Raw genomic sequence first — 112772 nt, forward strand, 5'->3', positions numbered from 1 at the left:
CTGGCCGGCGTGCGCGACTTCTTCGACAAGGTCCGCTACAAGGGCGTGATCGCCGGCGCCGCGGGCCTGAACCGCAGCTACTGGGGCATGCAGCTGGCGCACTTCGGCATTGCCATCTGCGCCATCGGCGTGGTCCTCACCAGCCAGTTCAGCGCCCAGCGCGACCTGCGCATGGCGCCGGGCGAGTCGGTGGAGCTGGCCGGCTATCAGTTCCGCTTCGAGGGCACCCATCACTTCGAAGGCCCGAACTTCACCTCCGACAAGGGCACCATCCGCGTGACCCGCAACGGTTCCGAAGTTGCCACGCTGCACCCGGAAAAGCGCCTGTACAGCGTACAGAACTCGATGATGACCGAGGCCGGCATCCACGGCAGCCTGACCCGCGACCTCTACGTCGCCCTGGGTGAGCCGCTGGACAACGGCGCGTGGGCGGTGCGCGTGCACATCAAGCCCTTCGTGCGCTTCATCTGGCTCGGCGGCCTGCTGATGGCGCTGGGTGGCGTGCTGGCGGCGCTGGATCGTCGCTACCGCCTGAAAGTGAAAACGCGCGTACGCGAGGCCCTGGGCCTCGCCGGACAGGGAGCCTGAGTGTGAAGCGTGCAATCCTGCTGTTGCCCCTGGCGATCTTCCTGGTCGTCGCGGTATTTCTCTTCCGTGGCCTGTGGCTGGACCCCAGCGAGCTGCCCTCGGCGCTGATCGGCAAGCCGTTCCCGGCGTTCTCCCTGCCCAGCGTCACCGAGCCGGGCAAGACCTACACCGAGGCCGACCTCAAGGGTAAGCCGGCGCTGGTCAACGTCTGGGGCACCTGGTGCCCGACCTGCCGTTTCGAACACCCGGTGCTCACCGATCTCGCCGCCAAAGGCGTGGTGATCTACGGCATCAACTACAAGGACGACGCGGCCGCCGCGCAGAAGTGGCTCAAGGAGCTGCACAACCCTTATCTGCTGAACATCGCCGATGCGCAGGGCACCCTGGGCCTGGACCTGGGCGTGTACGGCGCGCCGGAGACCTACATCATCGACAAGGACGGCATCATCCGCCACAAGCTGGTCGGCGCCGTGGACGAGAAGGTCTGGCGTGAGCAACTGGCGCCGATCTACCAGGGGCTGGTCGACGAAGCGGAGGGCAAATGAAGCGTCTTCTCGCCGCTGCCGCGCTCGGGCTTTGCCTCACCGGCATTGCCCACGCCGCCATCGACACCTACGAGTTCGCCAATGACACCGAGCGTGAGCGTTTCCGCGACCTGACCACCGAGCTGCGCTGCCCCAAGTGCCAGAACCAGGACATCGCCGACTCCAACGCACCGATCGCCGCCGACCTGCGCAAGCAGATCTACACCCAAATGGCCGCCGGCAAGAGCAACCAGCAGATCATCGACTACATGGTCGACCGCTACGGCGAGTTCGTGCGCTACAAGCCCGAAGTCAGCGAGCGCACCTGGCTGCTCTGGTTCGGCCCCGCCGCGCTGCTGGGCCTGGGCGTGATCGTCATCGGCGCCATCGTCGCGCGGCGCCGTCGCCCGGCGGCTGCCACTTCCACCACGCTGTCCGCCGAGGAGCAGGCGCGTCTCGACCAATTGCTGGATAACCAAGACAAATGATCGATTTCTGGCTCGCCGCCGGCCTGCTGTTGCTGGTGGCCCTGGCATTCCTCCTCGTCCCTCTGCTGCGCGGCCGCAAGGCCCAGGCCGAGGAAGACCGCACCGCCCTCAACGTCGCCCTGTACCAGGAACGCCTGGCCGAGCTGGGCAGCCAGCGTGACGCCGGCACCCTGGATGACGCGCAGTTCGAAGCCGGCCGCGCCGAAGCCGCGCGTGAGCTGCTCTCCGATACCGAAGGCGCCGGCGAGGACCGCCGTTCCCGCCTGGGGCGCGCCGCGCCGCTGGTGGCTGCGCTGGTGTTGCCGTTCCTCGCGCTGGGGCTCTACCTGCACTGGGGCGCCAGCGACAAGGTCGAGCTGGCCCGCGAATTCGCCACTGCGCCCAAGTCCATGGAAGAGGTGACCTCGCGCCTGGAGCGTTCCCTCAAGGCCCAGCCGGATTCCGCCGAAGGCTGGTACTTCCTCGGTCGCGCCTACATGACGCAGAACCGCGCCACCGACGCCGCCAAGGCCTTCGAACAGGCCGCGCGCCTGTCCGGCCGCCAGCCGGAAGTGCTCGGCCAGTGGGCCCAGGCGCTGTACTTTGCGGGTAACAAGGCGCTCAGCCAACAGGTCCGCGACCTGGCCGACGAAGCGCTGAAGAAGGACCCGCAGGAAGTCACCACCCTCGGCCTGCTGGGCATCGCTGCCTTCGAGGACGAAAAGTACGCCAACGCCATCGACTACTGGGGCCGCCTGGTCGCCGTGCTGCCGCAGGACGACCCGTCCCGCGAGGCCATCGCCGGCGGCATCGAGCGCGCCCGCCAACGCATGATCGAGCAGGGCCAGACGCCGCCCGAGGCGCCGGCGGCCGCCGCAACCGCTGGTGTGACCCTGAAGGTGAAGGTCGACCTCAGCGCCGCGGTGAAGGGCCAGGTCAAGCCGGACGACAGCGTGTTCGTCTTCGCCCGCGCCGTGAGCGGCCCGCCGATGCCGCTGGCGGTCAAGCGCCTGAAGGTGTCCGACCTGCCCAGCGAGGTGTCGCTCAGCGACGCCGACGCGATGATGCCGCAGCTCAAGCTCTCCCAGCACCCGCAGGTGCAACTGGTGGCGCGTATCTCCCGTGCCGGCAATGCCACCGCCGGGGAATGGATCGGACGAAGCGCTTCGTTGTCTACTTCCCAGGCGGGCGAGCAGAGCGTGACAATCGACAGCCCGGATCAGAAGTAATCACGACACGAGAGGGTTGAGCGATGAAGGGCAGAGTGCTGGCGCTGGGCGCCATGCTGGTATTGGGTGGTTGCGTGGTGCAACCGCAGCAGCCGGAGCAGCCGACGTCGCCCATACCGCCGCCCTCGCAGCCAAGCAAGCCGATCCCGCCGGCCAAGACCTCCAGCTCGCCCATCACTCCGCAGCCGTCCAAGCCGGCGGCGGCGTCCAAGCGTCCGACCCAGTTCGCCCCGCCGCCCGGCGGCAAGGGCCGCTGGGATGCGAGCCTGGGCGTGTATGTGATCCAGGGCCAGAAGGACCTCTACTACCGCCAGCGCACCTATTACTACTGGGACAACGGCTGGTACTGGGCCGTCGGCCCGCAAGGCCCCTGGACCGAGACCGACAGCAGCGGCGTGCCGCCGGGGCTGACGCGCAAGTACGCGCAGTAACGCACCGCGCGCTTTTCGCAGGAGCGTGCTGGCTCGTGAACGGGCCATTTCCCAGCGGCACTCACCACCCTCTCCCTAACCCTCTCCCTGAAGGGAGAGGGGACGGGTTTGGAGTATCCTGAAACGTCGATGTCCGCCGGTCACATCAGGGAAGCACGGACAGCTCCCTCTCCCTTCGGGGCGGGGCGCGCTGCCCAGCCAATCGCGGACGAAGTCCGCTCCTACGAATCCTGATAGCTTGGGTAGGCCGTAGGGCGAACAACCCGGAACGGGTCATGCGCCGATGGCCCCGCGGCGGATAACGCTGGCGCGTGATGCGCCCTACGCACGTTCGTAGGAGCGGATTTATCCGCGAGGTGCCGTAACCGCTCCGGTCGTCCAGGGTGCCGCCCAGCCGATCGCGGACGAAACCCGCCCCTACGCACCGGGATGGCAGCCCGCCAGGGCGCTCAGTCAAACGTCCCCATCTCCATTCCCAGTTCAATCACCTCCACGCGGTTGCGTCCGCTGGCCTTGGCCTTGTACAGCGCCTTGTCCGCTGCCGCGTACAGCCCTTCATAGGTCCCCGGCACGCCGGCCTCCAGGCAGGCGATGCCGAAGCTCGCGGTGAGGTAGAGCAGGCCGTCCTTCATGGGCAACGGGGTTTCCTCCAGCAGCCGCCGCACCTTCTCGGCAATGGCGCGGGCCTGGAACTGCGCCGTATCGGGCAGCAACAGGAGGAACTCCTCGCCGCCGAGGCGCGCCACGCTGTCGCCGGTGCGCGTGTAGTTGCGCAGCAGGCTGGCGGTGTGGCGGATGACTTCGTCGCCCAGCGGGTGGCCGTAGCGGTCGTTGATGAACTTGAAATGGTCCAGGTCCACCATCAGCAGGCTGATGGGCGCGGGCTGGCGGGCGACGCGGGACAGCTCCATGCCGACCAACTGGTCGAACTGGCGGCGGTTGAACAGCCCGGTGAGCGGGTCGTGGCCGGCGAGGTATTCCAGCTGGCGGTTCTTTTCCTCCAGCTCCAGCCGTTGCTGGCGGAGGAATTCGCGCTGGCGCAGGTTGCGCACATGGCCGTGCCAGAGGATGAACGACAGCACCAGGCCGATACCGCAGATGGTCAGCCCGCCCATCTGGTTCGACAGGCGCAACTGCGGGCTGGCCTGGGTGAGGACCATGGTCAGCTCGAATGCGGAGAGGGCGAGGATGTAGAGGATCACCGCCAGGCTCGGGCGCAACAGGATGAGCAGTGCGGTGGCCACCGAGGCCATGAGGAAGGGGGTGATGCTGCTCGTCACCTGCTGGTCGGCGCCGGTGATCGCCACGCCAAAGCCGAGCACCAGCAGGCTGCCCAGCACGGTCAGGGTCTGCATGTACCACAAGGGCGCACTGCGGCGCGGCGGCGAGGCCAGCCAGGTGAGCAGCCCGAGCAGGCTGAACAGTACCGCGACCACGGCATGCACACGGATGATATCCAGCCGCCAGCCGTCGTATTCGGGGCTGGAGCCCTGCAGGTTGAGGCGAAACACGACGATGTGGATCAGGTCGAAGGGCACCGCCAGCAGGGCGGCAAAATACAGGCGCCGCAGGTTCTCCCGGGCGATGGGCAGCGCCAGTGCGTCGTTGATGGCAATGGCGTGGTGAAGACGCTGCAGCAACGTCCTGGACACGGGCTCTGGCCTCCTGCGCAAAGTGCCGGCCAGTAGCAGGATAGACGCAGCTCCGCTTCGCTGCGGTGCGCAGATGCGCCCAGGGTGACCTGGGGCGACACAACGGTAGTCTCAGCCCGCTACGCTGAAATTTCCCAGCACGCAACAAATTGGCCTGAAACATTGTCGGATAAGCCCCTGGCGGGCATAGTCCGCAACCCGATCGATCCAAGGACGCTGTCATGAACAGAGTGAAAAGACTGTCGGCGCAGCACGGGCTGGACGCCGAACGTGCGCTGCTCGATGCCGCCTTCGCCGGTGAGCGCGACAGCGGCCTGCTGTTCTGGCGGCCACTGGAGCAGTCGCTGGTCATGCCGCGCCGGCTCAGCCGCCTGGAGGGTTTTGCCGACGCCGAATCTGCCTGCGCCGCGCTGGGCTGGCCGATCGCCTTGCGCGATACCGGCGGTGAGCCGGTGCCGCAGTCTGCCGGGGTACTGAATGTGGCGCTGGTCTATGCGATCCCGCCCAGCGACAACGAACAGACGCGCATCGAAACCGCCTACCTGCGCCTGTGCCAGCCCTTGTGCGACTGGCTGGCCGCCCTGGGCCTCGACCCGGGCCTGGGGGAAGTGGAGGGCGCCTTCTGCGATGGCCGCTACAACGTCAACCTGGTCGGCCGCAAGCTGGTGGGCACGGCCCAGCGCTGGCGCCGCCGGCCCAGCGACGGGCGCTACGTGGTGCTGGCCCACGGCGCCATCCTGATGGAAAACCAGCGCGAGCCGATGGTCGCGGCGGTGAATGCCTTCTACCAGCACTGCGCCCTCGACGCGCGCGTGCGCGCCGGCAGCCACGTGGCGCTGGAGGAGCGTTACGAGCAGCCATGGGACCAGGTGGACGCCCTGGCCGGGCAGTTCCAGCGACACCTGCTGGCCGAGGGCGTGGCGCTGGATGCATGAGATGAACGACGTGGGTGGATCTTCGCTTCGCCCCAACCCTTCCAAGGAGTCTTGATACATGGAACATGGGACGAATTACCTGCAGTCGGCGGTGGTCTTCCTGCTCGCGGCGGTGTTCATGGTGCCGCTGGCCAAGCGCCTGCAACTGGGAGCGGTGCTCGGCTACCTGCTGGCCGGCGTATTCATCGGCCCGTCGCTGCTGGGGCTGATCGACAACCCGGAAAGCGTTGCCAGCCTGTCCGAACTGGGCGTGGTGCTGCTGCTCTTCATCATTGGCCTGGAGCTTTCGCCCAAGCGCCTGTGGGTGATGCGCAAGCAGGTATTCGGCGTCGGCCTGGCGCAGGTCCTGCTCACGGGCCTGGCCATTGGCAGCGTCGCGGTGCTGGCCTTCGACATGCCGGTGAACACCTCCGTGGTGCTGGGCGGCGGCCTGGCGCTGTCCTCCACCGCCTTCGGCCTGCAGATCCTCGCCGAGCGCAAGGAGCTGAACAGCGCCTACGGCCGCCTCGGCTTCGCCATCCTGCTGTTCCAGGACATCGCCGCGATCCCGCTGATTGCCATGATCCCGCTGCTGGGCGCGCGCGCCGATTCGGCGGCGCCCGGCGGCGACCTGGCCCATGTCCTGGAGGTGGTCGGCAGCATCGCCGTGGTGGTGATCGGCGGGCGATTCCTGCTGCGCCCGGTGTTCCGCTCGGTGGCTCGCACCGGCCAGGCCGACCTGTCCACCGCCACCGCGCTGCTGGTGGTGGTCGGCACCGCCTGGCTGATGGAGTGGGCCGGCGTGTCCATGGGCCTGGGCGCCTTCCTCGCCGGCCTGCTGCTGGCGGACTCGGAATACCGCCATGAACTGGAGGCGCAGATCGAACCCTTCAAGGGCCTGCTGCTGGGGCTGTTCTTCATCAGCGTGGGCATGAGCGCCGACCTCGGCCTGCTCAAGAGCGAGCCGTTGGTGGTGCTTGGCCTGACCCTGCTGCTGGTGGGCATCAAGCTGCCGCTGCTGTTCCTCATCGGTCGCCTGGCCGGCGGGCTGGACAAGGTCTCGGCGATCCGCCTGGGCGTGCTGCTGGGCGCCGGCGGCGAGTTCGCCTTCGTGGTGTTCAAGCTGGCCCTGGCCCAGGGCCTGATGGACGGCAAGCTGCACTCGCTGCTGGTGCTGTGCATCACCCTGTCCATGGCCATGACCCCACTGCTGGTGCTGGCCCTGGCGCGCAGCATCAAGCCCAAGCCGGCCGTGCTGCGCGAGCCGCCGCCCGAATACCGCCAGCTGCCGGACGACGCGCCGCGCGTGGTGATCGCCGGCATGGGCCGGATGGGCCAGGTGGTCGCTCGTATCATGCGCGCCCAGGGCGTGCCCTTCGTCGCGCTGGATACCTCGGTGGATACCATCGAACTGACCCGCAGCTACGGCAATATCCCGATCTTCTATGGCGACCCGCTGCGCCCGGAAATCCTCCGCGCGGCCCAGGTCGAGAAAGCCGAGTTCTTCGTCGTCGCCACCGACGACCCGCAGACCAACATCGAGACCGCGCGGCTGGTGCGCAAGCTCTACCCGCACCTGAAGGTCATCGGCCGCGCGCGTAACCGCCAGCACGTCTACCACCTGCTGGACGCCGACGCGACGCCGGTGCGTGAGACCTTCCATTCGAGCCTGGAGATGAGCCGCCTGCTGCTGACCGGCCTGGGGCTGAACGAGGAGCAGGTCGCCGCACGCATTCGTCGCTTCAAGCGCCACGACGAAGCGGTGCTGATGGCCCAGTACCGCGTCTACGACGACGAGGCCGCGGTGATCCAGACCGCCCGCGAGGCGCGCAAGGAACTGGAAACCCTGTTCGAGGCGGACCACCTGGAAGACCAGGGCATCGGCCACCACTGACGGGGCATTGGGGCTTCAGAAGGGGAGAGGGCATTCGAGCGCGCCACGCGGGCGCGCTCGCGGGCAATGCCGCCGGATCGGAACGCAGGTGGGTGTCAGGCGGTTTTCGCCAGGATCGGCTCGTTCGCCACGGCGACCAGTACGGGCCGGGCCAGTTGATGCTTCACCGCCGGGCGCGGTTTGCGGCTCACCGAGGGGCGAGGGTCGGGGATGACCACCGCCGACCCCGGCGAGCGCAGGGTCAGCACGGCGATGACGCTGAGCAGCACCACGGTGGCGAGCACGACGCTGGCCAGCGCGACGTACAGCAGCAGCTCCACCAGGGAGCCCACGAGCAGCAGGAAATCGAGAATGACTTGCATGGTGGTGTCCTCTTGACGATCTGTTGGGGCGACTGTCGCGGCTAGCCCGTTCGCCCCTGCGGCCCGACTGCGGGGCCGGCGAATCTCCTGCCAGCGAGTTGATGGGGCCACGATGCCTGTCGCGGATCATCAAGAGAACTGAATGCGTCGACTGGTGACTATCGATGCTATCGATAGCGGCGCGAAGCCTTGCGGTTGAGCGGTTTGGCGCCTTCGTAGGAGCGAGCTTGCTCGCGAGCGGGCGTCGGAGCCGTGGGGCTGTTCGCGAGCAAGCTCGCTCCTACAGGGAGGGTAGGGAGCCGGTCGCGTAGGAGCGGACCTTGTCCGCGAAAATCCATCGCGGCGAAATCCGTACTCACCGGCGAGCAACCAGGCTGGGCGCCGCCTGTAGAAGCGGGCCAGGCCCGCGATCGCGCGCATGGCCCGCTTCTACAGGGAAACTCGGGGGACTCTCAGGGAGCGGCGGCCGTTGTTCCTGCGACAGAATCCCGTCAGAACTTCTCGCCCGGCTGCAGGAAGCGCCACTGGCCAACCGGCAGCTTGCCCATGGCCACGCCACCCAGGCGCAGGCGGCGGATCGACACGGCGTGCAGGCCGACCGCGCGGCACATGGCGGCGATCTGGCCGGGGCGGAACTGCTTGCCGGCGAAGCGCAGGCGTTTTTCGCTCTGCCAGCTGACCTTCAGCGGCGGCAGTTCGCGGCCGTCGATCACCAGGCCACGGCACAGTCGCTTCAGGCCGTTGTCGACGATCTGCCCGCTGACTTCGACCACATACTCGTGCTCGATGTTGTCCGCCTCGTCCACCAGCCGGCGCTGCACGCCGCGGCTCTGGGTATAGACCAGCAGGCCGCTGGCGTCGGTCTCCAGCGCGGTGGTGTTGAGCTGGTGGCCGAAGTGCTTGCGCAGCAGGCGCTGCTGCAGGTTGTCCTCGGCCCAGCGCTTGTCCGGGGTCAGCAGTTGCTGGGCGGAGTTGGCGCCGTTGCCGCTGCCCAGGCCCACCGGCTTGTGCACCAGGATGGTCACCGGCGGAATCGGGTCGGGGGAGGCGCCGGGCAGCAGGTCGATGCGCTGGCTGTCGACCTTGAATTGCGGTTCCTCCACGCGCTGGCCGTCCACCGTGACCCAGCCGCCCTCGATGTACAGCTCGGCTTCGCGGCGCGAACAGGGCAGCAGCTCGGCGAGGCGCTTGGACAGGCGGATGGCTTCGGACATTTCAGGCAACCAGACAGGGGAAAACGCCCATTGTAACCGCAACCCGGCGGAATGATCCGCGCCGGGGCCGGTCACAACCTCAGACGAAGCGGCGAGGGATCACGATGCGGATCACCCTGATCGACGGCCTGGGCTGGGACCTGGACGAACACGGCACGGGCGGGCTGATCAACCGGCGTGGCGAGAAGGTGCACCTGCGCCAGGGCGACATGGACGGCGCCTGCGGGCCGTACTGCCTGGTGATGGCCATGCTCGCCCGCAACCAGCTGGGGCGGCGCCAGGCCAAGGGATTGGCGCCGGTGGACTCGCGAACCCGCTACGGGCGGCTGATGGAGGCCCTGAACCAGCACGAGACGCTGGTGCGCGTCGGCACCACCGGCGCCGACCTGCTGGAGCTGCTCAAGGTCATCAGCGACAAGGAATACCGTGTCGAACGCGGCAACGGTACGCGGATGGTCGAGCTGACCCGCCGGCACCTGGAGGAGAACATCCCCGTGGTGCTCGGCTTCCATGGCCGCAAGGACAGCGATATCCGCCACTGGTGCCTGGCGGTGGGGATGAGCGACGACGCCTTCTTCCTCCTCGACCCGGCCCATGACCTGCAGCGCGGGCTGGCCTGGAACGCGGTGCTCACCACCCAGGCCAATGGCTCGCGCTTCGGCTATCGCTACCTCAACGCGAAGGGCACCTGGGCGGTGACGCTCAAGGAAATGGTCGCGCTGTTCTAGCCGTCGCCGCGCCGCGGGGTTCAGCGGGTGAAGCGGAACAGGTTGTAGCCGCCCAGTTGTTCGGGCACCAGCAGCACGAAGCCGTCGTACGAATGGCGTACCACGCCGACCACATCGGATTCCCGCGCGGCGGCGTGTTCCAGGCCGCTGTAGCCGACCTGCGGTTCGTCATTGACCGAGGCGCCGCCGATGAACACCCACTGCTTGTCGTCCAGGCGTTGCAGGTAGCCGCTGATGCGCTGCGAGCCGCTGGTCTTCTCCAGGAACAGGCCTTGCGGTGTCTGCCGCACCGAGCACTTGAAGTTCGGGTAGCCATACAGCGCGTCGCCATCGAGCTGGACCGAGCGGCACTTCCAGTTGCCGGTCAGGGCCGCGTCGGCCAGCGGCTCCGGGTCCTCCAGCACGATGCGGTAGAGATTCAGCGCCTCGTTGCGGGTGGTTTCGTCCTCGCTCTGCTGGAGCTGGTCTAGCCGTTGCTTGACCTGTCCGTCGAGGCTGGTCAGGCGCTGCTGGTCGGCGGCATTGACCGCGGCCGGCCAGACAACGGCAGTCTCTTCGGCGAAGGCCAGCGGGGAGAGCAGCAGACCGGCGGCGAGCAGGGCGGCGGTGAGGGAGCAGCGTTTGGACATCGTGTGCATTCCATTGCGGGTGAGGCCCGCGGTAGCGCCGCGGGCGGGAGGTCAGGGAGTGGTTTGTTCGGGCGTCTCGACGGGCGGCGCGACCGGCGCCTCGCGCTCGTGCACCCAGGACATGAACAGCTCGTAGCCCAGGGCCAGCACCACCGGGCCGACGAACAGACCGATGATGCCGTTGCTGAGCATGCCGCCCAGGGCGCCGATCAGGATCACGGCCATCGGCACCTTGCTGCCGCGGCCGAACATCAGCGGCTTGAGCACGTTGTCCGACAGGCCGCCGGCGACCGTCCAGACGGTGAACAGGATGGACACCAGCAGCGAGTCGCTGGTCATGAACACGTAGGCCACCGCCGGCAGGGTGATCAGCACCACCGGCAACTGGGTGATGCCCAGCAGCAACACGCCCAGGGCCAGCAGGCCGGCGCCGGGAATGCCCATGACGATGAAGCCGAGGCCGAGGATCAGCGTCTGGATGAAGGCCACGCCGACCACGCCCTGGGCCACCGCGCGGATGGTGCCGGTGCACAGCTCGGCCAGGCCGGGGCCACGGTCCGGCCCGGAGATGCGGATGGCGATGTCGCAGGCGGTGCGGCTGCCGAGCTTGCCGTAGGCCATGATCACCCCGGCGATGACGAACGCGGCGAGGAACTGCATCAAGCCCATGCCGACACCGGCCGCCTGCCCGGCGACCTTCTTCGCCACGCCCTGCAGGTGCGGCGCCAGTTGATGTGCCACGCCCATGAAGTCGGTGGCCACGCGGTGCCAGAAGGGATAGACGTATTGCCCGATCACCGGCCAGTTCTGTACCGAGTCCGGCGGCAGCGGGATCTGCAGGGTGCGGTTCTGGATGGCGTGCACCAGGTCGCGCACCGAGTCGGCCATGGACAGCCCGATCACCACCACTGGCACCAGCAGGATCACCAGGCCGAGGATGACGATCAGGCTCGCCGCGCTGTTCGGCCGATCGCCCAGCCAGCCGCTGAGCAACTGGTGCATGGGGTAGAGGGTGATGGCGAGGATCACCGACCAGAGCATCAGGTCGAGGAAGGGGTGGAAGATGCGGAAGCAGAAGACGGCCAGCAACAGGATGAGGCCGGCGCGGATCAGCACATCGAGCAGGTTACGCGATAGCAGCTTTTCCGGAGAGGGCAGCATGGGGTGCTCCTTGCGAGTGGCCATGGGATGGCCAGGTCCTGACTATCGGCGGACTCTGCCCCAGTGCAAGGTGCGAGGCAATACGGGACGTGTGTAATTGCGGAGGCTTTGGTGTAACGCGAGGGGGAAAGGCGAGCGGTGCGGCGGGGCTGACGCGGGGGAGGCGGGCAGCCTGCCGGGAGCCGGCAGGCTTGCCTGCGCGATTACTTCTTGCCGAGGCTGATGTGGCGGCTCGGTGCGCCGTAGTTCTGACCGGTCACGCCCTTGGCGATCTGCTGGATCTCACCGCCGGATTTGAGGAAGGCGGCAACCTGGTCGGCCAGCGCTTCGCTGGTGGCGGTAGCGGCGGGGGCTTTGGGAGCGGCCTTTTGGCGGGTGGAGGGCTTGGTAGTCATGTCTGCCATACCTGTCTGCGCAAATTGGCCGCCCATTGTACATCAAACGAGCACCTTTCGGGGCGGAGATGGAACGAACGGTCCCACGCCCCGTCCGATGCGCCCTTCGCCGGCCTCGGCATGGCGGTGCTACCCTCTGCCCATTCCGGCCGTACAGAGCCCGCCATGTCCCTGTTGTCGTCCCGCCAGCGCAATGCCCTGCGCCTGGCTCGCTCGTTCCTCGCTCCCTACCGCTGGCGCGCCGTCGGCGCCCTGCTGGCGCTGCTGTTCACCGCCGCCATCACCCTGTCGCTGGGGCAGGGCATCCGCCTGCTGGTGGACCAGGGCTTCATCACCCAGTCCGAGCAACTGCTCACGCGCGCCATCGGCATCTTCTTCGCCCTGGTGCTGTGCCTGGCGGTCGGCACCTTCGTGCGTTTCTACCTGGTGTCGTGGATTGGCGAGCGTTTTGTCGCCGATATCCGCCAGCGGGTCTTCGACCACCTCATCGAACTGCACCCCGGCTTCTACGAGAACAACCGCGCCTCGGAAATCCAGTCGCGCCTGACGGCCGACACCACCTTGCTGCAATCGGTGATCGGTTCCTCGCTGTCCATGGCGCTGCGCAACGTACTGATGCTGCTGGGCGGGGTGATCCTGATGTTCTTCACCAACGCCAAGCTGACCAGCATTGTCGTCGCCTCGCTGCCGCTGGTGATCGCGCCGATCCTCCTGTTCGGCCGCCGCGTGCGCAGCCTCTCGCGGCTCAGCCAGGACCGCGTGGCGGACGTCGGCAGTTACGTCGGCGAATCCCTCGGCCAGATCAAGACGGTGCAGGCCTACAACCACCAGGCGCAGGACCGTGCGCGATTTGGTCGCACGGTGGAGGAGGCCTTCGATACCGCGCGCAAGCGCATCACCCAGCGTTCCTGGCTGGTGAGCGTGGTCATCCTGCTGGTGCTGGGCGCCGTCGGGGTGATGCTCTGGGTCGGCGGCATGGACGTGATCGCCGGGCGCATCAGCCCCGGCGACCTGGCGGCCTTCGTGTTCTACAGCCTTATCGTCGGCATGGCTTTCGGCACCCTCAGTGAAGTGATCGGCGAGCTGCAACGCGCCGCCGGCGCCGCCGAGCGCATCGCCGAGCTGCTGCGCGCGCGCAGTGAAATCGTCGCGCCGAGCAGCGACCTGCTGCGGCTGCCGGCCCGCATCGTCGGCAGCATCGAGCTGCAGGGCGTGCGCTTCGCCTATCCGTCGCGCCCGCAGCAGTGGGCCATCGACGGCATCGACCTGCGCGTCGAGCCGGGTGAAACCCTGGCGCTGGTCGGCCCCTCCGGTGCTGGCAAATCCACGCTGTTCGACCTGCTGCTGCGCTTCTACGACCCGCAGCAGGGGCGCATTCTCATCGACGGCCAGCCCATCGCCCGTCTCGATCCGGCGGACCTGCGCCGCAGCTTCGCGCTGGTGTCGCAGAACCCGGCGCTGTTCTTCGGCACGGTGGAGGAGAACATCCGCTACGGCCGGCCCGACGCCAGCGACGCGGAGGTCGAGGCCGCCGCCCGCGCCGCCCATGCCCATGAATTCATCCTGCGCCTGCCGCAGGGCTACCGCACGCACCTGGGCGAGAGTGGCCTGGGCCTGTCCGGCGGCCAGCGCCAGCGTCTGGCGATTGCCCGTGCGCTGCTGGTGGACGCGCCTATCCTGTTGCTCGACGAGGCCACCAGCGCACTGGATGCCGAGAGCGAACACCTGATTCAGCAGGCGTTGCCGGGGCTGATGCGCGACCGCACCACCCTGGTGATCGCCCACCGCCTGGCCACGGTGCTCAATGCCGACCGTATCGCGGTGATCGAGCATGGCCGGCTGGTGGCGTTGGGGCGGCATGCCGAGCTGGTGGCCAGCAGTCCGCTCTATGCACGCCTGGCGGAGCTGCAGTTCGGGCAGGCGGAGAATAATTAGGGCCGTGAGCCTCTGTTCCTTGCCCGCGGGCGATCCCTGCGCGGCTTGGGTTCGCGAGCAAGCTCGCTCCTACCCGAAGCTCGCCGGGCTCATACCTGTAGGAGCGAGCTTGCTCGCAAACCGCACGGCACCGAACCCTATCGCGGACGAAGTCCGCTCCTACAGGGCAGGTCCTGCGTCATCCGGCAACCGGCGGCAGCCATAACGCGCCAATGCGCGTAGAATGCCCGCCCCGTTCACGAGGTAAGCGTCATGGCAGTCATAGGTCGGTTCAATTCGTTGCAGGTGGTCAAGCACACCGATTTCGGTCTCTACCTGGATGGCGAGAGCCACGGCGAAATCCTGCTGCCCAAGCGCTACGTGCCCAAGAACGAAGACACCGAGGTGGGCGACTGGCTCAACGTGTTCATCTACCTGGACAGCGAAGACCGCCTGATCGCCACCACGCAGAAGCCCAAGGTGCAGGTGGGCGGCTTCGCCAGCCTGAAGGTGGTGGAGGTCAACCGCGTCGGCCTGTTCCTCGACTGGGGCCTGCCCAAGGACCTGCTCCTGCCGCACTCGGAAGAAAAGCGCCCGCTGCAGGTCGGCGATTACTGCGTGGTCTATGTCTACCTGGACGAACGCACCCGCCGCATCACCGCCACCGCGCGCCTGGACCGCTACCTGGACAACGTCCCGGCCAACTACAAGCCCGGCCAGCAGGTGGACCTGCTGGTCGTCGAGCGCACCGACCTGGGCTACAAGGCCATCATCGATGGCAAGCACTGGGGCCTGATCCACAAGAACGAAGTGTTCAAGTTCATGCGCAACGGTCTGCGCGAGACCGGCTACATCAAGGAAATCCGCGCCGACGGCAAGATCAGCCTGAGCCTGCAACCAGCAGGTGCCGGGCTGTCCGATGCGTTGAGCGAGCAGATCCTGCAGGCCGTGCGTGACGCCGGCGGCTCCCTGGCGCTCAGCGACAAGAGTCCGCCGGAGCTGATCGCTCAGCAGTTCGGTGTCAGCAAGGGCAACTTCAAGAAGGCCATCGGCGGGCTGTTCAAGCAGGGCCTGATCGTCATCCACGACGACCGCATCGAACTCGCCTGACGACTCAGCCGCGCCCGCGCACGATGGATTCGGCCACCGCGCAACGCGGCTCGGCCGGGGCCAGCGAGCCCATGCGCTGCAGGTCGACCGGCGTGCCCGGCTCAGCCCTGAGCTGGCGACGCAGGTCATCGAATACCCGGTCATGTTCCTTGCGAAAGCGCAGCACCGGCCCGCGGCAGACCCGCAGCCCGTGGCGGCGCAGAATGCGCGTGGCGCTGCCGGCGAAATTGAAGGCGAGGTCGCCGGGCAGGTCGAAGCCATCCTTGAACGGCTGGCCGTCGATCTCCCCGTCCAGTTCGAACCTCACCTGGGCGTCGCGGCTGGCGGGGTTCTCCACGGTGTAGCTGAGGCGAATGCGGTACTGCTGGCGGTCCAGGCCGGTGCTGGAGTGGATGGTGACCTCGGTGGGCGTGGTCATGCGGTCCTCCTGACGAATATCGCGGTGGCGGGCCGGCGAGCGGCAGGGACAGTCTCGAACCCGCCGATGCAGAGCCGCCTGACATGCGTCAAGAGTAGGACTTTTCCGAAGGAAGCAGGCGCAGCGTGACGCCTTCCGCGCCAACCACGATGGCGCGGAGCTGATCCTCAGGCCGCAACCGGTGCCGTTACATCATGTGCCGGAAGCGATTCCAGGCCTGCTCGACGGACAGCCACCAACTCGGCATGGCGTTGCCGAAGCCGGCGATTTCCAGGCGCGGGTGGTGGCGCACCACCATGTCCAGCACCGGTTCCTGCTCGGGCTTCACGTCCACGAAGAACACGTGGCGACCTTCCTGCAGGTTGTCCTGGAAGCGGCGCACGTCGCCACTGGGGCGCTGCAGGCCGAAGAAGCTGCTTTCCCACAGGCTGAAGCCCAGCAGCACCGCGGCGAGGAACAGCATCGGAATCCAGCCGGCGGCGGTCTGCGTCCAGCCGCTCAGGTAGCCGACCAGCAGCACCAGCGCGGCCAGCGCCGCGCCGATGACCAGGCCGACCTTGCCCCAGTGCACCACGTCCTTCTTCATCATCGAGGGCACTTCGTGCAGGCGGTGCTCCTGCACTTCCGCGTCGCTGTCGCTCAGCACGTGCATCTGCTCGATGCCGATACCGCTTTGGGAAAGCTCCTGCTCGACCTGTTCCAGGTCATCCAGGTTGTCGCTGATGTAGTAATGCCGGTTCATGACCCACCTCCCGCCCCCGGAATCAAAGCGTCCCCCAGGGTTCGAGCGCCATCTGCCGCGAATGTCGGCAAACGTCCGTCGTTCGATGGTCGTTCAGAGGTTCAGTCTACCACCCGCTCGGCGCCCCCTGCGGGGCGCTGCCGGGCGGTCGCGGGGTTGCCAGACGGTTCGCGGGGGCCGAGGATGCTGCTCGTACTGGAAGCATGCCGCTTTCACTCAACGGCGAACGAGGCCGAGATGATCCGCGAGATTCTCAAGATGGGCGACGAGCGCCTGCTGCGCATCGCCCCGCCGGTGCCCGAGTCGATGATCGGCAGCGCCGAGCTGGCGCAACTGATCGACGACATGTTCGAAACCATGCACCACGTCGGCGGCGTCGGCCTGGCGGCGCCGCAGATCGGCGTCGACCTGCAACTGGTGATCTTCGGGTTCGAGCGCAGCGAGCGCTACCCGGATGCGCCGGCGGTGCCGCCGACCATTCTGCTCAACCCGCTGATCACACCCATTGGCGACGAATTGGAAGAAGGCTGGGAGGGCTGCCTGTCGGTGCCGGGGTTGCGCGGCGCGGTGAATCGCTACCAGCGCATCCGCTACCAGGGCGTCGACCCGCAGGGGCTGCCCATCGACCGCACCGTGGAGGGCTTTCACGCCCGCGTGGTGCAGCACGAATGCGACCACCTGATCGGCCGCCTGTACCCGTCGCGGATTACCGATTTCAGCAAGTTCGGCTTTACCGAGGTGCTGTTCCCGGGACTGGATCCGGCGGCGGATGATTGATCGGGCGCGAATCGAGCCGGGGGCGCTGGCGCAGGATTTCCCCTGTAGGAGCACGCCGTCTTTCAGCGGTGCAGGGCGAGCGATCGCGGGCATGGCCCGCTCCTACAGGTTTGCCCCGCCGCTGGGGCGCTCGTAGGAGCAACTGCCTTTTTCTGAAAGTTTGTGCCTGGGTTTCTTCCCTCTCCCTAACCCTCTCCCTGAAGGGAGAGGGGACTGGATCAGTGCCGGCCGAAACTGCGGCTTCAGCCGGCTCGGAGGGATCCCTCTCTCTTCGGAGCGGGGCGCGTAGCCAGGGCGGGAGAGTGGGCGGCCCGGGCGCTACACTTCCTGTAGGAGCGGACCTTGTCCGCGAAGCCCCAGCCGTGCACGCGGGCATCCCGCAGAAGCGCCGCTCCTCCGAAACTGTATTTCCCTCAGTCTTCCTCATCGAGCTGGTAGCGCGTCGGCACAAGGCTCTCCTTGATCTTGCGCAGGTGCGGCTGGAAGTCCACGCCGCGGCGCAGGGTCACGCCCGTGGCCAGTACGTCGAGCACGGTGAGCTGGATGATCCGCGAGGTCATCGGCATATAGATGTCGGTGTCCTCGGGCAGCGGAATGTCCAGGCTCAGGGTGCTGGCGCGGGCCAGCGGTGAGTCGGCGGCGGTCAGGCCGAGCACCGAGGCGCCGTTCTGCCGCGCCAGGTGCGCCACGTCCACCAGCTCGCGGGTGCGCCCGGTATAGGAAATCACCACGAACAGGTCGCCGGTGTGGGCCACCGAGGCGATCATCCGCTGCATCAGCACGTCGCTGTGAGCCGACACCGCCAGGTTGAATCGGAAGAACTTGTGCTGCGCGTCGAGCGCCACCGAGCTGGACGCGCCGAGGCCGAAGAAGTGGATCTGCCGGGCCTGGATCAGCAGGTCCACGGCGCGGTCGATCGCTTTCGGGTCGAGCAGTCGGTGAGCGCTGTCCAGCGAAGCGATGGTGCTGCTGAAGATCTTCCGGGTGTAGGCCTCGGGGCCGTCGTCGGCGGCCACCGCCTGGGTGACGAAGGCGGCGCCGCTGGCCAGGCTCTGGGCCAGCTGGATCTTCAGCTCGGGGTAGCCGCTCATGTCGAAGGAGCGGCAGAAGCGGTTCACCGTCGGCTCGCTGACGCTGGACGCCTGGGCCAGCGCGGCGATGCTGAAGCGCGTGGCCTGCTGCGGATCGCGCAGGATCACCTCGGCGACCTTGCGCTCGGCCTTGTTCAGCTCTTCCAGACGGCTCTGGATCTGCTCCAGCAGGTTTTTCATCCGTGCTCCTTGGGCAATCGACGGTTGGCCGGGTAGGTGCGGCCAGCGGCGCTATCCTAACGTCAGGCCGGCAGAGGACCAACAACGGTGCGAAGCGGCAAAAATATGTTGTTTAATTACTACATATTTGCCTTAATGTCGGTGTGGAAGGCTAACTATCGTTCAAAGTTTGGTTGGAAACAACAAATGCCTGAAGTCCGCGTTCTGCCTTGTACCCTCGCGCTGTTCGGCGCCCTGGGTGATCTCGCCCTGCGCAAATTGCTGCCGGCGCTCTATCAGCTCGACCGTGAAGACCTGCTGCACCGCGATACCCGCATTCTCGCCCTGGCCCGCGACGACGGGGCCACGGAGGCGCCGCTGGCGACCATCGAGCAGCGTCTGCGCCAGTATGTGCCGCAGAAGGAGTGGGACGAGCAGGTCTGGGCCCGCTTCCAGGCGCGCCTGCATCACCTGAGCATGGACTTCCTCGATGCCAGCTCCTACCAGGCGCTGGCCGAGCTGGTGGGTGACGAGAAGACCCTGGTCGCCTACTTCGCTACCGCCGCCTCGGTGTTCGGCGGTATCTGCGAAAATCTCGCCGCCGTCGGCCTGGCCGAGCGCACCCGGGTGGTGCTGGAAAAGCCCATCGGCCATGACCTGGAATCCTCCCGCGCGGTCAACGACGCGGTGGCGCGCTTCTTCCCGGAAAACCGCATCTACCGGATCGACCACTACCTGGGCAAGGAGACGGTGCAGAACCTCATCGCGCTGCGCTTCGCCAACAGCCTGTTCGAGACCCAGTGGAATCAGAATCACATCTCCCACGTGGAGATCACCGTGGCCGAGAAGGTCGGCATCGAAGGCCGCTGGGGCTACTTTGACAAGGCCGGCCAACTGCGCGACATGGTGCAGAACCACCTGCTGCAACTGCTCTGCCTGATCGCCATGGACCCGCCGGCGAACCTCACCGCCGACAGCATCCGTGACGAGAAGGTGAAGGTGTTGCGGGCGCTCGAACCTATCGCCCCCGAGCAACTGGCGACCCGCGTGGTGCGCGGCCAATACACCGCCGGCTACATCGATGGCAAGGCGGTGCCTGGCTACCTCGCCGAGGAAAACGCCAACCCCAACAGCGATGCCGAGACCTTCGTCGCCCTGCGCGTAGACATCCGCAACTGGCGCTGGTCCGGCGTGCCGTTCTACCTGCGCACCGGAAAGCGCATGCCGCAGAAGCTGTCGCAGATCGTCATCCACTTCAAGGAACCGCCGCACTACATCTTCGCCCCCGAGCAGCGTTCGCTGATCAGCAACCGGCTGATCATCCGCCTGCAGCCGGACGAGGGTATTTCCCTGCAGGTGATGACCAAGGACCAGGGCCTGGGCAAGGGCATGCAGCTGCGCACCGGCCCGCTGCAACTGAATTTCTCCGAAACCTTCCAGACCGCCCGTACGCCGGATGCCTACGAGCGACTGCTGCTGGAAGTCACGCAAGGCAACCAGAACCTGTTCGTCCGCAAGGACGAGATCGAGGCCGCCTGGACATGGTGCGACGGCCTGATCGACGGCTGGGGGCGCCTGGGCGAGGAGCCCAAGCCATACCCCGCCGGAAGCTGGGGACCACAGGCCTCGGTTGCCCTGATCGCACGCGACGGGAGGGACTGGTATGGCGATCTTTGAACCCGAACTGGCCGAAGGCATGGCCTGGAAGTCCTGGAGCAGCGCTGCGGCGCAGGCCCGTGGACTGGCCGACGCCGTGGCGGACGCACTGCGCGACGCGCTGATCGAGCGTGGCCGCGCGCTGCTGGTGGTCTCTGGCGGGCGCAGCCCGGTGGCGTTCCTCGAAGCGCTGAGCAGCGCGGTGCTGGACTGGTCGAACGTGGCCGTCAGCCTCGCCGACGAGCGCTGGGTGCCCGAGTCGCATCCCGACAGCAACGCCGGCCTGCTGCGCCGTCACCTGTTCAAGGGCGCGGCGGCGAAGGCGCAGTTCATCGGCCTTTACCAACCGGCGGTGAGCCTGGAAGAGGCCGCCGACAAGGCCGACCGCTACCTGCATGAGCTGATGCTGCCCATCGACGTGCTGGTGCTGGGCATGGGCGACGACGGCCACACGGCATCGCTGTTCCCCGGCAGCGCCAACCTGGCGGAGGCCCTCGACCCGGCCGGTACGCGCCGTTGCCTGCCGATGTGGGCGCCGAGCGTGCCGCACCAGCGCCTGACCCTGACGCGCGCCGTGCTGCAGGGCGCGCGGGTGCAGATCCTGTCGATCCAGGGCGAGTCCAAGCTGGCCACCCTGAGCCAGGCGCTTGCCGACAACGACGACCAGCGCATGCCGGTCAATGCGTTCCTGCGTTCCCCTCTTTCGATCCACTGGTGCCCCTGAGGCACGGAGTTACCGCAATGTCTGAACAACACATCCAGCAGATCGACGCCCTGGCACAGCGCGCGCGCATCCTGCCGGTGATCACCATCGACCGCGAGGCGGACATCCTGCCCATGGCGGATGCCCTGGCGGCCGGCGGCATCACTGTTCTGGAAGTGACCTTGCGGACGTCCCTGGGGCTTACCGCGATCCGCCTGCTGAGCGAGCAGCGCCCGGAGCTGGTCGTCGGCGCCGGCACCGTGCTCGACGCGGAAACCTTTGCCCAGGCGGAAGCGGCAGGGGCGCAGTTCATCGTCACGCCGGGCTGCACCGAGGAGCTGCTGCAGTATGCGGTGACCCGTCCGGTGCCGTTGCTGCCGGGCGTGGCCACGGCGTCGGAAATCATGGCGGCCTACCGCCACGGCCTGCGCCGCTTCAAGCTCTTCCCGGCGAAGGTCTGCGGCGGCGTGGAGGCCCTCAAGGCGTTTGGCGGGCCGTTCCCCGAGGTGCGTTTCTGCCCCACCGGCGGCGTCGGCCCGGACAACCTCAACGACTATTACCGGCTGGCCAACGTGATGTGCGTGGGCGGCAGCTGGATGCTGCCCAAGGCCGCCATCGACAGCGGCGACTGGGCCACGGTCGAACGCCTGAGCCGCGAGGCGCTGGCGCTACTAGATACACACTGAGCTGTCCTGATCTGGACATGCCCGGCCTTGTGCCGGGCTTTTTTATGGGCACGTGAGCCCCGGCGTTCGCACTGTCCTGTAGGAGCGAGCTTGCTCGCGAACAGCCCCAGCATCCGAGCTGCCGGGAAATCGGTTCGCGAGCAAGCTCGCTCCTACGAAGGGCACCTCAATCCACCCCGACGAACCCACCGGTCTGGTGTCGCCACAGGCGCGCATACAACCCGCCGTGGGCCAGCAGTTCGGCATGGCTGCCGCTCTCGACCACGCGGCCGTGCTCCAGCACCACCAGGCGGTCCATGCGCGCGATGGTGGAGAGGCGGTGGGCGATGGCGATCACCGTCTTGCCCTGCATCAGGGTTTCCAGGCTTTCCTGGATCGCCGCTTCCACTTCCGAGTCCAGCGCCGAGGTGGCCTCGTCGAGGATCAGGATCGGCGCGTCCTTGAGCAGTACGCGGGTGATCGCGATGCGCTGGCGCTGCCCACCGGAGAGCTTCACCCCGCGTTCGCCGACGTGGGCATCGAGGCCGAAGCGGCCCTCGGCGTCGCTCAGCTGCGGGATGAACTCCGAGGCGCGGGCCTTCTGGATGGCGTCCTGCAGCTCCGCTTCGCCGGCATCCGGGCGGCCGTAGAGCAGGTTGGAACGGATCGAGCGGTGCAGCAGCGAGGTGTCCTGGGTGACCATGCCGATCTGCGCGCGCAGGCTTTCCTGGGTCACGTGGGCGATGTCCTGGCCGTCGATGAGGATGCGTCCGCCTTCCAGGTCGTACAGGCGCAGCAACAGGTTCACCAGGGTCGACTTGCCGGCGCCGGACGGGCCGACCAGGCCGATCTTCTCGCCGGGGCGCACCGTCAGGTCGAGGCCGCTGATCAGGCCGCCGCCCTTGCCGTAGCTGAAGCTCACCTGGTCGAAGCGCACTTCGCCGCGGTTCACCACCAGGGGCTTGGCGTCGGGCGCATCGACCACCTGGCGGGGCAGGGCGATGGTCTGCATGCCGTCCTGCACCTGGCCGACGTTCTCGAAGATGCCGCCGACCACCCACATGATCCAGCCGGACATGTTGTTGATGCGGATGACCAGGCCGGTGGCCAGGGCGATGGCGCCCACCGAGATCAGCGACTGGGTCCACAGCCACAGGGCCAGGCCCGTGGTGCCGGCGATCAGCAGGCCGTTGAACACGGTGATGGTGACGTCCATCGAGGTCACCACGCGCCCGGCGAGTTGCGTCTTGCGGGTCTGGTCGTCGATGGCTTCGCGGGCGTAGTCCTCTTCCTGGCGCGTGTGGGCGAACAGCTTGAGGGTGGTGATGTTGGTGTAGCCGTCGACGATCCGGCCCATGAGCTTGGAGCGCGAATCCGAGGCGGCCACCGAGCGGCGTTTGACCTGTGGAATGAAGTAGGCCAGGGCGCCGACGTAGCCGATCACCCAGAGCACCAGCGGGATCATCAGGCGCCAGTCGGCCTCGGCGAACAGCACCAGGGCGCTGATGGTGTAGATGAGCACGTGCCAGATCGCGTCGACCACCTGCACGGCGGAGTCGCGCAGGGAGTTGCCGGTCTGCATGATGCGCTGGGCGATGCGCCCGGCGAAATCGTTCTGGAAGAAGCCCAGGCTCTGCTTGAGCACGTAGCGGTGGTTCTGCCAGCGGATCAGGTTGGTCATGCTGGGGTTGATGCTCTGGTGCACCAGCATGTCGTGCAGGCCGTTGAACACCGGGCGCAGGATCAGCGCCACCACGGCCATCCAGATCAGTTCATGGCCGTGTACCGAGAAAAAGTCAGCGGGGGCGGTGCCCTGGGCAAGGTCGACGATGCGCCCCAGGTAGCTGAACAGCGCGACTTCGATCAGGGCGGCGATCAGGCCAACGAAGAGCAGGGCCAGGAACACCGGCCAGACCTGGCGCAGGTAGTAGACGTAGAAGCGGACGACATCGGTGGGCGGCATGCGCTCGGGGACGTCGCGGAAGGGATCGATCAGACGTTCGAAACGACGGTACAACATGATTCTTCTCGGGTTGTTGGCGGAGCCTCCCTGGCCCCGCCGTTAATGGCCTCCGTCAGCCGTCCGGGTGGAACTTACAGACGCTTGGCGGAGAGGATGACCACGGGGGTGGTCGGTACGTCCTGGAACATGCCGCGGTTGCCGGTCTTCACGCCGGCGATCTGGTCGACAACGCCCATGCCGCGCACGACCTTGCCGAACACCGCGTAGCCGAAGTCGCGGGCGCCGTGGTTGAGGAAGTCGTTTCCGGTCAGGTTGATGAAGAACTGGCTGGTGGCGGAGTTCACGTCGCTGGTGCGTGCCATGGCCAGGGTGCCGCGCTCGTTGAGCAGGCCGTTGTCGGCCTCGTTCTTGATCGGCGCCTGGGTGTCCTTTTCCTTCATGGCTTCGGTGAAACCGCCGCCCTGGATCATGAAGTTGGGAATCACGCGGTGGAAGATGGTTCCGTTGTAGAAGCCGCTGTCGACGTAGGACAGGTAGTTCTTCACAGAAGTCGGTGCCTTGTCGGCGTACAGCTCGATTTCGATTTCACCGGAGGTGGTGGACAGCAGTACGTGCGGCTTGTTGGCATCGGCGGCGAGCGCCGAACCGGCCAGGACCAGGGAGCAGGCGGCGAGCAGGAAGCGTTTGAACAGGGTCATTTGGTGGATGTTTCCTGAAGGTTCTAGGGATGGTCGACCTGCTCGAGGAAATCGAGCAGGGTGGTATTGAATCGTTCCGGCTGGTCCAGCGGCGTGGCATGGCGCGAGTCCTCGATCACCACCAGGCGTGCGTTGGGCATGCGTCCGACATACGCCTGCTTGAGCGAGACGGGGGTGTAGTCGCGGTCGGCGCTGATCACCAGGGTTGGACAGGTTATGCGCGCGAGGCGCTCCTGCACACCCCAGCCGATGATGGCGTGCAGGCTGGAGAGGTAGGCGCGCTTGTCATTCTGCGGCCAGCGCTGCTCGATCTTGCGCCGCAGGTCGCTCTGTTCCGGCTTGGGGAAGAGCATGCGGCCCAGCGCCTTGCCCACCGTATCCAGGCCCAGAACATGGGCGAGGAACAGCCGGCGCGCCACTTCCAGGTACTCGCGCAGGCTGCGCGGCTTCACTTCCGGGGCGCTGTTGACGATGGTCAGGCTGTTCAGCCGTTCCGGCCAGCGGGTAGCCAGTTCGAAACCGATCATCCCGCCCATGCTGATACCTACCAGGTGCACGCGGCCCAGGCGCAGGTGGTCGAGCAGGGCGACCACGTCGTCGGCGAAGGCGGCGATGCTGTAGCGCTGGCGCGGTTTGTCCGACTGGCCGTGGCCGCGCACATCCAGGGCAATCACCCGGTGGCGCTTTTCCAGTTCGGGCACCTGGAACTCCCAGTCGCGGGTGCTGGAGCCGAGCCCGTGCACGAGCAGCACCGGCGTGCCGAAGCCGCTCTCTTCATAGTGCAGGCGATGACCGGCGTGGTCGAAGAACGGCATGTCGGGCTCCTTGTGTGCGTGGTCCTGGGCGTCAGGCCGGGCTTTGCGGGGCGGCGAAATGGGCGTCGAGCGGCACGTTGGCGTAGGTGGTCAGCAGCTCCACGAGGATCTGCGTAGCCGGGCCCAGGGGCTTTTCCTTGTTCGGATAAAGATAGAAGCGGCTCTCGCGCACGCCGCCCTGTTTCATCGGCAGCGGCTTGAGCTGGCCGTCGCGCAGCTCGCGCTCGATCATGTGCCGCGGCAGCCAGGCAAAGCCCAGGCCGTTGCTGACGAAGGTGGCGGCGGTGGCCAGGCTGCCGACTGTCCAGCGCTGTTCGGCGCCGAGCCAGCCGACGTCGCGCGGCTGCAGGCGGCCGGAGTCGCGGATCACCACCTGCATCTGGGTTTCCAGGTCCTGATGGGTGACTTCGCGCTGCAGGCGGTGCAGGGCGTGGTCGGGATGGGCAACGGCGACGAAGTCGACGATGGACAGGTCGGCGCCCAGGTGGCCGGGGATATTCAGGCCGCTGATGGCGAGGTCCGCATGGCCCTGTACCAGCGCTTCCTCCACGCCCGACAGCACTTCCTCGCGCAGCAGCACTCGGCAGCCGCGGCTCTGCGGCATGAAGGCCGACAGCGAGCGCACCAGGCGCACGGTGGGGTAGGCGGCGTCCACGACCAGGCGCACCTCCGGCTCCCAGCCCTGCTCCATGTGATGGGCCAGCTCTTCGAGTTGTCCGGCGGATTTGACCAGTTGCCGCGAACGGCGCAGCAGCACTTCACCGGCTTCGGTGAGCACGGCCTTGCGCCCGTCGATGCGCAGCAGCGGAACGCCGAGTTGCTCCTGCATGCGCGCCACTGTGTAGCTGATCGACGACTGCGAACGGTGCAGGGCTTCCGCCGCCTGGGCGAAGCCGCCGTGATCGACCACGGCCTGCAGGGTTCTCCACTGATCCAGGGTAACGCGGGGCGCTTTCATCCTCGCTTCCTCTTGTCTAATCTGGCGGTCCGCAGAAGACCAACAAGAGACCGCCATGAAAAAATTCTGTTGTGCCGTTCTGGCACTGCTGCCGCTGACCGCCCTGGCTTACCCCATCGAGGTGCAGAAGAGCCTCAACGGCGCCGAGGTGGACATCGAGACCCAGGACATCGGTGACCAGATGGGGGCGATCCTCCTGCGCAATGGCGGCCAGCAGCCGGTGACCTGCACCGCGGTCTTCGTCAACGGCCCGGAAACGCCCCATGTGCGCAAGGCCACCATCGCGCCGGGCAAGGAGGCCAACCTGACCTCCAGCTTCAGCCGCGCGGTGATCAAGCTGCGCATCAAGCTGACCTGCAATCCTTCCTGAGTGTTCGTCCAGAGTAGAAGCAGGCGGGACAAGAATCAATTTATCCGATAATTAGGAGCGATTTTTTACGCTTTTTTATCGATTTGTTCATATTTAGGATGACCTCCATCGACACATTCAACGACCGATGGAGGTCCAGTCCATGTCCCGCGTTCTGGTTATCGAAAGCAGTGCCCGTCAGGAAGGTTCCGTTTCCCGCCAACTGACCCGCGATTTCATCGCCCAGTGGCAAGCGGCCCGCCCGGCCGACTCGATCCAGGTTCGCGACCTGGCCGTCGAGCAGGTGCCGCACCTGGACGCCCACCTGCTGGGCGGCTGGATGAAGCCGGCGCAGGAACACAGCGACATCGAGCGCGCCGCCCTGGAACGCTCCAACCTGCTGACCGCCGAACTGCAGGCCGCCGACGTCCTGGTCCTGGCTGCGCCGATGTACAACTTCGCCATCCCCAGCACCCTCAAGTCCTGGCTGGACCACGTGCTGCGCGCCGGCGTCACCTTCCAGTACACCGAGACCGGCCCGCAGGGCCTGCTCACCGGCAAGCGCGCCTTCGTACTCACCAGCCGCGGCGGCGTCTACGCCGGTGGCGCGCTGGATCACCAGGAACCCTACCTGCGCCAGGCGCTGGGGTTCGTCGGCATCCACGACGTGACCTTCATCCACGCCGAAGGCCTGAACATGGGCGGTGAATTCGCCGAGAAAGGCCTGGCCAAGGCCAAGGCGCAGCTCGCCGCCATCGCCTGATCCGTTTTTCCGCTTGCGCGTCCCCCCGCTCCTGGACGCGACCGTGGCCGATCTCCTCCCCAGGGATCGGCCATTTTTTATTGGGCAACCACTTGACCGGGTGAAAACACATCCTTCGGCTTCGGGCTGTTCAAAGCATGACCAGCATGCTAAAAGAACCTTGAGCTGATCTAGCCGCTTGAAAAAGAAGGGAAAACCATGACCAAGTCGGAGTTGATCGAGAGAATCGTCACCCATCAGGGGCAGCTTTCCGCAAAGGATGTGGAGCTGGCGATCAAGACCATGCTTGAGCAAATGTCCCAGGCTCTGGCGACGGGGGATCGCATCGAAATCCGGGGTTTCGGCAGCTTCTCTCTGCATTACCGCGCGCCTCGCGTGGGGCGTAATCCGAAAACCGGCGAGTCGGTGCGCCTGGACGGCAAGTTCGTCCCGCACTTCAAGCCCGGCAAGGAGTTGCGCGACCGCGTCAACGAACCCGAGTGACCCCGGGGTATCCGTCTTCAAGAAGGAGTGTCCATGCTTCGGGCAAAACGTTTCCTGCTGATTCTGGCGCTGGTCGTGCTGGCCGCCGTCGTCGTGGTTTTCGTCCTGGAAAACCTGCAATCGACCCAACTGACCTTCCTGGGCTGGCAGTCGCCGCAGTGGCCGCTGGTGGTCTTCATCTCCCTCGCCTTCATCCTGGGCGGCGTCATCGGCCTGCTGCTTAGCATCCCGTTCCGCGCCAGGGCGCACGCGCGCCTGTCCGGGCTGCGCTCGGAAGTCACCCGTTTCCGCAAGGAGAATGACGCGCTGCGTGAAAAGTCGCTGACGGACCATGCCTAGCGTCATCGCCACGCTGTTCTTCTTCTGCGCCCTGGCCATCGGCTGGTGGATGGGGCGTCGTTCGCTTTCCCGGGCCCCGGCTGTCTCCGAATCCAACCTGCGAGCGCGGGTCCACAGCATGCACAACCTGCTGGAGCGGCACTCCGACGATGCGCTGGAGAGCTTGTCCCAGGGGCTGGTGGTCAGCCCGGAGACGCTGGAAAGCCATCTCCACGTCGGCAACCTGTTTCGTCGCCGGGGCGATATCGAGAAAGCCATCCACATCCACCAGGACCTGCTGGGTCGTGCCGGCGAGGACGGTTCGCTGGTGGCCCAGGTGCGCCTGGAACTGGCCCGCGACTACATCGCCGGCGGCTTGCTGGGCAGCGCCGAGGAGTTGCTCGACGAGCTGACCCGGCAGCGCGACGAGCCGATCTCCCTCGAGGCGCTGGATGAACAGCGCCTGATCTGCGAACGCGAGAAGAACTGGTCGCGCGCCATCGAACTGGCTGCCCGATTGGTGCCGAGCCGTTCCGAACTCAGTGCCGCGCTGGCCAACTACTACTGCGAACTGGCCCAGGAGAAGGGCAGGGCAGGGGACCGCAGCGCCATGCAGGAATTGCTGCGCGAGGCGCGTCGGGTCGACAAGCGCTGTGTACGCGCGCTGCTGATGCGCCTGGACTGTGAGCTGTGGCGCAAGGACCAGGCCGCGGCGGTGGCCACCATCGGCGAGCTGGCCAGGGATGCCAAGGCCTTCCTCGGCGAGATCGTGCCGCTGTTGCGGCGTTACGACGGCCTGGCCCGCCCGGAACTGCTGGCATGCCTGCGCGAACTGGCCGCGGGTGAAGAGGTGCCTCCGGCCATCCTCGCGCTGCTGGCCGACAGCGAGCAGCCGGCGCGGGCAGCCACCTGGCGCGAGAGCCTGCTGGAGCGGGTGGAGCGCCATCCGTCCTGGCAGGGCGTCGGCGAATACCTTGAAGTGGTGGCAAGCGAGCCGGAAAAAGAGCCGGCGAGCGGAAAAATCGCTCCAATAATCATCGGTTTGTATAAGACAATGCCGCGCTATCGATGCGGCAAATGCGGCTTCGCCGGCCGCGAGCTGCATTGGCAATGCCCCAGCTGTCACGCTTGGAATGCGCTGCGACCGGTCATCTCGCCGCTCTGACGCGTTCGCTCAACATGGAAGACGCCGCTGGCGTCAGGTTCTGCAGGTACTGGCTTGAAGGTTCTACTCACGGGCGCGACCGGGTTTGTCGGCCGAGGCGTGCTGGCGCGCTTGCGTCAGGAAAACGATGTGCAGGTCCGCGTCGCCCAGCGCGGCCGTGCGGCGCCGTGGCCCGAGGGCGTCGAGGTGGCGCAGATCGACGGGCTGAGTGTCGCCCAATCCTGGGATGAGGCGCTGCAGGGCGTCGAGGTGGTGATCCACTGCGCCGCGCGCGTTCATGTGATGGACGAGCAGGCGGCCGACCCTCTGGCCGAGTTTCGCGCGGTCAACGTCGAGGCGACTCGCCATCTGGCGCAGCAGGCGGCAGCGGCCGGGGTGACGCGTTTCGTCTTCGTCAGTTCGATCAAGGTCAATGGCGAGGAAACCGCCGCGGGGCGGCCGTTCACCGCCGATGCGACGCCGCGCCCGCAGGACGCCTACGGGCAATCCAAGCTCGAAGCGGAGCAGGCCCTGTTCGCGATTGCCGCGCAGACCGGGCTGGAGGTCGTGGTGGTGCGCCCGCCGCTGGTCTACGGGCCCGGGGTGAAGGCCAACTTTGCCAGCCTGATGCGCGCCTTGCAGCGCCGGCTGCCGCTGCCCTTTGGCGCCATCGACAATCGCCGCAGCCTGGTGGCGCGGGACAACCTGGTGGACCTGCTGCTTTGCTGCGCCCGGCATCCGGCGGCGGCGGGCCAGGTATTCCTGGTCAGCGACGGCGAGGACCTGTCCACTGCGCAGCTGTGCCGCGGCCTGAGCCAGGCGCTGGGCGTGCGTCCGCGCCTGCTGCCGGTTCCGCCTGCCCTGCTGCGCCTGCTGGGGCGGCTGACGGGCCGCAGCCAGCAGGTCCAGCGTCTGCTGGGGTCGCTCCAGGTGGATATCTCCGCCACGTGCAGGCGGCTCGATTGGCGGCCGCCGGTACGCGTCGAACAGGCGTTGCGGGAAACGGCGCAAGCCAGCGGCAGGGAGCCAGGACGATGAGTATGGGATTACTGCTGGCGGGCGTCTTCATCGCCTCATGGGCAATGACGGCCGGCGTGCGGCGCTACGCGCTGGCGCGCAGCATCATGGACATTCCCAACGCGCGCAGTTCGCACCAGATTCCCACGCCGCGTGGCGGCGGTGTCGCCATCGTGCTGGGTTTCCTCGGCTGCCTGCCCTTGGCGGGGGGGCTGGGCGCGGTGGATGGCAGCAGCCTGCTGGCCCTGTTGCCGGCCGGCGCCCTGGTAGCGATCGTTGGGTTTATCGACGATCACCGGCACATTCCGGCGCGCTGGCGGCTGATCGGGCATTTTGCCGCGGCGCTCTGGCTTCTCGGCTGGCTGGGGGGCGTGCCTCCGTTGCCGATGCCCTGGGGGCCGCTAGACCTCGGCCTGGCGGGCGATCTGCTCGGATTGGTGTTCCTCGTCTGGTTGCTCAACCTGTACAACTTCATGGATGGCATCGACGGGATCGCCGGTCTCGAGGCCATCACCGTCTGCCTGGGCGGCGCCCTGTGCGGCTGGGCTGTGGGAGCGGCGCAACTGATCTGGCTGCCAGCGATCCTGGGGTTGGCGGCGGCGGGGTTCCTGGTCTGGAACTTCCCTCCGGCGCGCATTTTCATGGGCGACGCGGGCAGCGGCTTCCTCGGCTTGATCCTCGGCGGCCTGGCCTTGCAGGCGGCGTTGGTGGCACCGCCGTTGATCTGGAGCTGGTTGATCCTGCTGGGCGTGTTCGTCGTGGATGCCACCTTCACCCTGATCCACCGGCTGATGCGCGGCGAGCGCGTCTACGAAGCGCATCGCAGCCATGCCTACCAGCGCGCCTCGCGGCGCTACGGCAGCCATCTGCGGGTGTCGCTGGCGGTCACCGCGATCAACGTGCTGTGGCTCATGCCGCTGGCGTTGCTGGTCGCGCTGGGGCATGTTTCGGGTTTGCTGACGCTGATTGTGGCCTATGCTCCCTTGGTGCTTGTCGTAGCTCATCTGGGTGCAGGTCGTCCGGATGAACAGGAAGTGAGCTGAACTCCGCCGGATTTGGTGGTCAATGTAGCGGATGGACACTACCCTCCGTTCGGGATTTAAGGGACAAGCGCTGATGCTCCGAGAACGCCTGCTGAGGCTTCCGAGACGACATAAACGATTACTGCAGGTCGCCACCGATATCGTCCTGGTGTGGTTCGCGTTGTGGCTGGCGTTCATCGTGCGCCTGGGCGCCGACGACCTGGAGTATCCCTTCCGCGTCCACGGCTGGTTGTTCGTGGCGGCGCCGTTGGTGGCCATCCCGCTGTTCATCCGGTTCGGCATGTACCGGGCGGTCATGCGCTACCTGGGCAACGACGCGCTGGTCGCCATCTGGAAGGCCGTGACGATCTCGGCGTTGCTGCTGTCGCTGGTGGTCTACTGGAACCGCTCGGTGACCGAGATGGTTCCGCGCTCGCTGGTCCTCAACTACTGGTGGCTGAGCCTGCTGATGATCGGCGGCCTGCGCCTGGCGATGCGCCAGTACTTCATGGGCGACTGGTACAGCACGGTGCAGGCCGTTCCGTTCCTCAAGCAGCAGGATGGCCTGCCCAAGGTGGCCGTCTATGGCGCCGGTTCTGCGGGCAACCAGCTGGTGGCGGCGCTGCGCCTGGGGCGTGCGATGCGCCCGGTGGCGTTCATCGATGACGACGATGAGATCGCCAACCGCGTCATTGCCGGCCTGCGCGTCTACAAGCCCAAGCATATCCAGCAGATGATCGACGAAACCGGCGTGCAGGAAGTGCTGCTGGCGATTCCGTCGGCCACCCGCGCCCGTCGCCGCGAGATTCTCGGCTTGCTCGAACCCTACCCGGTCCACGTGCGCAGCGTGCCCGGCTTCATCGACTTGGCCAACGGCCGGGTGCGGGTGGACGACATCCAGGAAGTGGACATCGCCGACCTGCTCGGCCGCGACCCGGTGGAGCCGCGCAAGGAGCTGTTCGAGCATTGCATCCGCGGCGAAGTCGTCATGGTCACCGGTGCCGGTGGCTCCATCGGGTCGGAGCTGTGCCGGCAGATCCTCGGCTCCGGGCCCACTGTGCTGGTGCTGTTCGAGCACAGCGAATACAACCTCTATCGGATCCACCAGGAGCTGGAAAGCCGCGTCAAGCGCGAGTCGCTCGCGGTGCAGCTGGTGCCGATCCTGGGCTCCGTGCGCAGTGCCGAGCGCCTGCTGGACGTCATGCGCACCTGGAAAGTCGCCACCGTCTACCACGCGGCGGCGTACAAGCACGTGCCCATCGTCGAGCACAACATCTCCGAGGGCGTGCTCAACAACGTGATGGGCACGCTGCACACCGCGCAGGTGGCCGTGCAGGCCGGGGTCGCTCACTTCGTGCTGATTTCCACCGACAAGGCGGTGCGCCCGACCAACGTGATGGGCAGTACCAAGCGCCTCGCGGAGATGATCCTGCAGGCCCTGAGCCAGGAGTCGGCGCCGGTGCTGTTCGGCGATAAATCCGGTGTACACCAGGTCAACAAGACCCGGTTCACCATGGTGCGCTTCGGCAACGTGCTGGGCTCGTCCGGGTCGGTGATTCCGCTGTTCCGCGAGCAGATCAAGCGTGGCGGCCCGGTGACCGTCACCCATCCGGGAATCACCCGGTATTTCATGACCATCCCCGAAGCGGCCCAGCTGGTCATCCAGGCCGGCTCCATGGGCCGCGGCGGCGACGTCTTCGTGCTCGACATGGGGCAGCCGGTGAAGATTCTCGAGCTGGCCGAACGGATGATCCACCTCTCCGGCCTGAGCGTGCGCTCCGAGCACACGCCGCACGGCGACATCTCCATCGAGTTCAGCGGCCTGCGGCCCGGTGAAAAGCTCTACGAAGAGCTGCTGATCGGCGACAACGTCAGTGCCACCGAGCACCCGATGATCATGAAGGCCAACGAGGAGTTGATGCCGTGGGAGGGCTTCAAGCTCGTCCTGGCGGATCTGCTCAAGGCCGTGGACCAGGGCAACTACGCACGGGTGCGCCAACTGCTGCGGGAGACCGTCAGCGGTTATTGCCCGGAAGGCGAGATCGTCGACCTGATCCACCAGCAGCGGCGCATGGAGCCCTGATCCAGGGCCGTTAGCAGACGTGACGATCGCTGCGTCTGCGAGCTATGTCAGGCGTTTCTTCGCCCTCTGTGGGCGGCGCCGGAAACTGCAGCCGACTCGCTGCACCGGCGTTTCCCTCGGTATTTCTGGCGATATGTTTTCTTCGCGGCGCATCGGCGCTGCCTCGAAACCTGATATGGCTGGAAACGATTCATGAAGAGAAATCTGCTTTCCGTTGCAAGCCTGCTCCTGCTGGTGAGCCTCTCCTGGGCGGGTATCGCCCAGGCGGACACGAAGGCTGCCCCTGTGACGCAACCCGCCGCCCAGGCGCCCGCGCCTGCGGCCAAGGCACCTGCCTCGGCGGAGTCGGTGAACATCAATACGGCGTCCGCCGAAGAGTTGCAGAAGGCCCTGAAGGGCATCGGCAAGGTGAAGGCCCAGGCCATCGTCGACTACCGGACCAGCAATGGGCCGTTCACCACGGTTGACCAACTGCTGGAGGTGAAGGGGATCGGCAAGGGGACGCTGGACAAGAACCGCGACCGGATATCGCTCTGACGCGCGCCGTGTTGAAAGGAAGAGGCCGGTCGATGACCGGCTTTTTTCATGCCCAATAAAAAAGCCCCCGGCATGTGCCGAGGGCTTTGAATTTGGCTCCGCGACCTGGACTCGAACCAGGGACCCAATGATTAACAGTCATTTGCTCTACCGACTGAGCTATCGCGGAACAACGGTGCGTATCTTACTGATTAAGAAGGGGAAGTCAACATTCAGCCGATAACTTCCCCTGATTTTTTTACAGCACCTGGACGATGGCGCGGGTGACGGTGTCCAGGTTGCCGTTGTTCAGCGCGGCGACGCAGATGCGCCCGGTGCCGACGGCGTAGATGCCGAATTCGTTCTTCAGGCGCTCGACCTGCTCGGCGGTCAGGCCGGAGTAGGAGAACATGCCGCGCTGCTGGGCCACGAAGCCGAAGTCACGCTTGGCGCCCAGGGCGGCCAGTTGCTCGACCATGGCCACGCGCATGGTGCGGATGCGGGTGCGCATCTCGCCCAGTTCTTCTTCCCAGACGGCACGCAGTTCCGGGCTGTTCAGCACGGCGGCGACGACGCTGGCGCCGTGGGTCGGCGGGTTGGAGTAGTTGGTGCGGATCACACGCTTGACCTGGGACAGGACGCGGGCGGACTCCTCGCGGCTGTTGGTCACGACCGACAGGGCGCCAACGCGCTCGCCGTACAGCGAGAACGATTTGGAGAAGGAGCTGGAGACGAAGAAGTTCAGGCCCGACTTGGCGAACAGGCGCACGGCGGAGGCGTCTTCGTCGATGCCGTCACCGAAGCCCTGGTAGGCGATGTCGAGGAACGGTACGTGGCCCTTGGCCTTGAGCACGTCCAGCACCTGCTTCCAGTCGTCCATGGTCAGGTCGACGCCCGTCGGGTTATGGCAACAAGCGTGCAGAACCACGATCGATTGGGAAGGCAGGGCGTTCAGGTCTTCCAGCAGGCCGGCACGGTTGACGCCATTTGTGGCGGCGTCGTAGTAGCGGTAGTTCTGCACCGGGAAGCCGGCGGACTCGAACAGGGCGCGGTGGTTTTCCCAGCTCGGGTCGCTGATGGCGACGGTGGCGTTGGGCAGCAGGCGCTTGAGGAAGTCGGCGCCGGTCTTCAGGGCGCCGGTACCACCGACGGCCTGGGTGGTGACCACGCGGCCTTCGGCCAGCAGTTCCGAGTCAGCGCCGAAGAGCAGCTTCTGCACGCCCGAATCGTAGGCGGCGATGCCTTCGATCGGCAGGTAGCCGCGCGGAGCATGGGCCTCGATGCGGGCTTTCTCCGCGGCCTGCACGGCGCGCAGCAACGGGAGGCGGCCTTCCTCGTTGTAATAAACGCCTACGCCCAGGTTGATCTTGCCCGGACGGGTATCGGCGTTGAAAGCTTCGTTCAGGCCCAGGATCGGGTCACGGGGGGCCATTTCGACAGCGGAGAACAGACTCATGTTGGCAGCAGCTCTAAGGCGGGAGTGAAGTGCAATTGCAACCCGCCCGCTCACGGCGCTGGGGGTTGCGTCGACGGGCCGGTATTATATAGGCCTCTATGGCAGGCGGCGAGTTGTCGCGCATGCTTTTCGACTGGTATGACGCTTTGGCGACCGAAGCGTCACACGCAAAAGCGAGGTTCCCATGTCGATTTTTCAGCTGGATTCGCGATTCGAGCCCGCCGGTGACCAGCCCGAAGCCATCCGACAGATGGTGGAAGGTTTGGAAGCGGGCCTGTCGCACCAGACGCTGTTGGGGGTGACCGGCTCCGGCAAGACCTTCAGCATCGCCAACGTCATTTCCCAGGTGCAGCGCCCGACCATGGTCCTGGCGCCGAACAAGACGCTGGCCGCACAGCTCTACGGCGAATTCAAGACCTTCTTCCCCAACAACGCCGTCGAGTACTTCGTCTCCTACTACGACTACTACCAGCCCGAGGCCTATGTGCCGTCCTCGGACACGTACATCGAGAAGGATTCCTCGGTCAACGACCACATCGAGCAGATGCGGCTGTCGGCGACCAAGGCGCTGCTGGAGCGCAAGGACGCCATCATCGTCTGCACCGTGTCGTCGATCTACGGCCTGGGCGACCCGGCGTCCTACCTGAAGATGGTTCTGCACCTGGATCGCGGCGACAAGATGGACCAGCGCGAGCTGCTGCGCCGCCTGACCAGCCTGCAGTACACCCGCAACGACATGGACTTCGCCCGTGCGACCTTCCGCGTGCGGGGCGACGTGATCGACATCTTCCCCGCCGAATCGGACCTGGAGGCCATTCGCGTCGAGCTGTTCGACGATGAGGTGGAGAACATCGCCGCCTTCGATCCGCTGACCGGCGAGGTGCTCACCAAGCTGCCGCGCTTCACTTTTTACCCCAAGAGCCACTACGTCACCCCTCGGGAGACGCTGCTGGAGGCGGTGGAGCAGATCAAGGAAGAGCTGAAGGTGCGCCTGGACTACCTGCGTACCAACAACAAGCTGGTGGAGGCGCAGCGCCTGGAACAGCGCACCCGTTTCGACCTGGAGATGATTCTCGAACTGGGCTACTGCAACGGCATCGAGAACTACTCGCGCTACCTCTCCGGCCGCGGGCCCGGCGAGCCGCCGCCCACGCTCTACGACTACCTGCCGGACAATGCCCTGCTGGTGATCGACGAATCCCACGTCAGCGTTCCCCAGGTCGGCGCCATGTACAAGGGCGACCGCTCGCGCAAGGAAACCCTGGTGGAGTACGGCTTCCGCCTGCCGTCGGCGCTGGACAACCGCCCGCTGCGCTTCGAGGAGTGGGAGGCGATCAGCCCGCAGACCATCTTCGTCTCGGCGACGCCCGGGCCCTATGAGGACCAGCACGCCGGCCGGGTGATCGAGCAGGTGGTGCGGCCCACCGGCCTGGTCGACCCGGAAGTGGAGATCCGCCCGGCGACCACCCAGGTGGACGACCTGCTCTCGGAAATCAACCGTCGCGTTGCCCAGGACCAGCGCGTGCTGGTCACCACCCTGACCAAGCGCATGGCCGAGGACCTCACCGACTACCTGGGCGACCACGACGTGCGCGTGCGCTACCTGCACTCGGACATCGACACCGTGGAGCGGGTGGAAATCATCCGCGACCTGCGCCTGGGCAAGTTCGACGTGCTGGTGGGCATCAACCTGCTGCGCGAGGGCCTGGACATGCCGGAAGTGGCGCTGGTGGCGATCCTCGATGCGGACAAGGAAGGCTTCCTGCGCTCCGAGCGCTCGCTGATCCAGACCATCGGACGCGCCGCGCGCAACCTGCACGGCAAGGCAATTCTCTATGCCGACAGCATCACCGGCTCGATGCAGCGGGCGATCAACGAGACCGAGCGGCGCCGCACCAAGCAGCTGGAGTTCAACGCCAAGCACGGCATCGTGCCCAAGGGCGTGAAGAAGGACATCAAGGACATCCTCGAAGGTGCCGTGGTGCCGGGCGCCAAGGGCAAGCGGCGCAGCCTGGCGAAGGTGGCGGAGGAGAGCGGCAAGTACGAGAACGAACTGCGCACGCCGGACGAGATCGGCAAGCGCATCAAGCAGCTCGAGGAGCGCATGTACCAGTTGGCCCGCGACCTGGAGTTCGAGGCCGCGGCCGGCGTGCGCGACGAGATCGGCAAGCTGCGTGATCGGATGGTGTCGATGGGGTGAGTGGCAGCGCCGCTCAAGATGGCTCTTCGTAGGAGCGAGCTTGCTCGCGAGCCACTGAGCACCCTGGGATTCCGGCGGGAAGCGGGTTCGCGAGCAAGCTCGCTCCTACACAGGGTGGCGTAGTGCGGGGCGGTCAGTGCGCCCCGGCTCCCGCACCAGCCCCCATGCCCGCCGGCAGCGGGCGCGTCAGCAGCACCGCCACCATGCTCACCGCCAGCACGATGCCGATGGCATGGAAGGCGTCGTTGTAGGCCATGATGGCCGCCTGCTGGTGGACGATCTCGCTGATCTTGCCCAGCGCCGCCTGCTGCGTGCCGAGTTGCGATGTCAGCTGCGCCAGGCGCTCGTCAACGGCGCCGTTCACCGGCACCACCGCTTCGCGCAGGTAGTCGTAATAGACCTTGGCGCGGCTATCCAGCAGCGTGGCCAGCAGGGCGATGCCGATGGCGCCGCCGAGGTTGCGCAGGATGTTGAACAGGCTGGAGGCCGAGCCCGCATCCTGCGGTTGCAGGTAGACGGTGGCGATCAGCGAGATGGTGACCATCACCATCGGCTGCCCGAGGGCGCGCAGCAGCTGGATCTGGTTGAACTGCGGCCCGGCGAAGTCCGGGTTGAGCACGCCGGAGAAGAAACTCGCCATGCCGAACAGGCCGAAGCCCAGGGCGCAGAGCAGGCGCGGCTCGATGATCTTCATCAGCTTGGGAATCAGTGGGATGAGGAACAGCTGCGGCACGCCCATCCACATGATCACCTCGCCGATCTGCATCGCGTTGTAGCCCTGGATCTGCGCGAGATACAGCGGCAGCACGTAGATCGAACCGTAGAGCCCCATGCCCAGGCCGATGCTGGAAATGCTCGACAGGCCGAAGTTGCGGTTGCGCAGAATCCCTAAGTTGATCAGCGGGTTGGGCCGCGAGGTCTGCAGGATCACGAAGAGGATCAGGCTGACCAGCGCGATGCTGCCCAGGCTGACGATCAGGTTCGATTCCAGCCAGTCCTTGCGGTGGCCTTCCTCGAGGAAGACCTGCAGGCAGCCCAGGCCGATGGCCATGGTGACGATGCCGGCGTAGTCGGTGCTTTTCAGCAGCTCCCAGTGCGCCGGCTTCTTTTCCAGGCCGTAGAGCAGGCCCGCGATCATCAGCAGGCCCGGCGGAATGTTGATGTAGAAGATGTATTCCCAGCCGAAGTTCTCCGTCAGCCAGCCGCCCAGGGTCGGGCCGATGGAGGGCGCGAAGGTGGCGGTGATGGCGAACAGCGCCATGCCCTTGGGGCGGTGGTGCTCCGGCAGCTTGATCAGCGCCAGGGTGAAGGCCAGGGGGATCAGCGCGCCGCCGGTGAAGCCCTGCATGGCGCGGAACACGATCATGCTCTCCAGGTTCCAGGCGAACGAGCAGAGCAGCGAGGAGAACAGGAAGCCGACGGAGATCATCCACGCCAGGCGGCGCGCGGAGAGCAGCTGCACCAGCCAGGCGGTGAGCGGGATCATGATGATCTCGGCCACCAGGTAGGAGGTGGAGATCCACGAACCTTCCTCCAGGGTGGCGGCCAGCGCGCCCTGGATGTCCTTGAGCGAGGAGTTGGTGATCTGGATGTCGAGCACCGCCATGAACGCGCCGAGCATGGCGCTGAACACGGCGATCCAGTCGCGGCGGGTCGGTTCGCCGACCGGCCGGATCAGTTGGTCACCGGCCACCCAGCTCGACCTCTGCCTCGACGGACATGCCCGGGCGGATCAGCCCCTTGAGCGGGTTGTCGTCGGCGAAGGTGATCTTGACCGGAATGCGCTGCACCACCTTGGTGAAGTTGCCGGTGGCGTTGTCCGGCGGCAGCAGGCTGAACTGCGCGCCGGAGGCGGCGAACAGGCTCTGCACCTGGCCTTCGATGGGCTGGTCGGGGAAGGAGTCGAACACCAGCTTGGCGCTCTGGCCGGGGCGCATCTTGCCGATCTGGGTTTCCTTGAAGTTGGCCTGGACCCAGATGCCGTCGTCCGGCACCAGCGACAGCAGCTGGCTGCCCACCTGCACGTACTGGCCGACGCGGGCGCCGCGCTGGCCCACCAGGCCGCTGACCGGCGCATGGATTTCGGTACGGGCGAGGTTGATCTCGGCCTGGGTGATGTCGGCGCGGGCGCTTTCGATCTGCGCCTGTAGGCGTTGCACGTCGGTGGCGAGGGTTTCGCGCTGCACGCGCTGGGCCTGCAGGTCCGCCTGGGCCTTGGCGACCTGGGAGCGGGCGACATTGGAGTCGGCGGCCAGGGTGGTCACGCGTTCCTCCGACACGTAGCCGGGCTTGCGCAGGGCCTGGGCGCGGCCGAGGTCGACCTCGGTACGGCCGAGGGTGGCCTGGCTGGCGTTCACGTCGGCCGCGCTGGCGGCGATCATGCTGGTCTGGCCCTTGAGCTTGCTGCGCGCCTGCTCCAGTTCCGCCTCGCGGGTGGCCAAGGTGGCCTTGGCGCGGTCGAGGGCGAGCTGGAAGTCGGCGGCTTCGAGCTTCACCAGCAACTGGCCCTTCTCGACGTGCTGGTTGTCCTGTACCAGCACCTCCTCGACGCGGGCACCGAGTTGGCTGGCGATACGGGTGATCTCACCCTGCACGTAGGCGTTGTCGGTGCTCTCGACGAAGCGGCCGATGAAGTACCAGCGCGCCAGGAAGGCGAGGGCGACCACGGCGAGGATGACGAAGAACACGGACAGGCGGCGTTTCAATTGTGCGGGCATAGGTAAACGAGCGTTTGGTTGGCCAAAAAATGTTTGCCAATGTAACAGTGTTCCGTGGCGGCACGTAGCCGCTACACTTCGGAAACTTTGTTGCTTATAGGGAACAATCATGGGGCTGGATGATGCGCTGATCTTCACCCGCGTGGTGGAGATGCACAGTTTCACCCAGGCCGCGCACAGCCTCGGGATGCAGAAGTCCACGGTGAGCCGGCGTATTGCGCTGCTGGAAGAGCGCCTGGGCGTGCGCCTGATCAACCGCACCACCCGCAAGCTGCGCCTGACCGAGGTGGGCCAGGCCTATTACGATCGCTGCCGGCAGATCATGCATGACTTCGCCGAAGCGGAGCAGGCGGTGATGCAACTGCAGCAGGCGCCGTCGGGATTGTTGCGCATCAGCGCGCCCATCGAGTTCGGCCAGATGTACCTGGCCAAGGTGCTGGGCGACTTCATGAACCTGTATCCGCAGATCACCGCGGAGGTCGAGCTGACCTCGCGAAATGTCGATCCGCTGGAGGAGGGCGTGGATATCGTCATCATGGTCGGCCAGCCGGAGGACTCTACCCTGATCGCCCGGCGCATGCTGACCACCAATCGCTGCCTGTGCGCCAGCCCGGACTACCTGGAGCTGCACGGCCGGCCGCAGACCGTCGATGAGCTGGCGGGCCACCGCGCCGTGTTGCTGCAGGCCGACTCCCAACGCTACTGGCCGCTGCGCGGGGAAACCGTGCCGTGCCACCGGGTGCTCTCGTGCAACAACATCACCTTCGCCCGCGAAGCCGTGCTGGCCGGGGTGGGCATTGCCTCGCTGCCGGAGCTGATCGTCGACGAGCAACTGGCCAGCGGCCGCCTGGTGCGCGTGTTGCCACAGATCCAGCTGCCGGTGGGCGAGTTGTATGCCGTCTACCCGTCGCGGCGTTTCCAGGCGATGAAAGTGAAGGCGTTCCTCGATTTCCTGATCCACAACCTGCCCATCGATCCCGGTCGCTGGCTGGAGCCGAAGGCGGCCCGCCTGATACCATCGCACCCATGAGCGCGCGCGCCGTCGCGCGCTGTCCGCTTCACACGAAGAATTGCTGCACACGAGAGCCTTCATGACCACAGTCCGCACCCGTATCGCGCCGTCTCCCACCGGCGACCCGCACGTCGGCACCGCGTATATCGCGCTGTTCAACCTCTGCTTCGCCCGCCAGCACGGCGGTCAGTTCATTCTGCGCATCGAGGACACCGACCAGGTGCGTTCGACCCGCGAATCGGAACAGCAGATCTTCGACGCACTGCGCTGGCTGGGTATCGAGTGGGACGAGGGCCCGGACGTCGGCGGCCCGCACGGCCCGTACCGGCAGAGCGAGCGCGGCGCCATCTATAAGCAGTACAGCGACGAACTGGTCGAAAAAGGCCACGCCTTCCCCTGCTTCTGTTCCGCCGAGCGCCTCGATGCGGTGCGTGCCGAGCAGCAGGCGCGCAAGGAAACCCCGCGCTACGACGGCCATTGCATGCACATCCCGAAAGAGGAGTCGGCCAAGCGCATCGCCGCCGGCGAATCCCACGTGGTGCGCATGAAGGTGCCGACCGAGGGCGTCTGCGTGGTGCCGGACATGCTCCGTGGCGACGTGGAAATCCCGTGGGACCGCATGGACATGCAGGTGCTGATGAAGGCCGACGGCCTGCCCACCTACTTCCTGGCCAACGTGGTCGACGACCACCTGATGGGCATCACCCACGTGCTGCGCGGGGAAGAGTGGCTGCCCTCGGCGCCCAAGCTGATCAAGCTGTACGAGTACTTCGGCTGGGAGCAGCCGGTGCTCTGCTACATGCCGCTGCTGCGCAACCCGGACAAGAGCAAGCTGTCCAAGCGCAAGAACCCCACCTCCATCACCTTCTACGAGCGCATGGGCCTGCTGCCCCAGGCGCTGCTGAACTACCTCGGCCGCATGGGCTGGTCCATGCCCGACGAGCGCGAGAAGTTCAGCCTGGCAGAGATGATCGAGCACTTCGACCTGTCCCGGGTATCGCTGGGCGGCCCGATCTTCGACATCGAGAAACTCTCCTGGCTGAACGGCCAGTGGATTCGCGAGCTGTCCGTCGAGGACTTCGCCAAGGAAGTGCAGAAGTGGGCGCTCAATCCCGAGTACCTGATGAAGATCGCCCCGCACGTGCAAGGCCGCGTGGAAAACTTCAGCCAGATCGCCCCGCTGGCCGGCTTCTTCTTCAGTGGCGGCGTGCCGCTGGACGCCAAGCTGTTCGAGCACAAGAAGCTCGACGCCACCCAGGTGCGCCAGGTGCTGCAACTGGTGCTGTGGAAGCTCGAAGCGCTGCGCCAGTGGGAAAAGGAGCGCATCACCGCGACCATCCAGGCCGTTGCCGAGCACCTGGGCCTGAAGCTGCGTGACGTGATGCCGCTGATGTTCCCGGCCATTACCGGCCAGGCCAGCTCGGTGTCGGTGCTCGACGCCATGGAAATCCTCGGCGCCGACCTGTCGCGCTATCGCCTGCGCCAGGCCCTGGAGCTGTTGGGCGGGGCATCGAAGAAAGAAGCCAAGGAGTGGGAAAAGATTCGCGACGCCATCGGCTCCTGAGTTCTTTCCTACAATGAAAAAGGCCGGGCGCTGCGAAGCTCCCGGCCTTTTTTGTGCCCGTATCGACGGTTATGGCCGAGCCGGGGGAGGGCGGGGAAGCCGCGCAATCAGCCGCGCGGAAACCGGAGCGGTCACATAAGTGATTGTTCTGTGGGAGAAAAAAATAAGAAATCTGAAAAAATGTTGTTGACAGGGGTTCGCCTCGCCCCTAAGATGCGCCCCGTTCCAGCGACGAACTGAACTGACAGGGCGAAGCGGAACGGTAGATCCAGCGGTACTTTGGGGCTATAGCTCAGCTGGGAGAGCGCTTGCATGGCATGCAAGAGGTCGACGGTTCGATCCCGTCTAGCTCCACCAAATTACCAGTAAGCTTCGTTTGTCCAAACGGAGCCGAAATCGAAGGTTTTGCGTCCCCTTCGTCTAGTGGCCTAGGACACCGCCCTTTCACGGCGGTAACAGGGGTTCGAGTCCCCTAGGGGACGCCACTATCCAGCGACGATGCGTTCGCGTCGTCAGCCAGAGTCATCTGGGGCTATAGCTCAGCTGGGAGAGCGCTTGCATGGCATGCAAGAGGTCGACGGTTCGATCCCGTCTAGCTCCACCAAATTCCCAAACGGGATGAAGCCAGAATCCACCGCCTGGTGGGTTTCTTCGAAGGATATGTCCCCTTCGTCTAGTGGCCTAGGACACCGCCCTTTCACGGCGGTAACAGGGGTTCGAGTCCCCTAGGGGACGCCATTTTTATCGCTCTGCGATGCCTATAGGGCCACTGAGACTTTCAGTGGCCCTTTTGTTTTTTCCCCTTTCGAAAAATTGTCCTCCGACCAATGGTCGCGGTTTCCGCTTGCCGATTTTTATTATGAGAATAATATTCTCACCATAATATTTTGTCCGAGCCGGAGGTCCGCCATGAGTGACAAGAAAGCCCAGACCCGCGAACGCATCCTGTCTGCCGCCACCAGCGCGCTGCTGCAGCACGGCCCGGTCAGCCCCAGCGTGGGGGAGGTGATGTCGGCGGCGGGGCTGACGGTGGGCGGTTTCTATTCGCACTTCGAGAGCAAGGACGCGTTGATGCTGGAGGCCTTCCGCCAGTTGCTCGCCAAGCGCCGCGAAGGGCTCAAGCGTTTCGATCCGCGGTTGAGCTTCGCCGAGCGCCGCGCGCTGACGGCGCAGTTCTACCTGTCGCGCAAGCACCGCGATACCGAGGAGGAGGGTTGCCCCATCCCCAGCTCGCTGAACGAGCTGGCCAACCTGCCGGAAGCGTTTCGCCAGACCCTGGAAGAGCACGTGGAGCTGATGGTGGCGGCGCTGGCCGGCCGTCCCGAGGAAATCGACACCGTGCTCAGCGACATGGCCTTGATGGTGGGTGGATTGGCGCTGGCCCGTGCCCTGGGCAATGGCGACCTGTCCGATCGTGTCTTGCGCGCCGCGAAGAAAGCGGTGATCTGAGGAGGTACGGAAAATGAGCAGTCTGAGCTCGGTTCGAGCCATCAACGCCACCCTCGGCCGCGTTGCGCCGACATGGGCGGCGCGACGCATGCAGGAGCTGTTCGTGACGCCTAACCAGCATGCCCCGCGCGACTGGGAGCTGCCGCTGCTGGGCAGCTCCGAGCGCGTCACCCTGCGCTTCGGCCTGTCCGCGCTGCGCTGGGGAGAGGGGCCGGCCGTGCTGCTCATGCACGGCTGGGAGGGGCGCCCTACCCAGTTCGCGGCCCTGATCGAGAAACTGGTGGGCGCCGGTTACGGCGTGATTGCCCTCGACGGGCCGGGGCATGGTCGCTCGCCCGGCCGCGATGCGGATCTCGTGCTGTTCGCCCGTGCGCTGCTGGAGGCGGCCGGCGAGCTGCCCCCGCTGCGCGCCGTAATCGGCCATTCCATGGGGGGCGCCAGTGCGCTGCTGGCGACCCAGATGGGCTTGCGCACCGAAACGCTGGTGACCATCGGCGCGCCGAGCAACGTGCTCGGTGTGCTGCGCGGCTTCGCCAGGATGGTCGGCTTGCCGGCGGAGGCCCGTTCGCGCTTCATCCGTATGATCGAAGGGCGCACCGGCATCGCGGCCAAGCAGCTGGACGTCGCGCGCTACCGCCTGGACATGCCCGGGCTGGTCGTGCACGCCGCCGATGACCGCTACGTGCGGGCCAGCGAGGCCGAGGCGATTCACCAGGCCTGGCCCCGCAGCCGCCTGCTGCGCCTGCCCGACGGCGGCCATCACCGTGTGCTGGCGGATGCGCGGGTAACCGATGCGATTCTGGAGCTGCTGGAGGGCGTGGAAATGCCGTTGCCCCTGGCGTTGGCGTCCTGAGCTATTCACCAGTGTGATAACGGCGGCTACACGCCGCCGTTTTCGTTCCATGATGGCCCCTTGCGGGTCGTCAGGCCCGGTAGCCTGGCGTAGACTTTCGAGCATTTCCGGCCGCCCCGGCCTGGGCGCGAGGTCTTGCGCACGCGGGTGGTCGACTGGGGGATTGCATGAGTATGTCTACCGATTGGGTGCTGCAGCAGGCGCGCCCGGTCATGCCGGTGCTGGTGATCGACGAGGTGGCGCTGGCCGGTGACCTGGCCCGTGCCCTGTACGACGGTGGGGTCCGGGTGCTGGAAGTGACCCTGCGCACGCCGCAGGCGCTGGACGCGGTGGCCGAGATTCGCCGCGAGCTGCCGGAGATGATCGTCGGCGCCGGTACGCTGATCCACACCGAGCAGTTCCAGGAGGCCCGCGACGCCGGCGCGCAGTTCGCTGCCAGCCCGGGCTGCACGCCGCGCCTGGTGGCGGCGGCGGAAGACGCCAGGATGCCGTTCCTGCCGGGGGTGATGACGCCCTCCGAAGTGCTGGTGGCGCTGGAGTACGGCTACCGCTCGCTGAAGCTGTTCCCCGCCGACGGCAACGCCGCGATCAAGATGCTCAAGAGCCTGAAGGCGCCCTTCGCCGGCATCCGCTTCTGCCCGACCGGCGGCATCACCCAGGAAAACCTCCTCAACGTCCTGCGCCTGCCCAACGTCGCCTGCGTCGGCGGCACCTGGATCGCGCCGCCGAGCCTGGTTCGCGCCCGCGCCTGGGACCAGATCACCCAACTGGCCGCCGAGGCGATCACGCTGGCCGCAAGCCTGGAGCACGCCTCATGAGCTGGCAGTTGCCCGATCCGTTCGTCATCGACATCGAGGTCAAGCCCGAGGACATCGACGGCCTCGGCCATGCCAACAACGCGGTCTACGTCAGCTGGCTGGAGCGCTGCGCCTGGCGCCACTCCCAGAGCCTGGGGCTGGACCTGGTCGAGTACCGCCGGCTGGACCGCGCCATGGCTGTGGTGCGCCATGAGGTGGACTACCTGGCCGCCGCCTACGAAGGCGACCTGTTGCAACTGGCGACCTGGATCGTGCAGTCCGACCAGCGCCTGAAGATGACCCGGCACTTCCAGCTGGTGCGCCCGGACGATGCCCTGACCCTGCTGCGCGCGCAGACCACCTTCGTCTGCATCGAACTGTCCAGCGGCAAGCCCAAGCGTATGCCGGTGGAATTCATCGAAGGCTACGGCCGCGCCCTGCTTGCCCCGGAGACCGTGTCCGCCGGCGCGTGATCCGTCGTGCCGCGCTTTTCCCGGCGCGGCGCATTCCCTACAATCCGCGGCCTTCGCCATTGCCCGAGATTCTCCCGTGCAGATCGCCCTGGCCCCGATGGAGGGGCTGGTAGATGACATCCTGCGCGATGTGCTGACCCGCGTCGGCGGCATCGACTGGTGCGTCACCGAATTCATCCGCATCAACGACCGCGTGCTGCCGCCGGCGTCGTTCCTGGCGCTCGCCCCGGAACTGGCCCACGGCAGCCGCACCCGCGCCGGCGTACCGATGCGGGTGCAACTGCTCGGCTCCGACCCGCAACTGCTGGCGGAGAATGCCGTGCAGGCCTGCGAGCTGGGCGCGCCGGTGATCGACCTGAACTTCGGCTGCCCGGCCAAGACGGTGAACCGCTCCCGTGGCGGCGCGGTGCTGCTCAAAGAACCCGAGCTGATGTTCCGCATCATCGAGGCGGTGCGCCGCGCGGTGCCGGCGCACATTCCGGTGACTTCGAAGATGCGCCTGGGCTACGACAGCCCCGACGGCGCCATCGATTGCGCCCGTGCCCTGGCCGACGGCGGCTCCGCCCATGTGGTCGTCCACGCGCGGACCAAGGCCGACGGGTACAAGCCGCCGGCGCACTGGGAGTGGGTGGCGAAGGTCGCCGACGCGGTGAAGGTGCCGGTGTTCGCCAATGGCGAGGTGTGGACCCTGGAGGACTACCAGCGCTGCCGCTCCATCAGCGGCGTGGCCGACATCATGCTCGGCCGCGGGCTGGTCTCCCGCCCGGACCTCGCCCGGCAGATCGCCGCCTGGCGTGATGCCCGTGACGTCGTGCCGATGCCCTGGTCCGAGGTGCGTGTGCTGCTCGACGATTTCTGGCGCCAGGCCCGGCGCAAGCTGGCGCCACGTTACGCGCCGGGGCGCCTGAAGCAGTGGCTGGGGATGCTCACCCGTAGCTATCCCGAAGCGGTGGAGTTGTTCGCCCTGGTGCGCCGCGAGCATGACTGCGACGTGCTGGATCGTGTGCTGCAGGTCGAGATCGACGTCGCCGCCTGACTCCGTACTGCTCTTCGTAGGAGCGAGCTTGCTCGCGAACCGCCCAACACCAATGCATCGGGATAGACCGCCTTCGCGAGCAAGCTCGCTCCTACAAAAGCGTGCGTCACGATTTTGAATCAGCGCCCGCCACTGACATCGATGAATCCGCCCGTGCTGTAGCTGGACTCATCCGAGGCGAGGAACAGAATCGCCCGCGCCACTTCCTCCACTTCGCCGCCCCGGCCCAGGGGGATGGCCGACTGCAGGCGCTCCACGCGCCCCGGCTCGCCGCCGCTGGCGTGGATGTCGGTCTTGATCAGCCCCGGGCGCACGGCGTTCACGCGGATGCCGTCGGCCGCCACTTCCTTGGCCAGGCCGATGGTCAGGCTGTCCACCGCACCCTTGGCGGCGGCGTAGTCGATGTACTCGTTGGGCGAACCCAGGCGCGAGGCCATGGAGGACACGTTGACGATGCTTCCACCCCTCCCGCCATGCCTTCGCCCCATGCGTTTTACCGCCTCCCGGCAGCAGAGGAAGGTGCCGGTCACGTTCACCGCGAACACCCGTTGCAGCCGCGCCACGTCCATCTCCTCCAGGCGCATCTGGCGTTCGAGAATACCGGCATTGTTCACCAGCACATCGAGGCGGCCGAAGGCGTCGTGTACGTCGCCGAACAGCCGCAGCACCTCGTCTTCATCGGCAACGTCGGCGGCGAAGGCGCGAGCCTCGCCACCCGACGCCGTGATCCGCGCGACCAGCGCCTGGGCCGCGTCCCGCTCGCGGCGGTAGTTGAGCGCCACGGCGAAGCCGCGCTCGGCGGCGAGCAGGGCGGTAGCGGCGCCGATGCCGCGACTGGCGCCGGTGATCAGCATGACCTTCTTCACGGGGAAATCCTTTTTTCGCAGGTGGGCTTGAAACGGATTCTGCCGTCCCTATCTATGTCCCTGCGGGAGGCCGAAGACGGGTCCCGCACCGGAGTTCTGACATCAGGCTCCAGATCATACCTTGCTGAAATATTCAGGAGATTCGCCATGAGCAACGTCCTTTCCCTCGCCCCGCTGTTCCGCCAGTCCGTTGGCTTCGATCGTTTCAACGATCTGTTCGAGTCCGCCCTGCGCAGTGAAAGCGGCAGTTCCTACCCACCCTACAACGTCGAGAAGCATGGTGACGACCAGTACCGCATCGTCATCGCCGCCGCCGGCCTGCAGGAAGAAGACCTGGAACTGCAAGTGGAGCGCGGCGTGCTGACCGTCAACGGCGGCAAGCGCGAAAAGGCTTCCGATAGCGTCACCTACCTGCACCAGGGCATCGCCCAGCGCGCCTTCAAGCTGTCGTTCCGCCTCGCCGACCATATCGAGGTCCAGGGCGCATCGCTGAAGAACGGCCTGCTCAGCGTCGAGCTGGTGCGCATCGTTCCGGAAGAAGCCAAGCCCAAGCGGATTGCCATCAACGGCCAGAACCCGGCCATCGAAGGCTGAGCAGCGCCCCGGCGCTAGCTGCGCCGTCGCTGCATGGCAAAACGCCCGTCTCGGAAGAGACGGGCGTTTTCGTTGGTGCGCCGCTCAGGCGTTCTGCCCCAGCGGGGCCGCGCGGTTGCGCCACCAGGCGATGACGATGGCCGCCATCAGCACGAAGCCGAGATACCCCATGGCCGGGTACACCAGGCCCACCAGTTTGACGAAGCCGACCTGGCTGGCGACGAAGGCCAAGATCACGGCGACCACCGTCGCCACGCGGAAGGGCACGCCGTAGGCGGCGCAGCGCGCGGCCAGGGTGTAGGCGAAACCGCTGGTGGTGCAGTACAGCTTCACCAGCAGCAGGGCCAGCATCACGTCGCCGAACCCGGGCGCGATGTTGTTGCTCAGCAGCAGCGTAGGAATGGCGCTGCCGCCGATCACGTCGATCTGCACCAGCATCACCAGGGCCATGGCGAGGATCAGCACGCCCACGCCGATGCCGCCGAATACGCCGCCCAGCGCGGCGGTGCGAAGGTTGGCCACGCTGCCGCCCATCACCACCACGGCCGCGGCGGTGGCGGCGACGTTGTAGGAAACGTACAGCAGCGCGCCAAGCAGCCAGTTGGGCGCCGGGTGCGGCACGGCCAGGGCGATCTGCTCCAGCTCCGCCAGCGGTTTTTGAATGTGCGTCAGCGCGTAGACCGCGATGATCGCCACGATGACCATCAGCACCGGCGTGATCAGGCTCATCAGGGTGATCACCCGCTTCAGGCCCAGGCACACGGTGACGATGGTCAGCACGCCGAGGACCATGCCGCCGATGGAATGGCCGATCCCCAGTTGTTGCTCGAACGATGAGTTGGCGCCGGCGAACATGACCACCATGGTGCCGAACAGGAAGAAGGTCAGCATCAGGTCGACGACGCGGCCCAGCGGCTTGCCACAGATGTACTCCATGGCCTCCTTGTGCGACTGGGTCTGCAGGCGGCTGCCGATCTGGTAGAGGTTCATCAGCAGGAAGGCGAAGAGCGCCAGCGCCACCAGCGCGCCGACCAGGCCCATGAGGCCGAAGCCGCCGAAGAACTGGAGGATTTCCTGGCCCGAGGCGAAGCCGACGCCCACGACCAGGCCGATGTAGGCGCCGCCGAGCTTGAGACTGGTTTTCATGATCGAGACTCTGTTGTTGTTATGAGAGCGGCCCCGCTCGCAGCGGGGCCGAAAAGGGTCAGGCCTGGCCGATGTAAGCCTGGACTTCCACCTCGACGTCCACGCCCAGCGCCAGGGCCGAGGCCACGCAGGAACGCACCGGCAGGCCCTGTTCGACGTAGCGCTTGTACACCTCGTTGAAGCCGGCGAAGTGCGCCATGTCGGACAGCCACACGGTGACCTTCACCACCTGGGAGTAACTGGCGCCGCAGGCTTCCAGGCTCTCGGCGATACGCGTCATCACCGCTTCGGTCTGGGTCTGGATGTCGCCTTTCACCACCTGGCCGTCCGCGGTCATCGGGATCTGCCCGGACAGGAACAGGAAGCCGCCGGCCTTCACGGCGCGGGAGAACGGGAAGGGCAGGGTGCTGGGGTAACGCTGGATATCGCTCATGGTTTATCTCCGGGGAAATTCAACGCAGGCGCGCCGGGCTCAGGCGCCGGGGATCGACGCCCTCCTGGCGCAGGGATTCGGGCAGCGGCTGGCCGAGCAGCAGTGACTGGGCCAGGCGCGAGACGCCATCGGCGGACTGGATGCCGTAGCCGCCCTGGGCGGCCAGCCAGAAGAACGCCGGGTTCTGTGGGTCCTGGCCGATCACCAGGTCGCCGTCGGCGACGAACGAGCGCAGGCCGGCCCAACTGTGGCTCGGCCGGCGGATCGCCAGGGTGGTGTGCTCCTCGATGTGGTACACGCCCAGGGCGATGTCGAGTTCCTCCGGTTGCACGTCCTGCGCGGGCACCGGGTCGGCGTTGGCGGGGGAACCTAGCAACTGGCCGGCGTCCGGCTTGAAGTAGAAGCTTTCGTCGATGCCGATCACCGTCGGCCAGCGGCTGATGTCCGCGCCCTCGGGGGCCGGGAACGTGAAGGCGGTGCGACGGCAGGGCTGCAGGCCGACCGGGCGGATGCCGCAGCGCTCGGCCACGTGATCGGCCCAGGCGCCAGCGGCGTTGACCAGCTGCGCGGCCTGGACGCTCTCGCCCTGGCTGAGCTCCACCGTCCAGGCGCCACCGGCGTAGTCGGCCGACAGCAGCTCGCGGTTGCAGCGCAGTTCACCGCCGCGCTGGCGCAGCGCGCGCAGGTAGCCCTGATGCAGGGCATGCACGTCCAGATCGCGGGCATCCGGTTCGTAGAGGGCGCCGATGATGGCGTCGGCGCGCAGGCAGGGCAGCAGCGCCAACGCCTGTTCGGTGCTGATGCGCTCCACACCTGGCGTGGCTTCGGCTTGCCTGAGCAGCTCGGCGTGCTCCGGGCCGCCGACGTACAGGCAGCCGCGCGGCGTGAGGATCGGGTGCTCGCTGAACCCCGCCGGCGGGGTCTCGTAGAACGCGCGGCTGGCACGGGTCAGCGCCTGGATCTGCGGCGTGCCGTAGGCCTCCATGAACATGGCGGCGGAACGCCCGGTGGCGTGGTAGCCGGGCTGCTCCTCGCGCTCGAGCAGCAGCACCCGGTGGGTCTCGCTCAGGCGGTAGGCGAGGGAGGCGCCGGCAATGCCGGCGCCGATGATGACGAAATCGAAATGGCTCACGGCAAGGGCCTTCTGCAGGATTTCTCTTATGTGAGAAATCTAAGATATGAGAATTTTTGCGCCCAAGGCAAGGCCCGGTAAACTTTCGTCGGCCCCCTCACGAGATGTCCCATGAGCGAAACCGCGCAGGCACTACCCCAGCCCCCGCAACTGGATCGAGACGAAGTCGGTGCGCGCCTGCGGGCGGTTCGCAAGCAACGCAAGCTGACCCTGAAACAGCTCTCCGACCTGTCTGGCGTCGCGGTTTCCACCCTGTCGAAGATGGAGCTGGCGCAGGTCGCGGTGAGCTACGACAAACTGGCCGCCGCCGCCCGTGCGCTTGAGGTGGACATCGCCCAGTTGTTCCGCCCGCTACCGCCCGTCGGCGGGCAGGTGGGGCTGAAGACGTTCGTCAAGACGTGCGTTGATGAGGCCGCCGGCTACGACACCGGCGGCTACGAGTACTACCCCATCGCCGGCGACTTCCCGCAGCGCAGCATGACGCCGCTGTATGCGCGCATCTTCGCCCGCGAGGTCGGCGAGTTCGACGATTACGTCCGCCACCCCGGCCAGGAGTTCGCCATGGTGGTGGCCGGCCGCGTGCGCATCCAGTTCGAAACGGGCGAGTCGGTGAGTATCGGCCCGCGCGAGACGGCCTATTTCGACAGCAGCATCGGCCACCTCTACCTCAACGACGGCGAGGCGGACGAGGCGCAGGTGATGGTGGTGATGTCGGAGTTGCGGCCCGCGCAGTAGCGGGCCTCAGGTCGCCTGCTGGCTGTCGCGGCGGGGCAGCAGGGCGATGAATTCCTCCAGCGGCACCGGCCGGCCGAATAGGTAGCCCTGGTACAGGTGGCAGCCCTGTTCGGTCAGCAGCGCCAGTTGCTCCGGCGTTTCCACCCCTTCGGCCACCAGCTCCAGGCCGAGGCTCTGGCCCATGGCGATGATGGCGCGGACGATCTCCGCGTCGTTGCTGTTGCTGGGCGCGTCCCGCACGAAGCTCTGGTCGATCTTCAGGCTGTCCACCGGCAGGCGCTTCAGGTACGTCAGCGAGGAATAGCCGGTGCCGAAATCGTCCATGGCGAACTGCACGCCGGCTTCGCGCAGGCGTTCCATGCGCGCGATGGTGTCGTCCAGTTGCTGGATCACGATGCCCTCGGTGATCTCCAGCTTCAGCAGGCTGGGCGGCAACTTGACCTTGTGCAGCACGCTGAGCAGGCGCTCGACGAAATCGCCCTGGCGGAACTGCCGGGGGCTGATGTTCACGCTCAGGCTGAAGTTGTCGACATCGATACGGCCTTCGGCGAGCAGTTGCGCGCCGGTGCGGCAGGCTTCCTCGATGACCCACTGGCCGACCTCGACGATCAGCCCGCTGTCTTCCAGGACGCGGATGAAGCTGGCCGGCGATTGCGGGCCGCGCGTCGGGTGACGCCAGCGCAGCAGCGCCTCGGCGCCGACGATGCGCGAATCACGGGCGTCCACCTGGGGCTGGTAGTGCAGGTTGAATTCGCGGCGGGTCAGCGCCATGCGCAGGCCATTCTCCAGGCGCAGGCGTTCGATGGCCGCCTGCTGCATGGATTCGTGGAACAACTGCACGGTATTGCGGCCGGCGTCCTTGGCGCGGTACATGGCGATGTCGGCGCGCTTGAGCAGGTCGTCCGGGGTGGCGCCGTCGTCGGGGATCAGGGCGATGCCGATGCTCGGGGTGATCTGCAGGCGGTGGCCGTCCAGCAGCATCGGCTCGGCCAGCAGGTCGCGGAGTTTTTCCGCCAGCTGGCGTACCTGCTGCGCGGTGTCCAGGCGGCTGCCCTCGATGCCGGTGAGCAGCACCACAAACTCGTCGCCGCCAAGGCGCGCCACGGTGTCTTCCTGGCGCACACTGGCCTCCAGGCGCGCGGTGACCATCTGCAGGATGGAATCGCCGACCGAATGCCCGAGGGAATCGTTGATGTGCTTGAAGTGGTCCAGGTCGAGGAACATCAGCGCGCCGCGCAGGCTGTGGCGTTGCAGCAGGGAGATCTACTGCTTCAGGCGGTCCATCAGCAGGGCGCGGTTGGGCAGGTCGGTCAGGGCGTCGTGGTAGGCCAGGTGCTGGATGCGTGCCTCGGCTTCGCGCAGTTCGCTGGTGTCGCGGGCGGTGAGCAGCAGGCAGTCCATGCCGCCCAGTTCGATCGGTTCCACCGACACGTCCACCGTCCGGATCGTGCCGTCGCGGTGGCGGCCGCGCATTTCCAGGTGGTGTACGAAGCCGTCGCGGTTCAGCGCGGCGATCATGTTCAGGCGTTCGTCCGGGTCGGCCCAGATGTTCATGTCCAGCGAGGTCTGCCCCAGCACTTCCTCCGGGCGGTAGCCGGTGAGGCGGTGGAAGCCGTCGTTGACCTCGATGTAGCGGCCCGTCTCGCGCTCGGTGATGGTGATGGCGTCGGGGCTGGAGTGGAACGCTTTGGCGAACTTCTCCTGGCTGGCCTTGAGCGCGGCCTCGGCCTGCAGCCGGCGGGTCACGTCGCGGAAGCTGGAAAGGATGCACAGCTGGCGATCGACCCAGATCAGCCGGCTGGCGACCATGCAGGTGATGGTCCGGCCTTCGCGGGTGAGGAATTGCACCTCGACGTTCTGCAGCGAGTGGTCGCGCATCAGCTGTTCGAACAGCCGCGAGCGCTGGTGGTGGTCGGCCCAGAAGGTGACCTGGTGTGACGAGCGGCCGATGATGTCCTCGGCCAGCCAGCCGAAGGTGCTGCAGAAGCTCGGGTTCACCTCGATGAACTCGCCGTCGCGCACGCGCGAGACGCAGATCGGGTCCGGGCTGCCCTGGAACAGGCTGGCGAATTTTTCTTCCGAGGCTTGCAGGCTGCGTTCGCGCAGCACGCGGTCGGTGATGTCGAGCAGGGTGCCGGCCATGCGCAGCGGCTTGCCCTGGGCGTCGCGGTAGAGCCGCGCACGGCTTTCCAGGTAGCGCACTTCGCCGGAGCCGAGCTGTGCGCGGTAGGTGAACTGGTAGTCGTTCTCCGGCCCGCGGGTTAGCCGGGCGTAGGCCTGGCGCATGCGCTGGCGGTCGGTCTTGTCGACGCAGGCGAAGAATTCGCCGAAGGGTCCGTGGAAATCCCGGTCAGGCAATTCGTGCAGCACGGCGGCGCGGGGCGAGCCGTAGAGCAGTCCGCTGGGGATGTGCCAGTCCCAGATGCCCAGTTGCGCGGAGTCCAGCGCCAGGTCCAGGCGTTCCTGGCTGTCACGCAGGGCGCGCTCCTGGGCGCGGGCGCGGGTGAGGTCGCGCACCGTCAGCACCAGGCAGGGGTGGCCGTCCTGTTCGATCTGGCAGCCGTAGACGCTGGCGTGGCGAACTTCGCCGGTGCGGGTCAGCAGGGTGACTTCGAAGCCGTCGATCTGCTGCTCGGCGGTGATGGTGTCGAGCATCCGCTGGCGCTCATCGAGGCTGCGCCAGAGGCCGAGCTCGACCGAGGTACGGCCCAGGGCTTCTTCGCGGCTCCAGCCGAAGCGGTCGACGAAACTGGCGTTGAGTTCGAGGAAACGACCGCTGTCCCGGTCGGTGATGACCATGGCGTCGGGCGCGGTATGGAAGGCTTTGGCGAACTTGTCCTGGCCGTCGGTGGCGAAGGGGGGCGTGCGCGGAGGTTGGCTCATGCGGCGCTCCCCCGGCGTCTGGCAGTGCCGGCCCAGTACGGCCGGCCAAGGCGAAGTGGCGTGCGGACGGGCATTGGGGCCCCTTCTTCTAGTTCTGTCAGAACAATAGAGGTTAGGCCGCGACAGGCGCAAGCCCGGCCGCCTGGGCGTCGAGCAGGCGCATGAAGGCCCGCGCGGCGTTGGACAGCGTGCGCTCGGTATGCAGGATGTAGCCCAGCTGGCGACTGAGCTGAATGTCCTGCAGGGGCAGGCGCACGACGCTGTCGTCGAGCATGGTGCGCGGCAGGACGCTCCAGGCCAGGCCGATGGAGACCATCATCTTGATGGTCTCCATGTAGTTGGTGCTCATGCCGATGTTCGGGGTCAGGCCCTCGGCCTCGAACATGCGCCGCACGATGTGGTGGGTGAAGGTGTTGCCGCCGGGGAACACCGCCGGGTGCCGCGCCACGTCGGCCAGGAATACCGGGCCCTGCACCGCCAGCGGGTGCTCGGGGGCGGCGACGAAGTCCAGCGGGTCGTCCCACACCGGCACCGCGCGCACGGGCTCGGCGGTTTCCGGGGCGAGGGTGATCACGGCCAGCTCGGCACGGCCGTGGAGAATCTCCTCGTAGGCCACTTCCGAGTCGCAGAACTGGATATCCAGCGCCACCTGCGGGTGCGCCTTGGTAAAGGCGCGCAGCAGCGGCGGCAGGCGGTGCAGGCCGATGTGGTGGCTGGTGGCCAGGACCAGCCGGCCGCTCACCTCGCCGTTGAGGTTGGTCAGGGCGCGGCGGGTGTCGTCCAGTACGCTGAGGATCTGGTAGGCGCGCGGCAGCAGGGCGCGGCCGGATTCGGTGAGGGTCACTTCGCGGCCGACGCGGTCGAACAGGCGCACGCCCAGCTGGTTTTCCAGGGCGGCGATGCGCTTGCTCACCGCCGGCTGGGTCAGGTGCAGGCGCTCGCCGGCTTCGGAGAAGCTGCCGGACTCGGCGATGGCCAGGAAGGTGTTGAGGCTGGTCAGGTCCATATTGACTCCCTGCGCTCTGGAAGCGGCGCCTGACGTTTATAACGCACCGTATTCCTTGTGGGAATCCTTTGGATAAAAAATATGAATTTGAGTTATTCGGTGCCTTTCCATAGGATCATCCCCACAAGCCCAAGGGGCATAGAAAGACGCTGATGAGGACTCTCTGATGGCCGGCAAGACGCTCTACGACAAACTCTGGGAAATGCACGAGGTGAAGCGCCGTGACGATGGTTCGTCGCTCATCTACATCGACCGCCACATCCTCCACGAAGTGACCTCGCCGCAGGCCTTCGAAGGCCTGCGCCTGGCCGGCCGCAAGCCCTGGCGCATCGATGCGAACATCGCCACCCCGGACCACAACGTGCCGACCACCCAGGCCGAGCGCAAGGGCGGCCTTCAGGCCATCGCCGACGAAGTCTCGCGCATCCAGGTCCAGACCCTGGACGAGAACTGCGATGACTTCGGCATCCTCGAATTCAAGATGAACGACGTGCGCCAGGGCATCGTCCACGTGGTCGGCCCGGAGCAGGGCGCAACCCTGCCGGGCATGACCGTGGTCTGCGGCGACTCGCACACCTCGACCCACGGCGCCTTCGGCGCGCTGGCCCACGGCATCGGCACCTCCGAGGTGGAGCACGTGCTCGCCACCCAGTGCCTGGTCGCCAAGAAGATGAAGAACATGCAGGTGCGCGTGGAGGGCAAGCTGCCCTTCGGCGTGACCGCCAAGGACATCGTCCTCGCGGTGATCGGCAAGATCGGCACCGCGGGCGGCAACGGCCATGCCCTGGAGTTCGCCGGCAGCGCCATCCGCGACCTGTCCATGGAAGGCCGCATGACCATCTGCAACATGTCCATCGAGGCGGGCGCCCGCGTCGGCATGGTGGCGTGCGACGAGAAGACCATCGAATACGTGAAAGGCCGTCCGTTCTCGCCGCAAGGCAGTGACTGGGACAAGGCCGTGGAAGCCTGGAGCGACCTGGTGTCCGACCCCGACGCGCACTTCGACACCATCGTCGAACTGCGGGCCGAGGACATCAAGCCGCAGGTCAGCTGGGGCACTTCGCCCGAGATGGTCCTCGCGGTGGACCAGAACGTGCCGGACCCGGCGGCCGAAGCCGATGCGGTCAAGCGCGACTCCATCGTCCGCGCCCTGAAATACATGGGCCTGAACGCCAACCAGGCGATCACCGATATCCAGCTGGACCGCGTATTCATCGGCTCCTGCACCAACTCGCGCATCGAAGACCTGCGCGCCGCCGCCGCCGTGGCCAAGGGCCGCAAGGTCGCCGCCACCGTCAAGCAGGCGCTGGTCGTGCCGGGCTCGGGCCTGGTGAAGGCTCAGGCCGAACAGGAAGGGCTGGACAAGATCTTCATCGAAGCCGGCTTCGAATGGCGTGAACCGGGCTGCTCCATGTGCCTGGCGATGAACCCGGACCGCCTGGAGAGCGGCGAGCATTGCGCGTCCACCTCCAACCGCAACTTCGAAGGTCGCCAGGGCGCCGGTGGCCGCACCCACCTGGTGAGCCCGGCGATGGCTGCCGCGGCAGCCGTGACCGGTCGTTTCATCGACGTACGCGAATTGATGCAGGCCTGAGGGGACCGAACATGAAAGCATTCACCCAGCACACCGGTCTCGTCGCGCCGCTCGACCGCGCCAACGTCGACACCGACCAGATCATTCCCAAGCAATTCCTCAAGTCGATCAAGCGCACCGGCTTCGGCCCGAACCTGTTCGACGAGTGGCGCTACCTCGATGTGGGCCAGCCGAACCAGGACAACTCCAAGCGTCCGCTGAACCAGGACTTCGTCCTCAACTTCCCGCGCTACCAGGGCGCCAGCGTGCTGCTGGCGCGCGAGAACTTCGGTTGCGGCTCCTCCCGCGAGCACGCGCCGTGGGCGCTGGACGAGTACGGTTTCCGCACCGTGATCGCGCCGAGCTTCGCCGACATCTTCTTCAACAACAGCTTCAAGAACGGCCTGCTGCCGATCATCCTGAAGGATGAAGAAGTCGACGAACTGTTCGCCCAGTGCGAAGCCACCGAGGGTTACCAGCTGACCGTCGACCTCGCCGCGCAGACCGTGACCCGCCCGGACGGCAAAAAGTACAGCTTCGACGTGGACGCATTCCGCAAGCATTGCCTGCTCAATGGCCTGGACGACATCGGCCTGACCCTGCAGGACGCCGACGCCATCCGTAGTTTCGAAGCCGGCTACAAGCAGCGGCAGCCCTGGTTGTTCCGCGACGCCTGAACGGCGCCGCGCCACCGAGCAAGGAGAACAGCATGACCGAGAGCCGTCACGAGCACGTGGTCCAGCGCCAGTTCGGCGCCCAGGCCAACGCTTACCTGACCAGCGCCGTACACGCCCAGGGCGAGGAATTCGCGCTGCTGCGCGAAACCGTGGCGGCTGACGCCGGCTCGCGCGTGCTGGACCTTGGCTGCGGGGCTGGGCACGTGAGCTTCCAGATCGCGGAATTTTGCGATGAAGTGATCGCCTACGACCTGTCCCAGCAGATGCTCGACGTGGTGGCCTCGGCCGCCGCCGAGCGTGGCCTGGGCAATATCTCAACCCGCTGCGGCGCCGCCGAGCAGCTGCCGTTCGACGACGGCGAGTTCGACTTCGTCTTCAGCCGTTATTCCGCGCACCACTGGCGGGATGTTGGCCAGGCGCTGCGCGAAGTGCGCCGGGTGCTCAAGCCGGGTGGCGTGGCCTGCTTCATCGATGTCGCGGCGCCGGGCTTGCCACTGCTGGACACCTATCTGCAGACTGTCGAGGTCCTGCGCGATACCAGCCACGTGCGTGACTACTCCCCGTCGGAGTGGGCGCGTTTAGTGGGTGAGGCGGGTCTTGCGGTGACTGCCGCCAAGCGCCAGCGCCTGCGCCTGGAGTTCACTTCCTGGGTCGAGCGCATGCGCACGCCCGAAGTGATGCGCCATGCCATTCGTGCCCTGCAGCTGTCGATGGGGGACGAGGTGCGCGAATATTTCGAGATCGACGCCGAGGGCTCCTTCAGCACCGACGTGCTGGTGCTCTGGGCCAGTAAATAGCAGCCACAAGCTTCAAGCCGCAGGCTCCGGTCACGAGCCTGCGGCTTTTACTCTTTTCCGAAGGAAACAAGCGATGAGCAAACAGATTCTGGTTCTCCCCGGTGACGGTATCGGCCCGGAGATCATGGCCGAAGCGGTCAAGGTGCTGGAGCTGGCCAACGACAAGTTCGCCCTGGGCTTCGAACTGACCGAAGACGTGATCGGCGGCGCCGCCATCGACAAGCACGGCGTGCCGCTGGCCGACGAGACCCTGGAGCGCGCGCGCAACGCCGACGCCGTGCTGCTGGGCGCCGTGGGCGGCCCGAAGTGGGACAAGATCGAACGTGACATCCGTCCCGAGCGCGGCCTGCTGAAGATCCGCTCGCAACTGGGCCTGTTCGGCAACCTGCGCCCGGCCATCCTCTATCCGCAACTGGCCGATGCCTCCAGCCTGAAACCCGAAGTGGTGGCCGGCCTGGACATCCTCATCGTCCGCGAGCTGACCGGCGGCATCTACTTCGGCCAACCGCGCGAGCAGCGCGTGCTGGAGAACGGCGAGCGCCAGGCGTATGACACCCTGCCGTACAGCGAGAGCGAAATCCGCCGCATCGCCCGTGTCGGCTTCGACATGGCCCGCGTGCGCAACAAGAAGCTGTGCTCGGTGGACAAGGCCAACGTCCTGGCCTCCAGCCAGCTGTGGCGCGAAGTGGTCGAGGAAGTCGCCAAGGACTACCCGGACATCGAGCTGTCGCACATGTACGTCGACAATGCCGCCATGCAGCTGGTGCGTGCGCCCAAGCAGTTCGACGTGATGGTCACCGACAACATGTTCGGCGACATCCTGTCGGATGAAGCTTCCATGCTCACCGGCTCCATCGGCATGCTGCCTTCTGCCTCGCTGGATTCGAACAACAAGGGCATGTACGAGCCGTGCCACGGTTCCGCCCCGGACATCGCTGGCAAGGGCATCGCCAACCCGCTGGCGACCATCCTCTCGGTCTCGATGATGCTGCGTTACACCTTCAACGAAGGCGCCGCCGCCGACGCCATCGAGAAGGCGGTCAGCCTGGTGCTCGACCAGGGCCTGCGCACCGGCGACATCTGGTCCGAAGGCTGCACCAAGGTCGGTACCCGCGAAATGGGCGATGCGGTAGTCGCGGCGCTGCGGAATCTGTAATCTCTCCGGTTCGCTCGCTCCCGGCCAGGTTCACACAGGCGGGAGCGACGGCCCTCTAAATATTTGAAGGTGTAGTAGCGATGAAGCGTGTAGGTCTGATCGGTTGGCGTGGCATGGTGGGTTCGGTGCTCATGCAGCGGATGCTGGAAGAGCGGGACTTCGACCTGATCGAGCCGGTGTTCTTCACCACCTCCAACGTGGGTGGCGAAGGTCCGTCCATTGGCAAGGACATTGCCCCCCTCAAGGACGCCTACAGCATCGAGGAACTGAAAACCCTCGACGTCATCCTGACCTGCCAGGGCGGCGACTACACCAGCGAAGTCTTCCCCAAGCTGCGCGAAGCCGGCTGGCAGGGCTACTGGATCGACGCCGCCTCCAGCCTGCGCATGCAGGATGACGCGGTCATCGTCCTCGACCCGGTGAACCGCAAGGTCATCGACAACTCGCTGGACGCCGGCACCAAGAACTACATCGGCGGCAACTGCACCGTCAGCCTGATGCTGATGGCTCTGGGCGGCCTGTTCGAAGCCGGCCTGGTCGAGTGGATGAGCGCCATGACCTACCAGGCGGCCTCGGGCGCCGGCGCGCAGAACATGCGCGAGCTGATCAAGCAGATGGGCGCCATCAACGCGTCCGTCGCCGATGACCTGGCCAACCCGTCCAGCGCCATCCTCGACATCGACCGCAAGGTCGCCGAAGCCATTCGCAGCGATGCCATGCCCACCGAGAACTTCGGTGCGCCGCTGGCCGGCAGCCTGATCCCGTGGATCGACAAGGAACTGCCCAACGGCCAGAGCCGCGAAGAGTGGAAAGGCCAGGCGGAAACCAACAAGATCCTCGGCCGCTTCAAGAACCCAATCCCGGTGGACGGCATCTGCGTGCGCATCGGCGCCATGCGCTGCCACAGCCAGGCGCTGACCATCAAGCTGAACAAGGATGTGCCGATGGCCGACATCGAAGGCCTGATCAGCCAGCACAATCCCTGGGTCAAGCTGATCCCGAACCAGCGCGAAATCAGCATGCGCGAACTGACGCCGGCCGCCGTTACCGGCACCCTGAGCGTTCCGGTCGGCCGTCTGCGCAAGCTCAACATGGGCTCGCAGTACATCGGTGCCTTCACCGTGGGCGACCAGCTGCTGTGGGGCGCCGCCGAGCCGCTGCGCCGCATGCTGCGTATCCTGCTGGAGCGTTGATCCGCCCCTTTCCGTGTTCACCACAACGCCGGCCTCGAGCCGGCGTTGTGCTTTCCGGAGCACGATAAGTTCCCTATGTGTAGGTGAACCGCCGCACAAAACCGCCAGCCCGTGCGGCTGTCGGCTCCTTGACGCCGGTTTCTGTGACGCAGCCGGAAAAGCCGCCGGGAACCAGTCGCTATCCTCGCAGCCCGTCCATGGGGACAGGTTTCGGTGCGCCTTTTCGCGCCGGCCGATGGCAAGCACGCAGCGGGGGAGAGCATGGCTCGGTTACACAGATTGTGGTTGGCGACGGCAGTGGCCGCGGCGTTCGTGCCGGGCATGGCGGGCGCGCTGGAGCTGGGCGACATCTCCTCGCGGGCCGCGCTGGGGCAGAACCTCTCGGCCAATATCGACCTGCGTGGCGCGGCGGACCTGAGCGCCGACGACGTCGTGGTCAGCCTCGCCTCGGCGGAAGACTTCGAGCGCCTGGGCGTGGACCGCAGCGTGGTCACCAGCGGGCTGACCTTCACTCCCGACCTGGGCAAGAACGGCCGTGGTGTCATCCACGTCCGTTCGTCGAAGCCGATCCGTGAACCCTACGTGAACTTCGTCCTGCAGGTGGTCTGGCCGCAGGGGCGCCTGGTGCGCGAATTCACCGTGCTGCTCGATCCGCCGACCTACCTCGCCAGCCCGGTTACGCCGCCCGCCATTGCGCCGGTGGCCGCTGCGCGTGCGCCGCTTACGCCACCCGTGGCGCCGCCGGTGGCCAGCGCGCCGCCCGCCGACAGCTATCGCATCCAGCGCAACGACGCGCTGTGGGACATCGCCTCGCGCAATCGCCCCTCCGCCAGCGTCTCGGTCATGCAGACCATGGCGGCGATCCAGCGCATGAACCCCGATGCCTTCGTCGACGGCAACATCAACCGCATCAAGGTCGGCCAGGTGCTGCGCCTGCCCAGCGAGCAGCAGGTTCGCGAGCAAAGCCACGCCCAGGCGGTAGCCCAGGTGCAAAGCCAGAATGCCGAGTGGAAGGCCAAGCGCGCTCCGCAGGTGGCCCAGCAGGGTCGCCAGCTCGATGCCACTCACAAGGCGGAGGCGGGCAGCGCGCCGGCCAACGCCCCGGCGCGTGACAACCTGCGCCTGCTCTCCGGCCAGCCAGGCAAGGACCATGGCAAGGTCGAGGCCGAACAGTTGGCCGTGGCCCAGGAGGGGCTGGACAGTGCCCGTCGCGAAGGTGAGGAACTGCGCAGCCGGATTGCCGACCTGGAAAGCCAGACCCAGAAGCTGAACAGGCTGATCGAACTGAAGGATTCGCAGATCGCCGGCCTGATCGCGCGGTTGGCTGAGCAGGATCGCGCCAAGACCCAGGGCGTTGCGCCCGCGGGCACGCCGCAGGCCGCAGCCGGCGACGTCGCACAGGCGGCCAACCCGCTGACCGCCCAGGCCGAAGGCGCCGCGCCGCGCCCCTGAGCTGCGGCGATAGGCGGCGGGGCCCTCGATTGCTTCGCCGCCGGTGGGGGCAGTAAAGTGCTGCGCTACTTTTCCCACCGATTTGTGAGATTTCCGGATGCCTGAAACACTCGACATCGCCGTAGTAGGCGCCACTGGGCTCGTTGGCGAGGCTTTGGTCGAACTGCTGGAAGAGCGCGACTTCCCCGTCGCCAACCTGTATCTGCTGGCCAGCGGCGAATCCGCCGGCAAGTCGATCGCCTTCCGCGGGCGCAACATCCGGGTCGGCAAGCTCGATGAATTCGATTTCGCCAAGGTGCGCCTGGCCTTCCTGTCCGTGGCCGCCGACGCGGCTGTCGAGTGCGCCGCCCGTGCCCAGCAGGCTGGCTGCAGCGTGATCGACCTCAGTGGTGCCTCGCTGAACCAGGATGCGGCGCTGCTGGCCCAGGCCTGCGTGAATGGCGAGGCCCTGGAAACCCTCTCACTGCCCGCGCGGATTGCCGCGCCGGCCGCGCCCGCTGCCGAGGTCGCCGAAGTGCTGGCCGCACTGCGCGGCGTGCTGGAGCTGCGCCAGGTCAATGTCGCTGCGTGCCTGTCCGCCTCCGCCCTGGGGCGCGAGGGCGTGCAGGAGCTGGCGCGGCAAACTGCCGAACTGCTCAACGCCCGCCCGCTGGAGCCGCGTCTGGTCGATCGCCAGTTCGCCTTCAACATGCTGGCGCAACTGGGCGGCGTCGATGAGCAGGGCTATTCCGTCGTCGAGCGGCGCATGGCGGCGGAGCTCGCCGCGCTGTTCCCGGAGCTGCGGGAGGGCCTGAGTGTGACCTGTAGTCTGGCGCCGGTATTCTTTGGCGACACACTGATGGTATCTATCAAGGCGGCGGCGCCGGTTTCCCTCTCCGCCGTCAGCGCCGCGCTGGACGCTGCCGACGGTATCGAGTTGGTGGAAGATGATTACCCGACCGTCATCGGCGATGCGCAGGGACAGGATAGTGTGTATGTCGGTCGCCTACGGACCGGTCTGACAGATTCGTGCGAACTGAATTTGTGGATTGCGTCAGATAATGTGAGAAAAGGCGCAGCCCTAAATGCTGTGAACTTGGGCGAATTGTTGATAAAACACTATCTGTAAAAGATACTTACCGAATATTTGAAGAAGTATTCTAGCTTGGCAATACTGGCCGGAACGCCGCTGACAGGGGAGGGCACCGCCGTGAAAACGGAGGGTGTAGTGGGCAGCGGCGCCCGATAGACGTCGTTCTAATCCAGAAAAAAGCTATTAAAACAAGGGATTACTATATGGTCCGGCTTCGCAAACTGGTGCAGGCAATCGCAGCTGCTTCGGCACTGACCTCGGGCATGGCGCATGCGCTGGGGTTGGGAGATATCCACCTGCGTTCGGCGCTGAACCAGCCGCTGGATGCCGAGATCGACCTGGTCGAAGTTCGCGATCTGTCCGCCGCCGAGGTGATCCCCAAGCTGGCTTCGCCGGAAGACTTCAACAAGGCCGGCGTCGACCGCCAGTACTTCCTGACCGGCTTGAAGTTCACGCCCATCGTCAAGCCCAACGGCAAGAGTGTCATCCGCGTGACTTCCGACCGGCCGGTGCAGGAGCCGTACCTGAACTTCCTCGTGGAAGTCGTCTGGCCCAACGGTCGCTTGCTGCGCGAGTACACCGTGCTGCTCGACCCGCCGCTGTATTCCCCGCAGACCGCCGCCGCCGTGCCGCGCGCGCCGATGGCCGCCCCCGCACCGGTGGTGCGCCCGTCCGCCCCCGCCGCGCCGCGTGCCACGCCTGCGCCCAGCGCCGCTCCGGCTGCGCCGTCGCGCCGCCTGGAAGGCAACGAATACCGTACCGGCAAGAATGACACCCTCTGGGAAATCGCCGCTCGTGCGCGCCCGGACGGCAGCGTTTCCGTGCAGCAGACCATGCTGGCCATCCAGGACCTCAATCCTGACGCCTTCCTCGGCGGCAACATCAACCGCCTGAAGAGCGGCCAGGTGCTGCGCCTGCCCGATGCCGAGCAGATCAAGGCACGCACCCAGCCGGCCGCTGTCGTCGAGGTCAACCAGCAGTACACCGCCTGGCGCGAAGGCCGCAGCCTGCCCACCGGCGGCGCCCGCCAGCTGGACGCCACGCCGCGCGCCAATGCCGGCAATGCACCGGCCCAGGCCGACACCAAGGACAGCCTGCGCCTGCTCTCCGGCGAGAACGGCAAGGCCAAGGGTGGCGACAAGGGCAGCAAGGACGGCCAGGCCGTCGCCGACAAGCTGGCCGTGACCAAGGAAAGCCTCGACAGCACCCGTCGTGAGAACGAGGAGCTGACCAGCCGCATGAGCGACCTGCAGAGCCAGATGGACAAACTGCAGAAGCTCATCGCGCTGAAGGACGCCCAACTGGCGAAACTGCAAAGCGAGCTGGGCAACGACAAGGCTGCCGCAGCGAATGGCGCCGCCCCCGTGCCTGCACCGCAGCCGGGCGGCGACGCTGCCGCCCAGCCAGGCACTGCGCCGGTTCCGGCAACCGCAGAACAACCCGCCGCTCCGGCGCCGGGTGGCGATGCCGGTACGCCGCCGGCTCCGGCCGCGGATGCTCAGCCGCAACCGGCACCCGCGCCTGCTCCGGCACCCGCCGCGCCGGCCCCTGCGCCTGAGGCGCAGAAGCCCACGCCCGCTCCTGCACCGGTCGCTGCGCCGGCTGCCCAGGCCGAAACCAGCTTCATCGACGAGATTCTCGCCAACCCGCTCTGGCTGGGTGCCATCGCCGGCAGCGCGCTGCTCGCGCTGCTGGTCCTGCTGATGATCATTTCCCGCCGCCGTGCCGCGAAGGAGCAGGAAAGCCTTGCTGCCTACGCCGGCGACGACGAGCCGCACCTGGACGACGACCTGACGCTCGCCGGCAGCGAACTGGACACCCTCGACGTGCCGCAGGCCGCCGAAGTCGCCGCTCCCGCCCAGGCCGCGCCCGAGCGCGTCGCAGCACAGACCAGTGATGCGCTGGGCGAGGCGGACATCTACATCGCATACGGCCGCTTCAACCAGGCCGCCGAGCTGCTGCAGGGCGCCATCTACGACGAGCCGCAGCGCACCGACCTGCGCCTGAAGCTGATGGAGGTCTACGCCGAGATCGGTGACCGCGAAGGCTTCGCCCGCCAGGAAAACGAACTGCGCGAGATCGGCGGCGCCGAGCCGCAGGTCGAGCAACTCAAATCCCGCTATCCGGGCATGGTCGCCCTGGCGGCCGTCGGGGGTGGCCTGGCCGCTGCCGCACTGGCCGAGAAGGACGATCTCGACGGCTTCAGCCTGGACGACTTCGAGGTCGAGACTCCCGCCGCGACCGCACAGCCCGCTGCGCAGCCCCATGGCGACCTGGACGATGCCTTCGACCTGGCGCTGGATGACCTCGACCTGGGCGACGACAAGCCTGCCGCCCCGGCCGCACAGCCGAGCGACGAGCTGTCCTTCGGCAATTTCGACCTGGATGATGACCTGAGCCTGGAGGCTTCGCCGGCGCAAGCGCCGAGCACCCGGCTGGAGGACGACTTCGCCTTCGATCTGGACCTGCCGGAACAGCCGGCCTCTAAGGTCGAGACCCCGTCGCTGGCCGACGACCTGGGCGATTTCTCCCTGGACCTGGACAAGGACCTGGAGAAAGACGGTGCTGCCACCCTGGCTTCGGCGGAAGACGACTTCCTGCTGGGCCTGGACGACGATACCGCGTCGCTGTCCGGCGTGAGCCCCGAGGAGTTCAGCCTGGATATCGACAGCAAGGCGCCCCAGGCCGATGACCTGCCGGATGACTTCGATCTCTCCCTGGCCGACGATGAGCCGGCTCCGGCCAAGGTCGACGACAGCTTCGCCGCTCAGCTGGACGAAGTGAGCGCCGAACTGGATCGCCTCTCCGCGCAGGACGACGAGCCTCAGGCGCCGGCCGTCCAGCCGCTGGCAGACGACAGCTTCGCCGCGGGCGATCTGGACCTGCCGGGCGCCGACGCCGACGACGAGGACGAGTTCGATTTCCTCTCCGGCGCCGACGAAGCGGCCACCAAACTCGACCTGGCGCGTGCCTACATCGACATGGGCGACACCGAAGGCGCCCGCGACATCCTCGACGAAGTACTCACCGAGGGTAACGACAACCAGCAGCAGGAAGCGCGCGAACTGCTCGGGCGTATCGCCTGAGCCGGAAGGCTCCAGATAGATGATTGAAGCAGTACCCTCAGCGGCGGCCGAATCGGCCGCCGTTGGCGTTTCCAGGATTGCCCTGGGCGTCGAATACAAAGGCGCGCGTTATCGCGGCTGGCAACGCCAGGAAGACGGCGTGCCGTCCGTGCAGGCGGCGCTGGAAAAAGCCCTGTCGAAAGTGGCGGACGAGCCGGTCTCGCTGATGTGCGCCGGGCGCACCGATGCGGCCGTGCATGCCAGCGGCCAGGTTGTGCATTTCGATACCGCGGTCGAGCGCCCGCTCAAGGCCTGGATCATGGGCAGCAATGCCAATCTGCCGGGCGATATCAGCGTGACCTGGGCCAAGGTGATGCCGGCGCACTTCCATGCCCGCTTCAGCGCCATGGCGCGGCGCTACCGCTACGTGATCTACAACGATCCGATCCGCCCGGCGCACCAGGCCGAGGAGGTCACCTGGAACCACCGGCCGCTGGACGTCTCGCGCATGCGCGAGGCGGCGAGGGCCCTGGTCGGCACCCACGATTTCACGTCATTCCGCGCCGTGCAGTGCCAGGCCAAGTCGCCGGTGAAGACGGTGCACCACCTGGAGGTGATCGAGCACGGTCGCTTCATCGTGCTGGATATCCGCGCCAACGCGTTCCTGCACCACATGGTGCGCAATTTCGCCGGCGTGCTGATGACCATCGGCGCCGGCGAGCGGCCGGTGGAGTGGGCGGCAGAGGTGCTGGCGGCGCGCGACCGGCGTGTCGGCGGCGTGACCGCGCATCCCTATGGCCTGTACCTGGTGCGGGTGGAATACCCGGAGGAATTCGTGTTGCCCGAGCGTTACCTGGGGCCACATTTCCTTTCAAGTTTGCCGGATATCGTTGGCTGACGATGCCAGGGGCATTTGCTACCATCGATCGATCACTTGCCTGAAGGTTGTCGCATCTTGTCCGCCGTTCGCATCAAAATCTGCGGTATTACCCGCGTCGAGGATGCCCTGGCCGCCGCCGAGGCGGGGGCCGACGCCATCGGCCTGGTGTTCTACGCCAAGAGCCCGCGCGCGGTCAGCATCCAGCAGGCGCGGGCGATCGTCGCCGCACTGCCTCCCTTCGTCAGCACCGTCGGCCTGTTCGTCGACGCCAGCCGCTGCGAACTGGGGGAAATCCTCGATGCGGTGCCGCTGGATGTCCTGCAATTCCATGGCGACGAGACGCCCGAGGCCTGCTCCGGCTGGCACAAGCGCTACCTGAAGGCGCTGCGGGTGAAGCCCGGCGACGACGTGGCGGCGCAGATTGCGAAGTATCCGCAGGCCAGCGGCTTCCTCCTCGACACCTATGTCGAAGGCGTGCCGGGCGGAACCGGGCTGGCCTTCGACTGGTCCCTGGTGCCCAGGGATGTGCAGCGCCCGTTGATCCTGGCCGGCGGCCTGACGGCCGCCAACGTGGCGGATGCCATCACCCAGGTGCGGCCCTACGCCGTGGACGTCAGCGGCGGAGTGGAGGCGAGCAAGGGCATCAAGGATGCGCAGAAGATCCGTGATTTCATCGCGCAATGTCGTTCGGTGGCCTGACGCGGAATCTTCATGTGACGACGAGCGGCCCGCCGCCGTCCACTACCCAATCGCTACCCGCGGGTAGCGCTGGGCGTCATCGCAGCAGGCTGTCCATGGCCTGCCCGCCGGTGGCCCGCATCGAGAGCTGTATCCGTGGCGACGCCCCAGGCGGCGCCTTTGTTTGCGAGGGGTTCCGGCCTTGAAGTCGGAACCGCGACGATGAATTTGCTCAGAGGCACGCGCAACCCATCGCGCCGCGCCCCTGCACTGGAGACGAGAGCATGAGCAACTGGCTGGTAGACAAGCTGATCCCTTCCATCATGCGTTCCGAGGCGAAGAAGAGCTCGGTACCGGAAGGCCTGTGGCACAAGTGCCCGTCCTGCGAAGCGGTGCTGTACCGCCCCGAGCTGGAAAAGACCCTCGACGTCTGCCCCAAGTGCGATCACCACATGCGTATCGGCGCGCGTGCGCGCATCGATATCTTCCTCGATGAGGAAGGCCGCGAGGAGCTGGGCGCCGAGCTGGAACCGGTGGACCGCCTGAAGTTCCGCGACAGCAAGAAGTACAAGGACCGCCTGACCGCCGCGCAGAAGGATACTGGCGAGAAGGACGCGCTGATCTCCATGAGCGGCAAGCTGATGGGCCTGCCGGTCGTGGTCAGCGCCTTCGAATTCTCCTTCATGGGCGGCTCCATGGGCTCCATCGTCGGCGAGCGCTTCGTGCGCGCGGCCAACTACGCCCTGGAAAACCGTTGCCCGATGATCTGCTTCTCCGCCTCGGGTGGCGCGCGCATGCAGGAAGCGCTGATCTCCCTGATGCAGATGGCCAAGACCTCCGCCGCGCTGGCTCGCCTGCGCGAAGAAGGTATTCCGTTCATCTCCGTGCTGACCGACCCGGTCTACGGCGGCGTGTCCGCGAGCCTGGCGATGCTCGGCGACGTGATCGTCGGCGAGCCGCGCGCCCTGATCGGCTTCGCCGGCCCGCGGGTGATCGAGCAGACCGTGCGCGAGAAGCTGCCCGAAGGCTTCCAGCGCAGCGAATTCCTGCTGGAGCACGGCGCCATCGATATGATCGTGCATCGTTCCGAAATGCGTGAGCGTCTGGCCAAGCTGCTCGCCAAGTTCACCCACACTCCAAGTACCGCGCTCGCAGGATGACCCAACGTACCCTTGCCGACTGGCTCAGCTATCTCGAACAACTCCACCCCACGGCAATCGACATGGGGCTGGACCGCTCCAGTGAAGTGGCTGGCCGGCTTGGCCTGGGGCGCCCCGCGCCCCGTGTGGTGACCGTTACCGGCACCAACGGCAAGGGTTCCACCTGCGCCTTCCTCGCCGCCCTGCTGGGCGAGCAGGGCCAGCGCGTCGGCGTGTACAGCTCGCCGCACCTGCTGCGTTACAACGAGCGCGTGCTCATCGATGGCGCCGAAGCCAGCGACGCTGCGCTCTGCGAAGCCTTCGCCGCCGTCGAGGCGGCCAGGGGTGAAATCTCCCTCACCTATTTCGAGATGGGCACCCTCGCGGCCTTCTGGCTGTTCGAGCGTGCCAGGCTGGACGCCGTGGTGCTGGAAGTCGGCCTGGGCGGTCGGCTGGATGCGGTCAACCTGATCGATTCCGACATCGCCGTGGTCACCAGTATCGGGATCGACCACGCCGACTGGCTGGGCGACACGCGGGAAAGCGTGGCCTTCGAGAAGGCCGGCATCTTCCGCGCGGGCAAGCCGGCCGTCTGTGGTGACCTGGAGCCGCCGGCACCGATCCTGGAGCAGGCGCGTGCGCTGGGTTCGCCGCTGGCCCTGCGCGGTCGCGACTTCGACCTGGCGCTGGGCGAGGGCGACTGGCACTGGCGCGGTCGCTCCGCCACGGGCGAAGCGCTGAGCCTGCACAATCTTCCGCTGCTCGAGCTGCCGATGGAGAACGCAGCGCTGGCCTTGCAGGTCTATGCCTTGCTGGACCTGCCGTGGCAGCCCGCGCAACTGGTCGCCGCGCTGCAGCGCACCCGCGTCACCGGGCGCCTGGACCGGCGCACCGTGCAGTGGCATGGCGAAGAGCGCCACTTGCTGCTCGACGTCGGGCATAATCCGCACGCGGCGCAGTATCTCGCCGGCCGCCTGCGCGCGGCGCCGCCCAAGGGTGTGCGCCACGCGGTGTTCGGCCTGCTGGCGGACAAGGATCTCGACGGCGTACTGGAACCCGTGCTCGGCTTGGTGCAGGATTGGGCCGTCGCGCCGCTGCCCACCGGCCGCAGCCGTCCCGCCGCAGAGCTGGCGGCGGCGTTGCAGGCTCGCGGGGCTCGGGTCGGTTGCCATGGCGATATCGCCGCGGCGCTGGCGGCGCAGTGCGATGCAGCAAGCGCCGACGACGAGATTCTGGTGTTTGGTTCGTTCTACAGCGTGGCGGATGCCCTGGAGTGGCTCGCCAAGGCTGCTCAATAAGCGGCTCGATGAGCTGCTCAATAAGTGGACCTGAGGGGAGTGGTTGCATGGCGTTGCTCGATAAGGGGCTCAAGCAGCGGGTAGTCGGAGCGCTGGTGCTGCTGGCACTGGCGGTGATCTTCCTGCCGATGCTGTTCTCCCGCGAGGATGATGTACGCCAGGTGGTGGTCGAGGCTCCGGTGATGCCCAAGCCGCCGGCCATGCCCACCGTCGAAGTGCAACCGACCGAAGTCCCCGAGCCGCAGGCCGAGGACGCCGACAACGCCGTGCCGCCGGCCGAGGCACCTGCTGCGCAAGCGCCTTCCGCGCCGATTGCCAGTCTGCCGACCCAGCAGGCGCAGCCGACCCCGCCGAAGACGCCGGCCGCGCAACCGGCCGCTCCCAAGCCAGCCGCTCCGGTGCAGCAGCCTGCCCAGACCCAGGCCAGCGCCACTCCGGCCGCTGCCGCGCAACAGCCGGCGCAGCGCCTGGACAGCAACAACCTGCCGGTGAGCTGGTCGGTGCAATTGGCCAGCCTGTCCAATCGCGCCCGCGCCGACGAGCTGCAGAAGTCCCTGCGCAGCCAGGGCTACAACGCCTATGTGCGCAGCTTCGACGGTATGAACCGGGTGTTCGTCGGCCCGGTGGTCGAGCGCGCCGAGGCGGACCGCCTGCGCGACCAACTGGGCAAGCAGCAGAAGCTCAATGGTTTCGTCGTGCGTTTCCAGCCTGAGCGGGGCTGAGCCCGTTCGTTAGCTTTTCTCAATCGGCCCCATGACAAACTGGGGCTCTTCTAAATCGAAGGCCTCTGCTAAAATGCGGGGCCTTTCCGTTTCTGGGCCGCAACGTGGCATTTACCTGGGTCGATTGGACGATGATCGGCATCATCGTCATTTCCAGCCTGATCAGCTTGAGCCGTGGTTTCGTCAAAGAAGCCCTGTCGCTGGTCACCTGGATCGTAGCCGGCGCGGTCGCCTGGATGTTCGGCGGCGCCCTGGCCGAGCATCTCGCACCCTACATTCAGCTGCCCTCGGGGCGTGTCATCGCCGCGTGCGCCCTGTTGTTCGTCGTCACGCTGCTGTTGGGTGCGCTGGTCAACTTCCTTATCAGCGAGCTGGTGCGGGTAACCGGCATGTCCGGTACCGACCGTGTGCTCGGCATGGTCTTCGGCGGCGCTCGTGGCGTGCTGCTGGTGGTGCTGCTGGTCGGCCTGCTGAGCCTGGCGCCGGTGCAACAGGACCCGTGGTGGCAGCAATCGGTGCTGATGCCGCATTTCCTGATGGTCGCCGACTGGTCGAAGAATTTCATCCTGACGTTTGCCGGGCAGTGGATGTCCGGCGTGACCATCACTCCGCCATCCGGAGTGGGGTCGATGCTGCCGGCCCAGTGACGGGCGGGCGGAGGCGACGGGTAGCCGTCGCCGCTATGGCAGGTCCGGTGGATACTGCCAACTACGGAATTGTTTTAGCCTGAAACCAACTAGGGGTTGCGTCGCATGTGTGGCATCGTCGGTATCGTGGGCAAGTCGAACGTCAATCAGGCGCTCTATGACGCGCTCACCGTTCTCCAGCATCGTGGCCAGGACGCTGCGGGGATTGTCACCTGTCAGGACGACCGTCTGTACCTGCGCAAGGACAACGGCCTGGTCCGTGATGTCTTCCAGCAGCGCCACATGCAGCGCCTGGTCGGCAAGATCGGCATCGGCCACGTGCGCTACCCCACCGCGGGCAGCTCCAGCTCGGCCGAAGCGCAGCCGTTCTACGTCAACTCGCCCTACGGCATCACCCTGGCGCACAACGGTAACCTGACCAACGTCGAGCAGTTGGCCAAGGAAATCTACGAATCCGACCTGCGCCACGTGAACACCAACTCCGACTCGGAGGTGCTGCTCAACGTATTCGCCCATGAGCTGGCGGTGCGCAACAAGCTGCAGCCCACCGAGGAAGACGTGTTCGCCGCGGTGGCAGGCGTGCATGCCCGCTGCGTCGGCGGTTACGCCGTGGTGGCAATGATCACCGGCTACGGCATCGTCGGCTTCCGTGATCCCCACGCGATCCGCCCGATCGTCTTCGGCCAGCGTCACACCGAGAACGGCGTGGAATACATGATCGCCTCTGAAAGCGTGGCCCTGGACGTCCTCGGCTTCACCCTGATCCGCGACCTGGCGCCGGGCGAAGCGGTGTACATCACCGAAGAAGGCAAGCTGTTCACCCGCCAGTGCGCGGCCAACCCGCAGTACTCGCCGTGCATCTTCGAGCACGTCTACCTGGCCCGCCCGGACTCCATCATCGACGGCATCTCGGTCTACAAGGCGCGCCTGCGCATGGGCGAGAAGCTGGCCGACAAGATCCTGCGCGAACGTCCGGACCACGATATCGACGTGGTCATCCCGATCCCGGACACCAGCCGCACCGCCGCGCTGGAGCTGGCCAACCGCCTGGGCGTGAAGTTCCGCGAAGGCTTCGTGAAGAACCGCTACATCGGCCGTACCTTCATCATGCCCGGCCAGGCCGCGCGCAAGAAATCGGTGCGCCAGAAGCTCAACGCCATCGAGTTGGAATTCCGCGGCAAGAACGTGATGCTGGTGGACGACTCCATCGTCCGCGGCACCACCTGCAAGCAGATCATCCAGATGGCCCGCGAGGCCGGCGCGAAGAACGTCTACTTCTGCTCCGCCGCCCCCGCGGTGCGCTACCCCAACGTCTACGGCATCGACATGCCGAGCGCCCACGAGCTGATCGCGCACAACCGCAGCACCGAGGAAGTCGGCGAGCTGATCGGCGCCGACTGGCTGGTATATCAGGACCTGCAGGACCTGATCGAATCCACCGAGGGCGGCAAGATCAAGATCGACCACTTCGACTGCGCCGTGTTCAACGGTGAGTACGTCACCGGCGACGTCGACGAAGCCTATCTGAACAAGATCGACCAGGCGCGCAACGACGCCACCAAGACCAAGGGTGCCGCGGTCAGCGCCATCATCGATCTCTATAACGACTAAGGAGAGCAGGCATGGCTCAGGATTGGGAAGCCGGCCGGCTGGACAGCGACCTGGAGGGTGTCGGCTTCGACACCCTCGCAGTGCGCGCCGGGCAGCGCCGCACCCCGGAGGCGGAACACGGCGAAGGCCTGTTCACCACCTCCAGCTACGTGTTCCGCAGCGCCGCCGATGCGGCCGCACGTTTCGCCGGTGAAGTGCCGGGCAACGTCTACTCGCGCTACACCAACCCCACGGTGCGCACCTTCGAGGAGCGCATCGCCGCGCTGGAAGGCGCCGAGCAGGCGGTGGCGACGTCCACCGGCATGTCGGCGATCCTCTCCCTGGTGATGAGCCTGTGCAGCGCCGGCGACCACGTGCTGGTGTCGCGCAGCGTGTTCGGCTCGACCATCAGCCTGTTCGAGAAGTACTTCAAACGCTTCGGCATCGAAGTGGACTACCCGCCGCTGAGCGACCTGAAAGCCTGGGAAGCGGCCTGCAAGCCGAACACCAAGCTGTTCTTCGTCGAATCGCCGTCCAACCCGCTGGCCGAGCTGGTGGACATCGCCGCGCTGGCCGAGATCGCCCATGCCAAGGGCGCGCTGCTGGCGGTGGACAACTGCTTCTGCACCCCGGCGCTGCAGCAGCCGCTGAAACTGGGCGCGGACGTGGTCATCCACTCGGCGACCAAGTACATCGACGGCCAGGGCCGTACCATGGGCGGCGTGGTTGCCGGTCGCCGCGTGCACATGGAGCCGGTCGTCGGCTTCCTGCGTACCGCCGGCCCGACCCTGAGCCCGTTCAACGCCTGGATCTTCATCAAAGGCCTGGAAACCCTGCGCGTGCGCATGCAGGCCCACAGTGCCTCGGCGCAACGGGTTGCCGAGTGGCTGGAGCAACAGCCCGGTGTGGAGCGCGTGTATTACGCGGGCCTGACCAGTCACCCGCAGCACGAGCTTGCCAAGCGCCAGCAGAAGGGCTTCGGCGCCGTAGTGAGCTTCGAGGTGAAGGGCGACAAGGCTGCCGCCTGGCGCTGCATCGACGCCACCCGGATGATCTCCATCACCACCAACCTGGGTGATACCAAGACCACCATCGCTCACCCGGCGACCACCTCCCATGGTCGTCTGTCGCCGGCCGAGCGCGAGAACGCGGGTATCCGTGACAACCTGATCCGCGTTGCCGTGGGCCTGGAAGATGTCGATGACATCCAGGCTGACCTGGCGCGAGGCCTGGCTGCGCTGTGAGTGTGATGGAAGCCCTGGGCAACGGCCGGGTGGTGCTGGTCACCGGTGCAGCGCATGGCATCGGCCTGGGCGTCGCCGCCTGGCTGGTCGCCGAGGGCTGGCAGGTGGTGCTGGCGGATATCGACCGCGAGCGTGGCCCGAAAGTCGCGGCAGCACTGGGCGAGCGCGCCAGCTTCATCGCACTGGACGTAGCCAACGAAGGGCAGGTGGCCGCGGCCGTGGCCGAGCTGATCGGCCAGTTCGGTCGCCTCGATGCGCTGGTGAGCAACGCCGCCATCGCCCGGCCGCACAATACGCCGCTGGAAGGCCTCGGCCTGAACGAGTGGAACCGCACCCTGGCGGTGAACCTCACCGGCCCGATGCTGCTGGCCAAGCACTGTGCGCCGTACCTGCGCGCGCACAGTGGTGCCATCGTCAACATCGCGTCCACCCGCGCGCACCAGTCCGAGCCGAATTCCGAAGCCTACGCGGCAAGCAAGGGTGGGCTGCTGTCCTTGACCCATGCCCTGGCCAGCAGCCTGGGCCCGGAGATTCGCGTCAATGCGATTTCCCCCGGCTGGATCGACGCCCGCGACCTGCGCGAGCGCGAGGCCGCGCCGCTGACCGAACTGGACCATGACCAGCACCTGGTCGGCCGCGTCGGTACGGTGGAGGACATCGCCTCGGCGGTGGCCTGGCTGATCGGCGACAGCGCCGGCTTCGTCACGGCCCAGGAGCTGGTGATCGACGGCGGCATGACGCGCAAGATGATCTACCTCGACTGACCGTCGAGCGTGGAAGAGGAGGGCGGCCCGAGGGTCGCCCTTTTTCTTTTGGCGGCTGACGTCGGCGTTGGGCTGTTCGCGAGCAAGCTCGCTCCTACAGGTACGGCGGTGCCGCTCTGCTGTAGGAGCGAGCTTGCTCGCGAACCCCTGCCCAGAATCGAGGCCTCAACTGCACGCCGAACTTTTTTTGCGGAAAATGAAAAAAAATTCAATCAGGGCATTGACTTAGGTTCTGCCGGCTGTAGAATGCGCCCCACTTCGAGACGAAGGGTGATTAGCTCAGCCGGGAGAGCATCTGCCTTACAAGCAGAGGGTCGGCGGTTCGATCCCGTCATCACCCACCACTCTCGCAGTTACGCGCAGCGGTAGTTCAGTCGGTTAGAATACCGGCCTGTCACGCCGGGGGTCGCGGGTTCGAGTCCCGTCCGCTGCGCCATTTCCCCCTCCTTGGTTCCTACCCCGAACCGGCTTGTCGAGTGATTCACTCCAGGCGCCAGGAGGTTGCTGTACCGGACGAAAGTCCAACCGACACGCAGCGGTAGTTCAGTCGGTTAGAATACCGGCCTGTCACGCCGGGGGTCGCGGGTTCGAGTCCCGTCCGCTGCGCCATATTCGAAAGCCCTCAGGTAGCGATACCTGAGGGCTTTTTCGTTTCCGCCCGAAAAATCCTACTGCTGCGCTGTAAGACGCTGTCACAGCCCGTTAACCTTTGCCGTCTAGCTTTTTCCCCATGGTCTTTGCTAAAACCCGATCAAACGGTCAGGAGAAAAGCCAATGGACGACTATCAGGAAGAACTGCTGGAACAACATGCCGTGGAACAGGATCTGCCGGAGCCGGCTGACGACGCCACGGAGATGTGATCAGGCGCTGTGGCGCTGGGCGCGGCGGAATTCCCCGGGAGTCTGCCCGCTCCAGCGCTTGAAGGCGCGCTGGAAGGCCTCCGCGGAGGCGAAACCGAGCAGGTAGGCGATCTCGCCGAAGGCCAGGTCCGTGTCGCGGATGTAGATCATCGCCAGGTCGCGGCGGGTATCGTTGAGGATGCTGCGGAACTGCGTACCTTCCTCGGCCAGCTTGCGCCGCAGTGTCCAGGTCGGCAGCTTTAGCCGCGCGGCCACTTCCTCCAGGTCCGGTTCGCGGCCGTTGAGCATCGGGCCCAGCAATTGAGCGACGCGCTCGCGCAGGCTGCGTGTGCGGGTCAGCTGCTCCAGTTCCTTCTCGCAGATATCCAGCAATTGCCGCCAGGTACTCGGGCAGTGGTCCGGGTTGGCGCGCGCCAGCGCTGCCTGGTCCAGGCGCAGCTGGTTGTGCTGCGCAGCGAACTCCACCGGGCATCCGAGCAGTTCTTCGAAGCGCGAGGCCCAGGCGGGCGCCGGGTACTCGATCTCGATCTTCTCCGGGCGCAGCGGCTGCGCGCCGATGCTGCCGAGCATGCTGACCCATCCAGCCAGGACCGAGTCCACCACGAAGCGGTTATAGGCGTTGTACGGGCTGATGGAATAGAAGCGCAGCCAGGCGCCGCCGGCATCCTCGATGAAGCTGCTCTGGCCGCGGTAGTTCTGTGCGTACAGCGGCTCGAAGCGAATCAGCGCTCGGGCGGCGGCGCGCAGGTTGGGCGCCTGTGCGGCGGTGACGCCGGCCAGACCGCTCTGGCTCGGCCGGCTCAAACGGCCCATGCGCAGGCCCAGGGCTGGGTCTCCACTCTGCTGGATGGCCGCGTGGCCCAGGCGCATGTAGCGGGGGATCGACAGGCGCGCGCCGGGTTCGCCCAGGCGCGCCGCGTCCAGGCCGTATTGTTCCAGCAGCGGCTGCGGGGCGACGCCGCTTTCCGCCAGCGCGTCGGCGAGGCTGTGAACGAAGCCCACCGAGAGGTCGCCCAGGCGCATCGTCGCGCGGGTCATAGCCAGAGGTTGATCAGGCGCGCGCCGGGGCCGTCGGGCGCCAGGGTATGGCCGTCGCCGTCGACGACCAGGCTGCGGCCGTCGCTGCCCAGGTCCCAGAGGTGCCCCCGCAGGAAGACGGTGATACCGGCATGGGCGCCGCTTGCCTTGAGCCGGCCAGCCAGGGCCAGGCGCTCCCAGGCTTCGCCTTCGGAGAGCGCGCCGGGCTTGAGGCTGACGTCGCCGGGCGTGGCGCCGCCGTTGTAGCCCTTCCACGGCTTGCTCCAGCTGCCGTTGCCCGTGAGGAAGGCAGGCACCGCAATGATGTCGGGCTTGTTCGATGCCAGCACGCTGTAGCTCGCCGGGTACCAGCTGTCGGCGCAGACCAGCACGCCCAGGCGGCCGGCCGGGGTCTGCAGCACTTGCAGATCGTCGGCATCGCCGCCGCGGGTGAAGCCTTGCTCCGCATCGATGGGGAACAGCTTGCGCTGCGGCTTGCCCAGCGGCAGGCCATCGCTGCCGAAGACCTGGGTGACGTTGTAGAGCCGGCCATTGCCGGTGCGGATCTGCCCCTCGACGATGCGCGGGTTGGGCAGCACGATGGAGCCGGCGACGATGGTCACGCCGAACTCCTTTGCCAGGGAGCCGAACAGCGTCTGGTAGTCGTGGGCCATGTCCACCGCCTTCATGCGGAACAGGGCGTCGGCCATGCGATCCTCGCCCTTGGCGCCCAGCCAGCCGCGCGCCAGTTTCAGCGGGTTGCTGGCAGCCATCCATTCCATGGCCTCGGTGAGGTGTTCGGTCTGATAGACCTCGGGCTTCTCGCCCGCGGCCACCAGCCAGGTGCCGATGTGCTCGGGGAATACCACCACGGTGCGCGGGTTGATCAGCCCCTCGTCGCGGGCCTTGGCCAGGTAGGCGTGGAACTTCAGGCGCAGGCGCTCGACGCTCTGGTAGTCCTGAGTGAACAGCTCCGGCTGCACGCCCAGCAGGTTGCCGCGCTCGGCCGGCTGGCCCTGGTTGAGCACGACCTGGCTGCGCAGGTCGGACAGGTAGTGGCCCACCGGGCGGCGCTCCGCCCAACCGGCATAGCCGGCGAAGAGGATCACCAGGACGAGGAAGATCAGCTTGCGCATAAAGGACGGGTACTCATGGAATGCACCACAGGGTAGGGGTTGGGCCGGGCGTTGCCAAGCTGGGGTGTCATCTTGGGTCAGTAACTTGTCATTTTCGATCATTGAGCGGCGAGGGTGCGCTCCTTAGAGTCTGCCCCATACCGACCGCGCCCCATGCCCCGCCGTTCCGCGAGCGCAGGCTGAGGGCGCGGCATCATCGTGAATGCCGGAGGAATCATGACCGCCACTTACCCGCACCTGCTCGCACCGCTGGACCTGGGCTTCACCACCCTGCGCAACCGCACCCTGATGGGCTCCATGCACACTGGCCTCGAGGAAAAACCGCAGGGCTTCGAGCGCATGGCGGCGTACTTCGCCGAGCGCGCCCGTGGTGGCGTCGGCCTGATGGTCACCGGCGGCATCGGCCCGAACGAGGAAGGTGGTGTGTATGCCGGCGCGGCCAAGCTGAGCACCGCCGAGGAAGCCGAGAAGCACAAGATCGTCACCCAGGCGGTGCACGAGGCGGGCGGGAAGATCTGCATGCAGATCCTCCACGCCGGCCGCTATGCCTACAGCCCCAAGTCCGTCGCACCCAGCGCCATCCAGGCGCCGATCAACCCGTTCAGGCCGCGCGAGCTGGATGAAGAGGGCATCGAGAAGCAGATCGCCGACTTCGTCAATTGCTCCAGCCTGGCCCAGGTCGCCGGCTACGACGGCGTCGAGATCATGGGTTCCGAAGGCTACTTCATCAACCAGTTCCTGGTTGCCCACACCAACCACCGCACCGACCGCTGGGGTGGCAGCTACGAGAACCGCATGCGCCTGCCGGTGGAAATCGTCCGCCGCGTGCGCGAGGCCGTGGGCCCGAACTTCATCATCATCTATCGCCTGTCGATGCTCGACCTGGTGGAAGGCGGCAGCACCTGGGACGAGATCGTCCTGCTGGCCAAGGCCATCGAAAAGGCCGGCGCGACGCTGATCAACACCGGCATCGGCTGGCACGAGGCGCGTATCCCGACCATCGCCACCAAGGTGCCGCGCGCGGCCTTCACCAAGGTCACCGCCAAGCTGCGCGGCGAGATCGGTATTCCGCTGATCACCACCAACCGCATCAACACCCCGGAAGTCGCCGAGCAGGTTCTGGCCGAAGGCGACGCCGACATGGTGTCGATGGCCCGCCCGTTCCTCGCCGACCCGGACTTCGTCAACAAGGCCGCCGAAGGCCGCGCCGACGAGATCAACACCTGCATCGGCTGCAACCAGGCCTGCCTGGACCACACCTTCGGCGGCAAGCTGACCAGCTGCCTGGTGAACCCGCGCGCCTGCCACGAGACCGAGCTGAACTACATCCCGACCACCCACGTGAAGAAGATCGCCGTGGTCGGCGCGGGCCCCGCCGGCCTGTCCGCTGCCACCGTGGCGGCCGAGCGCGGCCATGACGTCACCCTGTTCGACGCGGCCGGCGAGATCGGCGGGCAGTTCAACGTCGCCAAGCGCGTACCGGGCAAGGAAGAGTTCTACGAGACCCTGCGCTACTTCAAGCGCAAGCTGGAGACCACCGGCGTCGACCTGCGTCTGAACACCCGCGTCAGCGTCGACGACCTGGTCAAGGGCGGCTTCGACGAAATAATCCTGGCCACCGGCATCGTGCCGCGCACGCCGGCCATCCCCGGGATCGAGAACGCCAAGGTGATCAGCTACCTGGACGCCATCCTCGAACGCAAGCCGGTCGGCCAGCGCGCGGCGGTGATCGGCGCCGGCGGCATCGGTTTCGATGTGTCCGAGTACATCACCCATGCCGGTGAATCCACCAGCCTGGATCGCCATGCCTTCTGGCAGGAGTGGGGCATCGACGAGAAGTTGGAGGCCCGTGGCGGCATCGCCGGCATCCAGGCGCACCCGCACGCCGCGGCACGCCAGGTGTTCCTGTTGCAGCGCAAGAAGTCCAAGGTCGGCGACGGCCTGGGCAAGACCACCGGCTGGATCCACCGCACCGGCCTGAAGAACAAGCAGGTGCAGATGCTCAACAGTGTCGAGTACCTCAAGGTCGACAATGATGGCCTGCACATCAGCATCGCCGGCGGCGAGCCGCAGGTGCTGCCGGTGGATACGGTGATCGTCTGCGCCGGCCAGGAGCCGCTGCGCGAGCTGCACGACGGCCTGGTGGCGGCCGGCCAGCGCGTCCACCTGATCGGCGGCGCCGACGTGGCGGCCGAGCTGGACGCCAAGCGCGCCATCAACCAGGGCTCGCGCCTCGCCGCCGAGCTGTGACGTGATGCGGCCCATGGCCGGCCCAGCTTCGCGCTGCGTCGGCTGAGGGCTGGATCACAAATCCGGGCCCGGAAAAGTTCCCTTCCGGGCCCGGATATCCTTTCGAAAATCCAACCGCGTCACAGAATTATCCAGCCAGTTAACCGCCCGGCACCACTGCCGGATCGGGTGCCAACCGAGTCACATTGCCTGCGACATTAATTCCCCTAGACTTGCTCGGATGTCGGGATTTTCCCGCCGTCTGGGTGCTGCATTTCTGACAGACCCTTTTCTCAGACTTCCTCCCGCACTAGCCCAGAGGTCAATCGATGAGCATGCAGAAGAAGCCTCAAATGGTGGAAGCCGTGGTCTTCTTCAATGACCGTGGCGTCTGCAGGGAAATGCTCTATCCCGAATTCGAGGCGCTGCTCGACAACGTCGTGCAGATGCCGGAATACGCCGATCAGCAGATGCAACTCGCCTACGTGCTGATCAACCCGCGCCTGCTGGTCAAGGCGGTGGTGTTTTTCTACCTGGATTTCGACGAAAAGGGCGAGGCCGACCGCGGCTGGAACCTGCCGCTGCGCAACCTCGCCGACCGCGCCGGGCGCGGCCCCGACATGGGCGCCGGGCCGATCCGCCTGGCATGCCGCAGCCAGTGCCCGGTGTCCTGGCACCAGATGCACCTGTGGGACCCGACCCTGGAGGCCGGGCAGAATCACCTGGTGCAGCTGCGTGAGGCGATCAAGCGCAACAACCTGGGCGTGCTGGTGGAAGAGGAACCGGCCGCCGTGGAACCGGCGCGCCTGCAGATGGCCGACGAGCACCAGTGGTATGCCCCCACCGATGAGTCCCGCGAGGAGGCCGAGAAGCTGGCCCGCGCGCTGCTCGAGGAGCATCAGCAGAAGACTGCCGAACTGCTCGGCCAGCACGAGAGCCGCCTGTCGCAGATCAGCCAGCAGCACGAGCAGGAGCTCAACCGCCTGAAGCTTGGCGCGCAGGAGCAGGTCAAGGTCCTGCAGGCCGAACTCGCTGCGCTGCGCGAGGGCCTGAAGCGCGAGGAAACGATCAACGCCGGCCTGCGTCGAGAGCTGGACGGCCAGGCCAATGGCTTCCAGCGCGGTCGCGAGGAGCTGACCGCGCAGCTGCGGCACATCGAACAGAGCGGGCGCGACGAGCTGGAGCAACTGCGCCAGCAGATCGAGGAAGAGGCCCGCACCCGCATGGCCAGCCTGGAGGCGCGCTACAAGGAGCAGATCGCCGTCCGTGACGTCGAGCTGGGCTACCGCAACGAGCTGGACCAGCAACTCCAGCAGGAAAACCAGCAACTGCGCCAGGAGGCCGCGCAATTGCGCGAGGAAACCGCGCAGCTGCGCCAACTGGCTGCGCAACTGCAGCAGAGCGCCGAAGGTTTGCGCCTGGAACTGGATGCCCTGGCCGCCAAGGCAGCCGACGGCTCGGTGCTGGAGCGCCTGGCCGGGCTGGGAGTGATCTTCGTGGTGTACCATCCCGGCGCCGGTCATCTGACCCTGTCGCTGCAGGATGTCGCCCGTTACCAGGAAAACCCCATGGCCTTCGCTGCCGCCAAGTGCTTCGTCGCCGAAGACCAGTACCGCAGCTGGCTCGCCCACTACCAGCAACCCGCCTGCGAAGGACGCCTGTCCAACGGCGAGCGCTGCGCCATGCCCATCGACCGGGTGGAAACCCCCGGCCGCTTCGTCGAGGGCGACAGCAACTGCTGCTCCCGGCACAAGACCGCCGGCCGACTGCGCAGCGTCACCACCGGCTGACCGGGGCGCCTTGCAGTTTCCCGACTGGCGCCCCGACGCACCGCTGCACCGCCTTCACCTGGAATGGCTCGACCGCGCCGGCGTCGAGCTGGCGCTGTTGCGCCTGGACCAGGTGGATGCGCTCGTTTCGGGCAACAAGTGGTTCAAGCTCGCGCCCTACCTCCAGCAGGCCGCCGACCTGGGCCTGAGCGGGGTGATGACCCTGGGTGGTGCCCATTCCAATCACCTTCACGCGGTGGCGGCTGCCGGCGCGCGGTTCGGCTTCGAAACCGTCGGCTTGCTGCGCGGGGACGAACAGGACAACCCCACGATCCGCGACCTGCGTCAGTTCGGTATGCACCTCCACTGGCTCGGCTATGGCGGCTATCGCCGGCGTCATGACGCCGATTACTGGGAGCCCTGGCGCGCGCGCTATCCGCACCTGCTGGCGGTCGGCGAGGGCGGCGGCGGGTTGCCCGGCGCGCGGGGCTGCTCGTCGTTGGTGGCGCAGGTTCGCCAGCGGCTCGGCGATCTCGGCTGGGGCGATTACCAGCAGCTCTGGGTCGCCTGCGGCACCGGCACGACCCTGGCCGGCCTGGTGCTGGGCGAGCGCGGTGCGCATCCGGTGATCGGCGCCCTGGCGGTGCCGCCCGGGCACGGCGTCGACACCCAGGTGCCTGAGCTGTTGCACGAAGCCGGTGTCGCCGACGCCGGTTATCGCCTGATCGACGCCAGCCGTGGCGGCTTCGCCAGGGTCGACGCGACGCTGGCGCGTTTCATCCTCGCCACCGAGGCCTCGGGCGGCGTGCCGCTGGAGCCGTTGTACACCGGCAAGCTATTGCTCGCGCTGCACGATGAAGTCGCCGCCGGGCGCCTGGCGCGCGGTACGCGCATTGTCGCGATCCACAGCGGCGGCTTGCAGGGGCGTCGGGCCTTGGATGAACAGCTCAAGGCGATGGCGGCTCAGCGCGAATAGCCGCTGTGTACCCGCGGCCAGCGGTCACCTACCAGGAACAGGCGCTCCTGCTCGCGCCAGCGCCCCGCGTGGAACGCCATTCGTACCAGCATCTGCGGGAAGCCGTCTTCGGGCAGTTGCGCCAGCCAGGTGGCGAAACGTTCCGCGCTCCAGCTGTCGTCTTCGGCGGCGGGAGACAGCCAGCCCTTGCGTGACAGGACCTGCCAGCCCTGCGGCTGCAGTGCCTGGTAGGCCGGCCAGGCGCGTCGGTGCAGCCAGCGGCCACGCTGGTGGTTGTCGCTGGCGCCGGCGGGCGGTGGGCAGGCGGTGGGCCAGGCGTAAAAGAGGTAGCCGCCCAGCCAGAGGCCGGGTGAGGGCAGCGCCGCGCTGTGCTCGCGCACCACGGCGAGGCCTTCGGCGGTGGAGGAGAGCGGCAACTGGTGCTGGTAGAAATGTTCGATCTTGCGTAGTAGATGGTCCTCGGCGCCGGGGCCGAGCCAGGAGTCGGGGCCGTCCTCGCTGGGGCCGAGGTAGAGCTTGATGGCCAGTTCCAGGTGATGCAGCCCGTCGTCGTCCTCCAGCAGCAGGTCCAGTTCGCCCAGGGTCTGGCCCTTGTCGCGCACCGGCAGGTTGGCCGCCAGCAGGCGCAGGTCCGGTGCGCGCTGCAGGGCGTATTGCCAGAGGCGCTCGTAATAGCGGCCCAGGCGCTGGTGGGGGGCGGATTCGAGCTCGGCGAGCAACTCGCCGGGCGAGTGCTCCTGAGCGCGCAGCCAGTCGGCCAGCAGCGACGGCTGCGCGTACCAGCGACTGGCGGTCAGCGGATGGCGCAGCGCGGGGCTCCCAGGTTGCAGCAGGGGCGGGGAGAGCAGCGTCCAGGCAAGGTCGCGAACCTGCGGCTGGCGCAGGTCGATCAGCAGTTCATCGAGCAGGGCGGTGAAGTCGGTCATGGGTGAATCCTAGCCGGTGCCCGGCGGTTGCGGTGACGCTGCGGTTTGCCGCTGCTTCGGCCTTTCGCCCATAATTCCGACATTCGAGCACCCGCAACGCCGTCCGGAGTCCCATGGAACCCTTTCGCAATATCGGCATCATCGGCCGCCTGGGCAGTACCCAGGTCCTGGAAACCATCCGTCGGCTGAAGAAATTCCTCACCGAGCGCCACCTGCACGTCATCCTCGAGGACACCATCGCCGAGGTCCTGCCGGGCCATGGCCTGCAGACCTGTTCGCGAAAGATCATGGGCGAGATCTGCGACCTGGTGATCGTGGTCGGCGGCGACGGCAGCATGCTCGGCGCGGCCCGCGCGCTGGCGCGGCACAAGGTGCCGGTGCTGGGGATCAACCGCGGCAGCCTGGGCTTCCTGACCGACATCCGCCCCGACGAGCTGGAGACGAAAGTCGCCGAAGTGCTCGGTGGCCAGTACATCGTCGAGAGCCGCTTCCTGCTCGATGCGCTGGTACGCCGCCACGGCGAATCCATCGGCCAGGGTGACGCGCTGAACGATGTGGTGCTGCACCCCGGCAAGTCCACGCGGATGATCGAGTTCGAGCTGTACATCGATGGCCAGTTCGTCTGCAGCCAGAAGGCCGACGGCCTTATCGTCGCCACCCCGACCGGCTCCACCGCCTACGCGCTGTCCGCCGGCGGACCGATCATGCATCCCAAGCTGGACGCCATCGTGGTGGTGCCGATGTACCCGCACATGCTGTCGAGCCGGCCCATCGTGGTCGACGGCAACAGCGAGCTGAAGATCGTCGTCTCGCCGAACATGCAGATCTACCCGCAGGTGTCCTGCGACGGCCAGAACCACTTCACCTGCGCGCCGGGCGATACCGTCACGGTGAGCAAGAAGCCGCAGAAGCTGCGCCTGATCCACCCCATCGACCACAACTACTATGAGGTCTGCCGGACCAAGCTGGGCTGGGGCAGCCGCCTCGGGAGCAGCGAGTGATGGAACTCGACCCCGCACGCGGCTATGACCTGATCGGCGACATCCACGGCTGCGCGCACACCCTCGACCACCTGCTGGAACGCCTGGGCTATCGCTCCCAGGGCGGGGTGTGGCGGCATCCGCGGCGCCAGGCGCTGTTCCTGGGCGACATCATCGACCGTGGCCCGCGCATCCGCGAGGCGTTGCACCGCGTGCACGACATGGTCGCCGCCGGTGAGGCGCTGTGCATCATGGGCAACCATGAGTTCAACGCCCTCGGCTGGTCGACGCCTGCCGCGCCGGGCAGCGGCCGCCAGTACGTGCGCGAGCACACGCCGCGCCACGCCCGGCTGATCAAGGAGACGCTGGATCAGTTCGAAGGCCACCCGGCGGACTGGCGCGACTTCCTTGGCTGGTTCCAGGAGTTGCCGCTGTTCATCGATGCCGGGCACTTCCGCATGGTCCACGCCTGCTGGGACCACGACGTGATCGATGCGCTGCGTCGGCAGTTCCCCGACGGTCGCATCGACGAAGGCTTCCTCAAGGCCACCGCCGAGCCGGGCAGCTTTGCCCAGCAAGCCTGCGACCGCCTGTTACGCGGCACCGACATGCGTCTGCCCAACGGGCTGACCCTGACCGGCAGCGACGGCTTTACCCGCGCCTTCTTCCGCACCAAGTTCTGGGAAGAGGACCGCGCGCCGGAGACCTACGGCGATATCGTGTTCCAGCCCGACGCGTTGCCCGACGAAGTGGCCAGCGAACGCCTGAGCGACGAGCAGAAGTCGCGGCTGCTGACCTACGGCGCCGACGAGCCGCTGCTGTTTGTCGGCCATTACTGGCGCCGCGGCACCCCGGCGCCGATCCGCCCGAACCTCGCCTGCCTGGACTACAGCGCGGTGATGTACGGCAAGCTCGTGGCCTATCGGCTGGACGATGAAACGCGGTTGGACCGCAACAAGTTCGTGTGGGTGGATGTGAAGCGTCCGGAGGGCGACGAGTGAGCGCGATCGAAGCGATGCGGCTGCCGGCGGCGGTGGACCTGGGGCAGTTCGTCACCCTGTTGCAGCGGCTGAACGTGCCTTTCCGGGTCAGCGAGGAATCGGGCGAGCAGGTGCTCTGGGTGCCCAGCGCGCAATTGGCGGAGCAGGTCCGTACGCTCTACGAGCGTTATCCGCAGGGCGATCCGCAGTTCACCCTGCAGGCCGAGCCGCAGCGCCGGGGGCCGGGCTTCGTCCAGCAGTTGAAGATGAGCCGCATGACCGCGGCGGTGCTGCTGGTGACCTTCGTGGTGGCCGCCATCACCCTGCTTGGTACGTCGCCGGAGACGCTGCGCTGGTTCACCTTCCAGAATTTCCAGCTGGTCGGTGAGGACCGCGCGCTGTTCCAGCCGTTGTCCGATTCGCTGGCGCAGGGGCAGTGGTGGCGGTTGTTCACGCCGATGCTGATCCACTTCGGCTGGCTGCACCTGGCGATGAACGCCATGTGGTACTGGGAACTGGGCCGGCGCATCGAGTACCGCCAGGGCGCCTGGATGCTGCTGGGGCTGAGCCTGGGCTTCGGCCTGGTGTCGAACCTGGTGCAGTACAGCTGGAGCGGGCCGAGCCTGTTCGGCGGCCTGTCCGGCGTGCTCTACGGCTTGCTGGGCCACTGCTGGATCTTCCAGCGCATGGCGCCGACCCCGGCCTACCACCTGCCCAAGGGCGTGGTGGGGATGATGCTGATCTGGCTGCTGGTGTGCCTGTCGGGCGTGATCGACCTGCTCGGCTTCGGCTCCATCGCCAACGGCGCCCATGTCGGCGGGCTGGTGGCGGGTTGCCTGAGCGGCCTGGTCGGCGGGTGGCTGGCGCGGCGTCGCGTGGCCTGAACCCGTAGGAGCGAGCTTGCTCGCGAACCGCCCAGCGCCGCAGCGTACGGCGAGCTTGTTCGCGAGCAAGCTCGCTCCTACAGGGAGGCGGCTGTGCAACCGATTGACCGCCGTTCGTGCGCGCCGGGCGTTCGCCCGGTAGAATGCGGGCTTCGTTTTCCCCAGCAGGAGCCGGCCCATGTCGTCCTTCGCCGAAATGATCCAGAACATCACCCCCGAAATCTACGAGAGCCTCAAGCTGGCCGTGGAAATCGGCAAGTGGCCCGACGGCCGCAAGCTGTCCCAGGAGCAGAAGGAACTGTCGCTGCAGGCCATGATCGCCTGGGAGATCGACAACCTCCCCGAGGACCAGCGCACCGGCTACATGGGCCCGCAGGAGTGCCAGTCCCACGCCGAGCCGATCCCGAACATCCTCTTCTCCTCCAATTCGCTGCACTGATGCAGGAACTTGGACGCGGCGCCCTGGACAAGATGTCGGCGCGCCTTGAAAGCCCCGTGCAATACGCCTTCCGCCTGGGTGATACGCAGGTGCCGGTCAACCCGCTGATCGGCAAGACGGTGCGCCTGGAATACCTGGGCTCGATCTTCTGCAGCCACTGCGGGCGGCAGACGAAAAAGAGCTTCGCCCAGGGCTACTGCTACCCGTGCTTCACCAAGCTGGCGCAATGCGACAGCTGCATCATGAGCCCGGAGAAGTGCCACTTCGAGGAAGGCTCCTGCCGCGAGCCGGAGTGGGGCGAGCGCTTCTGCATGACCGATCACGTGGTGTACCTGGCCAACTCCTCGGGGGCGAAGGTGGGGATTACCCGCGCCACCCAGGTGCCGACCCGCTGGATCGACCAGGGCGCGCGCCAGGCGCTGCCGATCATACGCGTGGCGACCCGCCAGCAGTCCGGCTTCGTCGAGGACTTGCTGCGCAGCCAGGTTGCCGACCGCACCAACTGGCGCGCGCTGCTCAAGGGCGAGGCCGAGCCCCTGGACCTGGTGGCGCTGCGCGAGCAGATCTTCGACGCCTGCGCCGAGGGCATCGTCGCCCTGCAGCAGCGCTTCGGCCTGCAGGCGATCCAGCCGGTGATCGACATGGACCCCATCGAGATCAGCTATCCGGTGGAGGCCTACCTGGCCAAGATCACCAGCTTCGATCTGGACAAGACGCCGGTGGTCGAGGGTACCTTGCAGGGTATCAAGGGCCAGTACCTGATCTTCGATACCGGTGTGATCAACGTGCGCAAGTTTACTGCGTACCAGCTTGCCATCAGCGCCTGAGAACCTGTTTACGATCTGCTGCGCGTCGGCCGTAGGACGTTGAAAAGCGCCCTCAGATGCTCATTTACAGCACGTAAACTCCGCTCTTCGGGCACTTTTCGCCTACTACGGCTTTCTAGCTCGCAAGATCGTAAGCAGGTTCTATCGACGCGGCATTGAATTTCCGGCCCAGGGCTCGCATCTAGAGAAGGACGCATCCACGGATAGATGCGTCCTGCGACTCGCCCGCGCCGTTCCCAATCGCTAGAGTCAGTATTCCTCCGGCCGGCCCATCCTGCCTGCCGCCTTCCAAGGGGCCAAAAGCCATGCGTACCGAGCAACCGAAAGTCATCTACCTCAAGGATTATCAGGCGCCCGAGTACCTGATCGACGAGACCAACCTGACCTTCGAGCTGTACGAGGACCACACCCTGGTCCACGCCCAGCTGGTGATGCGCCGCAACCCCGAGCGCGGCGACGGCCTGCCGCCGCTGGTGCTCGACGGCCAGCAGCTGGAGCTGCTGTCGGTGGCCCTGGATGACCAGGCCCTCGAAGCCGGCCAGTACCAGCTCGATGAGAACCACCTGACCCTGCAGCCGACCGCGAACACCTTCACCGTCGACAGCACGGTGCGCATCCACCCGGAAAGCAACACCGCGCTGGAAGGCCTGTACAAGTCCGGCAAGATGTTCTGCACCCAGTGCGAGGCCGAAGGCTTCCGCAAGATCACCTATTACCTCGACCGTCCGGACGTGATGAGCAGCTTCACCACCACGCTTTCGGCCGAGCAGCACAAGTACCCGGTGCTGCTGTCCAACGGCAACCCGGTGGCCAGCGGTTCGGAAGAGGGCGGGCGCCACTGGGCGACCTGGCAGGACCCGTTCAAGAAGCCGGCCTACCTGTTCGCCCTGGTCGCCGGTGATCTCTGGTGCGTGGAAGACCAGTTCACCACCATGAGCGAGCGCGACGTCACCCTGCGCATCTATGTCGAGCCGGAAAACATCGACAAGGTCCAGCACGCCATGGACAGCCTGAAGAACTCCATGCGCTGGGACGAGAAGGTCTACGGCCGCGAGTACGACCTGGACATCTTCATGATCGTCGCGGTAAACGACTTCAACATGGGCGCCATGGAAAACAAGGGCCTCAACATCTTCAATTCCAGCTGCGTGCTGGCCAAGGCAGAGACCGCGACCGACGCCGCGCACCAGCGGGTCGAAGGCGTGGTGGCCCACGAGTACTTCCACAACTGGTCGGGCAACCGCGTGACCTGTCGCGACTGGTTCCAGCTGTCGCTCAAGGAAGGCTTCACCGTGTTCCGCGACAGCGAGTTTTCCGCCGACATGAACTCGCGCACCGTCAAGCGCGTCGAGGACGTGGCCTTCCTGCGCACCAACCAGTTCGCCGAGGACGCCGGCCCCATGGCGCACCCGGTGCGCCCGGATTCCTTCATCGAGATTTCCAACTTCTACACCCTGACCGTCTACGAGAAGGGTTCGGAAGTGGTCCGCATGATCCACACCCTGCTGGGCGCCGACGGTTTCCGCAAGGGCACCGACCTGTACTTCGAGCGCCACGACGGCCAGGCCGTGACCTGCGACGATTTCGTCAAGGCCATGGAAGACGCCAACGGCGTCGACCTCACTCAGTTCAAGCGCTGGTACAGCCAATCCGGCACCCCGCGCCTGGCGGTGGAGGAGCGCTTCGACGCCGCCGCGCAGAGCTACACCCTGACCTTCCGCCAGAGCTGCCCGGCCACCCCGGGGCAGAGCGAGAAGCTGCCCTTCGTCATCCCGGTGCAGATGGGCCTGATCGACAAGCTGGGCAACGCCCTGCCGCTGCGCCTGCAGGGCGAAGAGCACGCACACGGCAGCGACCGCGTGCTGCAGGTCACCGAGGCGGAGCAGTCGTTCACCTTCGTCGGCCTGGCCGAGAAGCCGCTGCCCTCGCTGCTGCGCGGTTTCTCCGCGCCGGTGAAGCTGAGCTTCCCGTATGACCGCGACCAGCTGATGTTCCTCATGCAGCACGACGAGGATGGCTTCAACCGCTGGGAAGCCGGCCAGCAGCTGTCCGTGCAGGTCCTCCAGGAGCTGATCGGCCAGCACCAGCGCGGCGAGAAGCTGGTGCTCGACGAGCGCCTGATCACCGCCTTCCGCACCCTGCTGCTGGACACCGGGCTGGACCAGGCCATGGTCGCCGAGATGCTCTCGCTGCCCAGCGAGGCGTACCTCACCGAGATCAGCGACGTGGCGGATGTCGAGGCCATCCACGCCGCCCGCGAATTCGCCCGCCAGCAGATCGGCGCGGCGCTGCACGAGCAGCTGTGGGCGCGTTACCAGGCCAACCGCAAGCAATCCCGCGAAACCGCCTACGTTGCCGAAGCCACTCACATTGCGCGCCGCAGCCTGCAGAACATCGCGCTGTCCTACCTGATGCAGAGCGGCAAGGCCGAGGTGCTCGCGGCCTGCCAGGAGCAGTACAAGGATTGCGACAACATGACCGAGCGCCTGACCGCGCTGGCCGTGCTGGTCAATTCCTCGTTCGAGAAGGAGAAGGCCGAGGCGCTGGCGATGTTCGCCGACTACTTCAAGGACGACCCGCTGGTGATGGACCAGTGGTTTAGCGTCCAGGCCGGCTGCACCCTGCCGGGCGGGCTGGAGCGGGTGCAGGCGCTGATGAGCCACCCGGCCTTCACGCTGAAGAACCCGAACAAGATCCGCGCGCTGATCGGCGCCTTCGCCAACCAGAACGCAGTGAACTTCCACCGCGCCGATGGCGCCGGCTACCGCTTCCTGGCCGACCAGATCATCACCCTCAACGCGCTCAACCCGCAGATCGCTTCGCGCCTGCTGACGCCGCTGACCCGCTGGCGCAAGTACGCGCCGGCGCGCCAGGCGCTGATGAAGGCCGAGCTGGAACGCATCCTGGCGTCCGGCGAGCTGTCCAGCGATGTATACGAAGTGGTCAGCAAGAGCCTCGCCTAACGCACCCGCCGCGCCTCGTCCCCGGGGCGACTGCCACTATCGAAAAGGTGTTACCAGCGCTGACTGGTAACACCTTTTTGTTACCTATCGAAATTGATCGACGTCTCGCTTATCGCTTTGCGCTATTGAGCAGAAATGCCCGATGTGTCTACGCCGGGCCTTCAGGGGCGGATTGCGCCAACCGGGTGGGCAAATGGCGCAATCGGTCACTTGATTTGGTCAGTGAACGACCAGTCACAAAAAGTAGCGCACCATTTCTTTATTTTTTGTAAGCAGATTCGGATACAGCCCTGCTCTTGGCACTGGGGTTGCACCGCCGGACCCGCTTTGCCTTTGCCCGTCCGATGGGGCGGGAGGCGTGTCGAGCACCTTTGGGGGAGTTTCCTTCAGATCGACGACAACAAGGCCGTGGAATAACGGCTGACACGGTGAACCGCCCGCAGTGGCGGCGCCGCCAAAGAATGATCAGTCCATGGAGTGAGTCCTAATGGAAATCCCAGTTCGCAAGCCCGTCTTGCGTTATGCGCCTGCTCGTGCGGGCTTTGCCCTGGCAGGCATCCTGCCGCTGCTGATGTCCGCCCCGGCGGCCGCCGTCGAGTTCAGCTTCCTCGACAACGAAGTTTCCGGCTCGCTGGACAGCACCATTTCCTACGGCGCCCTGTGGCGCGTCCAGGGCCAGGACAAGACCAACAACGACATCAACAGCAACGACGGCAACCGCAACTTCAGCACTGGCCTGGTTTCCGAGGTGTACAAGATCACTTCCGACCTGGAAGCGACCTACAAGAACTACGGCCTGTTCGTGCGTGGCTCGGCGTTCTATGACACCCAGATCATGGACAAGCGCAACGACTACTACGACCACAACCAGCCGGCCCAGCCGAGCCAGACCTACCCCAACAGCGACCGCTTCACCAGCGAGACCCGCGACGCCGCGGGCAACCGCGCCGAGATCCTCGACGCCTACGTCTATGGCAACTGGGACGTGGCCGACCACCCGCTGACCGCGCGCCTGGGGCGCCAGGTGTTCAACTGGGGCGAGGGCATCTTCTACCGTGGCGGCGTGAACACCACCAACCCGGTGGACGCGGCCAAGTTCCGCCTGCCGGGTTCCGAGCTCAAGGAAGTGCTGATGCCGGTGGAAGCCGCGAGCTTCAACATCGGCCTGACCGACAACCTGTCGATGGACGCCTTCTACCAGTGGAACTGGAAGGAAACCCGCATCGACCCGGTCGGCACCTTCTTCTCCGAGACCGACCTGTTCGCCGATGGCGGCAACACCGCCTATACGACCGTCAGCGCGCTGTCCAACCCGCTGTTCCAGAGCCTCTACCCGCAACTTTCCGCGGCCCACGTGGGCGGACTGCAGGGCACCGGCTACCTGGACTCCAACGGCGTGTTCAAGGTCGCCAACGTCGGCAAGGACATCAACGCCAAGAACGACGGCCAGTTCGGCTTGGCCTTCCACTATGTGGCTGAAGAGCTGAATTCCACCGAATTCGGCTTCTACTTCGTCAACTACCACTCCAAAGAGCCGACCATCTACGCTGACCTGAACAGCGATTATGCCGGCGTGAACCTCGACCAACTGGCGGGCGTGGGCGGCTTTGGCTCCTACGACCAGTTGGTGTCGGCCGCCGGCAGCGGCAACGCCCTGGCCGGGCAGGTGCTGAGCCTGGTCAACGGCGCCACCTCCGTGGACGTCGCCAACCAGGTCAATGCCCGCCGCGAGTACGTCGAGAACATCCGCATGTACGGCTTCAGCTTCAACACCACCGTGGGCGATGCCTCGGTATTCGGTGAGCTGGCCTACCGCCCGAACCTGCCGATCGGCATCGCCACCACCAACGACCTGCTCGGCGACCTGCTGGTCCAGGCGCCGGGGCTGGCCAGCGGCAAGACGGTGAACATCGGTGGCGGTCAGGTCTCGATGAGCGACCAGATCCACAACTACGAGCGCGTCGAGGCCTTCAACACCTCCCTGGGCACCATCTACAACTTCGGCCCATCGCTCTCCTTCGACTCGCTGATGGGCGTGGCGGAGCTGGCTTCCGAGCACCTGCGCGGCAGCGACCTGAAGTACACCGCGTACGACGGCAGCACCCGCTACTACTCCGGCCGCAGCAACGGCGCCTACATCTCCGGCTACGACCGCGACGACCAGGTGAACAAGAACGCCTACGGCTACACCCTGCTGCTGTCGGGTACCTGGAACGACGTGTTCGCTGGCGTGAACATCTCGCCCTACGCCGTCTACAAGGACGACTTCGAAGGCAACTCCTACCAGACCGGCAACTTCATCGAAGGCCGCAAGGCCTACACCCTGGGCGTCAAGGCCACCTACCTGAACGCCCTGGAAGCCGAGCTGCAGTACACCGAGTTCTACGGCGCCGGGCAGAACAACGCCGCTCGCGACCGCGACAACGTCGGCTTCAACGTCAAGTACTCCTTCTAACGATCATCCCGCGCCGGGCGCGATGCCGCCCGGCGTGAACCTCACGGAGATTCACCATGCGCAACATGCGTACCCTGGTCGGCGCCGCGGTGGCCCTGGCCCTGTCCGCCGGCAGCGCGCTGGCGGCGGTTTCCCCGCAGGACGCGGCCAAGCTGCAGTCGAGCCTGACCCCGCTGGGCGCGGAAAAGGCCGGCAACGCCGCCGGCACCATTCCCGCCTGGACCGGTGGCATCACCCAGGCCCCGGCCGGCTACAAGCCGGGCCAGCACCACATCGACCCGTTCGCCGCCGACAAGCCGCTGTACACCATCACCAAGGCGAACCTGGACCAGTACAAGGCCAACCTGACCCCGGGTACCCTGGCGCTGTTCGCCACCTACCCGGATACCTTCCAGATGCCGGTGTACCCGAGCCGCCGCAGTGGTTCGGCGCCGCAGTGGGTGTACGACAACACCTTGAAGAACGCCACCAGCGCCAAGCTGGCCGAGGGTGGCAACGGCTTCGTCGATGCCTTCGGCGGCATCCCGTTCCCGATCCCGCAGAACGGCGTGGAAGCGGTGTGGAACCACATCGCCCGTTACCGCGGCACCTACGTCGTGCGTCGCGCCTCCGAAGTGGCGGTGCAGCGCAACGGCGACTATTCGCTGGTGACCTCGCAGCAGGAAGCGCTGTTCAAGTACTACATCCAGGGCAAGAGCTTCGCTGACCTGAACAACCTGCTGTTTTACTACCTGTCGTTCACCAAGAGCCCGGCGCGCCTGGCGGGCGGCGCCGCGCTGGTCCACGAGACCCTGGACCAGGTGAAGGAGCCGCGCCAGGCCTGGGGCTACAACGCCGGCCAGCGCCGCGTGCGCCGTGCGCCGAACCTGGCCTACGACACCCCGATCGCCGCCGCCGACGGCCTGCGCACCGCGGACGACACCGACATGTTCAACGGCTCGCCGGATCGCTACGACTGGAAGCTGGTGGGCAAGAAGGAAATGTACATCCCGTACAACAACTACAAGGTGTCCAGCCCTGAGGTGACGTACAAGGATCTGCTGACCCCCAACCACCTGAACCCCAAGTACACCCGCTACGAACTGCACCGCGTGTGGGTCGTCGAAGGCACCCTGAAGCCGGGCGCGCGCCACATCTACTCCAAGCGCGTGCTGTTCCTCGACGAGGACAGCTGGGGCGCCGCCGAGGTTGACCAGTACGACGGTCGTGGCGAGCTGTGGCGTGTGTCGCTGGCCTACCTGAAGAACTACTACGAACTGCCCACCACCTGGACCGCCCTGGATACCTTCCACGACCTGCAGGCCCGTCGTTACCACGTGCAGAACCTGGACAACGAAGAGCCGAGCACCATCGACTTCGGCCAGGCCGTCCCGGACGACTCCTATTTCAGTCCGTCGGCCCTGCGTCGCCGCGGCACCCGCTGAGCCGGTCGACCCAATCAGTAGGGCGCGCAGGCGCGCGATCGCGGGCATGGTCCGCCCTACGAGATATATCTGCGCTCGGGTTGGCCCTCACCCTAACCCTGGCTGCGCGCCCCGCTCAGAGGGAGAGGGGATCGTTCGTAGCAGGATCAAACCGTGGCGTCAGCCGGTTCGGACTGCTCCCTCTCCCTTCAGGGAGAGGGCGGGGGAGAGGGAAATCCAGGCACGGATGTTCAGAAGAAGAGAGTTGCTCCCGCTTGCAAAGCCCCGCTTCGGCGGGGCTTTTTTATTGGTCGCCGGCACCCTGTAGGAGCGAGCTTGCTCGCGAACCCGCCTAACGCCGGAGCTGCCGGTCGGGTTGTTCGCGAGCAAGCTCGCTCCTACACAAAGCCATTTGGGGCCGAGCGAAGTTTTACCGGGAAGGCTGAAGACTGGAGGCAGCCCGTTTGAATAGAAGCAAAAAGTGTTACCGCTCCACCCGCCGCAACCCCTCAGCCGCGCACCTTTCGGGGGAGGTGGCCAATGGCAGTCATCCTTTGGAGTGAGGCGCCCGGGGCTTAACAAAAGATAACGTGCCGTTAATTGTCAGCCCCGGAAAAGGCTGGCTATATACCCCGAAACTACATACCGCCTGCATAAGAAAAAGAGGTAAAGGCATATGCGTGAGCCCCTGTGGCGCACTTCGAGCGAGCAGCCCGTTTCGGGAGTGCGACGCTCCTTCCCGATGTCGCGCAAGACGGTTTCCCTGCTCGGCGCGTTTTCCTTTCTGATGATGTCCCTGGCTCCGCTGCACGCCGTTGCCGCAACGGAGGCCGCCAGCGATTCCAACGCGATCATTTCCGCCAAGGCTTCCAGCAGCCTGCTGCTGAGCATTGCCCACGCCGGCAAGCGTCTGGTCGCGGTGGGTGATCACGGGCACATCCTCTACTCCGACGATGCAGGCAAGAGCTGGACCCAGGCCACCGTGCCGACCCGCCAGTTGCTGACCTCGGTGTTCTTCGTCAACGACAAGAAGGGCTGGGCCGTCGGCCACGACGCCCAGGTCCTGGCCACCACCGACGGCGGCACCACCTGGGTGCGCCAGTTCGAAGACCTCAAGCGCGAAGCGCCGCTGCTGGACATCTGGTTCCAGGACGAGAATCACGGCATGGCCGTGGGCGCCTATGGCGCGCTGCTGGAAACCACCGATGGCGGGCAGCACTGGGAAGACGCCAGCGACCGTCTGGACAACGAAGACCAGTACCACCTCAACGCCATCACCGCGGTGAAGGATTCCGGCCTGCTGGTAGTGGGCGAGGCGGGCAGCATGTTCCGCTCCAAGGACTGGGGTGCGACCTGGGAAAAGCTCCAGGGCCCCTATGAAGGCTCGCTGTTCGGCGCCACCGGCACCGCCCGCGCCGGCACCGTCCTGGCCTACGGCCTGCGTGGCCACCTGTTCCGCTCCACCGATTTCGGCGACACCTGGCAGCAGGTCAGCCTGCCGACCGCCAACGGCGGCGAGCTGGAATTCGGCCTCTCCGAAGGCAGCCTGCTCGATGACGGCACCATCGTCGTCGTCGGCCATGGCGGCAGCGTGCTGGAGAGCAAGGACGACGGCGTCAGCTTCAGCGTCGTCAACCGCCCGGATCGCCTGTCCCTCGCGGGCGTGAGCGCGGCCGGCAATGGCAACCTGGTGCTGGTCGGCCAGGGCGGTATCCACCTGGCTTCGGCGACCGGCGCCGAGCTGACAGAACAACAATAAGCCGGGGAGCCGCAATGAACGCTCTGAACAAGCATCAACAGGACAAGGCGACTTTCCTGGAACGCATCATCTTCACCCACCGGCCGTTCGTGATCATCGCGTGCCTGCTGGTGACCCTCTTCCTCGCCTGGTCGGCCACGCAGGTGCGCCCCTCCACCAGCTTCGAGAAGATGATCCCGCTGCAGCACCCGTTCATCCAGAACATGCTGGAGCACCGCAACGACCTGGCCAACCTCGGCAACACCGTGCGCATCTCGGTGGAAGCGGTGAACGGCGACATCTTCACCAAGGAATACATGGAGACGCTGCGGCAGATCCATGACGAGGTCTTCTACATCCCCGGCGTCGACCGTTCCGGCATGAAGTCGCTGTGGAGCCCGAGCGTGCGCTGGACCGAGGTGACCGAGGAAGGCTTCGCCGGTGGCGAAGTGATCCCGCAGACCTACGACGGTTCCGCCAAGGCCCTGGACCTGCTGCGCAACAATGTGCTCAAGTCCGGCCAGATCGGCCGCCTGGTGGCCAACAACTTCAAGTCGAGCATCGTCGACGTGCCGCTGCTGGAGGTCTACCCGGACCCGAAGGACCAGGGCAAGCTGATGAAGCTGGACTACCGCCAGTTCTCCCATGAGCTGGAAGAGAAGATCCGCGACAAGTACCAGCTGCAGAACCCCAACGTGAAGATCCACATCACCGGCTTCGCCAAGAAGGTCGGTGACCTGATCGACGGCCTGCTGATGGTGGTCGGCTTCTTCGGTATCTGCTTCGTTATCACCCTGGTGCTGCTGCTGTGGTTCACCAAGTGCGTGCGCTCCACTATCGCCGTGCTGTCCACCACCCTGGTGGCGGTGATCTGGCAGCTGGGCATCCTGCACCTGATCGGCTTCGGGCTGGACCCGTACTCGATGCTGGTGCCGTTCCTGATCTTCGCCATCGGCATTTCCCACGGCGTGCAGAAGATCAACGGTATCGCCCTGCAGTCCAGTGACGCGGAAACCCCGCTGCTGGCCGCCCGCCGCACCTTCCGCCAGCTGTTCCTGCCGGGCATGATCGCGATCCTCGCGGACGCCGTCGGCTTCATCACCCTGCTGGTGATCGACATCGGCGTGATCCGCGAACTGGCCATCGGCGCCTCCATCGGCGTGGCGGTGATCGTGTTCACCAACCTGATCCTGCTGCCGGTCGCCATCTCCTACATCGGCATCAGCAAGAAGGCGGTGCAGCGCAGCAAGGAAGACGCCGTGCGCGACCATCCCTTCTGGCGCGCGCTGTCCAACTTCGCCAGCCCGTCGGTGGCGCCCATCTCCGTGGTCATCGCCCTGGCGATGTTCGCCGGCGGCATGTGGCAGGGCCATCACTTGAAGATCGGCGACCTCGACCAGGGCGCGCCGGAGCTGCGTCCGGACTCGCGCTACAACCTGGACAACGACTTCATCATCCGCAACTACTCCACCAGCTCCGATGTACTGGTAGTGATGGTGGCGTCCGAGGCCGAAGGCTGCTCCACCCACCGCACCCTGTCCGCCATCGACGAGCTGGCCTGGCGCCTGGAGAACACCCAGGGCGTGCAGTCGGCCATCTCCCTGGTCACCGTCTCCAAGCAGATGATCAAGGGCATGAACGAAGGCAACCTGAAGTGGGAGTCGCTGTCGCGCAACCAGGACGTGCTGAACAACTCCATCAGCCGCGCCGAAGGCCTGTTCAACAGCAACTGCTCGCTGGCGCCCCTGCTGGTGTTCCTCAACGACCACAAGGCCGAGACCCTCGACCGCGCCGTGGCCGTCGTGCAGGACTTCGCCAAGGCCAACGAGAAGGACGACCTGAAGTTCAAGCTCGCCGCCGGTAACGCCGGTATCGAGGCCGCCACCAACGACGTGATCAAGCACTCGGAACTGACCATCCTGATCCTGGTGTACATCTGCGTGGCGGTGATGTGCCTGATCACCTTCCGCTCCTTCGCCGCGACCCTGTGCATCGTGCTGCCGCTGATCCTCACCTCGGTGCTGGGCAACGCGCTGATGGCCACCCTGGGCATCGGCGTGAAGGTGGCGACCCTGCCGGTGATCGCACTGGGCGTGGGGATCGGCGTGGACTACGGCATCTACATCTATACCCGCCTGGAGTCCTTCCTGCGCCAGGGCCTGTCCCTGCAGGAGGCCTACTACGAGACCCTGAAGTCCACCGGCAAGGCTGTGCTGTTCACCGGCCTGTGCCTGGCCATCGGCGTCGCCACCTGGATCTTCTCGGCGATCAAGTTCCAGGCCGACATGGGCCTGATGCTGACCTTCATGCTCCTCTGGAACATGTTCGGCGCGCTCTGGCTGCTGCCGGCGCTGGCGCGCTTCCTGATCAACCCGGAGAAGGTGCGTCAGAAGAAGGCGTCGATCCTGGTGCACTGATCGGCGCTCCAGCCATAAAAAACGCGGCCTTCGGGCCGCGTTTTTTTATGCTCTTCGTAGGAGCGAGCTTGCTCGCGAACAGCTTCGCTGCTGCGGCTGGTTCGCGAGCAAGCTCGCTCCTACAAACGCTGTCACGGCAGGATGGCAAACACCCGCGCCGGGAAGCCCGTGCCCTGGGCGATCTTCGGGAAGCTCACCACCGCCAGCGCGCCCGCTTCGGGCACCTGGTCGAGGTTGGCGAGCAGCTCGATCTGGTAGTGGTTGGTGCCCAGGATGTAGGACTCCAGCGAATAATCGTCCTTGGTGGTGGCGATGCCCGGATCGGTGTCGGTGGTCTCGTGCCCGGACGCGGTGATCTTGCGCGTCTCGTACAGGTACACCAGCGCCTCCTTGCTCCAGCCCGGGTAGTGCGCCACGCCCTTGGCGTCCTGGTTCTGCATCTTCGCCTGGTCCGGCCAGCGCTTGGACCAGTCGGTGCGCAGCGCCGCGAAGGCGCCTTCGGGTACCGCGCCATGCTTGGCTTCCCAGGCCTTCACGTCGGCCAGGGTGAGCACGTAGTCGGGGTTTTTCGCCACCTGCTCATGGATATCGAACACCACCAGCGGCAGGAACTGCTCCTTCACGTCGATCTGGTCGACGCTGCGCAGGCCCTTGTGGAAGTGCACCGGCGGGTCGACATGGGTGCCCCACTGGCCGACGTGGCTGTACAGCTCCACCTGGAAGCCGTCCTTGTCCACGGTGTAGAGCGTCTTGCGGCCCATGGGCTCGAAGCCTTTCCAGTGCGGGGTGTCGCTGTCGAAGGAGTGGGTCAGGTCGACCCAGTTGTGTTGCTTGAGGCTGGCGTAGGTATCCCACAGGCCGGGCTGGGCGGCCTGGCTCGCGGCAGGCAGCAGGGCGGCGGCGAAGAGCAGGGCGGGGAGGCGTTGCATGGGTCTGATTCCTTGACGGGGATGGGAGAAAGCGCCTTATCTTTCTCCATCGCTCGGCCCGCCTACCAATTCTGAATTCTGCTTTTCTTATTCCTTTTCGTTAGGAGATACCATGTCCTTCCAGCTCATCGAATACGCCGACGCCAGTCCCGAAGTCCGGGCCGTCTATGACGACATCATGGCGACCCGCAAGATCGACTGGGTGAACAACTTCTGGAAGGCCCTGGCCAACCATCCGCAGACCCTCCAGCGCACCTGGGAAAGCCTCAAGCAGGTGATGGGGCCGGGGCAGCTGGACCCGCTGGTGAAGGAGCTGATCTATGTTGCCGTCAGCGTCACCAACAACTGCAACTACTGCATCGGCTCCCACGGCGCAGCGGCGCGCAAGGCCGGCATGGACGACGCCATGCTTGGCGAGCTGATGGCGGTGGTGGCGATGGCCAACGAGACCAATCGTCTTGCTATCGGCTATCAGGTACCGCTGGACGATGTGTTCAAGGGCGCGGTGATGGAGAACTCTGCCGGCTGATGGGATCGGTTCCGCCCCCAGCGACTCCCCTGTAGGAGCGGGCCACGCCCGCGATCCGCCGGCAGGGCCGGCGCGTTCTCTTGCTCCGGTGTTGCAGCTTTGCTGCGTCGACTGGGGTGTTTTCTGCGTCGCTTCGGCGTACGCCCAGGCATCTTGTTTCGCCCCTCGGGCGACCTACTTTGGCAAACGCCCCAAAGTAGGCAAAGGTCTTGCCCCGACATCCGGTTTTTCGCTTGGGGCGAAAAATGCCCTCGCTCCAGCGAAGTTTCAGGGGCACGCGTCGAAGGGCCATCCCTGGCCCATCGCCGCTCTCGCGGCATCCATGTCGCTCAGCCCCTGAAACTCCGCTTCCGCTCGGCCTCCTGAACGGGGCATTCGGCGCGTGCGGACATTTCTCGGGAAGACTCAAGAGCCCAAGCTGGGTAATGGGGATGGGCAGGTGCTTTTCGTAGGAACGAGGGGGGCGCCTAGCCCTTGTTCCCGACCCCACCAGGCGCCCGGACCATCAAGGGGCGGATTGGGACAACCGCTGAATCGCCTTCACCGGCGTCCCATCGCTCCAGCGCCCCATGGACAGCTGGGCCGGTCCGCCGCCCAGGGCGTAGTCGCGGTCCTGGCCGTAAAAGGCGGTGTCGCACAATGCATCGAACAGCTTCCAGGGCCCGAACCAGTCCATTGCGTCGGTGGCCAGGGCATTGTGCGCCGAGGGCTGTCCCTGCTTGAGCCGTTGCTTCACACGTTCCTGCACACGATTGAGCAGCCAGCTGGAGGAGTCGCTGGGCGGGTAGCGCGGGTCGAAGCGCGGGGCGGTGGGGGCGGCGTGGTTGGCCAGCAGCGGCGGGCTGCCGTGGCGGTCGCTGCGCAGCAGGAGCAGGTCCTTGTCGCGCGCCGCGACCTGGGTGCTTTCTCCGTAGATGCGGCGGGCGTCGTCGCAGGCGACGCGCTCGTCCTCGTCGCCACAGACCGCCAGCAACAGGGTGCCGGCGGGAATGTCCGCCAGCGGCTCCAGCGGCACCTGTCGCCAGCGCTGGCCGCTGCTCCTGCCCGGCTCCACGGCCATCAGCGCGCGCGGCGTGGGCACGCCCAGGCGTTGCCAGGACGCCGCCAGGCCGCTGGCGATCAGCCCGCCCGCGGAGTGCCCGAGATAGGCCACGTGCTCCAGCTCCGGCTTCACGCCCAGCTTGCCTGCCTGCAGATCGGCCACGGCGTGGCGCACGGCGTCGGCGGCGTTGGGCAGGAACTCCGCGGCCGGCGTCTTCAGGCTGGCCTGGTAGCGTGGGTAGATGAGGACGGCGCCACGGCGGACGATGTGCTCGATCCAGGCGCGGTACAGGTCCGGCTGCATCACGCTCCAGCCGTGGGTGAAGACCACCACCGGCGCGCTGGACGGGGCGGAGCGGTCCGGGGTGAATACCCAGTATTCGTTGCCGTCGGCCGCGAAGTGCCACTGGCGCACGTCGGCGTGGGCATAGTGCGAGCCGCCGGGGCCTTGCAGCGGCTGGGGCGGCGGCAGGATCTCGGCGGCGTTCAGGGAGAGAGTGCAGATCGACAGCAGGCCGGCGGCCAGCGTGGAAATCAGCCGGTTGCAACGCATGGAGGCACCTCGGACGGGGATGCCTCCAGCATAGCCGTCAGCGCGGGTACAGCGGCGGCAGGCTGCTGGCTTCCGCCGCTGGCGGGGTGTCCGGATCGGCGCCGGGCAGGGTGCGGATGGCGCGCCAGAGGTCCTCTCCCTGCCAGTTGCGCCCGCCTTCGCTGTCGCTGTAGAGCGCACCGTTGAGGCCGTCGAGCGCATCGGACAGCGGCACGAAACGCGCTGCCATGTCGGCCAGGGTTTCCGGTTGCTGCCGTGCCCAGGCGTCCAGGGCCTGGCGGGTGGCGTGCGGGTCGTTGGCCTGGCAGGCGCGGCGCAGTTCATCCAGCAGCGTGCGGGTGCTCGGGCCGGCTGGCGCCACGCGGATCACCGCCGGCTGGCTGCGGGCGCGCCACCAGAGGCCGAAGCCGAGCAGGGTGGTCAGGCTGAGCAGCGCACAGGCGAGCTGCCAGGGCCACAGCAGGACATCGCTGACCGTCGTTTCGCTCGGGGCGGCGGGGGTGTCGGTGTGCTCTTCCAGTTGCGCGTTCGCGGCCACCTGCAGGGTGCGCGCCGGCAGGCTGGTGCGCTCCACGCGGCGCTCCTGGGTATTCCACCAGACCACTTCCACCGGCGGCAGCTCCACCGGCCCGGCCTTGTCGGCGATCAGCGCCTCGCGCTCCTCGCGGCTGCCGATCATGCCCTGGTCGCTGGCTTCATTGGCCAGCTGTGGCTGGTCCGGATAGTGGCGCAGATTGTCGGGCAGGCTGATCGGCAGCGGCGGCAGTTGCGCGCTGGACAGCCCGTCCACGCGCAGCATGATGTTGCGCGTGAGCGACTCGCCGGCCTTGGCTTCCTCGGGCTGCGGGCTCCAGGTTTCGCTCAGGCTGAGCGAGCGGGCCGGCAGCCAGGGCGCGTCCTTCGGGTAATCGGCGGGCTTGGGGTCGACCTCCAGCGGGATGCTCGGCGAGATCACCCGCACCTGCTTGCCCGGCGGCGGGCCGAAGGGGTTGTAGGCGTCGTTGCGGCCCTGGGCGACCTGGGTGGCGTTGAAGGTCTGGCCGGGGATTTCCAGCGTGCCGCTCTTCTGCGGGAAGATCGCGTAGCGCACCTCGATCACGCCGTGGCGCACGCCGTTGATGACTTTTTCGTAGGTGCGCGGCTCGCCCAGCTGCTCGACGCGGGCGTCGTTCATGCGCAGCGGGCTGAGGCTGCTGTCGTCGTACAGCGACACCGAGTGATAGATGCGCAGGGTGAGAATGACCTGGGCCTGCACCCAGCTCTGCTCGCGGTCGACGCTGGCGTCGATGAACACCGGGGCGAGCTTCTGGCCATCGGCATTGTCCTCGGCCTTGAGCACCTCGAGGCTGATCGGCTCGCTGGTGTTGCCGCCCAGGTGGATCGGCGGGATTTCCACCTTGCCTTCGCTGCGCGGCTGCAGCGTGATGATCCAGCGCGTGGTGGCCTGGGCCTTGCCGTTGAGCGTGGTGAGGCGGTTGACCTGGCGCGTGCCGAGCACCACGAAACGATCGTCCAGCGGCTTGAGGTCGGGCTTGCCGAACAGCGTGGGGTCGTCCGACTCCAGCGTCAGCTCGACGCTCTCGCCCTGGTTCAGGCGCGCACGGTCGACGCTGGCGGTGAAGCTGGCCTCGGCGCGGAACGCGGCGAGGCAGAGCAGGGTCAGGCAGATCAGCCGTTTCATGGGGTGGGTTCCTGGCGCTGCTGCTGTTGCTGGTACCAGAACTTGCGGCGCAATAGCTCGGACGGGTCGTCGGGAATCTGCCGCAGCCACTGTTCCAGGGCCTGACGGCGCTCGTCACCCAGTGGACCGGCATCCTCCGGGTTGGTTTCGGCTTCTTCGCGAACATCCTCGCCGGGCCTGTTGCTCTGGCTGGCGGCGGGGCGGTCGGCATCCTGCGATGGGTTCTGCGCCGCCGGCGCCGGCTGCGAGTCGCGTTCGCCGGAGTGCTCGTCCTCCTGCTGCTGATCCTGAGGCGTGGCGGCCTGGGGGTCGCTGCTCTGCGCAGGGTCCTGGTTGTGCGGTGGCGGCTGGTCGCTGCTGCTGCCGGCGGGGTTGTCCTTGCGCTGGCGCAGCAGGTCTTCGAGCAGGGCCTTGTTGCGCCGGGCGGCTTCCAGCTCGGGGTCGCGCTCCAGCGCCTGGTCGTAGGCGTCGATGGCGGCTTCCAGCTCGTTCTGCCGGGCCAGGGCGTTGCCGCGGTTGTAGTGGTCGGCGGCCTCGTCGCTCTGGGCGAACGCCTGGGCGGCGTCGACATAATCGCCGGCGCGGTACAGCGCCAGGCCCTTCCAGCGGAAATCCTCGAAACGCTCGGCGGCATCGGCGGGGCGCCCGGCATCGAGCAGGCGCTGGCCCTGCTGGTCGGGGCGCAGCCACAGGTCGTTGAACTCGAAGGCGTTGGCATCCTGCGGGGGCGCCCACAGCAGCGGCAGCATCAGCGGCAGGCTGAACAGCCAGCCGCGCCGGCCCGCGCAGGCGGCGAGCAGGAGCAGCGGCAACAGCAGCCAGTAACCCTGGTCGGCCCAGCGTTGCAGGCGCAGCAGGGCGTCCTCTTCGCTGACTTGCAGGCCTTGGGTGCTGTCCAGCAGGCCGAGGGAGCGCAGGTCGCCGCTGTTGGCGCGCAGGCGCTGGAAACGGCCGCCCAGGTCGGTGGCGAAGGCGCGCAGCGAGCCTTCGTCCAGGCGCGGCACGAGGATGTTGCCCTGGTCGTCCTTGAGGAAGGTGCCGTCCTCCTGGGCGATGGGCGCGCCGCCAGGAGTTCCCACGGCGAGCAGCAGCAGGTCCTTGCCCTTGCCTTTGAGCGCCTGGCGGATGCCCTGGCGTTCACGGGCGTCCAGCGCGCTGGTGATCAGCAGGATGCGGCCGTTGCCCTCGGCGCCGTTGTCCAGCAGGCGGCGGGCCTGGGCCACCGCGAGGTCGGCGCGCTGGCCGGGTTCGGGCATGATCGATGGCTTGAGCGCGTCGAGCAGGTTGCGCGCGGTGCCCAGGTCATTGGACAGCGGTACGAGCGTGTGGGCGCTGCCGGCGTAGACGACGATGGCCGTCTGCGCGTCGCTGCGGCTCTGCAGCAGGTCCAGCAGTTTGTGGCGGGCCTGCTCCAGGCGCGTGGGCTTGAGGTCGGTGGCGAGCATCTGCGGGGTGAGTTCCAGCACCACCACCAGCGGGTCGCTGCGCTCCAGGGTCGGTTGCTCCACCTGCTGCCAGCTGGGGCCGAGCAGGGCGAGCACGGCCAGCAGCCAGGCGATGCCCAGGTAGACCCACGGGCGGCGTTCATGCCGGCCACTGCCGCCGGCCAGCAGCCAGGGGTGGAAGGCCGGGGGCAGCAGCAATTGCCAGCGGCCGGCGCGGCGTTCGCGGTGCCAGAGCTTCCACAGCAGCCAGCCAAGGGGCAGCAGCAGGATCAGCCAGAGCGGGTGCAGCAGGTGCGGCCAGGCGTGGCTCATGGCCGGCGCTCCTTCTGCAGGCGCGGGATCCAGGCCGGCCAGCGCCACTCTTCGGGCGGCCACAGGGTGCCGATGACCACCGCGGCGCTGATCAGCACCGCCAGCAACAGCGGCCAGCGGTACAGGGCAATGGCCGGGCGCGCCTGGGTCGGTTTCTGTTCCACCGGTTCGAGCTGGTCGAGGCTGTCGGAGATGCGTTGCAGCTCTTCGCCGTTTCGCGCGCGGAAGTATTCGCCGCCGGTGCTCTCGGCGATGGCCTTGAGCGTCGGCTCGTCCAGGTCCAGCCCCGGGTTGAGGCCGAACAGGCCGGCGACGCCACCCTGTTTCGGGTCGGCGCCGATACCGATGGTGTAGACCTTCACCTGTTCTTCGGCGGCCAGCTTGGCGGCGGTCTGCGGCGATATCTCGCCGGCGGTGTTGGCGCCATCGGTGATCAGCACCAGCACGCGGCTCTCGGCGGGGCGCTGGCGCAGGCGCTTGACCGCCAGGCCGATGGCGTCGCCCAGGGCGGTGTCCTTGCCGGCGATGCCGATCAGCGCTTCGTCCAGCCAGATGCGCACGGTGTGACGGTCGAAGGTCAGCGGCGCCTGCAGGTAGGCGCGGGTGCCGAACAGGATCAGGCCGACCCGATCCCCCCGGCGGCCCTCGATGAAGTCGCCGAAGAGTTTCTTCACCAGGTCGAGACGGCTGACGTCGGCGCCATCCCAGGTCATGTCGGCGTAATCCATGGAGCCGGAGACGTCCACCGCCACCAGCAGGTCGCGGCCGGTGGCAGGAATCGGCAGCGGCTCGCCGACCCACTGCGGGCGCGCGCCGGCCAGCAGCAGGCACAGCCAGAGCAGGGCGAAGGGCGCCTGCTGGCGCCAGGCCGGCAGGCGCGCGCGGGCGCGGCGACCGGCGAGGCCTTCGAGTTCCTTGAGGAAGCTCACCTTGATCGCCGCCTCGCCGCTGTCGGCCGGCGGCAGGATGAAGCGCATCACCCAGGGCAGCGGGGCGAGCAGGAAGATCCACGGCCAGGCGAACTCAAACATGCTTGCGCACCCAGGTTTCCACCGCGGCGGCGAGACCGTCGATGGCCTTGTCGTCCAGCTTGCATTCGGCGCGGTAGCCGCCTTCCACCAGGATCATCCAGCGGGTCAGGCCGGCGGCTGGGCAGCGGGTGTCGAGGAATGCCAGCCAGGCGCGGCCGCTGAGGGTGTGGCTGTGGCTGTCCGGCCAGCGAGCGCGCGACAGGCGCTTGAGCAGGCCGTTGAGCGCCTGCAGCCAGGGGCCGGCCGGCGCGCGGTCGTAGGGGCGCGGCAGGCGCTTGAGTTCTTCCAGCGCGGCTTCGCGCAGCGGGTCCAGCGGCACCTCGGCGACCACCTTGGCCTTGCGTTTGGGCAGCCAGCGCCGGCGGTTGCGCCACAGCGCCCAGAGCAGCAGCGGCACCAGCGCGGCGAGCAGCCACCAGCCCGGCGCCGGTGGCCACCAGGGCACCGCGGCGGGCTCGATCAGCGGTTGCAGCTGGTCGAGGGGATTCATTGGGCGTATCCCGGCTGGTGCTGTTCCAGCAGGTTGCGCAGCTGTTCCACCAGCTCTTCCTGGGTGGTCAGCGGCAGCAGCGGCACGCCCAGGCGCAGGGCCAGGCGTTGCCAGCGTTCGCGGCGGGCTTCGCCGAGGGCGCGGTAGGCCAGGCGCTGCTCATCGATGTGGGTGTCCAGTTCCAGCTGCGCCTGGCCTTCGGCAAATCTCAGCAGCCCGGCGGCGGGCAGGGCGTGGTCGAGCGGGTCGGACACCGGCAGCAGCACCAGGTCGGTGTGCCGCGCCAGCAGGGAAAGTTGCTGCTCGGCCACCTCGCTCAGGGCGCGTTCGTCGCACATCACCATGATCAGGCTGCCGGGGCGCAGCACCTCGCGGGCGCGCCGCAGGGCCATGCCGAAGCCGTCGCCGCTGTGGCTGAGGTGGGAACCGGCGAGCAGGGCGTTGTTGGCGCGCACGATCAGGTTGAACAGTTGCAGCAGGCTCTGCTTGCTGCGCCGGGGCTTGATCTCGTGGCATTCGCTGTCGGTGAAGACCAGCCCGCCGATGCGGTCGTTGTGCGCCAGCGCGGCCCAGCCGACGAAGGCGGCGGCGCGGGCGGCGAGCACGGACTTGAAGCTCAGGCCGGAGCCGAAGAACAGCCGCGCGCTCTGCTCGACCAGGACGAAGACCGGGCGCTCGCGCTCTTCATGGAACAGCTTGGTGTGCGGCTCCTGGGTGCGCGCGGTGACGCGCCAGTCGATGGTGCGCACGTCGTCGCCGGCCTGGTACACGCGTACCTGATCGAAGTCCACGCCGCGGCCGCGCAGGCGCGAGTGGTGCAGGCCGATCAGCGGGCTGCGCCGCGACGGCGTGGAGAACAGCTGGACTTCGCGCAGGCGGTGACGAATCTCGATCAGCTCGCCGAGCGAGACGGCCACGCCGGGCGCCAGGACGTTGTGCATGTCAGGCGACGGCGACCACGTCGAGGATGCGCTGGACCACGCGGTCCTGGTCGATCCCGGCGGCTTCCGCCTCGAAGGTGAGGATCAGGCGATGGCGCAGCACGTCGAAGAGCATCGCCTGGATGTCCTCGGGGCTGACGAAATCGCGCCCGGCCAGCCAGGCGTGGGCGCGCGCGCAACGGTCCAGGGCGATCGAGCCGCGCGGGCTGGCGCCGTAGGACAGCCACTCGGCCAGCTCGGCGTCGTACTTGGCCGGGGTGCGCGTGGCCATGATCAGTTGCACCAGGTACTCCTCCACCGCGTCGGCCATGTACAGGCCGAGGATTTCCTGGCGGGCGGCGAAGATGGCTTCCTGGGTGACCCGGCGCTCGGGCTTGGTCTCGCCGTGCAGCGCTTCGCCGCGGGCCTGCTGGAGGATGCGGCGCTCCACGGAGGCTTCCGGGTAGCCGATCTTCACGTGCATGAGGAAGCGGTCGAGCTGGGCCTCGGGCAGCGGGTAGGTGCCTTCCTGCTCGATGGGGTTCTGCGTCGCCATCACCAGGAACAGCGGCGGCAGGTCGTAGGTGCTGCGGCCCACGCTGACCTGGCGCTCGGCCATGGCTTCGAGCAGGGCGGACTGCACCTTGGCCGGCGCGCGGTTGATCTCGTCGGCCAGCACCAGGTGGTGGAAGATCGGCCCCTGCTGGAACACGAAGCTGCCGTTCTCCGGACGATAGATTTCCGTGCCGGTGATGTCGGCCGGGAGCAGGTCGGGGGTGAACTGGATGCGGTGGAACTCGGCCTCAAGGCCCTCGGCCAGGTCCTTGATCGCCTTGGTCTTGGCCAGGCCCGGCGCGCCTTCCACCAGCAGGTGGCCGTCGGCGATCAGGGCGATGAGCAGCCGCTCGATGAGCTTTTCCTGGCCGAGGATCTGGCTGGAGAGATACTGGCGCAGTGCAAGGAGCGACTCACGATGTTCCATCGCGTGGATTTCCTGGACGAAGGGTGGGGCTGTCGGGGCGCCTACTTTACTGCATCGGCCGTCACTCTTGCAGCGCTGCGCTGCGAGCCTTGTGCGGCGCTACCGGTTCCGGCGGCGGCGCGATGCCGGGCAGGGGCGTCAGGCAACGCAGCGTGCTGTTGGGGTTGCGCTGATGGCGCATGTCGCGCGCGCCGCCGTGGACCACCGCGAAGCGGTAGACCCAGGCCACCAGGCGCGGCATGCCGGCGCGCAGCAGCATGCGGTGGAACAGCTCGTCCGCCTCGGCCTTGGTCACCGGGGCGACGTTGAGGAACTGATACAGCGCGTCGTGCACCAGGCTGGCGTGGTGCGCCACCGGCCAGAACATCACGCGTTCCTTCTGCTGGCCGTGGCGCAGGCACTGCACGCTTTCCAGGTGCTCCCACCAGTCCGGCGTGCCGAGGGTGGCGACCCAGAAGAACGGGACTTTCGGCGAGCAGCCATCCCAGGCGTAGGTGCGCGTGCAGCCGAAGTCGTAGCCGACGGTGCCGGCGGCGAGGTCGACGCTGGCCGGGCCCGGGTTGATGATGATGCGCCCGTCGTGCACCACCAACCACTCGCTATAGAAGAAGCGGCCGTTGAATACCGGGTCCTCGCAGACCAGCGGGAAGTCGATGTAGTTGATCCACGGGCCATTGCGGTCGCGGCTGCAGAAGCCCCACTCGCGCACCGAGCGTTCCCGCGCGGCTTCGACCCGGCGCAGGCGTTCGTCGCGCCCGACGATGCGCGGTAGCAGCACGCCGAGGTAAACGGGTACGGCGCCGATCAGCAGCGGGCGCACGGCTTCATCGAGGAACAGCCAGGCGAGCACCAGCAGCGTCGCGCCCAACAGGGTGACCAGCAGGTTGTCGAGGTGGCGCAGCAGGGGGCGGTGCAGGGGCGGGTGGCGTTGCATGGCATCCATTCCAGGGCAGGGATGGCCATGATAGCGCTATGACATTTCCTGCGGCAGATGCGGAACGATCGTACTGCGAAATCGCTTGTTTCCAGATGGACGCACGGCCTGCATGCCGTTGACCGAATATGTCGCAGCTCCGTAAGCCAGCGCCGGGTGACTCCCGATAAGCTCGGCGGCATCGGTGACTGTCCGGTCGGGCTGTCAATCGAGGGTCACACTGCCCGGATATATCTGTGCCCCACCTGATGTACGGCGAGAAGCGATCTACGCTCAATCCAACAAAACGAGCCCAGCGGAGTAACAACATGGCGTTCTTCACCGCAGCCAGCAAAGCCGACTTCCAGCAACAACTGAAAGCGGCCCTGGCGCAGCACGTCGACGACAAGGGTCTGCCACAAGTGGCCCTGTTCGCCGAGCAGTTCTTCGGCTTCATCTCCCTCGACGAATTGACCCAGCGCAGGCTGTCCGACCTGGTCGGCTGCACGCTGTCTTCCTGGCGCCTGTTGGAACGCTTCGACCCCGCCCAGCCCATCGTGGCGGTGTACAACCCCGATTACGAAAAGCACGGCTGGCAGTCCACCCACACCGCCGTGCAGGTGCTGCACCCGGACCAGCCGTTCCTGGTCGACTCGGTGCGCATGGAACTGAATCGCCGCGGCTATAGCATCCACACCCTGCAGACCAACGTGCTCAGCGTGCGCCGCAACGCCAAGGGCGACCTGCTGGAAATCCTGCCCAAGAACAGCACCGGCAAGGATGTGCGCCAGGAATCGCTGATGTACCTGGAGATCGACCGCGTCTCCCAGGCCGGCGAGCTGCGCACCCTGGAAAAAGCCCTGCTGGACGTGCTCGGCGAAGTCCGCCTGGCGGTCGCCGACTTCCCGGCCATGCGCACCAAGGCCGAGGAGCTGCTGGCCTGGCTGGGCAAGTCCAAGGCCAAGGCCCGCGCCGAGGAAACCGCCGAAGTGCGCGCCTTCCTCGAGTGGCTGCTGGACAACCACTTCACCTTCCTCGGCTATGAAGAATTCACCGTGCAGGAGGAGGCCGACGGCGGCCACCTGGTGTACGACGAGAAGGCCTTCCTCGGCCTGACCAAACTGCTGCGCGCCGGCCTGAACAAGGATGACCTGCACATCGAGGACTACGCGGTCGCCTACCTGCGCGAGCCGGTGCTGCTGTCCTTCGCCAAGGCCTCGCAGCCCAGCCGTGTGCACCGCCCGGCCTACCCGGACTACGTATCGATCCGCGAGATCGACGCCAAGGGCAAGGTCGTCCGCGAGTTCCGCTTCCTCGGCCTGTACACCTCGGCGGTCTACGCCGAGAGCGTATTCGACATCCCGTTCATCCGCGGCAAGGTCGCGCAGGTGCTGAAGAACTCCGGCTTCGACAGCAAGGCGCACCTGGGCAAGGAGCTGGCGCAGATCCTCGAGGTGCTGCCGCGCGACGACCTGTTCCAGACCCCGGTGGACGAGCTGTACACCACCGCGATGTCCATCGTGCAGATCCAGGAGCGCAACAAGATTCGCCTGTTCCTGCGCAAGGACCCGTACGGCCGCTTCGCCTACTGCCTGGCCTATGTCCCGCGTGACATCTATTCCACCGAAACGCGGATGAAGATCCAGCAGGTGCTGATGGAGCGCCTGAAGGCCAGCGACTGCGAGTTCTGGACCTTCTTCTCCGAGTCCACCCTGGCCCGCGTGCAGTTCATCCTGCGTGTCGACCCGAAGAACCGCATCGACGTCGACGCCGCCCAGCTGGAGCAGGAAGCCATCCAGGCCTGCCGTTCCTGGCAGGACGACTACGCCGCGCTGGTGCTGGAAAACTTCGGCGAAGGGCAGGGCAACAACCTGCTGGAAGACTTCCCCAAGGGCTTCCCGGCCGGTTATCGCGAGCGCTTCGCCCCGCATTTCGCGGTGGTCGACCTGCAGCACCTGTCCAGCCTGTCCGACAGCCGCCCGCTGGTGATGAGCTTCTACCAGCCGCTGGCCCAGGGTGAGCAGCAACTGCACTGCAAGCTGTACCACGCCGACACGCCGCTGGCGCTGTCGGACGTCCTGCCGATCCTGGAGAA

General features: G+C 66.6%; 98 protein-coding genes, 8 tRNA genes and 1 pseudogene (2 of these 107 cut by a window edge). 72 read left to right on the top strand and 35 right to left on the bottom strand.

The genetic code is table 11. The features are described 5' to 3' along the window. The 5 genes in view from ACNFIA_RS21665 to ACNFIA_RS21685 are tightly spaced (at most 23 nt apart) and all read left to right on the top strand, a layout consistent with a single transcriptional unit that may run on beyond the window. Nucleotides 1–588: the 3' portion of a heme lyase CcmF/NrfE family subunit gene (locus ACNFIA_RS21665; protein WP_416788522.1), read on the top strand. The gene continues 1386 nt to the left of window position 1, outside the view; the window shows 588 of its 1974 coding nt (coding positions 1387–1974); its start codon lies off the left edge, out of view; it ends in the stop codon at nt 586–588. A 2-nt stretch (nt 589–590) separates the two neighbouring features. After that, the gene (dsbE, locus tag ACNFIA_RS21670; protein ID WP_259756357.1) at nt 591–1133 is read left to right on the top strand and encodes a thiol:disulfide interchange protein DsbE; all 543 of its coding nucleotides are present in this window, start codon (nt 591–593) and stop codon (nt 1131–1133) included. Beyond that, nucleotides 1130–1600, top strand: coding sequence for a cytochrome c-type biogenesis protein (locus ACNFIA_RS21675; RefSeq protein ID WP_416788524.1), 471 nt, complete (start codon nt 1130–1132; stop codon nt 1598–1600). Before dsbE ends, ACNFIA_RS21675 begins: the two co-directional genes overlap by 4 nt. Next, nucleotides 1597–2808 (top strand): c-type cytochrome biogenesis protein CcmI, encoded by a 1212-nt coding sequence (gene ccmI, locus ACNFIA_RS21680; protein WP_416788527.1) that lies wholly within the window; start codon nt 1597–1599, stop codon nt 2806–2808. Before ACNFIA_RS21675 ends, ccmI begins: the two co-directional genes overlap by 4 nt. 23 nt (nt 2809–2831) lie before the next feature. Continuing rightward, complete coding sequence (locus ACNFIA_RS21685; RefSeq protein WP_416788530.1) at nt 2832–3239, top strand: hypothetical protein; 408 nt, start codon at nt 2832–2834, stop codon at nt 3237–3239. A gap of 449 nt (nt 3240–3688) precedes the next feature. Here ACNFIA_RS21685 and ACNFIA_RS21690 read toward each other — a convergent pair whose 3' ends face one another. Beyond that, nucleotides 3689–4891, bottom strand: a complete 1203-nt coding sequence (locus ACNFIA_RS21690) for a GGDEF domain-containing protein (RefSeq protein ID WP_416788533.1) — start codon at nt 4889–4891, stop codon at nt 3689–3691. Between the two features lie 221 nt (nt 4892–5112). Between ACNFIA_RS21690 and ACNFIA_RS21695 the strand changes: the two genes are divergently transcribed. Then, nucleotides 5113–5826: a lipoate--protein ligase family protein gene (locus ACNFIA_RS21695; protein WP_416788535.1), complete on the top strand. Its 714-nt coding sequence runs from the start codon at nt 5113–5115 to the stop codon at nt 5824–5826. A 58-nt stretch (nt 5827–5884) separates the two neighbouring features. Further along, entirely contained in the window at nt 5885–7699 is a 1815-nt protein-coding gene (locus ACNFIA_RS21700) for a monovalent cation:proton antiporter-2 (CPA2) family protein (protein ID WP_259756349.1), read from the top strand. Between the two features lie 95 nt (nt 7700–7794). Here ACNFIA_RS21700 and ACNFIA_RS21705 read toward each other — a convergent pair whose 3' ends face one another. Both ACNFIA_RS21705 and ACNFIA_RS21710 read right to left on the bottom strand, forming a co-directional pair. Further along, entirely contained in the window at nt 7795–8061 is a 267-nt protein-coding gene (locus ACNFIA_RS21705) for a hypothetical protein (protein WP_259756347.1), read from the bottom strand. A 491-nt stretch (nt 8062–8552) separates the two neighbouring features. Next, the gene (locus tag ACNFIA_RS21710; RefSeq protein ID WP_416788538.1) at nt 8553–9275 is read right to left on the bottom strand and encodes an RNA pseudouridine synthase; all 723 of its coding nucleotides are present in this window, start codon (nt 9273–9275) and stop codon (nt 8553–8555) included. Between the two features lie 104 nt (nt 9276–9379). Between ACNFIA_RS21710 and ACNFIA_RS21715 the strand changes: the two genes are divergently transcribed. After that, nucleotides 9380–10003, top strand: coding sequence for a hypothetical protein (locus ACNFIA_RS21715; RefSeq protein WP_416788540.1), 624 nt, complete (start codon nt 9380–9382; stop codon nt 10001–10003). Nucleotides 10004–10023: 20 nt separating this feature from the next. On the opposite strand, the gene ACNFIA_RS21720 is transcribed toward ACNFIA_RS21715, so the two are convergent. The 3 genes from ACNFIA_RS21720 to ACNFIA_RS21730 form a co-directional block, all read right to left on the bottom strand. Then, nucleotides 10024–10632, bottom strand: a complete 609-nt coding sequence (locus ACNFIA_RS21720; RefSeq protein WP_416788542.1) for a DUF4893 domain-containing protein — start codon at nt 10630–10632, stop codon at nt 10024–10026. A gap of 51 nt (nt 10633–10683) precedes the next feature. Then, nucleotides 10684–11793 (bottom strand): AI-2E family transporter, encoded by a 1110-nt coding sequence (locus tag ACNFIA_RS21725; protein ID WP_416788545.1) that lies wholly within the window; start codon nt 11791–11793, stop codon nt 10684–10686. A 203-nt stretch (nt 11794–11996) separates the two neighbouring features. Then, nucleotides 11997–12197 carry a hypothetical protein gene (locus ACNFIA_RS21730; protein WP_416788546.1) on the bottom strand — a complete coding sequence of 67 codons (201 nt, stop codon included), beginning with the start codon at nt 12195–12197 and terminating at the stop codon, nt 11997–11999. A gap of 156 nt (nt 12198–12353) precedes the next feature. On the opposite strand from ACNFIA_RS21730, the gene ACNFIA_RS21735 reads away from it, so the two are divergent. Together ACNFIA_RS21735 and ACNFIA_RS21740 are read left to right on the top strand one after the other, a co-directional pair. Then, complete coding sequence (locus ACNFIA_RS21735; RefSeq protein WP_416788548.1) at nt 12354–14123, top strand: ABC transporter transmembrane domain-containing protein; 1770 nt, start codon at nt 12354–12356, stop codon at nt 14121–14123. Between the two features lie 252 nt (nt 14124–14375). Further along, the gene (locus tag ACNFIA_RS21740; RefSeq protein WP_416788551.1) at nt 14376–15212 is read left to right on the top strand and encodes a S1 RNA-binding domain-containing protein; all 837 of its coding nucleotides are present in this window, start codon (nt 14376–14378) and stop codon (nt 15210–15212) included. Between the two features lie 4 nt (nt 15213–15216). Here the strand turns inward: ACNFIA_RS21740 and ACNFIA_RS21745 are convergent, their stop codons facing one another. Together ACNFIA_RS21745 and ACNFIA_RS21750 are read right to left on the bottom strand one after the other, a co-directional pair. Next, on the bottom strand, nt 15217–15630 hold the full coding sequence (locus tag ACNFIA_RS21745) for a DUF5064 family protein (protein ID WP_259756337.1): 414 nt from the start codon (nt 15628–15630) through the stop codon (nt 15217–15219). 187 nt (nt 15631–15817) lie between these two features. Beyond that, nucleotides 15818–16372 carry a magnesium transporter gene (locus ACNFIA_RS21750; protein WP_416788554.1) on the bottom strand — a complete coding sequence of 185 codons (555 nt, stop codon included), beginning with the start codon at nt 16370–16372 and terminating at the stop codon, nt 15818–15820. A gap of 237 nt (nt 16373–16609) precedes the next feature. On the opposite strand from ACNFIA_RS21750, the gene def reads away from it, so the two are divergent. Next, nucleotides 16610–17149, top strand: a complete 540-nt coding sequence (gene def, locus ACNFIA_RS21755; RefSeq protein WP_416788558.1) for a peptide deformylase — start codon at nt 16610–16612, stop codon at nt 17147–17149. Between the two features lie 413 nt (nt 17150–17562). On the opposite strand, the gene ACNFIA_RS21760 is transcribed toward def, so the two are convergent. Then, complete coding sequence (locus ACNFIA_RS21760; RefSeq protein ID WP_259756331.1) at nt 17563–18420, bottom strand: MurR/RpiR family transcriptional regulator; 858 nt, start codon at nt 18418–18420, stop codon at nt 17563–17565. 186 nt (nt 18421–18606) lie between these two features. Here ACNFIA_RS21760 and zwf point away from each other — a divergent pair, with 186 nt between their 5' ends. Genes zwf through ACNFIA_RS21775 form a run of 3 tightly spaced genes read left to right on the top strand, consistent with a single transcriptional unit; the run spans nt 18607 to nt 21444 of the window. Next, complete coding sequence (gene zwf / locus ACNFIA_RS21765) at nt 18607–20076, top strand: glucose-6-phosphate dehydrogenase (RefSeq protein ID WP_259756330.1); 1470 nt, start codon at nt 18607–18609, stop codon at nt 20074–20076. Beyond that, nucleotides 20063–20779 carry a 6-phosphogluconolactonase gene (gene pgl / locus ACNFIA_RS21770; RefSeq protein ID WP_416788560.1) on the top strand — a complete coding sequence of 239 codons (717 nt, stop codon included), beginning with the start codon at nt 20063–20065 and terminating at the stop codon, nt 20777–20779. Before zwf ends, pgl begins: the two co-directional genes overlap by 14 nt. A gap of 17 nt (nt 20780–20796) precedes the next feature. Beyond that, on the top strand, nt 20797–21444 hold the full coding sequence (locus ACNFIA_RS21775) for a bifunctional 4-hydroxy-2-oxoglutarate aldolase/2-dehydro-3-deoxy-phosphogluconate aldolase (RefSeq protein WP_259756326.1): 648 nt from the start codon (nt 20797–20799) through the stop codon (nt 21442–21444). Between the two features lie 166 nt (nt 21445–21610). On the opposite strand, the gene ACNFIA_RS21780 is transcribed toward ACNFIA_RS21775, so the two are convergent. The 4 genes from ACNFIA_RS21780 to ACNFIA_RS21795 all read right to left on the bottom strand — a co-directional run bounded on the left by ACNFIA_RS21780 (nt 21611) and on the right by ACNFIA_RS21795 (nt 25857). After that, on the bottom strand, nt 21611–23443 hold the full coding sequence (locus tag ACNFIA_RS21780; protein WP_416788563.1) for an ABC transporter ATP-binding protein: 1833 nt from the start codon (nt 23441–23443) through the stop codon (nt 21611–21613). A 74-nt stretch (nt 23444–23517) separates the two neighbouring features. Continuing rightward, nucleotides 23518–24078 carry a peptidylprolyl isomerase gene (locus ACNFIA_RS21785; RefSeq protein ID WP_416788714.1) on the bottom strand — a complete coding sequence of 187 codons (561 nt, stop codon included), beginning with the start codon at nt 24076–24078 and terminating at the stop codon, nt 23518–23520. 29 nt (nt 24079–24107) lie between these two features. After that, nucleotides 24108–24899, bottom strand: a complete 792-nt coding sequence (locus ACNFIA_RS21790; protein ID WP_259756323.1) for an alpha/beta fold hydrolase — start codon at nt 24897–24899, stop codon at nt 24108–24110. 31 nt (nt 24900–24930) lie between these two features. Continuing rightward, a complete protein-coding gene (locus tag ACNFIA_RS21795; protein WP_416788565.1) occupies nt 24931–25857 on the bottom strand; it encodes a LysR family transcriptional regulator in 927 nt (308 codons plus the stop codon). 55 nt (nt 25858–25912) lie between these two features. Between ACNFIA_RS21795 and ACNFIA_RS21800 the strand changes: the two genes are divergently transcribed. The 9 genes from ACNFIA_RS21800 to ACNFIA_RS21840 all read left to right on the top strand — a co-directional run bounded on the left by ACNFIA_RS21800 (nt 25913) and on the right by ACNFIA_RS21840 (nt 33573). Further along, complete coding sequence (locus tag ACNFIA_RS21800; RefSeq protein WP_259756321.1) at nt 25913–26227, top strand: 3-phosphoglycerate kinase; 315 nt, start codon at nt 25913–25915, stop codon at nt 26225–26227. 142 nt (nt 26228–26369) lie between these two features. Further along, nucleotides 26370–26969: an FMN-dependent NADH-azoreductase gene (locus ACNFIA_RS21805; protein ID WP_416788568.1), complete on the top strand. Its 600-nt coding sequence runs from the start codon at nt 26370–26372 to the stop codon at nt 26967–26969. A 198-nt stretch (nt 26970–27167) separates the two neighbouring features. Continuing rightward, the gene (ihfB, locus tag ACNFIA_RS21810) at nt 27168–27452 is read left to right on the top strand and encodes an integration host factor subunit beta (RefSeq protein WP_003091441.1); all 285 of its coding nucleotides are present in this window, start codon (nt 27168–27170) and stop codon (nt 27450–27452) included. 33 nt (nt 27453–27485) lie between these two features. Then, a complete protein-coding gene (locus ACNFIA_RS21815; RefSeq protein WP_259756317.1) occupies nt 27486–27791 on the top strand; it encodes a LapA family protein in 306 nt (101 codons plus the stop codon). After that, complete coding sequence (locus ACNFIA_RS21820; protein WP_416788573.1) at nt 27784–28935, top strand: hypothetical protein; 1152 nt, start codon at nt 27784–27786, stop codon at nt 28933–28935. Before ACNFIA_RS21815 ends, ACNFIA_RS21820 begins: the two co-directional genes overlap by 8 nt. A gap of 54 nt (nt 28936–28989) precedes the next feature. Further along, nucleotides 28990–29952 (top strand): UDP-glucose 4-epimerase family protein, encoded by a 963-nt coding sequence (locus ACNFIA_RS21825; RefSeq protein ID WP_416788576.1) that lies wholly within the window; start codon nt 28990–28992, stop codon nt 29950–29952. Further along, nucleotides 29949–30974: an MraY family glycosyltransferase gene (locus tag ACNFIA_RS21830; protein WP_416788578.1), complete on the top strand. Its 1026-nt coding sequence runs from the start codon at nt 29949–29951 to the stop codon at nt 30972–30974. The genes ACNFIA_RS21825 and ACNFIA_RS21830 overlap by 4 nt, the downstream gene beginning before the upstream one ends. Nucleotides 30975–31047: 73 nt before the next feature. Beyond that, the gene (locus tag ACNFIA_RS21835) at nt 31048–33036 is read left to right on the top strand and encodes a polysaccharide biosynthesis protein (protein WP_259756312.1); all 1989 of its coding nucleotides are present in this window, start codon (nt 31048–31050) and stop codon (nt 33034–33036) included. Nucleotides 33037–33228: 192 nt separating this feature from the next. Then, nucleotides 33229–33573, top strand: coding sequence for a ComEA family DNA-binding protein (locus ACNFIA_RS21840; RefSeq protein ID WP_416788581.1), 345 nt, complete (start codon nt 33229–33231; stop codon nt 33571–33573). Between the two features lie 93 nt (nt 33574–33666). Here ACNFIA_RS21840 and ACNFIA_RS21845 read toward each other — a convergent pair. After that, nucleotides 33667–33742: transfer RNA gene (locus tag ACNFIA_RS21845), tRNA-Asn, on the bottom strand. A 69-nt stretch (nt 33743–33811) separates the two neighbouring features. After that, nucleotides 33812–35008 (bottom strand): amino acid aminotransferase, encoded by a 1197-nt coding sequence (locus ACNFIA_RS21850; RefSeq protein ID WP_416788583.1) that lies wholly within the window; start codon nt 35006–35008, stop codon nt 33812–33814. Nucleotides 35009–35192: 184 nt separating this feature from the next. Here ACNFIA_RS21850 and uvrB point away from each other — a divergent pair, with 184 nt between their 5' ends. Beyond that, nucleotides 35193–37208, top strand: a complete 2016-nt coding sequence (gene uvrB, locus ACNFIA_RS21855; protein WP_416788586.1) for an excinuclease ABC subunit UvrB — start codon at nt 35193–35195, stop codon at nt 37206–37208. 133 nt (nt 37209–37341) lie between these two features. On the opposite strand, the gene ACNFIA_RS21860 is transcribed toward uvrB, so the two are convergent. Beyond that, the gene (locus ACNFIA_RS21860) at nt 37342–38841 is read right to left on the bottom strand and encodes an MDR family MFS transporter (protein WP_085988858.1); all 1500 of its coding nucleotides are present in this window, start codon (nt 38839–38841) and stop codon (nt 37342–37344) included. A 49-nt stretch (nt 38842–38890) separates the two neighbouring features. Next, a complete protein-coding gene (locus ACNFIA_RS21865; RefSeq protein WP_416788588.1) occupies nt 38891–39925 on the bottom strand; it encodes an HlyD family secretion protein in 1035 nt (344 codons plus the stop codon). A gap of 109 nt (nt 39926–40034) precedes the next feature. On the opposite strand from ACNFIA_RS21865, the gene ACNFIA_RS21870 reads away from it, so the two are divergent. The 11 genes from ACNFIA_RS21870 to ACNFIA_RS21920 all read left to right on the top strand — a co-directional run bounded on the left by ACNFIA_RS21870 (nt 40035) and on the right by ACNFIA_RS21920 (nt 47109). Then, nucleotides 40035–40955: a LysR family transcriptional regulator gene (locus ACNFIA_RS21870; RefSeq protein WP_416788591.1), complete on the top strand. Its 921-nt coding sequence runs from the start codon at nt 40035–40037 to the stop codon at nt 40953–40955. A 61-nt stretch (nt 40956–41016) separates the two neighbouring features. After that, the gene (gene gltX / locus ACNFIA_RS21875) at nt 41017–42501 is read left to right on the top strand and encodes a glutamate--tRNA ligase (RefSeq protein WP_259756302.1); all 1485 of its coding nucleotides are present in this window, start codon (nt 41017–41019) and stop codon (nt 42499–42501) included. A 281-nt stretch (nt 42502–42782) separates the two neighbouring features. Next, a tRNA-Ala gene (locus tag ACNFIA_RS21880) sits at nt 42783–42858 on the top strand. A 52-nt stretch (nt 42859–42910) separates the two neighbouring features. Further along, nucleotides 42911–42986 (top strand) — tRNA-Glu (locus ACNFIA_RS21885). Between the two features lie 43 nt (nt 42987–43029). Then, a tRNA-Ala gene (locus ACNFIA_RS21890) sits at nt 43030–43105 on the top strand. A 58-nt stretch (nt 43106–43163) separates the two neighbouring features. Beyond that, a tRNA-Glu gene (locus ACNFIA_RS21895) sits at nt 43164–43239 on the top strand. Nucleotides 43240–43410: 171 nt separating this feature from the next. Beyond that, nucleotides 43411–43950 (top strand): TetR/AcrR family transcriptional regulator, encoded by a 540-nt coding sequence (locus tag ACNFIA_RS21900; RefSeq protein ID WP_259756300.1) that lies wholly within the window; start codon nt 43411–43413, stop codon nt 43948–43950. A gap of 13 nt (nt 43951–43963) precedes the next feature. Continuing rightward, nucleotides 43964–44803: an alpha/beta fold hydrolase gene (locus tag ACNFIA_RS21905; protein ID WP_416788595.1), complete on the top strand. Its 840-nt coding sequence runs from the start codon at nt 43964–43966 to the stop codon at nt 44801–44803. A gap of 167 nt (nt 44804–44970) precedes the next feature. After that, nucleotides 44971–45621, top strand: coding sequence for a bifunctional 4-hydroxy-2-oxoglutarate aldolase/2-dehydro-3-deoxy-phosphogluconate aldolase (locus ACNFIA_RS21910; protein ID WP_416788598.1), 651 nt, complete (start codon nt 44971–44973; stop codon nt 45619–45621). After that, complete coding sequence (locus ACNFIA_RS21915) at nt 45618–46073, top strand: acyl-CoA thioesterase (RefSeq protein WP_416788600.1); 456 nt, start codon at nt 45618–45620, stop codon at nt 46071–46073. The genes ACNFIA_RS21910 and ACNFIA_RS21915 overlap by 4 nt, the downstream gene beginning before the upstream one ends. Before the next feature lie 76 nt (nt 46074–46149). Further along, on the top strand, nt 46150–47109 hold the full coding sequence (locus tag ACNFIA_RS21920; protein ID WP_416788603.1) for a tRNA dihydrouridine synthase: 960 nt from the start codon (nt 46150–46152) through the stop codon (nt 47107–47109). Nucleotides 47110–47228: 119 nt separating this feature from the next. Here ACNFIA_RS21920 and ACNFIA_RS21925 read toward each other — a convergent pair whose 3' ends face one another. Beyond that, nucleotides 47229–47975 (bottom strand): SDR family oxidoreductase, encoded by a 747-nt coding sequence (locus tag ACNFIA_RS21925; RefSeq protein WP_416788606.1) that lies wholly within the window; start codon nt 47973–47975, stop codon nt 47229–47231. Nucleotides 47976–48122: 147 nt separating this feature from the next. Between ACNFIA_RS21925 and ACNFIA_RS21930 the strand changes: the two genes are divergently transcribed. Further along, nucleotides 48123–48569 carry an Hsp20 family protein gene (locus ACNFIA_RS21930; protein ID WP_259756293.1) on the top strand — a complete coding sequence of 149 codons (447 nt, stop codon included), beginning with the start codon at nt 48123–48125 and terminating at the stop codon, nt 48567–48569. Nucleotides 48570–48653: 84 nt separating this feature from the next. On the opposite strand, the gene ACNFIA_RS21935 is transcribed toward ACNFIA_RS21930, so the two are convergent. From ACNFIA_RS21935 to ACNFIA_RS21945, 3 genes are read right to left on the bottom strand one after another with little or no spacing between them, the layout of a single operon-like run. Further along, nucleotides 48654–49715: a hypothetical protein gene (locus ACNFIA_RS21935; protein WP_416788609.1), complete on the bottom strand. Its 1062-nt coding sequence runs from the start codon at nt 49713–49715 to the stop codon at nt 48654–48656. Nucleotides 49716–49773: 58 nt separating this feature from the next. Continuing rightward, the gene (locus tag ACNFIA_RS21940; protein WP_416788612.1) at nt 49774–50148 is read right to left on the bottom strand and encodes a RidA family protein; all 375 of its coding nucleotides are present in this window, start codon (nt 50146–50148) and stop codon (nt 49774–49776) included. A 19-nt stretch (nt 50149–50167) separates the two neighbouring features. Beyond that, on the bottom strand, nt 50168–51280 hold the full coding sequence (locus tag ACNFIA_RS21945) for an NAD(P)/FAD-dependent oxidoreductase (protein WP_416788614.1): 1113 nt from the start codon (nt 51278–51280) through the stop codon (nt 50168–50170). 111 nt (nt 51281–51391) lie between these two features. Here ACNFIA_RS21945 and ACNFIA_RS21950 point away from each other — a divergent pair, with 111 nt between their 5' ends. Next, nucleotides 51392–52015: a helix-turn-helix domain-containing protein gene (locus ACNFIA_RS21950; protein WP_416788617.1), complete on the top strand. Its 624-nt coding sequence runs from the start codon at nt 51392–51394 to the stop codon at nt 52013–52015. Between the two features lie 6 nt (nt 52016–52021). Here ACNFIA_RS21950 and ACNFIA_RS21955 read toward each other — a convergent pair. Together ACNFIA_RS21955 and ACNFIA_RS21960 are read right to left on the bottom strand one after the other, a co-directional pair. Continuing rightward, a pseudogene (locus tag ACNFIA_RS21955) lies at nt 52022–54898 on the bottom strand (EAL and GGDEF domain-containing protein). Between the two features lie 112 nt (nt 54899–55010). Beyond that, nucleotides 55011–55904 (bottom strand): LysR family transcriptional regulator, encoded by an 894-nt coding sequence (locus ACNFIA_RS21960; RefSeq protein WP_259756290.1) that lies wholly within the window; start codon nt 55902–55904, stop codon nt 55011–55013. Between the two features lie 166 nt (nt 55905–56070). On the opposite strand from ACNFIA_RS21960, the gene leuC reads away from it, so the two are divergent. From leuC to ACNFIA_RS22060, 20 genes are all read left to right on the top strand, one after another. Continuing rightward, on the top strand, nt 56071–57498 hold the full coding sequence (gene leuC, locus ACNFIA_RS21965; protein WP_259756288.1) for a 3-isopropylmalate dehydratase large subunit: 1428 nt from the start codon (nt 56071–56073) through the stop codon (nt 57496–57498). Nucleotides 57499–57509: 11 nt separating this feature from the next. Further along, complete coding sequence (leuD, locus tag ACNFIA_RS21970) at nt 57510–58154, top strand: 3-isopropylmalate dehydratase small subunit (protein ID WP_259756286.1); 645 nt, start codon at nt 57510–57512, stop codon at nt 58152–58154. Between the two features lie 32 nt (nt 58155–58186). Continuing rightward, complete coding sequence (locus ACNFIA_RS21975; RefSeq protein ID WP_416788621.1) at nt 58187–58951, top strand: class I SAM-dependent methyltransferase; 765 nt, start codon at nt 58187–58189, stop codon at nt 58949–58951. A gap of 73 nt (nt 58952–59024) precedes the next feature. Continuing rightward, the gene (gene leuB, locus ACNFIA_RS21980; protein ID WP_259756284.1) at nt 59025–60107 is read left to right on the top strand and encodes a 3-isopropylmalate dehydrogenase; all 1083 of its coding nucleotides are present in this window, start codon (nt 59025–59027) and stop codon (nt 60105–60107) included. Nucleotides 60108–60187: 80 nt separating this feature from the next. Then, entirely contained in the window at nt 60188–61300 is a 1113-nt protein-coding gene (gene asd, locus ACNFIA_RS21985) for an aspartate-semialdehyde dehydrogenase (protein ID WP_236170979.1), read from the top strand. A gap of 261 nt (nt 61301–61561) precedes the next feature. After that, on the top strand, nt 61562–62752 hold the full coding sequence (locus tag ACNFIA_RS21990) for a FimV family protein (protein WP_416788624.1): 1191 nt from the start codon (nt 61562–61564) through the stop codon (nt 62750–62752). A 97-nt stretch (nt 62753–62849) separates the two neighbouring features. Next, nucleotides 62850–63860 carry an aspartate-semialdehyde dehydrogenase gene (locus ACNFIA_RS21995; RefSeq protein WP_416788627.1) on the top strand — a complete coding sequence of 337 codons (1011 nt, stop codon included), beginning with the start codon at nt 62850–62852 and terminating at the stop codon, nt 63858–63860. 167 nt (nt 63861–64027) lie between these two features. Beyond that, nucleotides 64028–66910, top strand: coding sequence for a FimV/HubP family polar landmark protein (locus ACNFIA_RS22000; RefSeq protein ID WP_416788630.1), 2883 nt, complete (start codon nt 64028–64030; stop codon nt 66908–66910). A 19-nt stretch (nt 66911–66929) separates the two neighbouring features. Beyond that, nucleotides 66930–67787, top strand: a complete 858-nt coding sequence (gene truA / locus ACNFIA_RS22005; RefSeq protein WP_416788633.1) for a tRNA pseudouridine(38-40) synthase TruA — start codon at nt 66930–66932, stop codon at nt 67785–67787. Between the two features lie 57 nt (nt 67788–67844). Continuing rightward, entirely contained in the window at nt 67845–68468 is a 624-nt protein-coding gene (locus ACNFIA_RS22010) for a phosphoribosylanthranilate isomerase (protein ID WP_259756275.1), read from the top strand. A 263-nt stretch (nt 68469–68731) separates the two neighbouring features. After that, the gene (gene accD / locus ACNFIA_RS22015; RefSeq protein WP_017520379.1) at nt 68732–69607 is read left to right on the top strand and encodes an acetyl-CoA carboxylase, carboxyltransferase subunit beta; all 876 of its coding nucleotides are present in this window, start codon (nt 68732–68734) and stop codon (nt 69605–69607) included. Next, on the top strand, nt 69604–70884 hold the full coding sequence (gene folC / locus ACNFIA_RS22020; RefSeq protein ID WP_416788636.1) for a bifunctional tetrahydrofolate synthase/dihydrofolate synthase: 1281 nt from the start codon (nt 69604–69606) through the stop codon (nt 70882–70884). The genes accD and folC overlap by 4 nt, the downstream gene beginning before the upstream one ends. 47 nt (nt 70885–70931) lie before the next feature. Beyond that, complete coding sequence (locus ACNFIA_RS22025) at nt 70932–71606, top strand: SPOR domain-containing protein (RefSeq protein WP_416788639.1); 675 nt, start codon at nt 70932–70934, stop codon at nt 71604–71606. Between the two features lie 104 nt (nt 71607–71710). Next, complete coding sequence (locus tag ACNFIA_RS22030; protein WP_259756268.1) at nt 71711–72253, top strand: CvpA family protein; 543 nt, start codon at nt 71711–71713, stop codon at nt 72251–72253. 105 nt (nt 72254–72358) lie between these two features. Then, nucleotides 72359–73864, top strand: coding sequence for an amidophosphoribosyltransferase (gene purF, locus ACNFIA_RS22035; protein ID WP_259756267.1), 1506 nt, complete (start codon nt 72359–72361; stop codon nt 73862–73864). An 11-nt stretch (nt 73865–73875) separates the two neighbouring features. Continuing rightward, nucleotides 73876–75087 (top strand): O-succinylhomoserine sulfhydrylase, encoded by a 1212-nt coding sequence (locus tag ACNFIA_RS22040; RefSeq protein ID WP_416788642.1) that lies wholly within the window; start codon nt 73876–73878, stop codon nt 75085–75087. Nucleotides 75088–75092: 5 nt separating this feature from the next. Continuing rightward, on the top strand, nt 75093–75851 hold the full coding sequence (locus ACNFIA_RS22045) for an SDR family oxidoreductase (protein ID WP_416788716.1): 759 nt from the start codon (nt 75093–75095) through the stop codon (nt 75849–75851). 268 nt (nt 75852–76119) lie between these two features. Beyond that, nucleotides 76120–76195 (top strand) — tRNA-Val (locus tag ACNFIA_RS22050). Between the two features lie 15 nt (nt 76196–76210). Then, nucleotides 76211–76287, top strand: a tRNA-Asp gene (locus tag ACNFIA_RS22055). Nucleotides 76288–76383: 96 nt separating this feature from the next. Beyond that, a tRNA-Asp gene (locus tag ACNFIA_RS22060) sits at nt 76384–76460 on the top strand. Between the two features lie 252 nt (nt 76461–76712). On the opposite strand, the gene ACNFIA_RS22065 is transcribed toward ACNFIA_RS22060, so the two are convergent. Both ACNFIA_RS22065 and ACNFIA_RS22070 read right to left on the bottom strand, forming a co-directional pair. Further along, on the bottom strand, nt 76713–77750 hold the full coding sequence (locus tag ACNFIA_RS22065; RefSeq protein WP_416788645.1) for an AraC family transcriptional regulator: 1038 nt from the start codon (nt 77748–77750) through the stop codon (nt 76713–76715). Beyond that, complete coding sequence (locus ACNFIA_RS22070) at nt 77747–78865, bottom strand: carbon-nitrogen hydrolase family protein (RefSeq protein ID WP_416788648.1); 1119 nt, start codon at nt 78863–78865, stop codon at nt 77747–77749. Before ACNFIA_RS22070 ends, ACNFIA_RS22065 begins: the two co-directional genes overlap by 4 nt. Nucleotides 78866–79081: 216 nt before the next feature. Here ACNFIA_RS22070 and ACNFIA_RS22075 point away from each other — a divergent pair, with 216 nt between their 5' ends. The 3 genes from ACNFIA_RS22075 to ACNFIA_RS22085 all read left to right on the top strand — a co-directional run bounded on the left by ACNFIA_RS22075 (nt 79082) and on the right by ACNFIA_RS22085 (nt 83839). Then, nucleotides 79082–81115 carry an FAD-dependent oxidoreductase gene (locus ACNFIA_RS22075; protein ID WP_416788650.1) on the top strand — a complete coding sequence of 678 codons (2034 nt, stop codon included), beginning with the start codon at nt 79082–79084 and terminating at the stop codon, nt 81113–81115. A gap of 308 nt (nt 81116–81423) precedes the next feature. Then, nucleotides 81424–82884: a chromosome partitioning protein ParA gene (locus ACNFIA_RS22080; RefSeq protein WP_416788653.1), complete on the top strand. Its 1461-nt coding sequence runs from the start codon at nt 81424–81426 to the stop codon at nt 82882–82884. 10 nt (nt 82885–82894) lie between these two features. Further along, nucleotides 82895–83839, top strand: coding sequence for a 1-aminocyclopropane-1-carboxylate deaminase/D-cysteine desulfhydrase (locus ACNFIA_RS22085; RefSeq protein WP_416788656.1), 945 nt, complete (start codon nt 82895–82897; stop codon nt 83837–83839). On the opposite strand, the gene ACNFIA_RS22090 is transcribed toward ACNFIA_RS22085, so the two are convergent. Then, nucleotides 83827–84765, bottom strand: a complete 939-nt coding sequence (locus ACNFIA_RS22090; RefSeq protein ID WP_416788659.1) for a DUF1853 family protein — start codon at nt 84763–84765, stop codon at nt 83827–83829. The two genes, ACNFIA_RS22085 and ACNFIA_RS22090, sit on opposite strands and share 13 nt — an antisense overlap. Nucleotides 84766–84878: 113 nt before the next feature. Here ACNFIA_RS22090 and ACNFIA_RS22095 point away from each other — a divergent pair, with 113 nt between their 5' ends. The 10 genes from ACNFIA_RS22095 to ACNFIA_RS22140 all read left to right on the top strand — a co-directional run bounded on the left by ACNFIA_RS22095 (nt 84879) and on the right by ACNFIA_RS22140 (nt 99851). Further along, nucleotides 84879–85766, top strand: coding sequence for an NAD(+) kinase (locus tag ACNFIA_RS22095; RefSeq protein WP_017519352.1), 888 nt, complete (start codon nt 84879–84881; stop codon nt 85764–85766). Continuing rightward, complete coding sequence (locus ACNFIA_RS22100) at nt 85766–86746, top strand: metallophosphoesterase (protein WP_259756256.1); 981 nt, start codon at nt 85766–85768, stop codon at nt 86744–86746. Before ACNFIA_RS22095 ends, ACNFIA_RS22100 begins: the two co-directional genes overlap by 1 nt. Beyond that, on the top strand, nt 86743–87609 hold the full coding sequence (locus tag ACNFIA_RS22105; protein ID WP_259756255.1) for a rhomboid family intramembrane serine protease: 867 nt from the start codon (nt 86743–86745) through the stop codon (nt 87607–87609). The genes ACNFIA_RS22100 and ACNFIA_RS22105 overlap by 4 nt, the downstream gene beginning before the upstream one ends. A gap of 178 nt (nt 87610–87787) precedes the next feature. After that, nucleotides 87788–88048: a YeaC family protein gene (locus tag ACNFIA_RS22110; protein WP_259756253.1), complete on the top strand. Its 261-nt coding sequence runs from the start codon at nt 87788–87790 to the stop codon at nt 88046–88048. Next, nucleotides 88048–88875: a DUF2797 domain-containing protein gene (locus ACNFIA_RS22115; protein WP_416788663.1), complete on the top strand. Its 828-nt coding sequence runs from the start codon at nt 88048–88050 to the stop codon at nt 88873–88875. Before ACNFIA_RS22110 ends, ACNFIA_RS22115 begins: the two co-directional genes overlap by 1 nt. A 305-nt stretch (nt 88876–89180) precedes the next feature. Continuing rightward, on the top strand, nt 89181–91838 hold the full coding sequence (gene pepN / locus ACNFIA_RS22120; RefSeq protein WP_416788665.1) for an aminopeptidase N: 2658 nt from the start codon (nt 89181–89183) through the stop codon (nt 91836–91838). A 487-nt stretch (nt 91839–92325) separates the two neighbouring features. Further along, the gene (locus ACNFIA_RS22125) at nt 92326–94293 is read left to right on the top strand and encodes a DUF1302 domain-containing protein (protein ID WP_416788668.1); all 1968 of its coding nucleotides are present in this window, start codon (nt 92326–92328) and stop codon (nt 94291–94293) included. A gap of 56 nt (nt 94294–94349) precedes the next feature. After that, nucleotides 94350–95717, top strand: coding sequence for a DUF1329 domain-containing protein (locus tag ACNFIA_RS22130; RefSeq protein WP_259756248.1), 1368 nt, complete (start codon nt 94350–94352; stop codon nt 95715–95717). A gap of 655 nt (nt 95718–96372) precedes the next feature. Next, entirely contained in the window at nt 96373–97455 is a 1083-nt protein-coding gene (locus tag ACNFIA_RS22135; RefSeq protein WP_259756246.1) for a WD40/YVTN/BNR-like repeat-containing protein, read from the top strand. Nucleotides 97456–97469: 14 nt separating this feature from the next. Beyond that, nucleotides 97470–99851 (top strand): efflux RND transporter permease subunit, encoded by a 2382-nt coding sequence (locus tag ACNFIA_RS22140; protein ID WP_259756244.1) that lies wholly within the window; start codon nt 97470–97472, stop codon nt 99849–99851. Nucleotides 99852–99982: 131 nt separating this feature from the next. On the opposite strand, the gene ACNFIA_RS22145 is transcribed toward ACNFIA_RS22140, so the two are convergent. Further along, nucleotides 99983–100780 (bottom strand): cyclase family protein, encoded by a 798-nt coding sequence (locus tag ACNFIA_RS22145; protein ID WP_259756241.1) that lies wholly within the window; start codon nt 100778–100780, stop codon nt 99983–99985. A gap of 112 nt (nt 100781–100892) precedes the next feature. On the opposite strand from ACNFIA_RS22145, the gene ACNFIA_RS22150 reads away from it, so the two are divergent. Then, a complete protein-coding gene (locus ACNFIA_RS22150; protein ID WP_259756239.1) occupies nt 100893–101309 on the top strand; it encodes a carboxymuconolactone decarboxylase family protein in 417 nt (138 codons plus the stop codon). A 505-nt stretch (nt 101310–101814) separates the two neighbouring features. Here the strand turns inward: ACNFIA_RS22150 and ACNFIA_RS22155 are convergent. The 8 genes from ACNFIA_RS22155 to ACNFIA_RS22190 all read right to left on the bottom strand — a co-directional run bounded on the left by ACNFIA_RS22155 (nt 101815) and on the right by ACNFIA_RS22190 (nt 110698). Then, on the bottom strand, nt 101815–102903 hold the full coding sequence (locus ACNFIA_RS22155) for an alpha/beta hydrolase family protein (RefSeq protein WP_416788672.1): 1089 nt from the start codon (nt 102901–102903) through the stop codon (nt 101815–101817). Between the two features lie 37 nt (nt 102904–102940). Beyond that, a complete protein-coding gene (locus ACNFIA_RS22160; RefSeq protein WP_416788674.1) occupies nt 102941–104584 on the bottom strand; it encodes a BatD family protein in 1644 nt (547 codons plus the stop codon). Next, the gene (locus tag ACNFIA_RS22165; protein ID WP_416788677.1) at nt 104581–106341 is read right to left on the bottom strand and encodes a VWA domain-containing protein; all 1761 of its coding nucleotides are present in this window, start codon (nt 106339–106341) and stop codon (nt 104581–104583) included. Before ACNFIA_RS22165 ends, ACNFIA_RS22160 begins: the two co-directional genes overlap by 4 nt. Beyond that, a complete protein-coding gene (locus tag ACNFIA_RS22170; RefSeq protein ID WP_416788680.1) occupies nt 106338–107372 on the bottom strand; it encodes a vWA domain-containing protein in 1035 nt (344 codons plus the stop codon). Before ACNFIA_RS22170 ends, ACNFIA_RS22165 begins: the two co-directional genes overlap by 4 nt. Further along, a complete protein-coding gene (locus ACNFIA_RS22175; protein ID WP_259756232.1) occupies nt 107365–107862 on the bottom strand; it encodes a DUF4381 domain-containing protein in 498 nt (165 codons plus the stop codon). The genes ACNFIA_RS22170 and ACNFIA_RS22175 overlap by 8 nt, the downstream gene beginning before the upstream one ends. Next, entirely contained in the window at nt 107859–108803 is a 945-nt protein-coding gene (locus ACNFIA_RS22180; protein WP_259756231.1) for a DUF58 domain-containing protein, read from the bottom strand. The genes ACNFIA_RS22175 and ACNFIA_RS22180 overlap by 4 nt, the downstream gene beginning before the upstream one ends. A gap of 1 nt (nt 108804) precedes the next feature. Further along, entirely contained in the window at nt 108805–109764 is a 960-nt protein-coding gene (locus ACNFIA_RS22185; protein WP_184589183.1) for an AAA family ATPase, read from the bottom strand. A gap of 61 nt (nt 109765–109825) precedes the next feature. Then, nucleotides 109826–110698, bottom strand: coding sequence for a DUF1353 domain-containing protein (locus ACNFIA_RS22190; protein ID WP_259756230.1), 873 nt, complete (start codon nt 110696–110698; stop codon nt 109826–109828). Nucleotides 110699–111006: 308 nt separating this feature from the next. On the opposite strand from ACNFIA_RS22190, the gene ACNFIA_RS22195 reads away from it, so the two are divergent. Continuing rightward, nucleotides 111007–112772, top strand: the 5' end (the start) of a protein-coding gene (locus ACNFIA_RS22195) for an NAD-glutamate dehydrogenase (RefSeq protein ID WP_416788684.1). The gene runs 3097 nt beyond the window's last position; only the first 1766 of its 4863 coding nucleotides appear in the window; the start codon lies at nt 111007–111009; its stop codon lies off the right edge, out of view.

Origin of the sequence: Pseudomonas sp. NY15437, assembly GCF_048068435.1 — a bacterium.
Taxonomy (GTDB): domain Bacteria; phylum Pseudomonadota; class Gammaproteobacteria; order Pseudomonadales; family Pseudomonadaceae; genus Pseudomonas; species Pseudomonas nitroreducens_B.

Bases quoted from the DNA above. Each gene is read 5' to 3' on its own strand.
- ACNFIA_RS21820 (WP_416788573.1), top strand. From the start codon at position 27,784: ATGCCTAGCGTCATCGCCACGCTGTTCTTCTTCTGCGCCCTGGCCATC.
- leuB (WP_259756284.1), top strand. From the start codon at position 59,025: ATGAGCAAACAGATTCTGGTTCTCCCCGGTGACGGTATCGGCCCGGAG.
- leuD (WP_259756286.1), top strand. From the start codon at position 57,510: ATGAAAGCATTCACCCAGCACACCGGTCTCGTCGCGCCGCTCGACCGC.
- ACNFIA_RS21870 (WP_416788591.1), top strand. From the start codon at position 40,035: ATGGGGCTGGATGATGCGCTGATCTTCACCCGCGTGGTGGAGATGCAC.
- ccmI (WP_416788527.1), top strand. From the start codon at position 1,597: ATGATCGATTTCTGGCTCGCCGCCGGCCTGCTGTTGCTGGTGGCCCTG.
- ACNFIA_RS21725 (WP_416788545.1), bottom strand. From the start codon at position 11,793: ATGCTGCCCTCTCCGGAAAAGCTGCTATCGCGTAACCTGCTCGATGTG.
- ACNFIA_RS21935 (WP_416788609.1), bottom strand. From the start codon at position 49,715: ATGAAAACCAGTCTCAAGCTCGGCGGCGCCTACATCGGCCTGGTCGTG.
- ACNFIA_RS22070 (WP_416788648.1), bottom strand. From the start codon at position 78,865: ATGCGCAAGCTGATCTTCCTCGTCCTGGTGATCCTCTTCGCCGGCTAT.
- ACNFIA_RS21805 (WP_416788568.1), top strand. From the start codon at position 26,370: ATGTCCCGCGTTCTGGTTATCGAAAGCAGTGCCCGTCAGGAAGGTTCC.
- ACNFIA_RS22100 (WP_259756256.1), top strand. From the start codon at position 85,766: ATGGAACTCGACCCCGCACGCGGCTATGACCTGATCGGCGACATCCAC.
- ACNFIA_RS22175 (WP_259756232.1), bottom strand. From the start codon at position 107,862: ATGAATCCCCTCGACCAGCTGCAACCGCTGATCGAGCCCGCCGCGGTG.
- ACNFIA_RS22045 (WP_416788716.1), top strand. From the start codon at position 75,093: ATGGAAGCCCTGGGCAACGGCCGGGTGGTGCTGGTCACCGGTGCAGCG.
- ACNFIA_RS21930 (WP_259756293.1), top strand. From the start codon at position 48,123: ATGAGCAACGTCCTTTCCCTCGCCCCGCTGTTCCGCCAGTCCGTTGGC.
- ACNFIA_RS21840 (WP_416788581.1), top strand. From the start codon at position 33,229: ATGAAGAGAAATCTGCTTTCCGTTGCAAGCCTGCTCCTGCTGGTGAGC.
- ACNFIA_RS21720 (WP_416788542.1), bottom strand. From the start codon at position 10,632: ATGTCCAAACGCTGCTCCCTCACCGCCGCCCTGCTCGCCGCCGGTCTG.
- pepN (WP_416788665.1), top strand. From the start codon at position 89,181: ATGCGTACCGAGCAACCGAAAGTCATCTACCTCAAGGATTATCAGGCG.
- ACNFIA_RS21910 (WP_416788598.1), top strand. From the start codon at position 44,971: ATGAGTATGTCTACCGATTGGGTGCTGCAGCAGGCGCGCCCGGTCATG.
- ACNFIA_RS21795 (WP_416788565.1), bottom strand. From the start codon at position 25,857: ATGAAAGCGCCCCGCGTTACCCTGGATCAGTGGAGAACCCTGCAGGCC.
- uvrB (WP_416788586.1), top strand. From the start codon at position 35,193: ATGTCGATTTTTCAGCTGGATTCGCGATTCGAGCCCGCCGGTGACCAG.
- ACNFIA_RS21790 (WP_259756323.1), bottom strand. From the start codon at position 24,899: ATGCCGTTCTTCGACCACGCCGGTCATCGCCTGCACTATGAAGAGAGC.
- ACNFIA_RS21715 (WP_416788540.1), top strand. From the start codon at position 9,380: ATGCGGATCACCCTGATCGACGGCCTGGGCTGGGACCTGGACGAACAC.
- asd (WP_236170979.1), top strand. From the start codon at position 60,188: ATGAAGCGTGTAGGTCTGATCGGTTGGCGTGGCATGGTGGGTTCGGTG.
- ACNFIA_RS22125 (WP_416788668.1), top strand. From the start codon at position 92,326: ATGGAAATCCCAGTTCGCAAGCCCGTCTTGCGTTATGCGCCTGCTCGT.
- ACNFIA_RS22065 (WP_416788645.1), bottom strand. From the start codon at position 77,750: ATGACCCGCGCGACGATGCGCCTGGGCGACCTCTCGGTGGGCTTCGTT.
- ACNFIA_RS21950 (WP_416788617.1), top strand. From the start codon at position 51,392: ATGAGCGAAACCGCGCAGGCACTACCCCAGCCCCCGCAACTGGATCGA.
- ACNFIA_RS21675 (WP_416788524.1), top strand. From the start codon at position 1,130: ATGAAGCGTCTTCTCGCCGCTGCCGCGCTCGGGCTTTGCCTCACCGGC.
- ACNFIA_RS21695 (WP_416788535.1), top strand. From the start codon at position 5,113: ATGAACAGAGTGAAAAGACTGTCGGCGCAGCACGGGCTGGACGCCGAA.
- ACNFIA_RS21705 (WP_259756347.1), bottom strand. From the start codon at position 8,061: ATGCAAGTCATTCTCGATTTCCTGCTGCTCGTGGGCTCCCTGGTGGAG.
- ACNFIA_RS21835 (WP_259756312.1), top strand. From the start codon at position 31,048: ATGCTCCGAGAACGCCTGCTGAGGCTTCCGAGACGACATAAACGATTA.
- pgl (WP_416788560.1), top strand. From the start codon at position 20,063: ATGGCGATCTTTGAACCCGAACTGGCCGAAGGCATGGCCTGGAAGTCC.
- ACNFIA_RS22190 (WP_259756230.1), bottom strand. From the start codon at position 110,698: ATGCAACGCCACCCGCCCCTGCACCGCCCCCTGCTGCGCCACCTCGAC.
- ACNFIA_RS22080 (WP_416788653.1), top strand. From the start codon at position 81,424: ATGAGCATGCAGAAGAAGCCTCAAATGGTGGAAGCCGTGGTCTTCTTC.
- truA (WP_416788633.1), top strand. From the start codon at position 66,930: ATGATTGAAGCAGTACCCTCAGCGGCGGCCGAATCGGCCGCCGTTGGC.
- ACNFIA_RS22155 (WP_416788672.1), bottom strand. From the start codon at position 102,903: ATGCGTTGCAACCGGCTGATTTCCACGCTGGCCGCCGGCCTGCTGTCG.
- ACNFIA_RS22135 (WP_259756246.1), top strand. From the start codon at position 96,373: ATGCGTGAGCCCCTGTGGCGCACTTCGAGCGAGCAGCCCGTTTCGGGA.
- ACNFIA_RS21710 (WP_416788538.1), bottom strand. From the start codon at position 9,275: ATGTCCGAAGCCATCCGCCTGTCCAAGCGCCTCGCCGAGCTGCTGCCC.
- ACNFIA_RS22185 (WP_184589183.1), bottom strand. From the start codon at position 109,764: ATGGAACATCGTGAGTCGCTCCTTGCACTGCGCCAGTATCTCTCCAGC.
- ACNFIA_RS21780 (WP_416788563.1), bottom strand. From the start codon at position 23,443: ATGTTGTACCGTCGTTTCGAACGTCTGATCGATCCCTTCCGCGACGTC.
- ACNFIA_RS22095 (WP_017519352.1), top strand. From the start codon at position 84,879: ATGGAACCCTTTCGCAATATCGGCATCATCGGCCGCCTGGGCAGTACC.
- ACNFIA_RS21730 (WP_416788546.1), bottom strand. From the start codon at position 12,197: ATGGCAGACATGACTACCAAGCCCTCCACCCGCCAAAAGGCCGCTCCC.
- ACNFIA_RS21905 (WP_416788595.1), top strand. From the start codon at position 43,964: ATGAGCAGTCTGAGCTCGGTTCGAGCCATCAACGCCACCCTCGGCCGC.
- ihfB (WP_003091441.1), top strand. From the start codon at position 27,168: ATGACCAAGTCGGAGTTGATCGAGAGAATCGTCACCCATCAGGGGCAG.
- ACNFIA_RS21760 (WP_259756331.1), bottom strand. From the start codon at position 18,420: ATGAAAAACCTGCTGGAGCAGATCCAGAGCCGTCTGGAAGAGCTGAAC.
- ACNFIA_RS22000 (WP_416788630.1), top strand. From the start codon at position 64,028: ATGGTCCGGCTTCGCAAACTGGTGCAGGCAATCGCAGCTGCTTCGGCA.
- leuC (WP_259756288.1), top strand. From the start codon at position 56,071: ATGGCCGGCAAGACGCTCTACGACAAACTCTGGGAAATGCACGAGGTG.
- ACNFIA_RS22090 (WP_416788659.1), bottom strand. From the start codon at position 84,765: ATGACCGACTTCACCGCCCTGCTCGATGAACTGCTGATCGACCTGCGC.
- ACNFIA_RS21940 (WP_416788612.1), bottom strand. From the start codon at position 50,148: ATGAGCGATATCCAGCGTTACCCCAGCACCCTGCCCTTCCCGTTCTCC.
- ACNFIA_RS21800 (WP_259756321.1), top strand. From the start codon at position 25,913: ATGAAAAAATTCTGTTGTGCCGTTCTGGCACTGCTGCCGCTGACCGCC.
- ACNFIA_RS22040 (WP_416788642.1), top strand. From the start codon at position 73,876: ATGGCTCAGGATTGGGAAGCCGGCCGGCTGGACAGCGACCTGGAGGGT.
- ACNFIA_RS21740 (WP_416788551.1), top strand. From the start codon at position 14,376: ATGGCAGTCATAGGTCGGTTCAATTCGTTGCAGGTGGTCAAGCACACC.
- ACNFIA_RS21830 (WP_416788578.1), top strand. From the start codon at position 29,949: ATGAGTATGGGATTACTGCTGGCGGGCGTCTTCATCGCCTCATGGGCA.
- zwf (WP_259756330.1), top strand. From the start codon at position 18,607: ATGCCTGAAGTCCGCGTTCTGCCTTGTACCCTCGCGCTGTTCGGCGCC.
- ACNFIA_RS21995 (WP_416788627.1), top strand. From the start codon at position 62,850: ATGCCTGAAACACTCGACATCGCCGTAGTAGGCGCCACTGGGCTCGTT.
- ACNFIA_RS22025 (WP_416788639.1), top strand. From the start codon at position 70,932: ATGGCGTTGCTCGATAAGGGGCTCAAGCAGCGGGTAGTCGGAGCGCTG.
- ACNFIA_RS22170 (WP_416788680.1), bottom strand. From the start codon at position 107,372: ATGTTTGAGTTCGCCTGGCCGTGGATCTTCCTGCTCGCCCCGCTGCCC.
- ACNFIA_RS21850 (WP_416788583.1), bottom strand. From the start codon at position 35,008: ATGAGTCTGTTCTCCGCTGTCGAAATGGCCCCCCGTGACCCGATCCTG.
- ACNFIA_RS21900 (WP_259756300.1), top strand. From the start codon at position 43,411: ATGAGTGACAAGAAAGCCCAGACCCGCGAACGCATCCTGTCTGCCGCC.
- ACNFIA_RS21750 (WP_416788554.1), bottom strand. From the start codon at position 16,372: ATGAACCGGCATTACTACATCAGCGACAACCTGGATGACCTGGAACAG.
- ACNFIA_RS22110 (WP_259756253.1), top strand. From the start codon at position 87,788: ATGTCGTCCTTCGCCGAAATGATCCAGAACATCACCCCCGAAATCTAC.
- ACNFIA_RS21815 (WP_259756317.1), top strand. From the start codon at position 27,486: ATGCTTCGGGCAAAACGTTTCCTGCTGATTCTGGCGCTGGTCGTGCTG.
- ACNFIA_RS21990 (WP_416788624.1), top strand. From the start codon at position 61,562: ATGGCTCGGTTACACAGATTGTGGTTGGCGACGGCAGTGGCCGCGGCG.
- accD (WP_017520379.1), top strand. From the start codon at position 68,732: ATGAGCAACTGGCTGGTAGACAAGCTGATCCCTTCCATCATGCGTTCC.
- ACNFIA_RS21775 (WP_259756326.1), top strand. From the start codon at position 20,797: ATGTCTGAACAACACATCCAGCAGATCGACGCCCTGGCACAGCGCGCG.
- ACNFIA_RS21745 (WP_259756337.1), bottom strand. From the start codon at position 15,630: ATGACCACGCCCACCGAGGTCACCATCCACTCCAGCACCGGCCTGGAC.
- ACNFIA_RS22130 (WP_259756248.1), top strand. From the start codon at position 94,350: ATGCGCAACATGCGTACCCTGGTCGGCGCCGCGGTGGCCCTGGCCCTG.
- ACNFIA_RS22075 (WP_416788650.1), top strand. From the start codon at position 79,082: ATGACCGCCACTTACCCGCACCTGCTCGCACCGCTGGACCTGGGCTTC.
- ACNFIA_RS21960 (WP_259756290.1), bottom strand. From the start codon at position 55,904: ATGGACCTGACCAGCCTCAACACCTTCCTGGCCATCGCCGAGTCCGGC.
- ACNFIA_RS21975 (WP_416788621.1), top strand. From the start codon at position 58,187: ATGACCGAGAGCCGTCACGAGCACGTGGTCCAGCGCCAGTTCGGCGCC.
- gltX (WP_259756302.1), top strand. From the start codon at position 41,017: ATGACCACAGTCCGCACCCGTATCGCGCCGTCTCCCACCGGCGACCCG.
- ACNFIA_RS22115 (WP_416788663.1), top strand. From the start codon at position 88,048: ATGCAGGAACTTGGACGCGGCGCCCTGGACAAGATGTCGGCGCGCCTT.
- ACNFIA_RS21865 (WP_416788588.1), bottom strand. From the start codon at position 39,925: ATGCCCGCACAATTGAAACGCCGCCTGTCCGTGTTCTTCGTCATCCTC.
- ACNFIA_RS22160 (WP_416788674.1), bottom strand. From the start codon at position 104,584: ATGAAACGGCTGATCTGCCTGACCCTGCTCTGCCTCGCCGCGTTCCGC.
- def (WP_416788558.1), top strand. From the start codon at position 16,610: ATGATCCGCGAGATTCTCAAGATGGGCGACGAGCGCCTGCTGCGCATC.
- ACNFIA_RS22180 (WP_259756231.1), bottom strand. From the start codon at position 108,803: ATGCACAACGTCCTGGCGCCCGGCGTGGCCGTCTCGCTCGGCGAGCTG.
- ACNFIA_RS22140 (WP_259756244.1), top strand. From the start codon at position 97,470: ATGAACGCTCTGAACAAGCATCAACAGGACAAGGCGACTTTCCTGGAA.
- ACNFIA_RS22145 (WP_259756241.1), bottom strand. From the start codon at position 100,780: ATGCAACGCCTCCCCGCCCTGCTCTTCGCCGCCGCCCTGCTGCCTGCC.
- purF (WP_259756267.1), top strand. From the start codon at position 72,359: ATGTGTGGCATCGTCGGTATCGTGGGCAAGTCGAACGTCAATCAGGCG.
- ACNFIA_RS22150 (WP_259756239.1), top strand. From the start codon at position 100,893: ATGTCCTTCCAGCTCATCGAATACGCCGACGCCAGTCCCGAAGTCCGG.
- ACNFIA_RS22165 (WP_416788677.1), bottom strand. From the start codon at position 106,341: ATGAGCCACGCCTGGCCGCACCTGCTGCACCCGCTCTGGCTGATCCTG.
- ACNFIA_RS21915 (WP_416788600.1), top strand. From the start codon at position 45,618: ATGAGCTGGCAGTTGCCCGATCCGTTCGTCATCGACATCGAGGTCAAG.
- ACNFIA_RS21735 (WP_416788548.1), top strand. From the start codon at position 12,354: ATGTCCCTGTTGTCGTCCCGCCAGCGCAATGCCCTGCGCCTGGCTCGC.
- folC (WP_416788636.1), top strand. From the start codon at position 69,604: ATGACCCAACGTACCCTTGCCGACTGGCTCAGCTATCTCGAACAACTC.
- ACNFIA_RS21685 (WP_416788530.1), top strand. From the start codon at position 2,832: ATGAAGGGCAGAGTGCTGGCGCTGGGCGCCATGCTGGTATTGGGTGGT.
- ACNFIA_RS21700 (WP_259756349.1), top strand. From the start codon at position 5,885: ATGGAACATGGGACGAATTACCTGCAGTCGGCGGTGGTCTTCCTGCTC.